Raw genomic sequence first — 115,343 nt, forward strand, 5'->3', positions numbered from 1 at the left:
CGACAACATTGGTTTCTTTATCGAGGCGATGAACCAGCTCGCGCGGGAACAGCACGGCATCGAGTCAGGTATTCGTCGCGCCCTGCAGAATCACGAATTCGTTGTGCACTATCAGCCGAAAATCGACCTGCGCACCGCCAAAGTGGTGGGTGCCGAAGCGCTGGTGCGCTGGCAGAAACCGGGGCATGGCTGGGTCTATCCATCGGACTTCATCCCGGTGGCCGAGGACAGTGGTCTGATCGTGCCGTTGAGCAAATGGGTATTGGCTGAGGCCTGTCGGCAGACCCGCGTCTGGCAACTGGCCGGACTGCCGCCGATCCGCATGTCGGTCAACACCTCGCCGATCGATTTTCGCCAGCGTGACTTCGTCGCCGGCATTGAGCGCGCACTGGAACAGACAGGTCTGGCCCCCGAATGGCTGGAGCTGGAAATCACCGAAGGCGTCCTGATGCAAAATGTCGAGGCGACGATGATGGCGCTCAATCGCCTCAAGGCGCTGGGCACGCGTCTGGCCATCGACGATTTTGGCACCGGCTATTCCAGCCTGAGTTATTTGAGGCGCTTTCCCATCGATGTGCTGAAGATCGATCAATCGTTCATTCGCAACCTGTGCAACGACCGCAGCGATGCTGCGCTGGTGAGCGCGATCATCAACCTGGGCAAGAGCCTGGCGCTGGACGTCATCGCCGAGGGCATCGAAACCGCTGAACAACTGGCCTTTCTCAAGGCCCATCACTGCGAAGAAGGCCAGGGCTACTTTTTCAGCGAAGCCCTGCCCGCAGACGCATTTGCGCGGTTGCTGGCCGGTACGGAGCCCGCGCCGTGGACGATCGGACCCACACTGTGAAACCGGCCTTGAGTCAGGGAGACGATTGCCAATGAAGCTTTTCCACCACGCCATGGCGCTGCTGCTGTGCGGACTGTGTGCCGGGACCCGCGCCGAGCCGCTGGACGAACCGCTCAAACCGTTGCCCGAGGCGCCGCAGCAGGATGCCCGGCACGTGGAACTCGGTCGGCGGTTATTCCACGAGCCGCAGTTATCGATCAACAACACGCTGTCCTGCGCCAGCTGTCACCAACTGGACAACAACGGTGCCGACAGTCGAGCCTTGTCCCTTGGCTTCGACGGCAAACCGGTGGCCTTCAACACGCCGACCGTGTTCAACGCTGCCCTCAACTTTCGCCAGTTCTGGGATGGCCGCTTCGAAACGCTGGAGGAACAAAGCAACGTCGTTATCACCAGTCCTCATGAAATGGGCAGCGACTGGAACACGGTCATCGAGCGGCTTGGCCAAAACCCCGACTATCACCGCGACTTCGCCGCCATCTTCCCGGACGGTGTGACCAGGGCCAATGTCCAGCAGGCGCTGGCCAGCTTCGAACGTACCCTGCTGACGCCCGGTTCACGTTTCGATCAATACCTGCTGGGCAACACCGACATCCTCACCCTGGAGGAAAAGTACGGTTACCAGCGCTTCAAGGAATACGGCTGCATTGCCTGCCATCAAGGGGTGAACATCGGCGGCAACATGTTCCAGAAATTCGGCGTGTTCGGCGATTACATTGCCGATCGCGGCAACCCGACCCTGGCCGATCAGGGTCGCTTCAATGTCACCGGTGACGAAGCGGACCGGGCCGTGTTCAAGGTGCCGAGCCTGCGCAATGTCGCGATCACCGCACCGTACTTTCACGACGGTTCGGCGCCCACCCTGGAACGGGCGGTAGACGTGATGTTCCAGTACCAGTTGGGGCGCATGCCGAGTGCAGAGGACAAACGACTGATCATTCTGTTTCTCACCACCCTCACCGGCCAACGGGCGGTACGCCATGATTAACATCTCCCGTCGGCGCAGTCTGTTGCTGCTCACGCTGGTCGCCCTGGGGCTGGCCTCGATTCTGCTGTTCCTGTACTTCAAGTCCAGTTCCAACCAGACCATGACCTACACCGAATCCCGGGACTTGATCCGGCAGATCAAACAGCAGAATTCACAGTGGGAAAACGAGATCCTCAAGGCCCGGGTGGCACTGACCCACAACTACGATCCGCTGGTGTCGCCGATGAACGAAATGAACCGGCTCTGGGCGCGCTTCGACGCGATAGAGTCCGGACACGGGCGCAAAGACTCGGCGCAATGGAACGAAGCTCACGAGAGCTTCCGGCAGGCGATGCAGGAAAAGACCCGTCTGGTCGAACAGTTCAAATCGCACAACGCGCTGCTGCGCAACTCCCTGGCCTTTTTGCCCACCGCTGAAGACGACATCCAGCAGCAACTGGGCAATCTGTCGGACTTCGATAAATTGCAGCTGCAAAACATCACCACCGATACCTACGACTTGCTGCTCAGCGCCCTGGAGTTCGCTCAGGTCACCTCCGACGACCGGGCCGCCGACATCGAACTCGGCCTGAGCAAACTGAAGGTGAACGCGCAACGCCTGCCATCGGCGTTCGAAATCCCGATCAAAGTCATGAGCAGCCATATCTCGCTGATTGCCCGCGAGCAGCCGCTGGTCAATCAGTTGCTCGCCAACATCGAAAGGATTCCCGTGGCCGACAGTCTGGACACCATTACCACCATGCTCGATCGCGATCAGCAGCGCGCCGATCAGGTCGACCGGCAATACCACTTCTATTTGTTGCTGTTTTCAGTGCTGTTGATGTTGTCGCTGGTGTGGCTGGCCATCCGCCTGATCGGCAGCTTCGCCGAAATCAACCGGGTCAACAGCGCCCTGCAAACGGCCAACGATGCGCTGGAACAACGGGTCGAAGAGCGCACCCGGGAACTCAGGGATGCGCAGAGTGAACTGCTCGACGCAGCCCGTCAGGCCGGCATGGCGGAAATCGCCACCAATGTGCTGCACAACGTCGGCAACGTCCTCAACAGCGTGAACATCTCCAGCGACCTGATCACGCGCAAGCTGCGCAGCAGCAAGGCGCAGGGCCTGGGCAAGGCCATGCAACTGATCAACGAGCATCCGCATGACCTCGGCGCCTTCCTCAGCGAAGACGCCAAGGGCAAATTGCTCCCCGGTTACCTCAACCAGTTGGTGGGTGCCATTGCCCTGGAACAACAGGAAATGGTCGACGAATTGAACCAGATGAATAAAAGCGTCGATCACATCAAGGACATCGTCGCCACCCAGCAATCCTATGCCGGCGCCAACAGCATGACCGAGCCACTGTTCATCAACGAGTTACTGGAAGACGCGTTGCGCATGAACGCCGGGGCGCTGACCCGGCACCACGTCACCGTGGTCAGGGAATACGCCGAGGTGCCGCAGGTGATGGGCGACAAACACCGCTTGTTGCTGATCCTGATCAACCTGATCAGCAACGCCAAGTACGCCATGTCCGACCTCAGCAACCGTCCCCGCACCATGACCCTGGCGGTCAGGATCGTCGATGACAACTTCCTTGAAATCAGCGTCAAGGACGACGGCGAAGGTATCGCGCCGGAAAACATGACGCGGATCTTTGCCCACGGTTTCACCACCCGCAAGGAAGGCCACGGCTTCGGTCTGCACAGTTGCGCCCTGGCCGCCATCGAGATGAACGGGCACCTTACCGCGCACAGCGACGGACCGGGCAAGGGTGCCTTGTTCACCTTGCAGATCCCCCTGATCAGCGTCACGGAGAACGCATGAGCGAACTGTCCAACCGCCGCATTCTGCTGATCGACGACATGCCGTCGATCCATGAAGACTTTCGCAAGATCCTCGCGCCGCCAGCGGCGCAGTCAGTGGAACTGGACGAGATGGAAGCGGCATTGTTTGGCGCTCAGGTTCGCCCTGAACGCCCGCCCTTCGAGCTGGACTCGGCCTACGGCGGCGAAGAAGGCCTGGGCAAACTGGTGCAGGCCCTGGCGGAACAACGCCCCTACGCATTGGCCTTCGTCGACATGCGCATGCCCGATGGCTGGGATGGCGCGAAAACCATTGAACATCTGTGGCAAAAGGATCCGCAGTTGCAGGTGGTGGTCTGCACCGCCTACTCGGATTATTCCTGGGATGAACTGCTGGACCGCCTGCAGGCGCATGACCGCTTGCTGATTCTGAAGAAACCGTTCGACAACATCGAAGTGCAGCAGATGGCCAACACGCTGTTGACCAAATGGCAGATGACCGAGCGGGCGTCATTGCAGATGCATCATCTGGAACATCTGGTCGACCAGCGCACCGCGCAGTTCAGGCAGGCCAGCGAAGCACTGCAACGGGAAATCGACGAGCGCAAACAGCTGGAAAGTCAGTTGGTACAGTCGGAAAAACTCGCTTCACTGGGCCAAATGGCGGCCGGCGTGGCCCATGAAATCAATAACCCGATCGGCTTCATCTCCTCCAACCTCGGCACGCTGGACGGCTACTTCAAACAATTGTTGAGCCTGCTCGATGCCTGCCAGATGCTTGGACGCACGCCAGACAGCGACTCCGTGGCCCGGCTCGAGCAGTTGCGCAAAGACGCCGATCTGGATTTTCTCCTCGAAGACATTCCGGTGCTGATCCGCGAATCCAAGGAAGGCATCGGCCGGGTCGGGCAGATCGTCAAGGACCTGAAGGATTTCTCCCGGGTCGATACCAATCAGCAATGGCAGTGGGCCAATCTGCAACAAGGCATTGAGTCGACCCTGAACATCGTCGCCAGCGAACTGAAGTACAAGGCTGATCTGATCAAGGAGTATCAGCCACTGCCGGATATCGAGTGTCTGCCGTCACAAATCAATCAGGTGATCATGAACCTGGTGGTCAATGCGGCGCAGGCCATGGGCCCCGAGCGCGGCACCATTACCTTGCGTACCGGGCAACAGCAAGATAACGCCTGGGTGGAAGTCGCGGACACCGGCGCGGGGATTGCGCCGGACATCCTGCAGAAAATCTTCGATCCGTTCTTCACCACCAAACCGGTCGGTCAGGGCACGGGGCTTGGCCTGTCCCTGTCCTACGGCATCGTCAAAAAGCATGGCGGAGAGATTTCGGTACGCAGCGAACCGGGCGTGGGCACGACCTTTCGCGTCGAGTTGCCGATGCGCCAGAGTCGGCCCGCGGCCTGATGGCGTCTCAGGTGGTTTCCTGAAAATCCATCTCCGGCGGCTGGCGGCGGAAGCCGCCGGTGAGTACCGCCAGATACACCACGCCAATCGCCAGCCAGCTCAAGCCCAGATACACCGCCAGATGATCAAGGCTGACCATCAGCCACAAATCCGCGACCAGCCCAATGAACGGGAAGAGCAGAAACAGCAGCAATTCGCGCGGGCCTTTTTTCTCGCCGCCGATCCAGTAATGGAAGATCACCGACAAATTGACCAGGCTGAACGCCAGGAATGCGCCGAAGTTGATGAACGAGGTCGAGGTGGTCACGTCGAGTTTCAGCGCCAGCAACGCCACCACGGCGCACAGCAGGATGCTGTTGACCGGTGTGCCGAAGCGCGCGTGCAAGGTGCCGAAGAACGACTTCGGCAACACCCCGTCGCGGCCCATGGCGAACAGCAGTCGCGAGCCGCTGGCCTGCGCCGACAGCCCCGAGGCGAACTGGCCGACAATCAGACCGATCAGAAAGATCGAGACAAACAGATCACCACCGATATTGCGCGCGATTTCGTAGGCGGCCGAGTCGACGCTGGCGAACTGCAACGACGGATGGGCGATCTGCACGAAGTATGAAACGCCGACGAAGATCAGTCCGCCAATCAGAGTGATCAACATGATCGCCCGTGGGATGGTACGGCGGGGGTCGCGGGTTTCTTCAGTCAAGGTGCTGACCGCATCGAAGCCAAGGAACGAATAGCAGGCGATCGCCGCACCGCTCATGATCAGTGGCATCTGCATCTCGCCATTGAAGAACGGCTTGATCGACCACAACGGCGTGCTCGCATCGCCACCGACGTAGTGCACGCACAGCGCGACGAAGGCGATCAGCACAAGGAACTGCACCAGCATCAGCAAGGCGTTGATGCCGTTGGCCAGTTTCAGGCCGATGATGTTGATTGCGCTGGTGATGCCGATGAAGGCCAGCACCCAGATCCATTGCGGGATCGACGGGAATGCCGACGCCAGATAGGCCGCGCCGATCAGCCAGATCGCCATGGGTAGAAACAGGTAATCGAGCAGCACTGCCCAACCGGCGATGAAGCCGAGTTTCGGGCTGATCGCCTTGCGCACGTAGCTGTAAGCGGAACCGGCCACCGGGAACGCGGCGGCCATGCGCCCGTAACTCATCGCCGTGAAGAACATCGCCACCAGCGCCGCCAGATACGCAGCGGGCACCATGCCGGCGGTGGATTGGGCGAGGATGCCGAAGGTGCCGAGGACAATGATCGGCGTCATGTAGGCGATGCCGAACAGCACCACCGACCCTAACGAAAGGGTGCGTTGCAAACGAGCCATGGGCGACTTACTCCGAATATTATTGGATTTATGGCAGAGCCGGATTCGGCGAATGTTTTCGGGTTGGTTTTGTTGTTCTGGTGTTGCTTGAATGCCTGGTTCGACTTGAAATCTTTTCCCCCTCACCCCAGCCCTCTCCCCCAGGGGGTAGAGGGGGAAAGGGAGCCGATCTCCATGGGTTTCAAACCCTGAGTTCGACTTGAACTCGTAGACTCAAATCCTGAGTTCGACTTGAGCTCGCAGCTTCAAATCCTGAGTACGATTCGGTATTTCAGGTCGGCGTACCTCGAACAATCAGCTCGGTCAGTCCCCTCTCCCTCTGGGAGAGGGTCAGGGTGAGGGCATCGGTCAACGGCGTGGAATCAACAATTCACGAACACCATCGCTCCGCTCCACCACCTCCCCCGGCAACTTCAAGCGCTGATCATCCAGATAGCGGTAATCCCTGCGCGCAATCTCCAACTGAGCGAAATCCAGCTCAACGCTGAACTGCCCTTCCTCACGCCCCGCTTCGAACAGCAACGTACCCAGCGGATCGACCAGGGCACTGCCACCGGCAAACACCAGACCGTCATCCCCCGCCTCGACACGGTTGACCATCAACGCAAAGGCCTGATTCTCCTGCGCCCGGGCCATGATCGCGGTGCGATGCGTCGGCGCGTAGGGGTCCATGTTGCCGTTGGTCACGATCAACAGTTCGGCGCCGAGTTGCGCCAACGCACGGGCCGACTCGGGGAATTCGATGTCGTAGCAAATCAACAGGCCGACGCGCACGCCGTTCCATTCGCACGTGGCGTAGCGGTCGCCAGCCTCGAATACGCCGCGATCCGACGCCCACAAATGGGTCTTGCGGTATTTCAGAGCGATGCCTTCAGGGGTGATCAGCAGCGTGGTGTTGTAGAAACGACCGTTGTCGTTCTCGGCCATGCCGATGACCACAGCAATATTGCGTGCGCGCGCGGCGGCCAGCACGGCGCTGACGGTCGGGCCGTCGAGCGGTTCGGCGGTTTGCGCGACAGTCGCGGCCGTCGGGAAGCCCATCAGGTGGGTTTCCGGAAACACGATCAATTGCGTGTCGGCCGCGCACGCGGCAATCGCTGCCAGTGCGCGTTCGAGGTTGTAGGCCGTGGCATTGTCACGGCCCGCCAATTGGGCGAGTTCGACTTTCATGGGCATTCCTTGTAATGAGCAGCGGGCGCTGAAAGATTGCCCGGTGGCTGTCTGTGGGCCAGTATGCGCAGCAAGCAGCCGGTCAGGGAATTACGCGGCCGGGGTAACCCGATAGGGGTAGATCGATGACACTTTCGTTTGACGACATCACCTGGCACCGCGCCGTCGGGCAACTGATCGAAGCGCTGGACAAGCCGAATTTCTGGGCGCAACTGGTGCGCCTGCTCGACCAGTACGTGCCGTTCGATAGCTGGGTGGCGCTGCTGTTCAGCGCCGATCAACACCCGCAAGTCTTCGCCGAATGCCCGGGCGAAGACGGCAATCCTGATCCATTGTTTCAGGATTATCTGCGTGGTCTGTACTTGCTCGATCCCTTCTACATCGCCTGTCGCGAGCAAACGCGCACCGGTCTGTATCGCCTGTCGGAAGTGGCGCCGGAGCATTTCGAACTGACTGAGTATTACCAACGATACTTTCGTCTGAATGTCGTGGCGGACGAAATCCAGTTCAATTGCCAACTCGAAGGCGAGCGCACGTTGTGTCTGTCGCTGGGCAGTGAAAAACGTTTCACTGGCGAACAGATCGCCCTGCTGTCTTTGATTCAGCCATGGGTGCTGGGCCTGTTGCGTCAGCGCCTGCCGTACGAGATCAACGAAACCGTGGCCCTCGCCGCCGCCCCTGTCCGGGCAGACTGGCGGGTGCAACTGGAGGCCTCGGTGCAGCAACTCAAAGGCGCGCAGTTGACGGCGCGGGAACTGGATGTCGGGCGTTTGATGCTCAGCGGTTGCTCCAGTAAAGAAATCGCCCGTAAGCTGGAAATCTCCGTGGAAACCGTGAAAGTCCATAAGAAACACATGTACAGCAAGCTGGGGATCAAATCCCAATCCGAGCTGTTTTCGATTTTTCTTCAGGCACAAAACGCCTGAAACAGCGCGATTTACGCTCCCACAAGGAACTGCGGCGCTGATCATTCCGAGTCCGAACCAAGGAAACCGTATGAGCCTGTCACTCCTGAGCCGCTACGCCTTCTTTGCCGTCTGTGTGATTTTCACCCTCGCCAGCCTGCCCTTCCTCGCACATGACTGGCTGTGGCCAATCACCGCCGTCACCGCTGCGCTGAGCCTGCTGGGTCTGTTCGACCTGCTGCAAAGTCCACATGCCGTGCGCCGCAACTACCCGATCCTCGGCAACATCCGCTACCTGGTCGAAGGCATCCGCCCGGAGATCCGCCAGTATCTGCTGGAGTCCGACAGCGACGCCCTGCCCTTCTCCCGCGCCCAGCGTTCGCTGGTGTATTCGCGAGCGAAAAACGAAACCGCCGACAAACCGTTCGGCACGCTGATCGATGTCTATCAATCCGGGTTCGAATTCATTGGCCACTCAATGCGTCCGGCGCCGTTGAGCGACCCGAGCAGTTTCCGCGTCACCGTCGGTGGCCCGCAGTGCAGCCAGCCGTACTCGGCCTCGGTGTTCAATATCTCGGCGATGAGCTTCGGTTCGCTCAGCGCCAACGCCATTCGCGCGTTGAATCAGGGCGCAAAACTCGGCAACTTCGCCCACGACACCGGCGAAGGCAGCATCAGCCCCTATCACCGTGAACACGGCGGCGACCTCACCTGGGAACTGGGCAGTGGCTACTTTGGTTGCCGCACCAGCGACGGCCGTTTCGATCCGGAACGCTTCGCCACCCAGGCGCAGAACCCGCAAGTGCGGATGATCGAAATCAAGATGAGCCAGGGTGCCAAGCCCGGCCACGGCGGCATCCTGCCCAAGCACAAAGTCACCCAGGAAATCGCCGATACCCGCGGCATTCTGATGGGCGAAGACTGCATCTCACCGTCACGTCACAGCGCGTTTTCCACACCGATCGAGATGATGCAGTTCATCCAGCAACTGCGCGAACTGTCCGGCGGCAAACCGGTGGGCTTCAAGTTCTGCCTCGGCCATCCGTGGGAGTTCATGGGCATCGCCAAAGCCATGCTGGAAACCGGCATTCTTCCGGACTTCATCGTCGTCGACGGCAAGGAAGGAGGTACCGGCGCCGCACCGGTCGAGTTCACCGACCACATCGGCGTACCGATGCGCGAAGGCCTGCTGTTCGTGCACAACACCCTGGTCGGCCTGAATCTGCGTGACAAGATCAAACTCGGCGCCAGCGGCAAGATCGTCAGCGCCTTCGACATCGCCAGCGTGCTGGCCATCGGCGCCGACTGGGCCAACTCCGCGCGCGGCTTCATGTTCGCCATCGGCTGCATCCAGTCGCAGTCGTGCCACACCAACAAATGCCCGACCGGCGTGGCCACCCAGGACGCCTTGCGCCAACGCGCGCTGGTGGTGCCGGACAAGGCGCAGCGCGTGTTCAACTTCCATCGCAATACCCTCAAGGCACTGGCGGAAATGCTCGCCGCCGCCGGCCTTGAGCATCCGTCGCAACTGTCGGCCAAGCACCTGGTGCGGCGCATGTCGGCCACCGAGATCAAGTTGTTCTCGCAGCTGCATGTGTTCCTGAAACCGGGGGAATTGCTCACCGGCGACGTGAATGGCGAGTTTTACTCGCGGATGTGGCAGATGGCGCGGGCGGATAGTTTTGAGCCGCAGGACGTCGCGGCCGCGTAACCGCAAAGCGCCAATCTGCTCCGGATTGGCGCTCTTCGTCCCGCTTACATCACGCGCCTGTTGCCCCCTCCAGGACCGGCACAGGCCTGATAACGGTTTTCACTACGCTGGTGCTGGGGTACACGCTCACCAGCGTGTCCGGCGAGGTAAACCAGCCAGGTTTCTCCGGCGAATATTTCACGATCGTGGCAGCGCCTTCGTTGGCCTGGTAATACAGCTTCCAGGCCCGCGCCGAACGGTCATATTTCATAAACGCGAAACCCAATAACCTTGAGTCCGCCCGACCGCTTGCATCCACCCGCAGACCATAATCGGGATATTCCATGGACGCACTGAGCCCCAGGCCATGTTCATGCGCGGCAAGGCCGTTGTACTGCACCAGCTCCTTGCCACCCTCGACATGTCTTACCCGCAGACGACCGGCGTCCATCTGATCGACCACCAATGAGCAGCCACTGAAACCGGGAGTGAATAAATGATCCGGCTGTCCCAGACCGGGATGTACCGGGATATCCACGTAGCCTCCCTGAGCCGCCCAATAGCCCACCACCGCATCCGACCGTTCAGGCAGCGTGGCGATTTTGGGATCATGAATTTTCAGCGCGTTGAATTGTGCCTTGACCGAATTGGCGGGCTGAACGCGTTCCATGACAAAAACGAAACTGGCACCGCCTTCCTTGTTGACCAGTTGAGACGTGATCTCGACGCCGTAGTTGACCCGGTCCGGTTGCAACAACTCTGTCGCCACCGGCCACCGGCTCAGTTGCGAGGGCGACAAGGCCTCATGGATGCTGGTGTGCTGAAGCGAGTAACGCATCGTCGATGGAGGGCCCAAGTCATACCCCAGATGCGCAATCTGGCTGCGAGTCACGACTTCGATGACAGGCTCCCATAAACCGTTGGGCAGCCGCTCGCGCGTAAACGCCGAGTCGGGACGAAGCGGATTGCTTGAGGTGTACCGAAGCTGATGGGTAAGACTGGCACTTTCATCGACAATTGCACCCGCCGACCCGGGTGTTCCCGCCGACGGAAGATCGCCGCCACGCAGTGAAATGGGCTGCCATTGATCCGGCGCGACTTGCCAGAGCCTGGGACCCTGGGTGCGATTGGTCTTGTCAACAATCACCACGTCCGTCAAATCATCACCCAGATTGAAATCGTTCCTGATGCCATACACCGCTTCCTTGCCGGTTGCATCAATGTTGCGGATATAAAAGTGCTGCCCATCGGCACTGCGATAAATACCTTGGGCATTGGCTTCAAGTCCGCTGAGTTGCGCTGGCTTGATGCTGAAAGGCTTGAGGTCGTTATTGGCGAATCCGACCAGTGCGAAGCGGCCAGGCTTGGGCCGGAAATCGCCAGGCGCGCCATACAGACGATTGCTCAGCGGATTGTAGTGATACCACTGCTCGTTTTTCAGCACGCCGAGGCCATCGACACTTTGCTCGCCTATCCTCCAGGCACCGATCAGCGTCGGCCCGTGTTCTTTGCGCAACAGCTGCAGCAATTCGCTGGCGTCCGTCGCCCTGCGTAATTTCATGATTTGCTGCAGACCATGCTCTGCGATGAATCGGAGCCCGTGACCGACAAGCCGGGTAACGCCGACGCCCACGTCGCGCAAAGCGGTCAACGGGTTGAGTTCGGTAATCACCACCGCACCGATTATTCTCGCAGCCTTGAGTGTCTTGCTGATGGCTGAGGCCGTGGAAACGCCTATTCTGGCCAGTTTCCCGGCCACACTCGCACCGGCAGTCACAAAGCCCAATACATCGAAAAACAGATCCATTGCACCGTCGAAATAGTTGCCGTTGACGAAGTTGGTGATCGCCGACTTGAACGGGATCAGGTCGACCACGAAATCAATAACCTTCTGCACCGCCGCGTTTTCCAAGTCTTGCGTAGTCTGGCCTTTGGCGGCCTCGAGAATGTCCTCATTGTCCAGATCGAGATGCTCAACAAAGGCCTCGGCAATCAGCTCGGTCCTCTCGCTCGAATAACTGGCGGGCACCGACGTTCTTTTTGCGATCTGTGGCAGGAGCTTCCCGGCCTTCGACTCGTCAGCCAACATGAACGGTTCGATGGTGTACTGGATGCTCGGAACGGAAGCATCGGTGCGTTCCGTCGCTTCCGCCGGGTTGTAGGTCCTGGTATGGATAACGCCTTGTTTCAGATCGATCTCATACAGCTTCGACTCATGGCCCAGATCAACTTTCACGCGCAGGGTGCCGCTTGTGGATATCAGGTTTCGACCGAAGAAACCGAGACTCAAACGATAAGTCTTGTGTTGGTAAAAGGAGACCTGGCCGTATTCGAGATTTTTTCTTTCCTCCAGCGGCAACTCGGCGATCAAATGTTTCACCATCAGCCGCGCACCTTGCTTGAGGTTGCTGACGGCACTCTCAAATTGAGCCTTGAAGGTCTCGACCACGCCAAGTTTCAACGGTGCATTGATCTGACCAAGCAGCGGCAGCAAGCGCGGATCGCGGGTCGTCCATTGATAGTAGGGAGGGCCTCCCATCATGGCGATGTCGAGCAGCGAATATCGGCCGTTCAGTGTCGGGTACAAGAGGACACCTTCATCAGCGGCCACAGCGGGCTGTTGCAGAAGTCGCTCTTCGAAAGGAATGTCGCCTTTGAATGTTTCCTTGAGTCTGTCCAGTGCGATGACTTTGCGGCTGGGAAGTTCGCTGTTCAACAGTATCGAAGCATTGAGGCGGTCAGCGAGTTGCTGATTGTAGTGGGTCTTGACGTTTTCCAACTCGTCGCGGGTGTAAAGTTCGTCGTTGCTCTTGTGCAATACACCGCTGACCACGCCCCAACCTGCCAGCGCGGCAGCGTGAACTTGCGGCGCAACTTGCGAGTCGATCAGCGCGGCACTTTCTGCGCTGGCCATGACTTGGGAAAACGTCATGTACGCTACTTTTCCGGGTGTGTGAGCCTCGATCGTTCGCGCTGCAACTTTCAGGTTGAACCATGCCGCCGTGCCGTATTTCAGACTGGCAGGTAACTTTTCGATGAGAAACTCGGGCGCTTTGCGAACCAGCAACAGTGTCGCTGTCAATCCAGCCAGTTTCCGGCTGCTCAGGCGTTCCTTGATCAAGTAATCAGTCAGATTGTCAAAAACCGCCAAAACAGGTTTGCCCCAAAGTTTCTCTCCGGCCAGGTCAAAACCGGCAACTTTGTCATGCGACGGTTGATCAATATCTCCCTGATGCAGGCTCAAATGGATGCCCGCCATTGTGTATTCCCGAACGCTCACATCCGTGGCGATTCCGTTCAAGCGGGTCTGGATCGCCTGCCCCAGCGCCTGGCCGCGAGGACTGGTGATAAGGCGAGCCAGTGCTGAGGGCGGATCACTCAGTGCCGCATTTGAAAGCGGCTCGTCAGCATCCAGGTAGTCCAATACTCCGGCACCGGGTATCGACACAATATCGAGGCTGTCCAGATAAACACTGGTGGCGTGCAAGGCCTCTTTTTGCTGTGCAGTCGTCAGTGGAATCGGCCAGGACAATGCTCCGGCAAAGTCGGCAAACGGATGGGGAGTGACTTTCTCGACTTCCAGAAAAGTTGCGATTTCTTCCAGCTGATTACTTTCGGATGACGATACTTCAGCAACAACGTCTACATTGGATTGAGACATCTGTTTTTCCTTGACAGGATTAATAGAGCCCAAAGTAGATAATGAATTCAGCGAAACATGAAACCGCCAAAACATTACCAATAGAGTGTGCCAACAACGACAGATAGCCAATTAAGCAACAATCATGAAAAACTGTTACTTGGCTAATGTCACTGAACATTATCAACAACAGGTACAGACCAGCACAACTTGGCGAAAACCCACGACAGGTATTCGCCTGATGCGTCCAGGCGCACTTTAAAAAATGCTTCTTAAAATAACAAAGGAAAATTTCTCGATTACTGTTACAACAAAAAAAGATCGCTTCCTGAAACAATATCTACATGATTGAAACGATGCAGGTATTGCTGCAGACAGCGATCTTTGGTGATGGCCTTGAACGCCTGAAATCTTACGGCAGCGAGCGCGCGGCACGTTGCGGCAGATTATTCGGCTGTAGCTTGAACACGTAGAACAACACGGTCAGCAGCACCAGGAACGCAGGCCCCACATACAGCGCAACGCGGGTGTCAGGGAAGTACGCCATGAGGCCCACCACCAGCACCAGAAACGCCAGCGCAAAATACGAGCTGAGCGGATACAGCCACATCTTGTATTTCAGGCCGGCTCGTTCGCTGGCGCTCAAACCTTTGCGGAATTTCAGCTGGGCCAGCAGGATCATCACCCAGGTCCAGATCGCGCCGAAGGTGGCGATCGAGGTCACCCAGACGAAGACTTTTTCCGGCACCAGATAGTTGAGCAGCACGCCCAGCAACAAGGCAGCGATCGACAACAACAATGCACGACGCGGCACGCCGTTATTCGAAGTCTTGGCAAAACCGGCCGGCGCCTGGCCATTCTGCGCCAGGCTGTAGAGCATGCGCCCGGTGCTGAAGATACCGCCGTTGCACGACGACAAGGCTGCGGTGATCACCACGAAGTTGATGATGCCGGCGGCAGTCTTGATGCCCAGACGCTCGAAGGTCATCACGAACGGGCTGCCCTGAGTGCCGATCTCGTTCCACGGATAAATCGACAGAATCACAAACAGCGCGCCGACATAGAACAGCAGAATCCGCCAGAACACCGAGCCGATCGCATCGGGAATGGTCTTCTGCGGATTCTTCGCCTCACCGGCGGTCAGACCGATCATCTCGACTCCGAGGTAGGCGAACATGACCATTTGCAGCGACATCAACACGCCAGTCACGCCGTTGGGCATGAAGCCGCCATGCGCCCACAGGTTGGAAATCCCCAGCGCCACACCGTCATTGCCGAAACCGAAGGCGATGATGCCGACGCCGCCGATGACCATCGCAATGATGGTGACGATCTTGATCAGGGCGAACCAGAACTCGAATTCACCGAACGCCTTCACCGCGATCAGGTTGACCGAGCCCATGCTGATCAGCGCCGCCAGCGCCCAGATCCAGCGCGGCACATCGGGGAACCAGATGCCCATGTACACCGCCACCGCGGTGATTTCCGCGACACAGGTCACCAGCCACAGGAACCAGTAGTTCCAGCCAGTGAGAAAACCCGCCAACGGGCCGAGATAGTCTTGCGCGTACCGGCTGAACGAACCGGCGACCGGGTTATGCACGGCCATCTCGCCAAGGGCGCGCATGATGACCAGGATCGCCAGACCGCCGAGAATGTAGGACAGCATGATTGCCGGGCCGGCCATTTCGATGGCCTTGGCGGAACCCAGAAACAGGCCGACGCCGATACAGGCACCGAGTGCCATCAGGCGAATATGCCGTTCGCCGAGTTCACGTTTGAGCGGACCGCCCTGAGCGGTGTCGCCGTGAGGCAGGTGATTGCCAACTGGCATAGGGGTGCAACCTCGTCTTGTTATTGGATATGACCACCGAGTGTGGCAGCGTCGGCCGATAGGCCTTGGCTGCCGCGAAACCGCGTCAGCCTCGTGGGCAGACGCGTCTTGCAGGACCACCTGCAAGATCAGCGGGGCGTGCAGTATAAAAAGCCTGGGGCAGGCGTTTTCACTCTATAAACCACAACATTCAGCGACAACTCTCGGCTAAAGCCCGGTTTGCGGAGAGGCATTACCTGCTTTACGTAGGAATATTCGCCACTAAAAAAGCCGCCGAGTATTGCACAGCATTGGTGCATCGTCATGCCCGGGTACGGCTATCTCCATCGCCCTGCAGCGCCAAATCTTGTGATGAGGGGACTTAGCGAATCATCGAACGCCCTTCCAGCGGCCAGCTCCCCGCCACATGGGTGATCCTGTACGGTTCTATTGTTCATTGGGTCAATTCAAAAGCCAGGCATCTTTTCTGAATGGCTGCCCACCTGTGCTGTCGCAACCCTGTCGCCCGATGTTGCGGTTCAGATTTCTTCAGTAACCGACCCTCCACCAACCCTTCACATTTTTTTCACCACCCCCAACCACCGTCTAAGCTTCAGACAAGTCCGATCAATCTGCGTGAATGGATCAATCGACTATGGGCGCTTTGTGGCAAACCGATTCGAGTAAAGCCGTGGTTCCGACTGAACGTGTGGATGATCAAGCGCCTGTCCCTGAAAATACCCGCCGCAAACGGCATGGGTGGAAGGCTTTCTGGTTGTTGCTGCTGATTATTGCGGTGGTAGTGGGTTTGGCCGCGTCCAAAGAAATGCGCACTTCGCGCTTTCAGGCCCGGGAACTGAGCCAGTACGCTGCCGGCCTGACCTACAAGCTGGAACCTGGCCCGAGCGAAGCGATTCGCTATCCGGGTAACGGGCCTTTCGACCAGCGCTTGGGCTACAGCGCTCTGGATGAGTTTCTGCCGCGCCTGCTCAAGCGCAATTACGTGATCACCGAACAGACACGTTTTTCCCCGGCGCTGCTCAGCTACACCGACAAAGGCCTGTTCGTACCTTATTCCGAGAAGATTCAGGCAGGTCTGTCGATCACCGATTGCCGTGCCCAACCGCTGTACAAATACAACTATCCGCAACAGCTGTATTCGGACTTCGCGGCGATTCCGCCGGTGGTGGTCAGCAGTCTGTTGTTCATCGAGAACCGCTTTCTGCTCGATCCGAAACAGCCCTTGGCCAACCCGGCGGTGGACTGGCCACGGTTCGGCATGGCCGCGTGGTCGCAAGTGGCGAAACTGCTGCGTCTGCCCGGGCAATCCGCCGGCGGCAGCACGCTGGCGACGCAGCTGGAAAAGTACCGACACTCGCCCGATGGCCTGACGGTGTCCGGCGCAGAAAAGCTTCGCCAGATGATCTCCGCGAGTGTGCGTGCTTATCAGCCCGGGCCTGAAACCCTTGGCGCCCGGCAGAACATCGTCCGCGATTACCTCAACAGCGTGCCGTTGTCGGCAGTACCGGGCCACGGTGAAGTGCATGGCATGGCCGAAGGCTTGCGGGTCTGGTACGGCACCGATTTCAACCAGGCCAATGCCCAGTTGAACAGCCCCGCGACCGATGCGAAAACCATGGCCGAAAAAGGTCTGGCCCTGCGCGAAATGCTTTCACTGATGATTGCCCAACGCCGCCCTTCGCATTACCTGACCAAGGGCCGCGAAGAACTGGCCAACCTCACCGACAGCCATTTGCGCCTGCTCAAGCAAAGCGGCGTGATCGACAGCGCACTGGCCGATGCCGCACTGGCCAGTACCGTCAGCTACCGCGACTGGCAGACGCAGCCAACGATGCAACCCATCGAAACCAACAAGGGCATCAGCGTCGCCCGCAGTCGTCTGGCAAGCATGCTCAACCGGCCGCTGTACGACCTCGACCGCCTCGACCTCTCGGCCACCAGCACCCTGCAGGGCGATCTGCAAACCCAGGCCACCGCGTACCTGAAAAAACTTGCCGACCCGGCCTACGCCGCCGAAATCGGTCTGCTCGGTGAACGCTTGCTGACGCCGACCAGCACCACGCAAGTGCGCTACAGCTTCACCCTCTTTGAACTGACCGCGGACGGTTCCCGCGTGCGGGTGCAGACCGACAGCACCGACCAGCCGTTCGACATCAATGAAGGCAGCAAACTCGAACTCGGCTCAACCGCGAAAATGCGCGTGCTCACCACGTACCTGCAGATCATCGCCGAACTGCACGACAAGTACGCCGCCATGAGCGTGGCGGAGTTGAAGAAGGTCGAAGTCCCCGACCAGGATCGCCTGAGCCAATGGGTGATCGAGTACCTGATCCAGAACAAGGATCACGACCTGTCGAAGATGCTCGGCGCGGCGCTGGATCGCAAATACTCGGCCAGCCCCGGTGAGGCATTTTTCACCGGCGGCGGTTTGCACACGTTCCACAACTTTCGCAAGGAAGACAACGGCCGCCTGCCGACCCTGCGCGATGCCCTGCGTGAGTCGATCAACCTGCCGTTCATTCGGCTGATGCGCGATGTGGTGCGTTATGTCACTTACTCAGGGCCCAACAGCAGTGCCGAGCTGCTCAAGGACGATCGCGATCCGCGCCGCCAGGAATACCTGGCGAATTTCGCCGACCGCGAAGGCACCGCGTTCCAACTCAAGTTCTGGAAGAAATACAAAAACAAGGATACTCAGGCGCGTCTCGACACCTTCCTCGACAGCATGCGCCCGACGCCGATCCGCATGGCCGCCGTGCATCGTTACTTGCTGCCCGATGCCAGTCAGGAAGATTTCAACACGTTCGTGCGCTCGCACCTCAAAGGCGCCAAGCTCAGCGAAAAACTGACTGACGATCGCCTGATCCGCCTCTACGATGCCTACGGCCCCGGCAGTTACGACTTGCCTGACCAAGGGTTCATCGCCAAGGTGCATCCTCTGGACTTGTGGATGATGGGCTACCTGTTGCACCACCCGGACGCGACCTTCAGCGACATCGTCAAGGCCAGTCATTTCGAACGTCAGGAAGTCTATAGCTGGCTGTTCAAGAGCCGGCACAAAGGCGCCCGCGACAGTCGTATCCGCACCATGCTCGAGATCGAAGCCTTCCTCGACATTCATCAGCGCTGGCAGAAAGTCGGCTACCCGTTCGATCATCTGGTGCCGTCGCTGGCCACCGCCATTGGCAGCTCCGGTGACCGTCCCGCCGCACTGGCCGAGTTGATCGGCACCATCCTCAATGACGGCGTGCGCATGCCCACGCTGCGCATCGACACGCTGCACTTTGCCGCCGGCACGCCTTACGAAACGAAGCTGGTCAACGACCCGCATGTCGGCAAACGGGTAATGCCGGTGGAAGTCGCCAGAGCCATGCGCGAGGCGCTGTCACAAGTGGTCGATGCCGGTACGGCAAAACGTGTGTCCGGCAGTTTCAAATTGCCCGACGGCACGCCGTTGGCCATGGGCGGCAAAACCGGCACCGGGGACAACCGCATCGCGGCCATCGGTTCGGGCGGACGGATCATCAGCTCAAAGTCGATCAACCGCACGGCAACTTTTGTGTTCTACATCGGCGACCACCACTTCGGCACGCTGACCGCCTTCGTTCCGGGTCGCTCGGCAGAGAACTTCAAATTCACCTCGGCCCTGCCTACGCAGGTGCTCAAGGGCATGGCGCCGATTCTCACGCCGTACCTGCAACCGGGCAGTGACTCACAATGCAAACCGACGCTGTCCGCCAGCGTGGCGATGCTCGAGGCACCGCGCCCTACAGCGAGGTAACAAATCGTGTCGGCTTTTTCTGCATCAGGGTGACGATTTTTCGCTTCGACGGGTGGTATTTATGTATTTTTCAGATTCGAATTTTCGGCGGATTCATCCCGTGCAGCGGCGTTTGTCTTCTGATCTTTGAGCTGTTGTTTTAAGTCCCGCCGGGTAGGCTGATCACTCCTCAAACAATCAAGGATGATTGGCCATGACGCTCTCACCCGAGCCGGCGCTAAACGCCGATAAAGGGCGGCACCACGAACTCATCAAATCCGCCGTCAGCGACAGTTTCAAAACCCTCACCCTCAGCCGCGCAGCAGTAATCGCCACCACACGCCTCAAGCCTGAACCGTGGTACAGCAGTGCCCCTTCCTCTTATATCGACAAACTCGCCGCCGCCAACGTCAAGGCGTGGGGCTCGCAGAACCAGGTCGACCACTTGCTGACCAGGATCGACCTGTACGCCTTCGCCGAACCTCTGCTCAAGGCAAAGATCAAGGCGGATTACGGGATCGAGCTGGACGTCAAAAACACCTGGCTGCGCCTGTACATGCCCAAAGACTTGCCCTGGTACGCCGCCCATATCGAAAAAGCTCACGTCGCCCGCACGGTGTCGCTGCTCGATGCGGCGCTGCATAACTTTGCCGACAGCGAAAAGGTCGACCCGCATTCGCAATACATCAGCAAACCGGACAAGCGTGGGCTGTTCGATGTTTTGCCGATCAAGGCAACAATGTCAGTCGGGCAATTCCAGCAGCTGTGCCGGGACCTGGACATTGGCGCGCAATACATGAAGCACCTCGAGAGTCTCCTGCTGAGTGACGAACCGGTGGCCGCCGCGACCCTGCAACACAAAGTCAGCGCAAGCCGCAAAGACGCGCTCGCCGTCGCCGCCCACCTGGCATTGCTCAAGGCTGACATCGCGTACGACGCCTACAAAATGGTACTGACCCTGGCCGCAGACACACCGCAACTGCTGCTCAACGGGCGAGCAATGATGTGCTGCGACCTGTCGATCCTCGGTACGCGACTGACCGGCGTGTTGTTGTTGATCCACAAGGTGCGCGACAACCGCGGCGTGCGACGGGTGATCTGCTACGTTCCCCACGACCCGGAGCACCCGCTCAAGGAATATGAATCGCTCAGGGCCTTCAAGGATGAATTGACCCGCCAGTTACGCGAAGACAAATCCTTCGGGCCGCCGAAAAAGACCTATACCTATCGGCAGTTTTTCAGCCAGTTTGTCGATCAGCAGGAACGCGGGCACTTTTTTGCCGCACTGGACGATCAACTGTTCATTACCCGCCATCACCCGCGCGCCGATCCGACTGACCAGCAGGAAATCTGGCGCAAGGAACCGCGCACCAATCCTCACATGCAGTTCAGGCTCCTGCCACTGCAGGGCGATTACTGGGGCTATGTCTATCGACAGGCATTCAACAAGATCCTCAACGATGCGCGGGTGACCGCCGTTTCGACAGCCGACACCGACACCAATCAGCGCTGGGCCTGGTGGGACAATTTCAAAAAAATCGCCTCGGACATTTTCAACGCCGCCCTGCTGATTGCCACGCCGTTCGTGCCGGGGGTCGGAGAATTGATGATGGCCTGGACCGCTTACCAGATCGGTACCGAGGTCGTCGAGGGCCTGGTGGATATCGGCGAAGGGCTCTGGCAGGAAGTCGTTGACCACGTGATCAGCGTCGTCACCGAGGCTATTCAATTCGCGGCGTTCGCTGCCGGCGCGAACATCGGCGATGTCTTCAAGCTCAAGTTGTCACCCTTGGTCGAAAGCATGAAGCCGGTGCGCCTGCCTGACGGTAAACCGGCGCTGTGGCATGCCGACCTGGCGCCGTATGAACAGAAAGACCTGAGCCTGCCGAGCACTTCGCAACCTGACAACCACGGCCTGCATCGATACGGCAGCAACAGCATTCTGCCGCTTGATGGCAAGCTCTACAGTGTCGAAAAAACCTCCACGCATCCGGACTCGCGCACGCACCGGATCAAACATCCGCGACGCGCCAACGCCTACCGACCGACCCTTGAGCACAACGGCCATGGCGCCTGGCTCCACGAAGCCGAAAACCCGGGCGCATGGACGGACGCCACCCTGATGCAGCGCCTGGGCCACAAGGTCGAGCGTTTTTCCCCCGCGCAACTGGAACAGATCCGCATCAGCAGCGGCACCGAACCCGATGCGCTGCGCCAGATGCACAACGAACACCAGGCGCCCCCGCCCTTGCTCACCGATGCCATCAACCGTGTCGCCGCTGATGACGACGCGCGCAGCGCCATCGACAAAATTCGCGCGGGCCAGCCGCTTGATCCGCAATCGGCCTGGTTCGAGCCCATTGCCACCGCCCTGCCCGGCTGGCCACGGGAGCGGGCGATCAAAATCGAGTATGACCACCTGCAATGGAATGGCTATACGCGAAAGTACGGCAACCCGGCAGCGACCGAGGCCAATACCCTGACCATCAGCCAGACCGATCTCAACAGCGGACGACTGCCGGAGCGCCTCAACGGTTTTCTCGATGACAGCGAGATGAATGCCCTGCTGGGACGTGATGTGCCTCCCGCCGATCGCCCGCAGGCACTGCGCGATCTGCTGGCCGATGCCGTAGAGAAACGTCAGGACGAAGTTTCGCAATACCTGTACCGCCTCGGCGAACGGACGGCAAAAGCCGACCTGCGCGTGGTCAAGCAGACCTTTCCTGACTTGCCGCTGCCGCTGGCCGAAAAGCTTCTGAGCCAGGCCAAAGCCGCCGAACTGCAACGTATCGCTGTCGACAACCGGCTGCCTCTACGCCTCAAGACACAAGCCCGGGAACTGGATTTCGAAGCGGCAGGCGCCCGTGCCTATGACGGTTTTTATCACGAAGAACTGCTGCCGGACACCGAGCGCCTGGCCCTGTTCAGTCTCAAAACCCACACCGGCTCCTTCGCCGACCTGCGCATCGAAGTGCGCGACGGCACCTTTGACGGACCATTGCGCGCCAGCGCCGGGCCGCAAGAAGCCTCGCTCGTGCGGCGGTTGATCAGAAACGAATCCGGCCGCTACGAGGTGCTGGACGGCAACAATCGCTCATTGCATGACGCAGACGATTTCTATCGTGCCCTGCTCAATGCTCTGCCGGACGAACAACGCACGGCATTGGGTTACACCCGCGATCAGGGGTGGCTTTTGAAAGACTGGATCATGGAAAAAACAGCGTCTGTCGAAGAACGCCGAACCTTGCTGGCCGCTCCGCCGATCCGTCCGGTGGCCCCTCTGGAAACCGAAACGCTGCTTCGCGGCTGGCCAAAGTTCTGGGGAGACAGCAGCCCCGAACAGCGCATCAAAGCGTTGTATCCGAAAATGGATGTCCGGGAGCGAAACGCTTTTCTCAAGGCCTTGCAAAACAAGGGTGATCCCGTTGAGGCCATCAAGCGCCTGGAAAGTGACCGTGAACATTTGCGCAGGACCTTGCAGGGCTGGCGGGAAAGCTATCCGCCCGAAATCGACAGTTCCGGGGAGCCGATCCATGGTGCACCGAGGGACTATTTGCACAATGGCGGGCAGCGTCTCGAGCAGGCCTTGATCGAATGTTTCGAACGCAAGAGCGAGATATTCGGTGAACGCAGCAGCCACCCCGAGCAGGGTTACACACTGGACCTGTCCTCAGAGTTTCCCGGTCCGAATCTGGAGCGCTGGTGGAAGGATCTGCGCCAGCGTCCCGGCATCGATCTGCACCTGGCGCGGATCAGCGCCTTGAAGCTCGATAACGCGCGTTTTTCCGCAGGCCCCGACGGCTTGTTGAACAGCTTCCCCCATTTGCGCCAACTCAGTGCGCGGCAGTGCGAGTTGACCGAAGTGCCTGCCGCGATCACGCAGATGCGGCAATTGCGCGACCTGGATCTGGCAGACAACCGCATCGTCGAGTCCGCCGAACAGGTGAGAGATCTGAGGCAACTGGAGACGCTCAACCTGAACGGCAATCCACTGCGCTACGCCCCCGATGTCGGGCAGATGGACCGGTTGACCGAATTGAGTCTGGCCAATACCCGACTGCAGTCCTGGCCGCAGGGTTTGTTCGAAAGCGGTGGACGGGTCAAACCCCGGCCCCGGCGCTTCATGCTGGACATGCGCGACACACCGATCAACGACCTGCCCGAGGTCACTCCGGGCTCCGATCAGGCCTTCATTCTCAGTCGGGCGCGATGGAATACCTCCAGGCTCTCGCCTGCCGACATGGCCCGACTGGGCGACTACCGCGAGTCCACAGGCTTTGCGCGCCAGCAAGTGTTTGTGCCGGCCGCCCGTGACGAGCTCGTCCACTGGCAACAGTTTCCCGAAGACGAGCAAGGATTCGGCCCTTCGGTGGCACTCAAAAAGTACCGCGACGAGTCTTGGCATGATCTGATGGCCGAACCCGATTCCGAGGGTTTTTTCAGCGTCATCCGCCACCAGCGATTCAGCGAGGATTACCGCCATGACCGCTCCCGTCGACGCCTGACCAAACGGGTCTGGGACATGATCGAGGCCGCGACGCTGGACTCGCAACTGCGCGAAAAACTGTTCAGGCAGGTTGTAGCGCCGAACGATTGCGGGGACCTCGGCGCGCAGCTGTTCAACTCGCTGGGCCTCAAAGTGCTGGTGTCCAAAGCCTACGCCGAGTCGTTCACCCCTGAGGAGCTGGAATCGCGCCTGGTGCGTCTGGCGCGCAGTGCTGCCCGACTGGAACGGCTGAACGATCTGGCCAAAGAAGAATACAGCCGCCAGGAACAGCAGAACCTGATAACCCCGAACGATCCGAGTACCCCGCCCCCCGATGAAGTGGAAATCCATCTTGCCTACGAGACCGGACTCGCCGGGCGGCTGGATCTGCCTTGGGAATCCGAAGGCATGCTCTATCAAGCGCGCTCAGGTGTGGACCAACGGAAAATCGATGCGGCCTACGAGCGAATCATCACCTTTGAAAAAGGCGACGGGTTGCTGAGCAAGATGGTCAACCCGGGCAGCGATGCGTTCTGGGAACACCACCTGCGCAACACCTGGCCGCAACGCTTCGCAGACAACGACGCACTCACCCTGGAGAAATTCGACCTGCTCGATGAATTGCGCAGGACGCAGAACCGATGGGCCGCCGAGACCGATGTGAAGCAGTTGACGCCGCTCGGAAAGAAATTGACGACGCTGGCTGATCAACTGGGGATTGATCACCTTGACGTCTTCAGCGGTGAAGCCATGAGTGAGGCCCGGTACAACAAATACCGGGACGACATCGGCTACGCGCACAACGATCTGTCGCGGCAACTGACCCGTGAAGCCCTGGTGCGAGCCGGGCTCTGAACCTCCCACGCAGCCGGCCCCATCGAGGGGCCGTGGACGCTAGCCAACCTCTGAATCCCAAATCACCGTGACACTGCCCGAGTAACTTCGGGCAGTGCCGGGTTTGATCATTTCCTCTACATCATCACGGGGCACTTCAAAATGCAGGGTGCCGACTTTGCGATCCAGGTAAAACCCTGGCTGAAACAACTCGGTGCCACTGCCATCGCGCAACAAGCGGCGACGATTGACCGGCTGCCCGGCGCCATCCGTCAGTCCGTTGGGCAGTGTTACGCTGGTTTCCAGCGCAACCGTGTGGCCGGCATTCGGCTCCCACAGCGCACAGTTGTTGCCACTGTGGTACGGGCATTGCAGGCTCATCTTGAAGCGGCTCGAGGCCGAGATATTGAACGTCTGGTCACGGTAGAGCCGCGTCGGCTTGCGCCCCTGATTCAGCCACGATTGCCAGCCGCCCTGCGGCTCCAATACCACGCGATTGCCCCCGGGAGGGATGTCCACTTTCAACGTATGAGTGACCCGCAGATTGAAATTGAGGGTCAGCAACGAATCGTCTGGAATCATCACATCACCCATGTCGAAGTCCCCGTTCGGGCCAACGGTATAAGTGATCGAGCCGGTGTAATTACCCGCGTCCATCTGCAGCGGATTGGGTGTTCGCAGTTCGTAGGCGTAGACGAAAAACAGGTAACGCATCGACTCCGGAATATCGAATTTTGCCCGTTTGCTGCAGACGCCAGCGCCCGTCGGCACTTTCCAGAAACTGTTGTACCCGTAATTACCCGAGGAATAGGTGCCGACCCCTTGACAGGGTGGCGGTGCATACATCCACGCGCCGCCCTCCCACAGATCATGCCAGGTGCCACCACCGGTGATATTTCCGACCGTGTCCGGCAACTGGGTTTCATGACCGATGCCGGCAATTCGCAGTTGCAGCAGCTGTGTGTCACCGGATTCATGGGTGACGATCACATCACGCCAGTCGGACGGGACTTTGGCCATACCACCCTGGCGCGGATCGGTATGGTTGGCCAGGATGGGCCCGTTGGCCGTGAAGGGAATCGCCGCCACCAGACTGAACAGACCGAACGGCTCACACGCCCACGGCGCCTGCCGGCAGAACCCTTCGGACGGGGTCCGATTCGTGAATTGATTGCGATGCGGATTGGCGAAATCCGGCTCGAACGTGGCTTCGATGTTGTGTACTTCGGCCGAGGCAACCCCGGTCACCGTGACCAGCAGCCAGGCCAGCCAGATGCCGCGCGACGAGGACTTCAAGTAGTTCACAGCGTTCTCCAGAGCCAACAATGCTGGCTTCACAATAGGTCTCACGCGCCCGGCGTCCTGGCGTTGAACAGCAACAGCACATTGCCGCTGTACTCCCCGGCGCGATAACCGCCGGCGGGTTTGATCGGGGCGATCTGCAGCAACACTCGCGTGCCCACCGCCGCCTCATCTCTGGAAACCACCTCGCGCGGGGTCGCCTGCGCGCTGAGTTCCACACCGTTGAACGAGACGCTCAGGTTGATCTCTTCACCGGCCCGGCCATTGGACAGATAGGGTTCGGCTTCCAGCCGCGCTTCGATGCCGCTGGTGTCGTGGCGCACGTCGAAGTACCTGCGCACGCTGCTCAGGCTTTCCGTCACAGGGTTCCAGTCGAGCCGTTGCGGACGGTGGATCCAGTCCGGTTCCGCCGGAATAATGTAAAAGGGACGGCTGGGAATGGTCAGCGACACTTCAAAGGTGTGCTCTTCGCGGGCCGCCCAGACGCTGCTGGTGGTCAGTCCGGTCATGGCCATCAGCGCGACGGCGGTGCATTGTTTGATCATGTTGGTTACCCGTTGCGTCAAGGGGACGCCGGCCTAGCGGCTGACGACCTTCAGGGATTTTTTCTCCGTGCCTTCGACCAGGAAAAAGCGGTATTCACGGCCCTTTTCCTTATCGAAGGCGAAGGTCTTGCCGGCCAGCACATGGTGTTTGGTGGTCGCGCCGCAGTCGGTTTCCTTGCTCAGCGAGCAGCTTCTGAATTCATCAACCACCACCACCGTGTTGCCATCGTTGCGCAGCTCGTAGCGGCTCTCGGTGTCATTGATGACGGTGGCGTAGCGGGCATCCTTGGGCCGTACGAAAAACACCGTGCCAAAACCGGTCATCACGTTGACCCCGGCCGTCAGGGACTTTTTGTAGTCCTCGCGTTCCTCGCCAGTCACGGCGAATTCGTCTTCCTTTTCCGGCACTACCGGCACGAAACGCACGCGAAAGTAGCGCTCGCGATCACGCTCGCCCATGTACAGCAAGCGCGTGCCCTGCATGCCTTGCGCGGGAACGATCAACCGCGCCGGGCTGGCCATCAGACCGTTGCGCGAGGCACCGTCAGCGGCATTCACCACGGGAATTTCCTGCGGTTTGCCCTCGGCGTCGTAGACAATCTCCAGCACGTTGACCTTGACGAACGCGGTGGCATCACCGCTGTTGAACACCCGTTTCAGATAAGTACTCTGGCCGGCATCGAGATAGTCGTAGACCGTGCCGACGTTGATCTGCGGGCCGGCCTGCGCCGTGAGGCAAAACACGCTGAGTACGACCGACAAAAGACTGCGTTTCATCGTTTTGAACTCCTGAACAAGAAAGGCTGGTCGACTCCCGAGGCTCATGCTTCGGAGTCCCAGATCACCGTGACATTGCCGATGTACGTGTCTCTCTGCCCCGGCCGGAGAATGAAATCCATATAGGTCTGCGGTATCTCGAAATGCAGGGTGCCCACTTTGCGGTCCGCATACAGATTCGGCCGAACCCCAAGTGCCTCGTTTTCCCCGATGCGCAAATAACGCCGTTTTATCGGTTGCCCGTCAGTCCCGTTCAAACCATCCGGCAGGCTGATACTCAGTTGCACGGCGGTGACACGTTGAGTTGCCGGATCTTTCAACAAGCAATCGAAGAGGCCGCTGAACTCGCACTCAAGCATCACCTTGAAACGCGATGAAGCCGAGATATAGAACATCTGGTCGCGGAAGATCCGGGTGGGCTTGCGGCCGCTGTCGAGCCAGCTGCGCCAGCCCCCTTCGGGTTCAAGCACGACCTTGTTGCCACCCGGTGGCAGATCGACCTTCAAGGTGTGCTGCACGTCCAGCACGAAGTCCAGGGTCAGGTTCCCGTCATCAGGCATGAACCCGGGTCCGAACGTGAAATCGCCGGTAGGGCCGATGGAGTAACTGATCGAACCGGTATAAAGCCCGGAAGACATACCCAGCGGATTGGGCGTACGCAGCTCATATGCAAAATCCAGGGTGTCGAACGTCATCCACGGAATACTGAGGTTCGCGACCTTGGTGCACTCGGCTTCGACCGGTGCTTTCCAGAAAAACCGATAGGTTGTCGGGGAGTACGCGCCGACACCGCTGTACTGACATGGCGCCGGTGCATAGACCCAACTGCTGCTATCCCACAACGCTTGATGCGCTGCACGCAGATCGGTCCCGCCCGCCAGATCGAGCGCTGAATGACTGAGAATGAATTCGGACCCGATACCGATAATGCGTACTTCGACGATTTCGGTTTCCTGGGTGTCGGCATTGATGACCGGCAATTGCCGCCAGTTCGCCGGGACCTTGATCGGGATGCCATCACCCGGTAGCAGCGGACGCAGGGAGGGCGCGCGCATCGGCATCTGAATGCTGAACATGTTGTTCTGCGCACATTCACCAGGATACTTCGCGCAATAGCCACTGTTTGGCGTCTGGTTAACGAACACGTTCTTGTTCGGCTGCGAAGAATCGGGCTGAAACATCGCCCGTATTTCCTGGGTGGCCGCCTCCGCGCGGGGCATGGCCAGCGCCAGACACACCCCCAGTATTTTCGTGGACAGTTTCATCGGTTCAACCTGCCTTCTGTTCGGTGAGGGCGATGTCGGCCAGGGTGTCCGGGGTACAGCGCAGATCACCGATCATCAGCACATTGTTTTCGCTGCGATGGCGGTTTTCCTCCAGGCGGAACTGGCACAACAACTGGTTGCCCTGACGCACTTCCAGCGTCGGGGAACCGGCGTTCATTTCCATCGAGAAGAACCCGTCGACTTCAGTGACCCCGCGACTGGCGTGATTGATCACGTGATGCCCCTTGAGCGGCCTGCCTTGGCCGTCGACGAGACGGCCGAGTACGGTCAGGGTGCGCATGACGCGGATCTTGCGGTACTCCACGCCGCCCTTGTTCAAGTGATAACGGGTGCGCGCCGGGGCGATGGTGGCGGCCGGGACGTGGTTGCCTTCGAAGTCGAAACTGACCGAGCTGTTCTGGTACGCGGTGATCGGGATGAAATTGCGCCCTGGCTTCAGCGGCGCGCTACCGCCGCTGTAGTCATCGGCACGCAGCAGGATGTCGTCGACATCCGATTCGACATCGACAATCAATCCCGCACCGCGCATTTCGGTCTGGCTGGTCATCAGCATTTTCTGCCCGCCGACCACCAGCGTACTGTCCACGTTGAGACCGCCAGTGAAGTTGCCGTTGTACGACGAACGTTGAATGAAGCCATCGCCATTGACCGCGTCGGTGCGGAAGTTCGCCAGGCTCGACATGCCCAGGCCGTAGGTGTCGGTGAGCGCCGTCACCGAGACGCTTTGCAGCACGTGATCTTTGAGATCCTTGCGCCAGCCGAGCGAGGCATTGTTGTCGCGCTGGCCATCGCGGGCGGTGCGCGAACCGATGCTGCCGGTGAGCTGCTGACCGGGGGTGCCCAACGCCAGGTTGACGCTCAGATCGACGCCGCGATTGCGCGCATCCCCACTGCTGTAACTGCCCGGTCGGTCGAACACCGACAAGCGCCAACTGGCATCGCTGCCAAACAACGTGGTGCGTTGCGTCCAGCCGAGGTCTACGCCCATGCCTTCGACGTTGCCCTCACTGTGGGCCACCCGCGCATTGATCGTGCTTTTGCTGTTCACCCGGTGGTTAAGCGCCAGCGAGGAATTGCTGGTCTGGCCGACGAACACATTGCGCGGGCGAATACGCGTGCCATCCGGCAAGGTGTCGTAGGTGTTGGTGGTGTCGAGCCAGCTGCGGTTGTGGCTGACAACGAGGCTGCCGGAACCGTAGTTGTAGAGACTTTGCAGGTCCAGGCCGGTGCCGTAGTCCTCGGTCTTGTAGACGTTGGCATAGAGGCTGATGTGATTGGCCAGCGTCCAGTCGATGGACGTGCCGTATTGCAGTTTTTCGCGGATCTGTCGCGCCGACACTCCGAGAATCACCCGCGGGTGCAGCAGGTAATTGACCGCCGCACCGGCAGTGGGGCTGCCGCTGGCCTGGGTGTCCCAGTTGCTCAGCAACTTGCTTTCCTCGCCAGCAAAAACGTTATAGCGCCAGCGGTCGTCAAGGTTGCGCCAGTTGCTGGGCTTGTACACCAGCTCCTGAGTGGTGGAGGTGATCTGGCCGTCTTCGACCAACCGCACTTCCACTTCATAAATGCCGCCGGGCAATGGTCGGGTATCGAGGGTCTGCAAACCGGCGGGCACCGACTGGGTGTTGATCAGCAGGCCATCGCGATAGATCTCCACCGAACCCTGGCGGTTGGCGGTGACATAGATCGGGTAAACGCTGGGCATCGGGCTGTTGATGGCCAGGCTGTCGGAGCTGCCATACATGATGCCGACGGCGGTATCGGGGCTGGTGCCGAACGTGCGCGGTTGGCGGGTCAGCCCTTCGGAATTGGGGGTGAAATAGCCCAGGCGGAAAAAACTGCCTTGCAGTTCGCGCTGGGTGTGCAGCTCGTGAACGGCGTGATAAAGCTTGTCATCCGGCCCGCCGAGACGTGCCAGTTGCAGGTTCAGCGTCTGGCTCCAGTTGCCCAGACTGCCACTGGCCTCAAGACCGAAGCGGCCGCCCGGATCCTGATCCTGACCGCCGTTGAGGTTGAGCTGATTGCGCACCATCAGGCCATGGCTGCCGTCTTCCGGCTGCTCGTAATAACGCTTGGCTTCGAGGTCGCGTTCGGCGTTTTCGGTGAGGATCGATACCAGCGAATTCTCCAGGTTGTAGTGCACGGCCAGCACCTGATCCGGACAAGAGCCGGTGCAGTTGCCCAAGGGCACGCCAGGTTTGAGATAGGCCGCCCACTTCTCCCGTTCGGCAGGGCCGTAGCGGTTTTCGCTGGTGTCGGTGAATTCGAGCAGGGTGATGCGATCGTCGCGGGACAACACCACCATGGCCTCGCCCAGCGGCTGCTGATCGAGTTCGACCCGAACCGCCAGCGGTACATCAAAGAAATGCTCCTCGAAATCCGCCGGCAGGCCTTTGGCCTGAGCCAACAGACTTCGCGGCGTGGTGCCGGCGGAGTTGGAAGCCACGGCTGCGCTGGCACAAAACAGCAGCGCAAGCGCAGCCGCGATGGGAGTCATCGGGAACATGAACTTTTACTCTGATTACGAACGGTGGAAGTCCACCGGGGGCAGACAGCGCTGCCCCGGTGGTTAACACTGGCGAAACGTCAGCGTCAGATACCGGATCACTCAATCAAGGAGTGATGACCGGAGGAACGGCGTCGAAAGTCAGCGCGACAACACCGGTGTAATCACCCGGCTGGAAGTTAGAGCCGATGGCACTGATCTTGAGTGGCGCGCGGAAGTTGACATCGGATTCCGCTTCGCCAACAACTTCCTGTGGCGTGGTGGTGAGGGTTTTGTTGTTGATCGCCACTTGCAGATCGATGGTGCTCGAACCGGAGATCAGTTTCGGCGCGGTATCGACACTGGCGTGAACCGAACCGTTGTTGTTGCGCACGTCGAAGAAGCCATTGACTTCGCCCATCTTGCCGGTGCTCGGCTGATAGCTCATGTCCTGATCCTTGTTGACCAGATCCGGGTCAGTCGGCACCACATAGAAGCCGTTGGTCGGCACGTGAGCGATGATGTTGATCGAGTGAGCGGCTTCACCAGCGGCGAACGCTCCCGAAGAACCCAGGGCCAGAAGTGCCAACGGAGCAGCGATTGCGATTTTCTTGAACATCGTTCAGTACCTTGTTTTCTTGATGAGAAGGAATGATTGAAAGTTCAAGTCAAACGCCAGGGGAGTTGAGCCAGATCAACTTGAACTTTCAATGCCGGGGCATCATCCGCTCTCAGCTCTGGAAAGTAAGCAAGTAACTTCCTATAAGCTCGTAGTTAAACAACCCCATGACCCGCAAGAAAAAAGAACAAAATAACGACATTCGAAACAGCGCCTGTAAGTGATGCCCTACATACAGATAAAGTTAAAAAACCATACAGCACTTTGACCTAGACCTCATAGGCAATTAGTTGAACTTTAGAATACTTGCTCAAATTAAATAGAGCTTTGACTTTAACCGCAAAGTTATCCGCAGCGAGCATTTGCCAAAATTGATGGGTTGCATTCCAACGGAACCGCGCCGCTCGTCCGGCAACCGCAGACCAGCCAAAAAACGTCTTGCGCCAGCCTTAAGATATATCTTAAGTTGTATCTAAAGATGACGAGAGAAGACGAAGATGAGAGACCATCATTCCCCCCACCGCGAACACGGCGACGGCCGCGACGGCTTTGAAAAGCGTCCCGGACGTGAACGCGGCGGCCGCGGCCCGCGGGTATTTGCCCCCGGGGACCTGAAACTGCTGCTGCTGGCGCTGGTGGCTGAACAGCCCTGCCATGGCTACGACCTGATCCGCCAGATCGAGGGGATGTTCGACGGTGCGTATAGCCCGAGTCCGGGCGTGATCTACCCGACCCTGACGTTTCTGGAAGAAAGCGAACTGATCAGCGGCGACGCCGAGGGCGGTAAAAAACGCTACAGCGTCACCGAGACCGGACGTTTATCACTCAGTGAGCAAGCGGTGGCGCTGGATGGCGTGCGCATGCGCATCGATGTCAGCAAACGTTCGCTGCGCGGCCATGACCGTCCGCCGGAAATCCACGAGGCGGTGCACAACCTGCGCCACGCCCTGCAACTGCACCACGGGCGCTGGAGCCCGGAAGAAATCCTGCGCGTGCGTGACCTGCTCAACGACACCGCGAAAGCCATCGTCGACGGCCCTGCCGTTCAACCTGTTTCGGAGAAAAGCGAATGACTGCAGTCGATACGCAAACCATTCACCGCGTGATGCACGAAATCAAACGCCGCAAGCTGGAAGTCCTGCGGGTGACCGACCTGACCCCACGCATGCGTCGCATCACCCTCGGCGGGCCGGAACTGGCCGGGTTCATCAGCCTGGGCACGGATGATCACGTCAAGCTGTTGTTCCCGCAGAACGCCGAACAGGCCGCCGCGCTGGAGACGATGCAGCTCGGCGCTGGCAAGGGCGACGGGCCGATGCCGGAGATGCGCGACTACACGCCGCGCCGCTACGACCTCGACACACTTGAACTGGATATCGACTTTGTCCTGCACGGTGACGGCCCTGCGTCGACCTGGGCGGAACAGGCCCAACCCGGTCAATTCCTGCACATCGGCGGGCCGCGCGGTTCGATGATCGTGCCGGACATCTTCGACAGCTACCTGCTGATCGGCGATGAAACCGCCCTGCCCGCCATCGCCCGCCGCCTCGAAGGCCTGGCGGCCAATCGCAAGGCGCTGGTGGTGATCGAAGTGGAAAACGGTGCCGAGCAACAAGTGCTCGAAAGCGCGGCGCAGGTCAATGTGATCTGGGTGTTGCGCGAGGGTGGCCGCGACAATCTGCTGACCACGGTGAAGCAATTGCAGGTGCCTAAAGGCAATCTGTATGCGTGGGTGGCGACCGAAACCAAGGTTTCGCGGCAGATCCGCCGGGTGCTGATCGATGAGCATGGGCTGGATGAGCAACTGATCAAAGCGGTCGGCTACTGGCGCGCCGAGGGCACTCCCGAAGAAGAGTGATATCCCCTGTAGGAGTGAGCCTGCTCGCGATAGCGGAGTGTCAGTCAATAAATTTGTGACTGATTGACCGCAATCGCGAGCAGGCTCACTCCTACAAGTGCTTTAGCTTCGTGCAGATTCCCAGCGGTCGAGGCCGATCAGCGCCAACCCGATCAGCACAAACCCCACCAGAATCCCCCCCGCATTGATCAGCACCTGTGGATAACCCAACACCGCCACATCAATGAACGGATACGCATACGCACCGAGCAAATGCCCGCGCAGCAAGGCGTAGATGAAATACACCAGCGGATAAATCAGCCACACCGGCAGATGCCACCAGCGCAACGTGCCCTTGGGCACGCAGCACCACCAATACCCCAGAAACAGCAACGGCATCAGATCGTGCAGCAATTCGTCAGCAATAAACTGCCAGCCTTCCGGGTGCCATAAGTGCCGCAGCAAAATGCTGTAGGCGAGACCGACCACAACAATGCTCACGGTAATCCCACTGCTGACCCACGGCTGCAAAAACCAGCGGCGCGCCGCGGATTCACGCGTGGTGACGGCACAGGTCAGCACCGTCGCCACCAGCGTGTTGGTCAGAATCGTGAAGTAACTGAAAAAGCTCACCAGCCCGCCCAACAGGCTGGCGCCGACGCTCAAACGCGCAAAGAGAATCAGGTAAAGCTGAATGCCCAACCCCGCCCAGCCCAATACCGCGGCGCAGGTGATCAGGCGACGGCGCCAACAACTGGCGTCCATGTCAGAGCGGTCGCTTGGTGCGCATCAACTTCACGTACAAACGCTCGACCTTCTCCCGCGCCCATGGGGTTTTGCGCAAAAACGTCAGGCTCGACTTGATGCTCGGGTCGCTCTTGAAGCAGCGAATATCGATGCGCTCGGCCAGCCCCGACCATTCGTAATGGGCCACCAGTGCGTTGAGGATCTGTTCAAGGGTGACGCCGTGCAGCGGGTCGGGGGTGTGTTCGTTCATGCCAGGCCTTTGGACGAAGTGAAAATGCACAAGCCGCGCACCTTAGCCGAGGGGGTGATCGGGTGGAAGGCCTGAGTTCAAATGTAGGCCAACCTGAAAAGATCGCAGGCTGCGAACCGGCCGACAATGCGCCCGTTTGCCGCACTGTTACCGAATCCGAAACGCTGCATGTTCACAAAAGGCCTTTGTGTTTTTGTAACAGATCATTATCCTGCCGCCCTTCCGCTGAATCGCTTCACTGCCTGCGACTTATTGAAGCACTCAGCTCGCACCCCGAAAACACCAAAAAAGACCGACCCATGCCTGATTTTTCCTTCTCCAGAGACAGCGCTATCTCCACCCTGCGCACCCTTGGCGGCTGCACCGCTCTGAGCCTCGCCACCTGCGCGCAAGCGGCGCCCGCGTTCGACAGCGAATCACCGTACATGCTCGGTGACTGGAACGGCACGCGCACCGAACTCTCGGAAAAAGGCTACGACTTCAAGCTCGATTACACCGGCGAAATGGGCAGCAACCTGCACGGCGGCTATGACCACGACCGCACGGCGCGCTACAGCGATCAGTTCGGCCTGGGCACACACCTGGACCTGCAAAAGATCCTCGGCTGGGACGACGCCGAATTTCAACTGACCATCACCAAGCGCAGCGGCAACAACATCAGCAACGACCGCATCAACGACCCGCGCGTTGGCGGCTTCACGTCCGCGCAAGAAGTCTGGGGCCGTGGCCAGACCACACGCCTGACGCAGATGTGGTACCAGCAGAAATTCTTCGATCAGAAACTCGACATCAAGGTCGGCCGTTTCGGCGAAGGCGAAGACTTCAACAGCTTCCCCTGCGACTTCCAGAACCTGGCGTTCTGCGGCTCCCAGGTCGGCAACTGGGTCGGTGGCATCTGGTACAACTGGCCGGTCAGCCAATGGGCGCTGCGCGTCAAATATCATCTGACCCCGGAGCTGTACGCACAAGTCGGCGCTTACGAGCAGAACCCGTCGAACCTCGATCGCGGCAACGGCTTCAAACTCAGCGGCAGCGGCACCCAAGGCGCGATCCTGCCGATCGAACTGGTGTGGACGCCGAAACTCAACGGTTTGCCGGGCGAATACCGCGCCGGTTACTACTACAGCAACGCCAACGCCAGCGACGTCTATAAAGACAGCCACGGCCAACCGGCGGCCCTCAGCGGCGAAGCCTACCGCAGCGCGTCGAGCAAACACGGCGTGTGGCTGGGCATCCAGCAGCAGATCACCAGCGTCGCCAGCGACAACAGCCGCGGCCTGAGCGTATTTGCCAACGGCACGATGCACGACAAGAAAACCAACGCGATCGACAACTACGTGCAGGCCGGCATCACCTACAAAGGCCCGTTCGATGCGCGCGCCAAAGACGACATCGGTTTCGCCCTCGCCCGCGTGCATGTCAACCCGGCCTTCCGCAAAAACGCCGAAGCCAGTAACCGCGCCAACGCCGTGTACGACTACGACGACCCGTCCTTCCTGCCGCCGCAAGACACCGAATACAGCGCCGAGCTGTATTACGGCGTTCATGTGACGAACTGGCTGACCGTGCGCCCGAACCTGCAATACATCCGCCACCCCGGTGGCGTGAACGACGTCGACGACGCCCTGATCGGCGGGATCAAGATCCAGTCGTCGTTCTAAAGGTTTACGCGAATCCCGAATGTGGGAGCGGGCTTGCTCGCGAAAGCGGTGTGTCAGAAGGCACATGCATCGACTGACACGACGCCTTCGCGAGCAAGCCCGCTCCCACAATGGGGATTTATGAAATTCGTTAGCTAGACAAGTTTTTATCTGAACCATGCCTGTGCCAAATCGTCATCTAAAGTGACTACAGCGCGGGACTACATAAACGTCACGGAGAATCACACTATGAGCACCGAAAGTGCTTCGAGTCGGGGCCGTCTGCTACCGAGCCTGCTCGGCATTCTGCTTCTACTGATGGGCCTGGCCATGCTGGCCGGGGGGGTCAAGCTGAGCATGCTCGGCGGCTCGCTGTACTACCTGCTGGCCGGTATCGGCATCGCGCTGAGCGGCATTCTGTTGCTGATGCGTCGTCGCGCGGCGTTGGGCCTGTACGCCATTGTCTTGTTTGCCAGCACCGTTTGGGCGCTGTGGGAAGTCGGTCTGGACTGGTGGCAACTGGTGCCACGTCTGGCCCTGTGGTTCGTCCTCGGCTTCGTCATGCTGCTGCCATGGTTCCGTCGCCCGTTGCTGCTCAACGGCCCAGCGCCGATGGGCACCGGTGGTTTGACTATCGCTGTGGTCCTGGCCGGTGTAACCGCGTTGGCCAGCCTGTTCACCCATCCGGGCGAAACCTTCGGCGAACTGGGTCGCGACACGGCGGGCACCACCAGCACCGCGCCAGCCATGCCTGATGGCGACTGGCAGGCCTATGGCCGCACCGAGTTCGGTGACCGTTACTCGCCGCTGAAGCAGATCACCCCGGCCAACGTCGGCAAGCTGCAAGAAGCCTGGCGCATCCAGACCGGCGACCTGCCGACCGCGGATGACCCGGTCGAACTGACCAACGAAAACACCCCGCTCAAAGCCAACGGCATGGTCTACGCCTGCACCGCGCACAGCAAAGTGTTGGCCCTGGACCCGGACACCGGCAAAGAACTGTGGCGCTTCGACCCGCAGATCAAGAGCCCGGTCGGCTTCAAAGGCTTCGCCCACATGACCTGCCGTGGCGTGTCGTACTACGACGAAGCCGCCTACGCCAAGTCTGAAAACGCAGCTTCCGCGGTGATTTCCGAAGCCGGCAAAGCCGTTGCTCAGGCTTGCCCGCGCCGTCTGTACCTGCCAACCGCTGATGCCCGCCTGATCGCCCTGAATGCCGACACCGGCAAGATCTGCGAAGGCTTCGGCAACAAAGGTGTGGTTGACCTGACCCAAGGCATCGGCCCGTTCACCGCTGGCGGCTACTACTCCACCTCGCCAGCGGCGATTACCCGTGATCTGGTGATCATGGGCGGTCACGTCACCGACAACGAATCGACCAACGAGCCATCGGGCGTGATCCGCGCTTTCGACGTGCGCGACGGTCACCTCGTGTGGAACTGGGACAGCGACAAGCCAGACGCCACCGAGCCCTTGGCACCGGGCGAAACCTACAGCCGCAACTCGGCGAACATGTGGTCGCTGGCCAGTGTCGACGAAAAACTCGGCATGGTTTACCTGCCACTGGGCAACCAGACCCCAGACCAGTGGGGCGCTGACCGCACCCCGGGCGCCGAGAAATTCAGCGCCGGTGTCGTTGCGCTGGACCTGGCCACCGGTAAAGTGCGCTGGAACTACCAGTTCACCCACCACGACCTGTGGGACATGGACGTTGGCAGCCAGCCAACCCTGCTCGACATGAAAACCGCCGACGGCGTGAAACCGGCGCTGATCGCCCCGACCAAACAGGGCAGCCTGTACGTCCTCGACCGTCGTGACGGCACGCCGATCATCCCGATCAAGGAAATCCCGGTCCCGCAAGGCGCCGTGAAAGGCGACCACACCGCACCGACCCAGGCCCGTTCGGACCTCAACCTGCTGGCCCCGGAACTGACCGAAAAAGCCATGTGGGGCGCGAGCCCGTTCGACCAGATGCTGTGCCGGATCCAGTTCAAAGAACTGCGTTACGAAGGCCAGTACACCCCGCCATCGGAACAGGGCAGCCTGATCTATCCGGGTAACGTTGGTGTGTTCAACTGGGGCGGCGTGTCGGTCGACCCGGTTCGCCAAATGCTGTTCACCAGCCCGAATTACATGGCCTTCGTTTCGAAAATGGTGCCACGCGAGCAAGTCGCCGCCGGCAGCAAACGCGAAAGCGAAACCGCTGGCGTGCAGCCAAATACCGGCGCCCCTTACGCGGTGATCATGCACCCGTTCATGTCGCCATTCGGCGTACCGTGCCAGGCCCCGGCCTGGGGCTACGTGGCCGGTATCGACCTGACCACCAGCAAAGTCGTGTGGAAACGCAAGAACGGCACCAGCCGCGACAGCTCGCCAATCCCGATCGGCTTCACCCTCGGCGTGCCAAGCATGGGCGGCTCGATGGTGACTGCCGGCGGTGTTGGCTTCCTCAGCGGCACCCTCGACCAATACCTGCGCGCCTACGACGTGAACAGCGGTAAAGAGCTGTGGAAATCGCGTCTGCCGGCGGGTGGTCAAGCGACTCCGATGACCTACACCGGCAAGGATGGCAAGCAATACGTGCTGCTGGTTGTCGGCGGTCACGGTTCGCTGGGCACCAAAATGGGCGATTACATCATTGCCTACAAACTGCCGGAATAAGATTCAGCGGCGGTAAAAATGAAGGCGATGTCTCGTGAGGGACATCGCCTTTTTTGTGCACGCCATTTCAGAATTCACCACAAACCCTGTAGGAGTGAGCCTGCTCGCGATAGCGGTATGTCAGTCAATATCTTCGGTAACTGATTTACCGCCATCGCGAGCAGGCTCACTCCTACAAAGGACGGTATTCGTCCTACAGAAGCGCATTGTCAGCGAGAGTTTTCCGACAAGTCGCGTCGGTTGTGCCTCGGAAATCGGCTGGATAGGCTCGGGGGGTCGCTGCAAATTCAGCGAACGGGCGTCGCGGCCCGATAACTGATGCATAATCGCCAACCTGACGGCACCTCGGTGCCCGTTGTTAGTGTCATGGCGGCTGTGCGCGGGATACCGTCCTTGGAGGTATGCCGATTTCTCAGTTATCGGTCCGCGAACCCGCGTACAGCTGCCACCTCAGATTGCGTCGCGGCAATCGAAGGCAGCTCCATTTTCACCAACTGAGTATTCATCATGAAAAAGCCAACACCCAATCCGCCAGAAACCGAAGACACCACCCCCTACGAATTCCCCGGTTCGAAAAGATTCCACGAAGCCGCCGACCGCGCTCTCGACCACTACCTCAAACCCAACGCCCTCACCCTGCGCTTCCACAAACCCAGCACCATGTTCCAGGTCGCCCCTGAACAGGACAGCGAAAGCCTGCTGGTCCACGCCTGCGAACACTGGCCCAGGCGAGCCTGATGACCAGCGACATAGCCGCCTACATCGACCTGCCGCAGCGGCGCACGATTCTTGCGATTCAGCAGATCATCATGTTGGCAGAACTGGCGGTAAACCGCGTGCTGGACAACCTTGAGCTACCTGCTCAAGGCTGAGAATGACAAGCCAGGCGCCTGAGTGGTGTGCAATGGCCTGCCATTGCAAACCCACCCGCGCGCGGCTTTCTACGCGCCCATTGACTAGCGCTATAGGCTTACGGGGTCGACAGCAAATCAAAACTGCAGAGAATATCCCGCTCGCCTCCCACTTCTGTAGGGATGACTCCATTAAACGAACCTTTGTAGGTTCCTTTTTCCACATCAAAGTCGATATTGAACGTTTTGGCTGTCGTTAATTCGGATCGCAACTTCGCGAAACCGGAGGTAGTTTCAGATTCACCGATATAAAGGAGCCGATCAAAAGTGAGCGTCTTGTTTGACTCGTCAAGTTTGAAAATTAAATAAAGGGATCTGAAATTGAAGAAATCACCCTCCCTGGCGGAAATGTGAAGATTGCCACCAGAAAAAGAAACGTTGATGGAGTTCACCGCGAGATCAGGGTGCCCCTGAATCTTCGCGTTGAATTCTCCCGTCGTACCCGGTGTAACAATACGTTTACCAGTCATTTTCAGCTCCATTGAATTACTCAGTAAAGTGGCAATGGTAAGGGCTGATTTGAGAGACATATAACTGTCAGGTCTGACAGGTTTTTAGACCGTTTCCATTGAATGGCGCTGATTAATATATCCGCACGCCCTCGGGTGCTTGATAACTCGAAACTCAACCATACCCACCATACGGTTTAACCCTGGCACAAACTTGCCCGCGAACAGGCTGTTTCAGCCAGCAAACCAGTCGACTGAAGCGGCGCATACGCGGGCAGCCCCGGTCCTGTGCTTGATCAGCATTGCAGCTCCTATATACCCATATCAAGAGACCTCATCGCGAAGAAGTATAAAAAACTGTCAGACATGACAGTTCACCGGTTTTACCCGCCCACTCATTACAGGAAGCCCCCATGTCCCATCCAAAGGCATCCCCGGCAATCTGGGTAAACGGTATTCTTAACATTAATGTAAAAGGCACTATTGGCGGCACCCCAGTCAATCTGACCAGCTACCTGACGAGCAGCATTTTTGCGTCTGTCAGCCCACTCGGCGGTTACAAATTTTCGTTCGAAGATAATCACAGCTCATCGAGCCGACGAGCACTCTCCATCTCGCTTCGCAAGTTGCTGGATCCTTCAATTGCTGGCTACTTTGAATATGTCGTGACCGAACGAGGTATTCAGCCTTATGACTACGAAGTGACATCCTCTTCCGGCATAGCTGTAAGCCAACTCAATGACAGCCTGTACTTATACTCCCTCGATGACTTGAAAATTTCCGCCAAGGCAGTCCACGGTGATGAAACGCGTGAGCTCACCGGTAACGGATACTTTTTTCTCCAAGAACTGGCTTACCCTATCTAACCAGCAGGTCAGGACTTCAGTCATCGGAGTTATTCGTGCGTCTGCCTTTCCGTCACAGGGAGGAAACTGACGGAGGACGCACGCCGACATGCAATACCGAATCGAACTCAAACTCTGAAAAGCCCCTCACCCTAACCCTCTCCCGGAGGGAGAGGGGACTGATCGAGGTGTTTGGGAGAGATACGCCGACGTGCGATACCGAGTCGAACTCAGATTCTGAAACAGATCAACAGCCCCTCACCCTAGCCCTCTCCCAGAGGGAGAGGGGACTGATCGAGGTGTTTGGTAGAAGTACGCCGACGTGCGATACCGAGTCGAACTCAGATTCTGAAACAGATCAACAGCCCCTCACCCTAGCCCTCTCCCGGAGGGAGAGGGGACTGATCGAGGTGTTTGGGAGAGATACGCCGACGTGCGATACCGAGTCGAACTCAGATTCTGAAACAGATCAAAAGCCCCTCACCCTAGCCCTCTCCCGGAGGGAGAGGGGACTGATCGAGGTGTTTGGGAGAGATACGCCAACGTGCGATACCGAGTCGAACTCAGATTCTGAAACAGATCAACAGCCCCTCACCCTAGCCCTCTCCCGGAAGGAGAGGGGACTGACCGTATTGTTTGGGAGAGTTACGCCGACGTGCGATTGCCGTGTTGAACTCAGATTCTGAAACAGATCAACAGCCCCTCACCAGCCCTCTCCCGGAGGGAGAGGGGACTGACCGCATGCACTGGAAGAGATACGCCGACGTGAAATACCGAGTCGAACTCAGGTCCCGAAAAGCCCACAAATCGGCCCCCTCTCCCTCGGGAAAGGGCTGGGGTGAGGGGTAAATTCACCACAAATCCAAAGCCGACCACGCCCCGCTCTTCACCACTCAATAGGCCGAGTGTCAGCTCGCCTGCTCTTGATCTTGATCTTGATCCACGGGCGACGTCGGAAGGCTGAGCGGAGGGATTGATCCGGGCGTGGGAGCGCAGCGACCGTTTGGCGAAGCCAAACACAGCGAGAGGAGGTGCAGCGAAGCAAACCGGAGACGCTGCGCCCGGATCGATCGCGCAGCGAAGGAACCCCGAGCCCCAGCGAGCGGGCCGTACGTAGGAGCAAGCGTTTTTGGTTACTTTTGAGGCGTTTGTCAAAAGTGACCCGCCGTCAGGGCGGAACCCTAATCAGCAACACCCGCAATAACGGATATACACACCAAACACCCCCAACATGGTCGGCCCAAAGGCCGCCAAGTCAAAGCGTGAACCCTGTCAAAACCCTGAACACACAAGCAGAAACACCGCCCCCCATTGAAACCACCCAACCCCTGCCCCATCTAAGACCCATACCCTATTGCGCAGGTGCCCCATGACCGACCAGCAAGAATTCCCGGAAAACCCCGACGACTACACCGAAGCCGAACACATCGAACACACTTCCTCCGGCAAAGGCCTGGCCCTGCCCGGCCAGAACCTGCCGGACAAGGTCTACATCATCCCGATCCACAATCGCCCATTCTTCCCGGCCCAGGTCCTGCCGGTCATCGTCAACGAAGAACCGTGGGCCGAAACCCTCGAGCTGGTCAGCAAATCCGAGCACCACTCCCTGGCCCTGTTCTTCATGGACACGCCCCAGGAAGACCCACGCCACTTCAACACCGACGCCCTGCCGCAATACGGCACCCTGGTCAAAGTCCATCACGCCAGTCGCGAAAACGGCAAACTGCAGTTCGTCGCTCAAGGCCTGAGCCGCGTACGCATCAAGACCTGGCTGAAACACCATCGCCCGCCGTATCTGGTTGAAGTCGAATACCCGCACCAGCCCACCGAGCCGACCGACGAGGTCAAGGCTTACGGCATGGCGCTGATCAATGCGATCAAGGAACTGCTGCCGCTCAACCCGCTGTACAGCGAAGAGCTGAAGAACTACCTCAACCGCTTCAGCCCCAACGACCCGTCGCCGCTGACCGACTTCGCCGCCGCGCTGACCTCGGCCACCGGCCCCGAGCTGCAAGAAGTGCTCGACTGCGTACCGATGCTCAAGCGCATGGAAAAAGTCCTGCCGATGCTGCGCAAGGAAGTCGAAGTCGCGCGCCTGCAAAAAGAGATCTCGGCAGAAGTTAACCGCAAGATCGGCGAGCATCAGCGCGAGTTCTTCCTCAAGGAACAACTCAAGGTCATCCAGCAGGAACTCGGCTTGACCAAGGACGACCGCAGCGCCGACCTCGAACAGTTCGAGCAACGCCTGGAAGGCAAAGTCCTGCCGGCGCAGGTGCAGAAGCGCCTTGAAGAGGAAATGAACAAACTGTCGATCCTCGAGACCGGTTCGCCGGAGTACGCGGTTACCCGCAACTACCTCGACTGGGCGACGTCGGTGCCGTGGGGCGTGTACGGCGAGGACAAGCTCGACCTCAAGCACGCGCGCAAAATCCTCGACAAACACCATGCGGGCCTCGACGACATCAAGGACCGCATCCTCGAATTCCTCGCCGTCGGTGCCTATAAAGGTGAGATCAGCGGCTCTATCGTGCTGCTGGTCGGCCCGCCGGGCGTGGGTAAAACCAGCGTCGGCAAATCCATCGCCGAATCCCTTGGCCGGCCGTTCTACCGTTTCAGCGTCGGCGGCATGCGCGACGAAGCCGAGATCAAGGGCCACCGCCGCACCTACATTGGCGCGCAGCCGGGCAAACTGGTGCAGGCGTTGAAAGACGTCGAGGTGATGAACCCGGTGATCATGCTCGACGAGATCGACAAGATGGGCCAAAGCTACCAGGGCGATCCGGCCTCGGCGCTGCTGGAAACGCTTGATCCGGAGCAGAACGTCGAATTCCTCGACCACTACCTCGATCTGCGTATGGACTTGTCGAAAGTCCTCTTCGTCTGCACCGCCAACACCCTCGATTCGATTCCCGGCCCATTGCTGGACCGGATGGAAGTGATCCGCCTGTCGGGCTACATCACCGAAGAAAAAGTCGCCATCGCCAAACGTCACCTGTGGCCGAAACTGCTGGAAAAGGCCGGTGTGTCCAAGGGCAGCCTGAGCATCAGCGACGCCGCGCTGAAAGCCTTGATCGACGGTTACGCCCGTGAAGCCGGCGTGCGTCAGCTGGAAAAGCAGATGGGCAAACTGGTGCGCAAAGCGGTGATGAAGCTTATTGATGACCCGAAAGCGGTGATCAAGCTCGGGCCGAAAGATCTCGAAGCTTCGCTGGGGCACCCGGTGTTCCGCAACGAACAAGTGCTGTCCGGAACTGGCGTCATTACCGGCCTGGCGTGGACCAGTATGGGCGGTGCGACCTTGCCGATCGAGGCCACACGAATTCACACGCTCAACCGTGGCTTCAAACTTACCGGACAACTGGGCGATGTGATGAAGGAGTCGGCGGAGATTGCTTACAGCTACGTCAGTTCGCACCTGAAGCAATTCGGCGGTGACGCGAAGTTCTTCGACGAAGCCTTCGTCCACCTCCACGTCCCCGAAGGCGCGACACCGAAGGACGGCCCGAGCGCCGGCGTGACCATGGCCAGTGCGTTGTTGTCTCTGGCGCGTAATCAGCCACCAAAGAAAGGCGTGGCGATGACCGGCGAACTGACGCTGACCGGGCATGTGCTGCCAATTGGCGGGGTGCGCGAGAAAGTAATTGCGGCGCGTCGGCAGAAGATCTTCGAGTTGATTCTGCCGGAACCGAACCGGGGTAACTTTGAGGAATTGCCGGATTATCTGAAGGAAGGGATTACCGTGCACTTCGCCAAGAAGTTTGCCGATGTGGCGAAGGTGCTGTTCTGATAGCCCATTAGCGTCTCCTTTGTTGTTACCGCAATCCCGATGAAATTGGGGGGTTCACACTTTTGTGATCCCCCATGTAGCACCACCCTGATTCCGGAATCCACCCACCTCGACATTGGCCCTTTATAGCACTTTGCACGCAGCTCTATCGCGATCAAATATAAAAACCTGTCAACATTGACAGTAGTTCCAGAATTTCAGCACCAGGATAATCTGCAGGCCTCCTTCGATACCATAAAGGAATGTCCGCATGCCATCTGCCATCCTTGTGCCAAAAACTTTTTACCGCCTTATTGGCGAACTGAATCTTTCAACAAACCGAGGTATCAATCTTCACTCAACAGATATGGCCGTCAGTCTTTATACCGACGCTCGTTCAATCCGCTTTTCCATCAATAAATACGCTGATTTCAGCAACCGCTATTTGACTTTTCTATTGAGCAAGAATATCACCAGCGGCCTTCATACATGGGGCAGTTCCGACGACTTCAAAAGTTCTACTTATATTGAGTATTTACGGGAGGAAGATGAACTCAAGCCTCTGATTCCACTTCAATACGAGATCACTCAGGGTTCGTTGACGATTGATGTTGAAGAGCACGGGATTGGGCAGTTGATCTACAACGTAAAAAAATTCGACATCACATTGAGAGAGGTGTCCGGTAGCAATGAGATCCAGCAGTTGAATGGACGCTTCGTCGCGGGCATCGATACAGTCATTATCGACCGTCCGGCTGGCAATTAAAAAACTTGCCACAAAGCAGACTAAACCGAGTGAAGTAGTCAACCGTCGGGTTCGCGACTGTTAGCGGGTTGGCCAGAAGAGGGCGATAAATATAATTCGCCAATTTTGGTGCAATCCCGCCCGGTTGCTGACCTGACCCTCTTTCAGCGCTTATCCCTACGTTACTGACTGTCACACTTTGTCTCATCTTCAGTTATGCTCGCCGTTCGTCGACAACGCCGGAGCCGCTGACCTTATGTCCCCAACTCGCCTGTTTCTCCCCCTCGCCCTCTCGCTGCTGGCCGCCTGTGCCACGCAACCGAAACACAACGTGACCGTGGAAAAACAAAGCGAATGCCCCGTGAAACTTGCCAATGGGCAGAACCTGATCGTGACGCTGCCAAGCAATCCGACCACGGGTTATCGCTGGGCCATTCAGGATTCCGCTGGCGGCGTGCTGCGCGCGCTCAGCCCCGAGGTTTATAGCAATCCGGAAGATGCCGGCGTGGTCGGCGCGGCGGGAATTTCCACGTGGCGCTTTCAAGCGTTTGCCCCCGGCACCGGGCGTCTGCGCCTGACTTCGCAACAGCCGTGGGCGCCGGAAGTGCTGCCGGTGGAAACCTTTGACTGCGCCATTTCGGTGAACTGAACGTGGGTTGGCTGATTCTGGCGTTGATGGGGGCGGTGACGTTTCTCTACGGTGCCAGCACCCACGCGGCGTTGCTCTGTCTGCTGGTCAAACCGTTACCGGTGCTGGCGTTGCTCGGTTGGCTGCATGATGCGCCGCCCAGCGAATACCGGCGCTGGATCAGTCTGGGTCTGATTTTCTCGCTGCTGGGTGATGTATTGCTGGCATGGCCCGGCGACCTGTTTGTATTCGGCCTCGGCGCGTTTCTGGTGGCACATCTGGCTTATCTGAAGGCTTATCTGACTGACTGCAAGCGTCTGGCAATTCTGCCCCTGGTGCTTGCTCTCAGTGTTGGGGCGGTGCTGCTGGGTCTTCTGATTTCCAGCGGTCTTGGGCCATTGCTGGTGCCGGTGATTGTTTATGGCACGGCGATCAGCGCCATGCTCTGGCGTGCCCTCGCTCGTCTTGGAACTGAAGTGCCGCAACGTTCGGCGCTACTGGCGGCGGGTGGTGCGCTGGCGTTTGTATTCTCGGACAGCGTGATCGGTATCGATCGCTTCGTATCGCCATTCCACGCCGCGCCGTACGTCATCATCCTCAGTTACTGGCTGGGCCAGTGGGGCATTGCAGCCTCGGCGTTCTCTCAAAGTAAACGCGCCAGCCTTTAGAAGATCGCAGCTTTCGGCGGCTCCTGTAGAAAACCGCACTCCCATGTAGAAGCTGCCGAAGGCTGCGATCTTTTGATTTGCCGCTTTATCAGACAACCCAAGCATCCCGACGCCACTTTGGCTAAAATGCCGGCCTTTTCCACCGACACCGCCGGAACCGCCGTGAGCAAAGAACCCGATCGTATTTTCGCCAAGCCTTTGGCCCAGGTGCCTGACTTCGCCTTCAACGAAGACGTGGTGCGGGTGTTCCCGGACATGATCAAGCGCTCGGTACCGGGTTACCCGACCATCGTCGAAAACCTCGGCGTGCTCGCCGCACAGTTCGCCCAGCCGAACAGCGTGCTCTACGACCTCGGCTCATCGCTGGGTGCCGTGACTCAGGCGTTGCGCCGTCACGTGCGCACCGACGGTTGCCGGGTGATCGCTGTGGATAACTCAGCAGCGATGGTCAAACGCTGCCGCGAATACCTCAACGGTCAGGACTCGATGTTCCAGGAATTGCTGCCAGTTGAAGTGATTGAAGGCGACATTCTCGCCCTCGACTTCCAGCCTGCCTCGGTGGTGGCGCTGAACTTCACCCTGCAATTCATCGCTCCGGATCAGCGCACCGCGTTGCTCTCGCGCATTCGCCAATCGCTGTTGCCGGGCGGCGCGCTGATTCTGTCGGAGAAGCTGCGCTTCAACGATGCCGAAGAACACGCGTTGCTCACCGATCTGCACATCGCCTTCAAACGCGCCAACGGCTACAGCGAACTGGAAATTGCCCAGAAGCGCAGCGCCATCGAAAACGTCATGAAGCCCGACAGCCTCGAAGAACACCGCGAACGCCTGCTGGCCGCCGGGTTCTCGAAAGTGGTGCCGTGGTTCCAGTGTCTTAACTTTGCCTCGTTGATTGCCTTGCCATGATTGATCTGTCCCCCCTCGCCCGCCGTCTGGCCGGCACACCGCTGGCCGAATGGGCCAACACTCTGCAAGCGCAACTCGACAAGAAAATGGAGAAAGGCCACGGCGACCTGGAGCGCTGGCAAAGTGCGCTCGACGCCTTGCCGAAGATTCAGCCGAGCGAAGTCGATCTGCTCAACGGTCTGAAACTCGACACCGATTGCGACGATGCAACCCGTGCACAGATGCGTACCGCGCTGATGGGCCTGTCACCGTGGCGCAAAGGGCCATTCGATCTGTTTGGCGTGCATGTGGATACCGAATGGCGTTCGGACTGGAAGTGGTCGCGCGTCTCCCCACATCTGGACCTGAAGGGCAAACGCATCCTCGATGTCGGTTGCGGCAACGGCTACTACATGTGGCGCATGCTCGGCGCCGGCGCTGACAGCGTGATTGGTGTCGACCCGAACTGGCTGTTCTTCTGCCAATTCCAGGCCGTGCAGCGTTACCTGTCTGAGCCGAATGCCTGGCACCTGCCCTTCCCGTTCGAAGACCTGCCGCCGAACCTCGAAGGCTTCGACACGGTGTTTTCGATGGGCGTGTTCTACCACCGTCGCTCGCCGATCGAACACTTGCTGGCGCTGAAGGATTGCCTGGTCAAGGGCGGCGAACTGGTGCTGGAAACGCTGGTAGTCGAAGGCGACAAGCATCAGGTGCTGGTGCCGGAAGATCGCTACGCGCAAATGCGCAACGTGTGGTTCCTGCCGTCGGTGCCGGCGCTGGAGTTGTGGCTGCGCCGTGCCGGGTTCACCGATATTCGTTGTGTGGATGTGAGCACCACGACGGTCGAAGAACAGCGCGGCACCGAATGGATGAAGTACCAGTCGCTGAGTGATTTCCTTGATCCAGAGGACCACAGCAAAACCATCGAAGGATTGCCGGCGCCGATGCGCGCGGTGATTGTTGCCAGAAAGTAAGCATTTTTCCCGATCACCGCGGTGGGCCTACCCCTCACCCCAGCCCTCTCCCCAAGGAGAGGGAGCCGATCTCTGGGCTTTTCAAGATCTGGGCTCAACTCGATATCCTGGTCGCCATATTTCTGCCAATCACCTCGGTCAGTCCCCTGTACCTCTGGGAGAGGGAGCCGATCTTTGGGCTTTTCAAAACTTGAGTTCGACTCGGAGTCTCAGGTCGACGGACTTAGCCCATCCAGCTCGGTCAGTCCCCTCTCCCCCCGGGAGAGGGTTAGGGTGAGGGGCTTTTTGCTCGGCGAGCACGGAAGAATTCGGTCAGCACCGCGCCACACTCTTCGGCCAACACCCCACCTTCGTACAACACCCGGTGATTCAAAAAGCCCTGGGTAAAAAACTGCCCCTGACTTTGCACAATCCCCGCTTTCGGTTCCAGCGCGCCATACACCACCCGCGCCACCCGTGAATGCACGATCAAACCGGCGCACATGCTGCACGGCTCCAGCGTCACATACAGCGTGCTGCCCGGCAGACGATAGTTATCCACCGCCTGCGCGGCCGCACGGATCGCGACCATTTCCGCGTGGGCACTCGGGTCGCTGGTGCTGATCGGACAGTTGAAGCCGCGACCGATAATCTCGCCGTCCTGCACCAGCACCGCGCCCACCGGCACTTCGCCGAGAGTTGCGCCTTGTGCGGCGAGGGTCAGGGCTTCGCGCATGAAATCGTTATCGCGGCTGCGGTCGATGATCGCGGCGGGGCGAATCTGGCGCATCACTTCACCTCGATGGCGGCCATCAGGCCGGTTTCCATGTGATCGATCACGTGGCAGTGGAACATCCACACCCCTGGATTATCAGCCACCAGCGCCACTTGCGCGCGCTCGTTCTTACCCAGCAGATAGGTGTCGGTGAAGTACGGAATGATCTTGTGCCGGTTCGACGCGATCACCTTGAAGCTCATCCCGTGCAGGTGGATCGGGTGCTGATACTGGGTCATGTTTTTCAGCTCGAAAATATAGCTCTGACCCAGTTTCAAACTGGCAATCGGCCGATCGGCGCAGGTCTTGTCGGTGATGTCCCACGCCTTGCCGTTGATCTGCCACAGGCTCGGCGGCCGGCCATTGTCGACGTTGACCGACACCGAGCCGACCCATTCGAAATTGAAGTTGAGTTTCTCGGCATGGGCCAGGTCCGGTTCCGCCACCGGATTGGCCGGCAATGCTTTCGGCCAGTCGGTCGGTGCATCGTTATTGGCCACTGAACGCAGGGTGCCCAGACGCACCGGGCCGTTGCGCAACGACAACTCTTCACCCGCAGCCGGCGCCTTGATCGCCAGACAGATTCGCATGCCCGGGCCCAGCCAGTATTCCTTGCCCAGCGGGCGCGGCTCGACCGGGTTACCGTCCAGTGCATAGATCTGCGCTTCGACGCCGGGAATGTTGATGCGGTACGTCAGCGTATTGTCGAGGTTGAGCAAACGCACCCGGGTGATCTGCCCGGCCGGCAGTTCGATTACCGGGGTCGGCACACCGTTGATGGTCGACAACCGCCCCGCCGTGCCGCCACGTGCGGCTTCACGGGGAATGCTGAATTCGACGAAATTGCCTTGGTCATCGATGTGCCAGTTTTTCAGGCTCAAGGTCTTTTCGTATTTGAAACCGGTCGGCTCGCGCTCTTCGATGATCAACGGCCCGACCAGCCCGCGCCCGAGTTCTTCGCTGCTGCTGACGTGGGGGTGATACCAGTAGCTGCCGGCATCCGGCACGCGGAATTTGTAATCGAAGTACTCACCCGGTAGCACCGGCAGTTGCGAGACATACGGCACGCCATCCATTTCCAGCGGCAAACGAATGCCGTGCCAGTGAATGGTCGTCGCCACCGGCAAGTGGTTGATGAAGCGCACCCGCAGCCATTCACCCTGTCGCACGCGTAACTCGGTACCCGGTGCCGACGGGCCGAACGCCCAGGCCTCGGTCTTGTGCCCCGGCACCAGTTCGACGTCCAGCGGTGCGGCGATCAGCTCATAGTCGTGGCCCGCCTCGGCGTCGGCCATTTTGCCCAGCCAATAACGCGACGCGCCCCCCGCACCGACACCAACGACAACAAGACCGGCCAGGCCACCGAGGATTTGGCGACGGGTAAAGGACATGAACTCAACTACCTCACGTATCAGCAACAGGCCCTGAAAGCCTGCAAAAGGCGAATACGATACACCTGCGGTTGAGAAACAGTAAGGGCGACCTGAGGCCGCACGCCTCTGAACGGCCTAAGGCCGGAGCCCGGTAATCAGGTGCACAACCCCCTCCTTCAAGGGCATCACGCCCGCGACACCGGCGGCGCTCAAGGCCTGTTGATCGATGATCGACACATCACGCAGGACAACCCGAACCCGCGTCAACGCCAGCGGTTGCTGCGACTGAAGGTTGTCCGCACCACCCAGCGCCGCGACGATGGCGGCACTCAATCCGTCGGTCGATTCGGCCGGTACGTCGGGTGTGTCCACCACCAGATCCGGGGTCAGGGCCTTCCAGAAAGCCTTCTGCAATTTATCCAACATCTTCAGTTCTCCAGAACCCGCAAAGCATCGACGGTTGCCTCGTGGAACAGCTGTAACGCCTCGCGCACCTGCCCGGCGCTTTCCAGACCGAGCACCTGTCGGGCGATGATCTGACAATCGGCCAGCGCCAGCTCGCGCACTGTTGCCTTGACCGGCGCAATCATCGGCACGCTCACCGACAGTTCATCCACACACAACCCGAGCAACAACGGCACCGCCAGACGTTCGGAAGCCATCGCCCCGCACACACCGACCCACTTCCCATGGGCGTGCGCGGCCTTCACGGTCATGGCGATCAGGCGCAATACCGAGGGATGAAAACTGTCCGCCTGACCGGCCAGACGCGGGTGATCGCGATCCATCGCCAAGGTGTACTGCGTCAGGTCATTGGTGCCGATCGAGAAGAAATCCACTAGCGGCGCAAACAGGTCCGCCATCAGCGCCGCGGCCGGCACTTCGATCATGATCCCCAGTTTCGGCCGTTGCGTTAGCCCCAGCGCGAGGATTTCCTCGTCGAGCATCTGCCGCGCCAGACGCAGCTCCGACAGTTGCGTGACCATCGGCAACATGATGTGCAAGCGCGTCAGCTCGCAGCAACCGAGCATGGCCCGAAACTGCTCACGCAATAACTGCGGACGTTCCAGGCACAACCGAATGCCGCGCATGCCCAGAAACGGATTGCTTTCGCTCTCCATGGGCATGTAGGCCAGCGGTTTGTCGCCACCGACATCAAGGGTGCGCACCACCAGATTGTGCGCAGGTCCGACACAGCGAGCGATGGCGCTGTAGGTGGCAACCTGTTCGTCATGCCCCGGCGCGTGGTTGCGGCCCAGATAGAGAAACTCCGAACGCAGCAGGCCGACGCCGGCACCGCCCATAGCCATGCCCTGCTCGGTTTCAGACAACGAGGCGACGTTGGCCGAAACCTCGACGAGATGCCCGTCACGGGTCCGCGCCGCGAGCGTAGCGTTGGCCAGTTCCTGCTCATGGCGTTGGCGCTGTTGCGCGTGCTGCGCCTGCCATCGATTGACGGCCGCAGGATCGGGATGGACATGCAACTCGCCGTTGTCGGCATCGAGCAAGACCGGAGTGCCGTTGCTCAGCGCGAGCATCTGCACCGGCACTCCGCAGATCGACGGCAGACCACAGGCGCGGGCGAGAATCGCCACGTGACTGGTTGCGCCGCCACCGACCGTAGCGAAGCCCAGCACTTTGCTGGTATCGATGCTGGCGGTCTGCGACGGGGTCAGTTGATCGGCGATCAGAATGCTGTCTTGTGGCAGCTCCAGCGCCTGCTCGCCAATGCCCAGCAGACACTTGAGCACGCGGCGCCCGACATCGGTCAGATCCGCCGCCCGTTCGGCCAACAGCGCACTGCCCAGTTGGCGAAACATCGCTGCCGTCTCGTCCGTGGCTGCACGCCAGGCGAACGCCGCACTTTTGCCCGCATCGATCAACGCCTGTGCCTGATCGAGCAGGCCCGGATCTTCGAGCAGTTCCTGATGCGCCTTGAAGATTTCGGCTTCGGCCTCGCCAGCGGCGGTGTCGCGCAAATGCTGCAAGGCCAGATCCGCTTCGATCAGGGCATTGGCGAGGGCTGCACGTTCCAGCTCTGATCCGCCACCGAACTCGCTGACATCGAACACCGGTTCGCTGATCTGCACCACCTGGCCCAACGCCGAACCGGGTGATGCGCAGACGCCGCGCAGCAGGGTCAGAACCTCGGTTTCAACCGCCTCGACAGGTGCCAGCGCCGTCACCGTCTCACCGCAGCCCTCGGCCAGTAGCCGGGTTAGCACATCGATGGCTTCATCAGCATCTTCGCCCATGGCGCTGACCTGCACGCTGTCGCCGAACGCGGTCTGCAACGCCATGATCGCCACCAGGGACTTGGCGTTGGCCTGAGCCTGCTGTTTATGCAGGTAAATCTTTGCCGCGAAGCCCTTTGCCGCTTGCGCGAACACCGCTGCGGGACGCGCGTGCAGACCATTGGGGTTGGCTAGCTTCAAAGGCTGTGAAAACACGCTCGGACTTTCTACTGCGACCGGCTCTTCGCTGATCGCCTGTGCGCTGACCAGCTCAAGCAGCGGCTCGCCGGTTTCGACCCGTCCGCTCGACGCGACCAACCAGGTAAACGGTTCACCGCTGACCACCAGCATCAGTGTCATCAGGCTGCGCGCCTGTCGGGCAATGTAATCGGCGTCGAACTCGATCAACGCCTCTCCGGCAGCGACCCGCTGCCCCTCTTCAACCAGACGGGTGAAGCCTTGCCCGCCGAGGTTCACCGTATCGAGGCCGATATGCATCAAGACCTGCACGCCCTGGTTATCGGTGATGCTCACGGCATGCCCGCTGGCCTGCACGTTGCTGATGACACCAGCGATGGGCGCACACAAGATCGACGAGGTCGGGTCGATGCACAGACCGTCGCCGATCACGCGCCCGGAAAACACCGGATCGGGTACCTGTTCCAGCGCCATCAGGACACCGGACAAGGGAGCCAGCAGTTGTAATGGTTGGGGTGTGGCCATGACGTCACCTGCAGTTTTGTGCTTTGAAGTGCCCATGGAGCGCGACGCTCCACCAGCATCGCTTATTTCCACCAGTATTCGACCTGCATTCCGACATTCGCACCGTGGCGAGCGCTACCAAAGGCGCCGGTATCAGACAGTGCCGAGCCTTTGGCCAGTTGGTTGGCTGCCCGTTTGGCCGCCTCGTTCCACGTGGCGTACGTGTAATACAGCCGTATCTCGGGTCGCGCCCAGAACTCCGGGCCTTTGGGCGACCAGGTCGGGGCAAACGTGAATTTGCTCAGTTTGCGCGTGCCGCCGGGAGCTTCGACTTGATCGTGGCCCAGTTCGCTGACCAGTTTGAAGTGTTCGCCGAGCGCGTAGGTAGGCCGCACACCCAGCGAGATCCAGTTCTGGTCGACACCGTCCGGGCGAATGTCTTTCTGGTACACCGCCGCGACCTGGCCACCGAAGCGCGGTGTCACTTGCCAGTCGAAGAACTCGACAATCCGGTAACTTTTATTACTGTCGTCCAGTTTGACGTTACCGGTATAGCCCAGCCCGGTGCCCGGCCCTTCACCGTATTGCAGCGCCAGTTTGTTCTTGCCGCCGAGAAAATCCGTTTGCACATGTTGCGTGGTGATCGCCCAGCCCCGGTGGGCATCGCGGCTGTCGGGTTTGTCGATATAGCTCAAGCCGAACTCCAGCTCACCGCCCGGGTTGGTCTGGAAACCGGCAACGTTGAAGTCGTGCCGATTGATGGAGTCCTTCTGGTACAGATTGTCCTTGCGCGAGAAGGCGTAGCTGTATTTCAGATCGCCGATCAACACGTCTTCGACCCCGCCTCCCGTGGCGCTCTGGTTCCAGTAGTAGAAGTCGGAAATATGGATGTCGTTGCGTTTGTAGTAACGGCGCCCGGCCCACAATGAACCACCGTTGAGCGCGGGCATCGCCGACCACTGTGCATAAGCCTGCGGCAAGCGGATCGAACCGTTATTGTCTTTGAAGGTGGGGCTGCGATCGTAGCGGTTATACAACGAGGCCATACCGTCGACACTCAGTACCGAACCGTCGTCGAGGGTGTACAGGTCCTGACGCAATTCGAGTTCGCCGTACTGCTCGCACTCGTTACCCAAGCGATATTTGGTCTGCGCCCCCGGTAACTGGAAGCACGACTGACCGCTGCTGTTGACTGACGTGCCGATACCGCTGCGCAGGTAACCGCCAAACTCCAGCGCTTGTGACGTCGGCGCTAAGGCCAGGCAAAAACCTGCGACTGCAAGGCTGCGATTTATTGTTGTTTTCATAAGCCACCCCATTGTTTTTATTGTCTGGTTGCATGAATTCGGCGCGCAAAAGTCCCCCGCGCAGTGCTCTGCGTGTTTTTTGAAAGTTGGTTATTTAGTTAAGCGTCAGGGATCGATCAGCTGCAGGACGAAGGACTCGTAAGGTCGCAAAGCCACCCGCTGTTTACGCAACGGGCTGTCCGGATAATTGCTGATCAACTGGCGCTGGCTCATTGACTCGCTAATGACTGTCGCCGGTAACTGCACTTCACAGGTTGTTCCGTAGAAGTTGTTCACCACCAACAAACGCTCGGCGTTGCCCTCACGCACATAGGCCCAGACTTGCGGGTGGTCGGGCAGTAATTGTCGGTACACCCCCTCGGTGATCAGCAATTCACGGCGACGCAGCGCGATCAGACTGCGGTAGTGATGCAAGACCGAATCGGGGTCATCAAGCTGCTTGGCGACGTTGATCTGCGCGGCATTGGCCGGCACTCCGATCCAGGGTTCGACACTGCTGAAACCGGCGTTTGGCCCCGCATCCCAGTGCATCGGCGTGCGCCCGTTATCGCGGGATTTCTGCATGATCGCCGCCATGTTCTCGGCATCGCTGCTGCCGGCCTCGCGCTTGAGGCGAAAGATGTTCAGCGTCTCGACATCGCGATAATGCTCGATCGACTCGAACCCCGGATTGGTCATGCCCAGTTCTTCGCCCTGATACACGAACGGCGTGCCCTGCAGAAAGTGCAGTGCGGTGCCGAGCATCTTCGCCGAAAGCTCGCGGTACTCGCCGTCATTGCCAAAGCGCGAAACCACTCGCGGTTGATCGTGGTTACACCAGAACAGCGCGTTCCAGCCGCCACCGGCCTGCATGCCGGTCTGCCAGTCGGACAGGATCCGCTTGAGCTGGAGGAAATCGAAATCGGCGCGCACCCACTTCTGCAGGTTCGGATAATCGACTTTCAAGTGATGAAAGTTGAAGGTCATCGACAGCTCTTTCGACTGCGGATTCGAATAACGAATGCAGTGTTCGAGGCTGGTCGATGACATCTCGCCGACATTGATCAGATCGTGGCCTTCGAAGACTTCGCGGTGCATCTGCTGCAAGTACGCGTGGACATTCGGCCCGTCGGTGTAGAAGCGTCGACCATCGCTGTTGTCTTCGGGGAAGTCCGCAGGCTTGGAGATCAGATTGATCACATCCAGCCGAAAACCACCCACACCCTTGTCCCGCCAGAACTGCATCATCCGGAACACTTCAGCGCGCACCTTGGGGTTGTCCCAATTGAGGTCGGCCTGGGTGTGGTCGAACAGGTGCAGGTAATACTGACCGGTCTGGGCTTCGTACTCCCAGGCGGAACCGCCGAATTTGGATTCCCAGTTGTTAGGCTGATCGCGCCAGATGTAGAAATCACGGTAAGGGTTGTCGAGGCTGCTGCGTGCCTGTTGAAACCACACATGTTCGATCGAGGTGTGATTGACCACGATGTCGAGCATCAGCTTGATCCCGCGCTTGCCGGCTTCGGCGATCAGCAATTCGCAGTCGGCCATGCTGCCGTAGCTCGGGTCAATGGCGTAGTAATCGCTGATGTCATAACCGTTATCGCGTTGCGGCGAACGCAGGAATGGCGTGATCCACAAACAGTCGACACCCAGCCACTGCAGATAGTCGAGCTTGGCGACGATGCCGAGCAGATCACCTGTCGGGTTGCCCGCGTGGCTATGAAAACTCTTCGGATAGACCTGGTAGATCACCGAACGCTGCCAGTCTTGCATGGCACAACTCCTTCAATAAATCCGTGCAGCTCGCGCCCACATTGAAATGCGATCAACGGTGGGTGCGAACCTGCTCGCGAAAGCGCTTGATCAGACAACCCGATAACCGGGCCGGACAATCTTCATGCTCAATGCACAGGTCAGAACAAACGGCACAACCAGGGCGATGAACATCCCGATCACAAACATCGGGATGAATTGCGGCATGATCGAAATAAAACCGGGCAGGCCACCCACGCCAATGGCCGAAGCCTGAATCTTGTTCAACGACAAGAAGATGCAGCCCAGCGCCGAACCGGTCAGCGCGGCGTAGAACGGAAACTTGTAGCGCAGGTTGACGCCAAACATGGCAGGTTCAGTGATGGCGAAAAACGCGGAAATCGCCGATGTAGACGCCATGCTTTTGTCCCGCGCACTGCGCGTCATGTAAAACACCGCCAGCGCGGCACTGCCTTGAGCGAGGTTGGACATGACGATCATCGGCCAGATGAACGTCCCGCCCTGGGTCGAGATCAATTGCAGGTCGACCGCGAGAAACATGTGATGCATGCCGGTGATCACCAGCGGCGCATACAGCAGGCCGAAAATCGCGCCGCCCAGCATCGGCGCCAGGTCAAACAGCATGACCAGCCCTTCGGTAATGAAGATGCCGATGTGGCGGGTCACCGGGCCGATCACCGCCAGCGCCAGCACGCCGGTGACGACGATGGTGGTGATGGGTACAACGAGCAATTGAATGGCGTTGGGCACGCGCGCGCGCAGCCATTTTTCGATGACGCTCATCACGTAGGCAGCCAGCAGAATCGGCAGGATCTGCCCCTGATAACCGACCTTCTCCACCTGAAACAATCCAAGAATGTCGAAGTACGGCAGATGCTGACCGTCCAGCCCGGCGACGGCCTTGCCGTAGTTCCAGGCGTTGAGCAGATCCGGGTGCACCAGCATCAGGCCGAGCACGATGCCGAGGATCTCGCTGCCGCCGAAGCGTTTGGCCGCCGACCAGCCTACCAGTGCCGGCAGAAACACGAACGAGGTGTTGGCCATCAGGTTGATCAGGCTCCACAGCCCTTCGAGGTTCGGGTAGGCATCGAGCAGGGTCTGCCCTTCGATGAATATGCCTTTGGCGCCTAGCAGATTGTTGATCCCCATCAGCAGGCCGGCAATGATCAGCGCCGGGAGGATGGGCATGAACACGTCGGAAAACACCCGCACCAGACGCTGCAGGGCGTTGATCTTCTCTGCGCTTTTCTGTTTGACGTCAGCGATGGTCGACGCCGCGAGGCCGGTCTGGCGACGCAGTTCGGCATAGACCTTTTCCACTTCGCCCGGTCCGATCACCACCTGATAAAGGCCGCCAGTAAAGAACGAGCCTTTGACCAGGTCGATCTGATTCAGGGTGGTACTGTCCACCCGGCTCGGGTCCTTCAGTGCCAGTCGCAACCGCGTGACGCAATGGGCAGCCTGTTCGAGGTTGTCGGCGCCGCCGAGGCTTTGCAGCAATTGCCTGGCGATGTTCGGATAGTCGTGGCTCATGCTAGTTCTTCCGCTATGGATTGTTGTTATTGGCAGCACGCCGAAACGAAAAATACTCGTCTGTACGAGTTAATGCAACAACTCGTACAGACGAGTTTGTTTGTGGATATTCCCGCCAGACCTACGGCGAATTTTCCTACCCGATCTGAAGGTGAATTCCATTGCCCACATGGACAAAGCCCTACCCTGGCCTTAAGGTTCGAAACTTTCAGCACAGTCGGCACCGAGCCTACCCATGAGCAAATACAACCAGATCTATAGCGATCTGCTGGCCAGCATCACGACTGAACGCCTGGAGCGTGGCGCCCGCCTGCCTTCGGAAACCGAATTGATGGACAGCTATCAGGCCAGCCGGGGCACGGTGCGCAAGGCCATCGAACTGCTTCAGGAACGCGGCTTTGCGCAGAAAATCCACGGCAAGGGCACCTTCGTCCTGTCGACTAACCCGATCGAGTTCCAGCTCGGCGGTATCGTCAGTTTCCAGGAAACTTACCCGCGCCTGGGCAACGACGTCAGCACCGAAGTGGTCGAGCTGAGCCAGATCCCGCTCGAAGGCGCCCTGCTCGACCACATCCATGCCGAACCCGGCAGCCTCATCACCCGGATCAAGCGTGTGCGGCGCATTGACGGCAAACGCGTGATCCTCGACATCAACCACTTCGTCAGCGAAGTGATTCCCGGCCTGTCCCTCGATATCGCGGAGCAGTCGATCTACGCGCATATCGAACAGACCCTGCAGCTACAGATTGCCTACGCCCAACGCACCATCGAAGCGGTGCCGCGCAGCAAGGACGACCAACTGCACCTGGACCTTGACGGCCAGAGCCATGTGATTGTGGTCAGCAACCAGACCTTTCTCCAGGACGGTCGTCAGTTCGAGTACACCGAATCGCGGCACACGTTGGACAAGTTCTACTTTTCCGACGTGGCACGGCGCTGACCCCGACACGTTTCAAACGATCATGTGCGGTACATATGTAGTGCACTCCCCTTGTGCGAATCGGCCATGCTCGGCCTTCATTTCTCAAGGATGGAGAAAGCATGTACGCCCCCCAACAAAGCCCTTTACCGAACGCGGCAGACAAAGCGGCGCTGAAGCGAATCGCCTTTACCGTCGTGCAAAATTGCCCCGGCCTGCAGGACGCCGCCCGTCAAGCCGCCCGGGATCTGCTGGAAGCAAAAGGCCTGTCGGGCCTCGATCCGGATCAGGTTTATTTCCACCGTTTCAGGACAGCCCAGAGCAGCTCCCGCTCGTTTACCGGCTGGGAGCACATCCGCGAAAAACCCTACGAATCGATGACCCTGACACAGCTGGTCATTCATCGTTTTCGCGCCACCGATCAGGACAACGCCGACCTTCTCGATGTGTACGGTGGTTTCTACACGGAGGGTCCGCAGAGCGAAAATTTCGGCGAAAAAAACCAGGTGTGCCTGCATGGCAATGAGGTCCTGAGCGCCTTCTGGAGCCTCGATTTCAGTGGTCACTACAGCGCCACCCTGACGGATTTCTGGAACAGCCACGGCGAGGACTTCCGCGCGTTGGCCAAGTGCAATTTCCTCAGCCGTGCGGTGCAGGCGCTGGACCTTGGGCAACTCACCCGCAGTGACTTTCAATGGCTGGTGGACTCAGTGACGGGGCCCGTCAGTTGGCCGGTGAGCCTGAGCATGCTGCAGGCGCGCCACACTCCATCGGGTAACGTATGTGCGTTCGACATCGACGGGCATGTCGCTACGCAATTGCTGCGCATCGTCGATTCCGCCGGCCGGCAGATTATCTATCTACCCGGTGAAGCCGAACCGTTCGTGCTCAAGGAAACGGCGGCGGATCTGCATTGGTGGGTGCTGGATCAACTGAACGACGCAAAACGCCGCGCCACCTTCCTGAACCATTTTGCCCTCGCAGATCGTCAACACATGAACGAGAACATCACCGATCTGATGAATCGATTGGTGGCCAGCTGGGGCCGGGCCGACCACCACCTGATCAACCGCACAAACCAGGTGCTGAGCGAAGATGCGTTCAGTTGGCTGCGCGACACCACACGTCAGGCGATGTTTGCTGAAGCTCACCTATCCCTGACGTCCAATGGCGACTTGCGTAAAAAATTGTGGATCGGTTATCTGAGTGCGGGACTCAAAGTGTTTGGACCGATGGCCACTGTCGGCTGGCCGCTGGCATTACCGGTCATTGGCGCGACCATTGCCAGCATGGGCCTGAATATCGATCAGGCGCAAACCGGCAAGACTGACGCCGAACGCAAGGCGGGCGTGTTGGGTGCGGTATTGAGTGGCATCAACCTGTTATTCAATCTTCCATTGCTGATCGGCACCGGACCGATGCCGGAGATTGGCGCCGAGGTCGATGCGGCGGAGGCGGCAGAAATGGCCCGGTACAGCGAAGCCTTGGATCCTGCTGCCAAAGCCGAGAGCCCACTACAGTTCATGGTGCCGGACGATGTCGACATCGCTGGGCCGAATCTGGATGAAACGGTATTGGTTCCGGCGCAGAACGACGTTGCGCCACCGGTACCCGAACGCTATCAATGCAACGAGCTGCTTGACGGCACCCCACTCGGCGAGGAGGCCGGGAGGTTCCACGGTATCCACCGTCTCGACTCGGACCCGCCCTATGCCATTCTGATGAATGACGCGCCGTACTATGTACGCTATTTCGCCAATTCTCGCGGCGCTGGCGACTGGGCAATCGTTGACCCGGAGCGCCCCAACCAGTTTGTCCACGCCTTGCCGGTCCGCCTCAATGCCGAAGGTGAATGGGAGCGAATGTCAGCACTGGGCCTCAAGGGTGGCGGTCAATGCATGGGCAAACAATGCACCCCTGATCTGGAACTCGACACCTTCGAACCGGCACCGCCCGAGGCACCCACTCAAGAGGCAGCAGAACCGCAACCATCGGCACCGCGCCCCCCGCGCCCGGTGACCAGTGCCTACGACATCGACCCGGCGGTGCGTCGTTCGCTAAAAGCCTGGGCGTTGAGCCTCAACGAAACCCATGCCGAGTTAGAGCCCGACGGCACGGGTGGTTTCGACATGGACGATCCCTTTGAGGTATATGCCGCGGGCAAACGCAAACTCCTGCAAAGCGCAGCCAGAAACTTTTTCAAGAACCTGCCGTGGGTCATTCAGCCTGCACGTCCGGCGATACCCGAAGTCAGCGGCCTGATGCCACTGACCGACCTTGTCGATAGCGTGTTTGCAAACGCTTCAGGGCTGGTGGTGGGAGAAACCCTTGATCGCATCACCACCATGCGTTTTCTGATTGAAAACATGCCGGCGCTGGCCCGCCACGCCAAAACCCTCTACATGCGCGGACTGCTCAGCGATTTCGCGCAGGTGGAGCTGAATCGCTACTTCACCAGCGGCAATATGAGCGCAGATTTGCGCACTTACCTGGACAGTCTCGGCACTGATCCTGGCGGGCAATTCAACCCGCTGAAACTGGTCGAGGTCGCGCAGGCGAACAGGGTTCGGGTACAGGCAATTGATTGCGCCGCGAGTTACAAAATGAAAACGCCGCTGCCCTTCGTCGACGAGCGAATGATGGGCACCTACCTGGCAAACGACATCATGACCGGTGACGTCTACCTCAATAGCCCGCAGAAATGGATCGTCGTAATCGATGCTCAAAACACCAACACCTTCAGAGGACTGTTGGGCATCAGCGAATTGAAGGGAGGAATCGGCCTGCGAATCGAAGAAGTCGGCGCCGGTGAGCAGTTGGGTGTCGATGTCGACCCGGGCCTTGAAGTCCCGCGAGGCAACCCGTCCGGTAGCGCCGTCCAGCGCGGCAATCCAGACCTTCTTCGCGCCGATTTACGCTTGAGAATGCCCGCACCCGAAGTGACCTGGACCGAAGAATCGCTGGCGAATCTGTTGTACAGGCGCGGCATGTACCTGTTCGAAAAAACGGGTGACCGCTACACGCTGATCCACCGCAGCAAACAAGGCCTGCTCCAGCGCACACCGATCACTCGATCGAGTGACGGCAAAGTCTCTCTCCATCGACCTGCGTGGCAGCGTGTGAATGACATCGAATTCGCCAACCTGAAGGAGATGTCTCAGCGGTTGTCCGATACCGGGCTGATATTGCGTAGCCGTATTCCTGATTGAGGCTGATCAGCCAGTAGACTCTGCGCAATAGTCGCAGACAGTGTTTGCGCCAGATCAAGAGCTGACGCCGTTCGATACAGATCTCATTCGATCCCAATATCTTTGATACCGGCAACAGGTGCCTGGAGGATGCCGGACAAGCCGTCCTCCTCCATCACTCCCACTCTATTATCAACAGGGGCACTTTGCGGTAGCCGGATAGTGCACTCCCCTTGAGCGAATCGATCATGCTCACTCTTTGTTTCTCAAGGATGAAGAACCCATGACCTCCCCCGAACGACGTCTCCTGCCTAACGCTGCAGACAAAACTGCCCTCAAGACCATTGCCGCGACGATCGTGCAGACCTGCCCGAGTCTGAACGACGCAGCCCGTCAAGTCGCCAACGAAATCCTGGCGGACAAAGGACTGTCCAGCCTCGATCCCGACCGGGTTTACTTCCACCGTTTCAAAACGGCGCAGAGCAGCGCGCTGACCTTCACGGGTTGGGAGCATTTGCTGGAAAAGCCTTACGAAACGCTCACCCTCACGCAGCTGGTGATCCATCGCTTTCGTGCGACCGATCAAGACAACGCCGATCTCCTAGGCCTTTACTGTGGCTTCTACTCGGATGGCCCGGAGGCGGAAAACTTCAATCAGAACAATGAAGTCCGATTACTGGGCAGCGACGTGCTGAAGGTATTCTGGGACGTCGACTTCAGCGCGCGCTACATAGGTCAACTGACGACATTCTGGCGAACCTCGTCGGATAACTTCCGCGCCCTGGCAAAGTGCAACTTTCTCAGTCTGGCGGTGCAGGCACTGCAACAGGGTGACCTGGATGGAACTGATTTTCAGCGCATCGTCGGTTCGGTAATCGGACCCGTCACCTGGCCCGTTACCTTGCAAATGCTGCAAGCGTTACACCCGGTCGGTGCTGAAGTGCGGACACTGGATCTCGATGGCCACGTAGCCTTCAATGGGCTGCGTCTGGTGGAAAGCAGTGGCCGCCAGACCCTTTACTGGCCAGGCGAAGCCCGGGCATTCCTGTTGATGGACAATGAAGCGGATCTGCATTGGTGGATGCTTGAGCAGATGAATTCAGACGACAAGCGCACGGCATTTCTCAAGCATTTCCCGTTGGCGGACCGCAATCGCATGACCGACAACCTCACCAACCTGATGAATAACCTGGTGAGCACCTGGGGTCACAGTGATCACCGAATGATCAACCGCGGCAACGCCGCGATCAGCGGTGACGCATTCACTTGGTTAAGCGACTCGACACGCACAGGCATGGTTGCCGAAGCGCACCTGGTACTCACGTCCAACAGTGCTCTGCGTAAAAAACTCTGGATAGGTTATTTGAGCGCCGGTCTGAAAGTATTCGGCCCGATGGCAGCTGTGGGCTGGCCTTTGGCGTTGCCTGTGATTGGCGCCAGTATCGCGAACACGGGGCTGAACATCGATCAGGCCGTCAACGGTTCTACGCCGACCGAACGCAAAGCCGGTGTGGCCGGCGCAGTGCTCAATGCGATCGAAATTGTGTTCAACATTCCATTTCTGATCAGCACTGGCGCGCAACTTGAAGTGGGCCCGCAGGTGGAGTTTGCCGAAGCTGAAGAAATGCGCGGGTTGATCGAGTTTACTTCGCCTGAGACACCACTCTTGCCGCCTGTGGATCAACCGCCAGTCACGGCGGTTGATCCAGAGATGCCCACTGAGGAGGCAAACGAAATCCCCAGCGAGACTACCATCACGTCCACCCAGGAGTTGGCCACTGCGACGCGCCAAGGTTCGTCTTTTCCAAAGCCTCCTGCCAGCTATCGATGCAACGAATTACTTGCACAGCGTTCTGCAGAGGCAGCGCCAGGTAAATATGAGGGCATATACCGTCTGGACAAGGAACCGGGCTATGCCATCGAAATGGAGGGTAACGCGTACTACGTGCGCTACTTTGCCGACTCTGAAGACGCTGGCAACTGGGCCATCGTCGATCCCGAGCGCCCCAATCAGTTCGCTTACTCGTTGCCAGTACGCTTCGGCAGTAGCGGCAAGTGGGAACGCATACCCGCGTTGCGTCTCAGGGGCGGCGGCCAATGCGTGGGCAAGGCCTGTTTACTGGACACTGACCCGTCCTCCCCTTCGGTCCCGGTTTCATCAACGCCGTCAGCCGAGCTTCCCCTCGTCGAAGCGGTTTCACCGGTTGCGCGACCACTGCGCCTGGTGACGCCCCTCAACGACATCGCGGGAATGGACATGGCGAAAATGAAAAGATGGGCAATGAACTTGCCCGAGACTTTCGCCGAGGTCTCCAGTGCAAACCGCGTTAAACCATCAACTGCCGATACGTATGCGGCCTATTTCCGCGACAGACGCACGTCCCTGCTAAACGAGGCCAAAGAGTATTACTCAGAGCTGAACTGGACCAACCTGCCCACACGGCCAGTCATCCCGCCAATCGATCCCGACATGCAGACGGCTGAGTTGATTGATCGCATTTTTGCCAATACCGATGGACTGGTCGTCGGCGAAACCCTTGATCGCATCGCCAGCATGCGTTTCATGATCGAAAACATGCCGGCGTTCGCACGGCATATCAACACACTGTACGTTCGCGGTTTGTTGAGTGATTTTGCCCAGACAGATCTCAACGACTTTTACCTGTCGGGAGAGATGTCAGAGGATCTTCGAGGTTACTTGTCCAGCCTGGGTACCGACCCTGATGAGCGATTCAACATCCTTGAACTGGTCAAGGCTGCCCAGGCCAATAACATCCGGACCCAGGGTCTTGAAGTCGCGCACACTTACAAGCTGAAGATACCGCTCACCTCGATCGAAGAGCAGATGATCCACGCCCGACTCGCCTCTCAAATCATGTGGGGTGACGCGCTCCTCAACAGACCCGGCAAATGGGTTGCCTTGGTCGAAACAACCAACACCAATACCTTCAGAAATTTACCAGGCATCAGCGAACTCAGAGGCGGCATCGGTTTACGGATTGAAGAAGCGGTATCCACCGAAGTAGCCGGTATCAGAATCGACCCGGGACTGGAACTCGCTCGGGGTCCGTTTGATAACGGGGCATCGACGCGCAACTCCTCCGACTTTCTATTCGCGGATCTACGCTTGCAGATCGAAACACCTGTGCCGCAATGGACTGAGGCAACCGTGAATGCACTGCTGAATCGCAACGGCATGTTCCTGTTTGAAAAAACGCAGAATGCCTACATGCTCGTGCGTCGCGACAGTTCCAGCAATATTGTTCGAACAGTGGTGAATTGCAGAAGGGATGGTCAGGTTTACATCTGGGCACAGTCGATGCCACGGATCAGCGGCATCATGTTCCGTGACATCGGCGCGTTATCCCAACGCCTGATAGAAATCGGCCTGACCCTGCAAAGTCGCCTACCCGGCTGACCGGTTTTTCAGGGCATGAAACGAAAAAACCCCTGGCTTCAAGCCAAGGGTTTTTCGTTAATCGACTTGTAGCGGGATCACTCCCACTCAATCGTCGCCGGCGGCTTGCTCGACACGTCGTAAGTGACGCGGGAGATGCCTTCGATTTCATTGATGATGCGGCCGGATACGGTTTCCAGCAGTTCGTAAGGCAGGTGAGCCCAACGCGCAGTCATGAAGTCGATGGTTTCTACAGCACGCAGGGCAACCACCCAAGCGTAACGACGGCCGTCGCCGACCACGCCAACCGATTTCACTGGCTGGAACACCACGAAAGCCTGGCTGACCTTGTGGTACCAGTCGGCTTTGCGCAGTTCTTCGATGAAGATGTGGTCAGCGCGACGCAGCAGGTCGGCGTATTCCTTTTTCACTTCACCGAGGATGCGCACGCCCAGGCCCGGGCCCGGGAACGGGTGACGGTAAACCATATCGTATGGCAGGCCGAGTTCCAGACCCAGCCGACGGACTTCGTCCTTGAACAGTTCGCGCAGTGGCTCGACCAGTTTCAGGTTCATCTCTTCCGGCAGGCCGCCCACGTTGTGGTGCGACTTGATCACGTGGGCCTTGCCGCTTTTCGCGCCAGCCGATTCGATCACGTCCGGGTAGATGGTGCCCTGAGCGAGGTACTTGATGTTTTCCAGTTTGTTCGACTGGGCATCGAAGACGTCGATAAAGGTGCGACCGATGATCTTGCGCTTCTTCTCCGGATCGGCTTCGCCGGCCAGGTTGTTCAGGAATTGCTCTTCAGCGTTGGCGCGGATCACTTTGACGCCCATGTTCTCGGCGAACATGGCCATCACTTGCTCGCCTTCGTGCAGACGCAGCAGGCCGTTGTCGACGAAGACGCAGGTCAGTTGATCGCCAATGGCTTTGTGCAGCAGCGCGGCAACGACCGAAGAGTCAACACCACCGGACAGACCCAGCAGCACATTGTCGGAGCCGACCTGTGCGCGGATGTTGGCGATGGCGTCTTCAGCGATCTTCGACGGCGTCCACAGCGCTTCACAGCCGCAGATGTCGAGAACGAAGCGCGAGAGGATACGACCGCCCTGCTTGGTGTGGGTCACTTCCGGGTGGAACTGCACGCCGTAGTAGCCGCGGTCATCGTTGAACATACCGGCGATCGGGCAGCTCGGGGTGCTGGCGAGGATGTGGAAGTCTTCCGGCATTTTGGTGACCTTGTCACCGTGGCTCATCCATACGTCGAGGCCGAACAGGCCGTCAGCGTCGATGTGGTCTTCGATGCCGTCGAGCAGGCGGCTCTTGCCGACCACGTCCACACGGGCGTAGCCGAACTCACGCAGTTCGGAACCTTCCACCTTGCCGCCCAATTGCTCGGCCATGGTCTGCATGCCGTAGCAGATACCGAAGACCGGTACGCCCAGATCGAATACTGCCTGTGGGCAGCGCGGGCTGTCAGCGACGTGCACGGACTCGGGGCCGCCGGCGAGGATGACGCCTTTAGGAGCGAATTCGCGGATCGCATCTTCGTCCATGTCGAACGGGTGCAGTTCGCAGTACACACCGATTTCGCGCACGCGGCGGGCGATCAATTGGGTGTATTGCGAACCGAAGTCGAGGATCAAGATGCGGTGAGCGTGAATATCGAGGGCCATGATTCAGTCTCGTCTAAGTCATTCAGAAACAGTCGTGATTCAGAAACAACTCGGGGCTGAATCAAACAGCCCCGGTTGCTTTGCTTGTTGCTTGAAGGCTCAACCTACGCGGTAGTTTGGCGCTTCTTTGGTGATCTGCACGTCGTGCACGTGGGATTCGGCCATGCCAGCGCCGGTGATCCGCACGAATTCAGGCTTGGTGCGCATTTCTTCGATGTTGGCGCTGCCGGTGTAGCCCATCGAGGAACGCAGACCGCCCATCAACTGGTGAATGATCGCGCTCAGGGTGCCTTTGTACGGCACACGGCCTTCGATGCCTTCCGGAACGAGTTTCTCGGCGCCGGCCGAGGAGTCCTGGAAGTAACGGTCGGAAGAACCTTGTGCCTGGGACATGGCGCCCAGCGAACCCATGCCGCGATACGCCTTGTACGAACGGCCCTGGAACAGTTCGATCTCGCCCGGCGCTTCTTCAGTACCGGCGAACATCGAACCCATCATCACGCAGGAAGCACCGGCGACGATGGCCTTGGACAGGTCACCGGAGAAACGGATGCCGCCGTCGGCGATCAACGGAACGCCAGTGCCTTCAAGGGCAGCGGCGACGTTGGCGATGGCACTGATTTGCGGGACGCCGACACCGGCGACGATACGGGTGGTGCAGATCGAGCCAGGGCCGATACCGACCTTGACTGCGTCAGCGCCCGCTTCGGCCAGAGCCTTGGCAGCAGCGCCGGTGGCAATGTTGCCGCCGATCACCTGCACTTCAGGGAAATTCTCTTTGACCCAGCGAACGCGGTCGATCACGCCTTTGGAATGGCCGTGCGCGGTGTCGACTACAACCACGTCAACGCCGGCGTTAACCAGGGCGGTGACGCGATCACCGGTGTCTTTACCGGTGCCGACCGCAGCACCGACGCGCAGACGACCTTGATCGTCCTTGCTGGCCAGCGGGTACGCTTTGGCTTTTTCGATGTCGTTGACGGTCATCATGCCTTTGAGGGCGAATTTGTCGTCGACGATCAGCACGCGCTCGATGCGGTGCTTGTGCAGCAGTTCGCGCACGTCGTTCTTGTCGGCGCCTTCCTTGACCGTGACCAGACGCTCTTTAGGCGTCATCACTTCACGGACAGTGGCTTCCAGACGGTTTTCGAAACGCACGTCGCGGGAAGTGACGATGCCGACCAGGTCACCATCGTGCAGCACCGGAACGCCGGAAATGTTGTGCATGCGGGTCAATTCGAACAGGTCACGCACCGTGGCATCAGCCTCGATGGTGATCGGATCCTTGACGACGCCGGCTTCGAACTTCTTGACCTTACGCACTTCGGCAGCTTGCTGCTCGATGGTCATGTTCTTGTGGATAATGCCGATGCCACCTTCCTGAGCCATGGCGATTGCCAGACGGGCTTCAGTGACGGTGTCCATTGCAGCAGAAACCAGAGGAATGTTCAGCTCGATGCCACGGGTAAGGCGGGTCTTGAGACTGACTTCGTTAGGAAGTACCTCGGAATAACCGGGCACTAAGAGAATGTCGTCGAATGTCAGAGCTTCTTGGCTGATACGCAGCATCGCGGGGGCTCCCGAGCGGGAAAATGGAAGCGCGCCATTATAGTCATCCACCCTCTGCTGTTCAATGTAAAACTCAGCTTAATATCAATGTTGCTGATATACGGAGACCCCCGCCACTACAGCTCCACCTTGACCCAGGAGACAGGTTGATCGAGCCAATCAGCGAACTCATCGATAAAGCTTTGCTTGAAACCGGCTTCCAGCCAGTTGTTGAAGATGAAGCCGAGGTTGGAGAACGCACATTCCTGCAAGTACAGAAAGCCGTTGATGTCGTCTTCATGCCCGCATTCGGGGCAGGTGAAGTTGTCGGTTCGGCCTGGAAACCAGTCTTCAAGGCTTTCGAACAACGCTTCGCCGACCTCGCGGCGGCACTCCGGGCAACCGGCCTCTTCGAGAAAACCCTTGGCTGGGGTGTAGATGCAGCGCTTGGTGACAATCTCCAGGCCGTTGATCGGCTCGCCGAATGGCAGCGCCTGCGGGTGCAGCACCACGGCACGGGCGCCATCGGCAATCGCGTAAGCCATGCGGTTGCCGGTGCGGCCGCAGGTCGACAGCTCTTCCTTGATGATGTTTTTGCGCACCAGCCAGCGCACGATCGCCCGAGCCCGGGGTTCGTGGACCGGCAGGGTGGAGATTTTCGGGACGATGATGCTTTGCGAATTCATGGTGCAGCCTACGACGTCAAATGGAAGTTCTGCGGTGCTTACTCCGCCGCCTTCGCGGGCAAGCCCGCTCCCACAGGGATCTCAGCCGAACACAAAAGTCGTGTACACCAAAGAACTCTGTGGGAGCGGGCTTGCCCGCGAAGGCGTCAGCGCGGCCGGCAGCTTAATCCCTGACAAAATCCGGTCAAGTGCTGAGGTAGCGCCCGATCAAGGCAATCCCGCTCGCCAGCACCAGCCATGTCACCAGCCGCACAAACGCTTCGCGGGACAATTTCATGGTCAAGCGCCGGCCGATCCACAGCCCCAGCGCCATGGCCGGCAACAGACACAGCGCCAGCACCAACAAGGGTAGCTCGGCATATACACCGGCGATGGCGAACAGGCTCAAACGCACCACCGTGCTGCAACTGATCAGCGCACTTTGCGTGGCGCGCGCGGCGTCTTTCGGCAGCCGACTGTTGAGATAGATCGCATAGAGAAAGCCGCCACTGCCGAACAGCGCGCCGAACAACCCGCCCACCGTCCCCATCGGCACCGCCCAGGCCGCCGACAATTGCGCGGGTCGGGCTTTCACCCACAGGCTGTAAATCGCATAAGCGCTGATAAACAGCCCCATCAACAACAGCAACAGATCTGATTTCAGGTTGAGCAGGAAAATCACCCCCAACGTACAACCGATCGCCATACACGGCAGCAGCCGCAACAACTCGGGTTTAGCCACATCCCGCCGTGACGGCAGCAGATTGCCGAACGCCGCGACAAAATCCAGCAGCACCAACAACGGCACAATCTTCGACAGCGGCATGAACAGAATCAGGATCGGCCCCGCCACCAACGCTGTGCCAAACCCTGCAATGCCGAACACGATGTAAGCCAGGGCGATGCCCAGCCCGATCACGGCCCAACCACCGGCACCCCACGACCACTCACTCAACAACACCGCCACGCTCATCGATGCGCTTCCTTGATACGCCTGAGATGACTTTAGCCAGTGCCAAGGCTTGCGACTAATATCTTCCGGGTCGCTCACCCATCTCGAAAAGGCATGACTGTGCTTTCAACCCGTCAATTGCGTTACTTCGTCGAAATCGCCGAATGCGGCAGTTTCAGTGCCGCCGCTGACCGCCTGTTTATTGCGCAGTCAGCGCTGAGCCGGCAGATCAAGGACATGGAAACCCGCCTGCAAACTCCGCTGTTCGAACGTACGGCGCGCCAGCCTCGACTCACGGCGGCGGGCGAAGCGTTTTTGCCGCGAGCGCGCAATCTGCTCAATGAATTGGGTAAGGCCAGCGCCATGGCCACTGAGGTCGGCAATGGCCAACTCGGCACATTGCGCCTCAGCCACTCCAGCACCGTGTCGATCAGCGGTCGCTTGCTCCGCGATATCGGCGCCTACCTTGAGCAGCAACCCGGCGTATCGCTGGATATCGGCAAGTTGTCTTCCGAGGCGCAATTGGAAGAGTTGGCGGAAGGCCGACTCGATATTGGCTTGCTGCGCCTGCCCGTGCTTCGCCAGCGCGAAGGCATTCAACTCGTACCGCTGTTTACGGAGCGCTTGCTACTGGCAGTGCCGGCCGATCATCGACTGACGATGTCCAATACCGTTGAACTGGCACAGTTGAAGGACGAAGCGTTCATCTCGATCCCGCATCCTCAACGCGGCGGCTTGAGTTATCTGTGTGCTGACTTGTGCATGCGCCAGGGCTTCTTCCCGAAAGCGGCGCGAGTGATGTCGCGTAAAACCACGCAATTGCAGTTGATCCAGGCCGGATTCGGCGTCGCTCTATTGCCGGAATCCATGCAGGACATCGCCCCGAGCGGCGTACGTTTTTTGCCGCTAGCCGATCCCGACTGCCAAAGCACCGTCGCCCTCGCCTATCGCCAGAACCCCACGCCACTGATTCAACACTTCATCCAGACTTTTACAAATCCCTTGTAGGAGTGAGCCTGCTCGCGATAGCGGTTGAACATTCAACCCATTTTGCGACTGACACTCCGCTATCGCGAGCAGGCTCACTCCTACAGGAGATCGATGGTGATTCAACGGCAAATGCCTTTAAACTGCGCCCCATGATTAAAGATCCCTTTGCAAGACTTGGCCTGGACCGTGAAGTCCTGACCGTCAGCCAGCTCAACGGCCGCGCGCGGGTGTTGCTCGAAGACGTGTTCAGCAACATCTGGGTCGAAGGCGAAATCTCCAACCTCGCCCGCCCGGCGTCCGGCCACATCTATTTCACCCTCAAGGACAGCGGCGCGCAGGTGCGTTGCGCGTTGTTCCGGCAGAACGCCGCGCGGGTGCGTCAGGCGCTGAAGGATGGCCTGGCGGTGAAGGTGCGCGGCAAGGTTTCGCTGTTCGAAGGGCGTGGCGACTATCAGTTGATTCTCGACACCGTCGAACCGGCCGGTGACGGTGCGCTGCGCCTGGCCTTCGATGCGCTGAAAGAAAAGCTCAGCGCCGAAGGTCTGTTCAGTGCCGAACGCAAAGTGCCGTTGCCCGCGCATCCGCAGCGCATCGGCATCATCAGTTCGCCCACCGGCGCGGTGATTCGCGACATCATCAGCGTGTTCCGCCGACGTGCGCCGCAGGTTCAGTTAACGTTGATTCCGACCGCCGTGCAGGGCCGCGAAGCCACCGCGCAAATCGTCCGTGCTTTGAAAATGGCCGATGCCCGTGGCTTCGACGCGCTGATCCTCGCCCGTGGTGGCGGCTCACTGGAAGACCTCTGGTGCTTCAACGAAGAAGCCGTGGCGCGTGCGGTCGATGCTTGCGTGACGCCGATTGTCAGCGCCGTCGGCCACGAAACCGACGTGTCGATCAGCGACTTTGTCGCCGACGTGCGCGCACCCACGCCGTCCGCTGCCGCTGAACTGCTCGCCCCGGATTCCAGTCATTTGATCCGTCAGGTCGAAAGCCTGCATCGTCGCTTGGTAATGCGTATGCGTGACCGCTTGATGCGTGATCGCCTGCGCCTGGAAGGCATGGCCCGTCGCTTGCGCCATCCCGGCGAGCGACTGCGCCAGCAAGCGCAGCGCCTGGATGATCTGGACATGCGCATGCGCCGCGCCTTCGAGCGTCATCTCAACACCCGCCGCGAACGTCTGATCCGCCTGGAAACCCGCCTCGCCGGGCAGCATCCGGGACGGCAACTGGCGATGTTGCGCCAGCGCCTCGACAGCCTCGCCGAACGCCTGCCCCGTGCCATGCGTGAAGGCCTGAAGAGCCGTCGCCTGCAACTGCACAGCCAGATGCAGACGCTGCATGTGGTCAGCCCGCTGGCAACGCTCGGCCGCGGTTACAGCATTTTGCTCGATGAACGCGGTCATGCGATCCGCAACGCTGCGCAGACCCACACCGGCCAGCGCCTGAAAGCCAAACTCGGCGAAGGCGAACTGCACGTGCGCGTCGAGGACAATCACCTGACGCCTGTCACCCTCTCTTTACTGGACTGATCCATGCCGCGTTTTCTGGCTCCACTGTTTTTGCTGTGTCTGACCTTTAACGCCCACGCCGACAGTTACATCACCCGGCTGCTGAACAAACCGGTGCCGGGCGGTGTGGCAGTGGTTGATCTGGGCAGCGCCGCGCAGGCACCGAAAGCCACGTATCAAGGCAAACCAGTGCTGGTGGTGAAAGAACAAAACAATTGGCTGGCGATCGTCGGTGTGCCGTTAACGGTCAAGCCCGGCGCGCAGCAGATCAGCAGTGGCGGGCGCAACCTGCCGTTTACTGTGGGCAACAAGAAATACCCGGAACAACGCATCACTCTGAAGAACAAGCAGCAAGTCAATCCGGATCAGTCGAACCTCAAGCGCATCGAAGGTGAACTGGCCGAGCAGATCAAGGCCTACCGCAGCTTCAGCCCGAACACGCCGAGCAATCTGCTGCTGGACAAACCGGTGAACGGGCCGCTGTCGAGCAAGTTTGGCGTGCGTCGCTTCTTTAATGGTGAGGAACGCAATCCCCATGCTGGCCTCGACTTTGCCGTGCCGGCGGGGACGCCGATCAAGACACCTGCAGCAGGTAAAGTCATTCTCACTGGCAACTACTTCTTTAATGGCAACACCGTGTTTGTCGACCATGGGCAGGGCTTTATCAGCATGTTCTGCCATATGTCGAAGATTGATGTGAAGGTCGGCGATCAACTGGCGCGGGGCGCGGTGGTCGGCAAGGTGGGCTCGACCGGTCGAGCGACCGGGCCGCACATGCACTGGAATGTAAGCCTGAATGACGCGCGGGTGGATCCGGCGATTTTCATTGGCGCATTCCAACCTTAAGACAGTCGATGGGCTGATGGCCCCTTCGCGAGCAAGCTCGCTCCCACATTGGACTGCGTTCAAAACACAAATCCCTGTGGGAGCGAGCTTGCTCGCGAAGGCGGCCCATAAAGCACATCAACACTAACTGAATTGCTATAAATCTCAATTGCGCCCCAATCAAACCTCGCGCAAATATCACAACGATCAGCGATCTCCAGCGCAATAAAATCCCGCAAAAACTCTCTTTCCGAGTATTCCTCTCAATTTTTTCCGACTGCTTGCCATCCTTTCCCCTCGCGGTTAGGGTTGAAGGCATGAAAACCTCTCACACCCTCATTCAGCTTCGCCAGCACCGCAGCCTGTGCCTCGTCAGCGCACGACTGCCGAGCTGAATCGCTGCGCCTCGTCCAACGCTTTTCCAAGAACATTCGTTCCACCGGCAGGCCGCCTCTTTTCGGCCCAGACAATAAGGAATTTCCCGATGAGCATGCTCAAAGATCCGTCTTCGAAATACCGCGCGTTTCCCGTCATCAACCTGCCGGATCGCACCTGGCCGTCGAAAACCATCGACACCGCGCCGATCTGGTGCAGCTCCGACCTGCGTGACGGCAACCAGTCGCTGATCGAGCCGATGGACGCGGTGAAAAAACTGCGTTTCTGGAAGACTTTGGTGCAGGTGGGCGTGAAGGAAATCGAAGCGTCGTTCCCGGCCGCTTCGCAAACCGACTTCGACTTTGTGCGCACGCTGATCGAAGAAGGACACATCCCGGACGACACCACCATTCAGGTGCTGACCCAGGGCCGTGAAGACCTGATCGAGCGCACCTTCGAATCCCTGCGCGGGGCGAAGAAAGCCATCGTTCACCTGTACAACGCCACCTCGCCTTCTTTCCGGCGCATCGTCTTCAACCAGGACAAGGACGGCATCAAGGCCATCGCTGTGAACGCGGCCAAGTTGTTCGTCAAATACGCCGCAATGCAGCCGGACACCGAGTGGACCTTCGAATACTCGCCGGAAACCTTCAGCGCCACCGAGCTGGAATTCGCCAAGGAAGTCTGTGATGCGGTGATCGAGGTGTGGAACCCGACACCTGAGCACAAGATGATCCTCAACCTGCCGGCCACCGTTGAATGCGCGACCCCGAACATCTACGCCGACCAGATCGAGTGGTTCGGCCGCAACATCAACCGTCGTGACAGCGTGATCATCAGCCTGCACACCCACAACGACCGTGGCACCGGCGTCGCGGCCACCGAGCTGGGCCTGATGGCCGGCGCCGATCGCGTCGAAGGCTGCCTGTTCGGCAACGGCGAGCGTACCGGGAACGTCGACCTCGTCACTGTGGCCCTGAACATGTACACCCAGGGCGTCGACCCTGAGCTGGATTTCTCCGACATCGACGGTGTGCGCAAAGTCGTCGAAGAGTGCAACCAGATCCAGGTGCACCCGCGTCACCCGTACGTTGGCGATCTGGTCCATACCGCATTCTCCGGCTCGCACCAGGATGCGATCCGCAAAGGCTTCGCCCAGCAGAAACCCGACACCCTGTGGGAAGTGCCGTACTTGCCGATCGATCCGGCCGACATCGGTCGCAGCTACGAGGCGGTGATCCGCGTCAACAGCCAGTCGGGCAAGGGCGGCATCGCTTACTTGCTGGAGCAGGAATACGGCATCAGCCTGCCACGTCGCATGCAGATCGAATTCAGCCAGGTCGTGCAGCGTGAAACCGATCGCTTGGGTCTGGAGATGACCGCCAAGCAGATCCACTCGCTGTTGATCAGCGAATACCTGCAGGCCAACACCCCATACGCACTGGTGAGCCATCGCCTGCAGGAAGAAAACGGCAACAGCGCCGTCGAAGTGGAAGTGGCGAGCAAAGGTCAGGGCGAAACCAACCTGCACTGGCGCGGCAAGGGCAACGGTGCGCTGGAAGCACTGGTCGCCGGCCTGCCGATTCCGGTGGAGATCATGGACTACAACGAGCACGCGATCGGCGCGGGCACCAACGCCAAAGCAGCGGCCTACATCGAACTGCGGGTGAACGGCGAACGCGCGGTGCACGGCGTGGGCATCGATGAAAACATCACCACTGCCAGCTTCAAGGCCCTGTTCAGCGCGCTGAACCGCTCGTTGAGCCAGCCTGAGGCGAAAGCGGCGTAATCGACCGCTGCAATGCAAAAGGCCCCGGAGTGAAAACGCCGGGGCCTTTTTTTGCCTGATGGTTTTGTATCGCCTGATCTGGCCTCTTCGCGGGCAAGCCCGCTCCCACAGTGACCGAGGTGTGCATAAGTTCCGGGTACACCAAAAAAACCCGTGGGAGCGGGCTTGCCCGCGAAGGCGCCCTGCCATTCAGCGCATAACTATCAGGTGAACTCGAAGGTGTCGGCATCCAGGTTCGCCGGAAAGCGCTCGCGATATGCAGCCAGTGGCGCAGCTTCCAGCACGGCCTTGAAGACGCCGTCCGCCTCCCCCGCCGCCAGCAAGGTTTCACCCTGGAAATCCAGCACCTGACTGTCACCGGTGTAAGCGAAGCCCTTGCCATCGGTGCCAACGCGATTCACCGCCGCCACATAGCACAGGTTTTCGATGGCGCGTGCCGGCAACAGGCGGTTCCAGTGCAGACGCCGCGCGCCTGGCCAGTTGGCGGTGTACAGCAGCAGATCGGTGTCCCGGGCATCGCGGCTCCACACCGGGAAACGCAGGTCGTAACAAATCAGCGGACGGATGCGCCAACCCTTGAGTTCGAACTGTACTTGCCGTTCGCCGGGGGTGTAGTGGTTGTGCTCGCCGGCCATGCGGAACAGGTGACGCTTGTCGTAATGCAGCACTTCGCCGTCCGGCCGCGCCCATAGCAGGCGGTTGCGATGACTGCCGTCGGCGGCCTGAATGATCACGCTGCCGGTGATCACTGCATCGAGCTTCGCCGCCTGAACCCGCAGCCATTTGCTGGTCGGACCGTTCTCGGCTTCGGCGAGGGTTTCGGACTCCATGGAGAACCCGGTGGTGAACATTTCCGGCAGGATAATCAGATCCGCCCCCCGCGCCTGCTCCAGCAACACCTCGAAATGCTCAAGATTGGCCTGGCGGTCATGCCACGCCAGACTGGTCTGGATCAGCGCCAGGTTCAGATCGGGCAACGCACTCAGATCACGCATAGTTTTGCCGCCGCTTCGCGCAGCGTCTCCTCGCGTTTGGCAAAGCACAGGCGCACCAGGCGCTGGCCTTGCGGTGGGTTCTGGTAGAACACCGACACCGGGATACTCGCCACGCCGTGTTCGCGGGTCATCCACAGGGCCATCTCGACGTCGTTGAGGTCGGGACGAATCTGCGAGTAATCGACCAGTTGGAAGTAGGTGCCGGTGACTCGGGTGAAACTGAAGCGCGACGGCGCCAGCAGATCGCAGAACAGATCGCGCTTGGCCTGATAAAACCCCGGCAGCTCTTCGACGTGTTCAGGGTGCTCGGCCATGTAATCGGCCAGTGCGTATTGCAGTGGGGTTACGCCGCAGAAACTGACGTACTGGTGCACTTTGCGCAGTTCAGCGGTCAGCGCTGGCGGTGCGACGACGTAGCCGGTTTTCCAACCCGTCACGTGGTAGGTCTTGCCGAAGGAGCTGACCACGAAGGCGCGTTGATACAGCTCTTCATGGGCCAGCACGCTGACGTGTGGCACGCCGTCAAACACCAGGTGCTCATAGACTTCGTCGCTGATCAGGTAGATGTCGCGGCCTCGGATCAAGTCCGCCAGGTGATCAAGCTCGGCACGGCTGATCAGCGCGCCGCTCGGATTGTGCGGGGTGTTGATGACGATCATTTTCGTGCGCGGGCTCAGGGCCGCGGCGAGCTGGTCGAAATCGATGGAGAAGTCGTCCGGGTTGAGCTGCACATGTACGCAACGGCCGCCCGCCAACTCCGTCGCCGGTTCGTAGCTGTCGTAGCACGGATCGAACACGATGACTTCGTCGCCGTGGTGAATAACCGCCTGAATGGCACAGAAGATCGCCTGGGTCGCGCCCGGCGTGACCGTCACTTCGCTGTCGGCATTGACCTGCACGCCGTAGCTGCGAGCGATTTTCGCTGCAATCTGCTCGCGCAGCGCGGGCAGGCCAGTCATCGGTGAATATTGATTATGGCCGCTGGCGATGTGTCGGCCGACCGCGTCACGCAGGGACTGCGGGCCGTCGAAGTCAGGAAAACCCTGGGACAGGTTGATCGCTCCGGTCTGCGCCGCGAGCTGAGACATCTGCGTGAAAATCGTGATGCCGACATTCGGCAGCTTACTGGTGATCATCGGGGGTTCCCTGCTCAACACCCGGCTCTGACGACGGCGCGGGAGAGCCCGAGGATAGCCCATCCAGCGCTCATAAAAAAAGGGCGCTCTGGTGAGCACCCTTCTTATCGCCGAACCCTGCAGGAGCTGCTTGCGGCAGCTCCTGCGAGAAGTGATGAATCACTTCTTGTCGCGGCGCTTCTTGCTGGCTTTTTTGTTGTGCGACATCAAGCGACGCTTCTTGTTGACCTGACGGTCGGTCAGCGTGTTCTTGTTGCCTTCGTACGGGTTCTCGCCACCCTTGAACTCGATGCGGATCGGCGTACCGACCAGCTTCAGGACACGACGGTAAGTGTTTTCCAGATAGCGCACGTACGACTTCGGCACTTTCTCGATCTGGTTACCGTGGATCACGATGATCGGCGGGTTCGCACCGCCCAAGTGGGCGTAACGCAGCTTGATTCGGCGGTTGTTGACCATCGGTGGCGCGTGTTCGCCCACCGCGTCTTCCAGAATCTGCGTCAGACGGTTGGTCGGCCAGCGGGTGACCGCCGATTTGAACGAGTTCTGGACGGACGCGTAGAGGTTACCCACGCCAGTGCCGTGCAGGGCCGAAATGAAGTGGATGTCGGCGTAGTCCACGAAGAACAGCCGACGTTGCAGCTCGACCTTGACGAAGTCGCGCTCGCTCGGCGTCATGCCGTCCCACTTGTTGATCGCGATCACCAGTGCACGACCGGCTTCGATCGCGAAGCCCAGCAGGTTGAGGTCGTGATCGACCACACCTTCGCGGGCATCCATCACGAAGATCACCACGTTGGCGTCTTTGATCGCCTGCAAAGTTTTTACCACGGAGAATTTTTCGACTTCTTCGTGGATCTTGCCACGCTTGCGCACACCGGCGGTGTCGATCAGCGTGTACTTCTCTTCATTGCGTTCGAACGGGATGTAGATACTGTCGCGGGTAGTGCCGGGCTGGTCATAAACGATTACCCGGTCTTCACCGAGCATGCGATTGACCAGGGTCGACTTGCCGACGTTCGGACGGCCGATGATGGCGATCTTGATCCCGTCTTTTTCGCTCGGGCCAGGAATGCGCTTGGCTTCCTCGCCTTCGGCAACGATCTCTTCCTCGCCTTCTTCCGGCTCTTCTTCGTCTCTGGGGAAATCACCCAGGGCGATTTCCAGCAACTGGGTGATGCCGCGACCGTGGGCACCGGCGATCGGGATCGCGTGGCCCATGCCCAGCGGAGCGAATTCAGCGCGGGCCATTTCCGGATCGATGTTGTCGACCTTGTTGGCGACCACGTGGGAACGCTTGTTACGTTTGCGCAGGTGTTCGGCGATCATCTGGTCGGCGGCGGTGAAACCGGCCTTGGCATCTACCAGGAACAGCACAACATCCGCTTCTTCAATGGCCAGCAGCGACTGCTCGGCCATTTTTTCGTCCATACCATGCTCGTCACCGGAGATACCACCGGTGTCGACCAGAATGTAGGAACGCCCTTGCCACTTGGCCTCACCGTACTGGCGATCACGGGTCAGACCGGACAAGTCGCCGACAATGGCGTCACGAGTCCTGGTCAGGCGGTTGAACAAGGTGGACTTGCCGACGTTCGGTCGGCCCACCAGGGCGATTACGGGAACCATGCGGCTCTCCACTTCGTTATTTCAGAAAATACAAAAGCCGCTGCGAGGCAGCGGCTGGTGCTCGGGGCAACGCCTGTTAGCGCTGCAAGCCCCATGAATCCGGGGCCGCCTGGGGGTTTAGCCCCAAGCATAGTTGTTACTTGATGGTCAGGGCTTCCAGTTTGCCGCTGTTGCCATAGACATAAATCGTGTCGCCCACCACCAGCGGACGGGCACGCAGGCCGTCGCTGTCGATGCGCTCACGGCCGACGAAACGACCGTCGACCTGACTCAGCAGGTGCAGATAACCTTCCAGGTCACCCACTGCAACATAGCTGGAGAACACTTCCGGAGCCGACAGTTGACGGCGAGCCAGCGAATCGTTGCTCCACAATGCTGTGGTGGAACGCTCGTCGACGCCTTCAACGGTGCCCGAAGACAGGCTCACGTAAACGCTGCCGAAACCCTGAGCAATACCGGCGTAGCTCGACGCATCGCGCTGCCAGAGTTGACGACCGCTTTCCAGATCCAGTGCCGCCACGCGACCCTGATAGCTGGCAACGTACAGCGTACCGCCGGACAGCAGCAGACCGCCGTCGATATCGACCACGCGCTCCAGTTCCGAACGGCCTTGTGGAATCGCAATCCGTTGTTCCCAAACCGGCACGCCGTTGGAAATGTCCAGAGCGACCACTTTACCGGTCGACAGGCCAGCCACCGCAAGGCGGTTGGTCACCAGCGGGGCACTGGTGCCACGCAGGGTCAGTACGGCCGGCGTACTGTCATACACCCAGCGCTGGTTACCGGTGGATGCATCCAGACCGATCAGACGATCGTCCTGAGTCTGCACCACCACCACGTCACCGTTGTTGGCCGGCGGCGCGAGGACTTCGCTGTTGACGCGAGCACGCCACTTCTCTTCACCATTGCTGGTGTCCAGAGCGACGACTTCGCCACGCAGCGTACCGATCAGAACCAGGCCGTAACCCACGCCCACGGCGCCGGAGACAGGCAGCTCAAGATCCTGCTTCCATTTCACGTCGCCATTGCCGCGATCCATGGCCATCACCACGCCGGTCACATCAGCGGCGTAGATGGTGTCACCGTCAATCGCCGGCACCAGCATGTTGTAGGTTTCGCCCTGACCGTCACCGATCGAGCGACTCCACTGCTTGTGCAGAACCACTTCTTCTTTGAAGTCGGTCAGTTCGGCCGGTGGCAATTCTTTCTTGCTGTTGCTGCTGCAACCCGCGGCCAGAAGGGCCAGAGCCAGCAATGCTGCATGCTTCCAACGGATCACGTCACGCATCCCCTTTGGCCAGGTCGTCGAGCTTGATTTGAAGGCCACCGACCGCCGCTTCATCCGACAGTGCCGCCTTGGCTTTTTGATACGCCTTGTTCGCGTCATCGGTACGGCCCAGCTGCACCAGCAGGTCGCCCTTGAGTTCTTCGCGAGTGGCCAGGAACGCTTTGTCGGCGTCGCCGTCGAGCAGTTTCAGGGCATCTTCAGCCTTGTTCTGCGCGCCGAGTACCTGCGCCAGACGCTGCCGGGCGATTTCGCCCAGCGCCGGGTTGGCCGGTTTGTCGACGATGGCTTTAAGTTCGGTCGCGGCGTCATCCAGCTTGCCGCTGTCGACCGCCACTTTGGCCACGAACAGACTGCCGTACTGCGCGTAGGCAGAACCGCCGAATTCGCTGTTGAGCTTGCCGGCCAGATCCGCAACGCGGGCCGCATCAGGCTTGCCGTCAGGCGTCAGCGTGGTTTCCAGCAATTGCTGATAGAGCACCGAGGCGCCTTGCGACTGGTTGCTCTGATACTTGTGATAAGCCTGCCAGCCGAACACGATGACCAGCGCCAACAGGCCGCCGGTGACCAGAGGTTTGCCGTTGCGTGTCCACCAGTCCTTCAAATCCGCCAACTGTTCGTCTTCGGTACTCGACACCCCAATACTCCTTAATCGCTAAATCGGCTGTTAAGACAGCTTCAACCCTGCACGACGCAGGTGGCCAGGTGAGCGGCGAGCGCATCCCAGGCAATGCTTTGTTGTTCGCCCTGGCCACGCAGGGGTTTGAAACCTACCACTTGCTGGGCCATTTCGTCGTCACCCAGAATCAGTGCATACAGCGCACCGCTCTTGTCGGCTTTCTTGAACTGGCTTTTGAAGCTGCCGGCGCCGGCATTGACTTGCAGACGCAGGTTTGGAAGTTGATCGCGAACACGTTCAGCCAGGGCCAGACCGGCCAGCTCGGCTTCTTCGCCGAAGGCGCAGAGGTAGACATCGACCTGACGGGAGATTTCTTCCGGAATCTGCTCCAGGGTTTCCAGCATCAGCACCAGACGCTCGATGCCCATGGCGAAACCGACGCCGGTGGTTGGCTTGCCGCCCATTTGCTCGACCAGACCGTCATAACGCCCGCCCGCGCAAACAGTGCCTTGAGCGCCGAGCTTGTCGGTGACCCATTCGAATACGGTTTTGCTGTAGTAATCGAGGCCACGCACCAGCTTGGGGTTGAGCACGTAAGGAATGCCGACGGCATCCAGACGGGCCTTCAGGCCTTCGAAGTGGCTACGCGATTCGTCATCAAGGTAGTCGGCCATTTTCGGCGCATCGACCAGCACCGCCTGAGTGTCGGCATTTTTCGTGTCGAGCACGCGCAGCGGGTTGGTTTTCAAACGACGCTGGCTGTCTTCGTCGAGTTTGTCGTGGTGCGCCGAGAGGTACTCGACCAGCGCTTCACGATAGCGACCACGGGACTCGCTGGTGCCCAGGCTGTTGAGCTCGAGCTTGACCGCATCACGAATGCCCAGCTCACCCCACAGGCGCCAGGTCATGATGATCAGCTCGGCATCGATGTCCGGACCGTCGAGGTTGAACACTTCCAGACCGATCTGGTGGAACTGGCGATAACGGCCTTTCTGCGGACGCTCGTGACGGAACATTGGGCCGATGTACCAGAGTTTCTGCACCTGGCCACCGCCGGTAATGCCGTGTTCGAGCACAGCACGCACGCACGCCGCGGTGCCTTCCGGACGCAATGTCAGGGAGTCGCCGTTGCGGTCTTCGAAGGTGTACATCTCTTTTTCGACGATGTCGGTGACTTCACCGATCGAGCGTTTGAACAGCTCGGTGAATTCAACGATCGGCATGCGGATCTGCTTGTAACCGTAGTTATCCAGCAAACGCGCAACGGTGCCCTCGAAATAACGCCACAGCGGCGTCTGTTCGGGCAGGATGTCGTTCATGCCACGAATGGCTTGCAGAGACTTGCTCACTTTAAATCCTTAAATTCGTTCGGCGCTTCAGTCAGGCTCAGCCGCGCGCAATAACGGCAGCGTCAGCTTCGACCTTTTCGGCCGCTTTCTGGCGGATCAGCTTTTCCAGCTCGTCCACCAGATTGTCGTTCGTCAGTTTCTGCGACGGCTTGCCGTCGATGTAAATCAGGTTTGGCGTGCCGCCGGTCAAGCCGATATGAGCTTCCTTGGCTTCGCCGGGGCCGTTGACCACGCAACCGATTACCGCGACATCCAGTGGCACCAGCAGGTCTTCAAGGCGCCCTTCCAGCTCGTTCATGGTTTTCACCACATCGAAGTTCTGCCGCGAGCAGCTCGGGCAGGCGATGAAGTTGATGCCACGGGAACGCAGATGCAAAGACTTGAGAATGTCGTAACCGACCTTCACTTCCTCGACCGGGTCGGCCGCCAGCGAGATGCGGATGGTATCGCCAATCCCCTCGGCGAGCAGCATACCTAGGCCTACGGCGGATTTCACTGTGCCCGAACGCAATCCACCGGCCTCGGTGATGCCCAAGTGCAGCGGCTGAACGATTTCTTTCGCCAGCAAGCGGTAGGCTTCGACGGCCATGAACACGTCGGAGGCCTTCACGCTGACCTTGAAGTCCTGAAAATTCAGGCGTTCGAGGTGTTCAACGTGGCGTAGAGCGGACTCGACCAGTGCGGCCGGAGTCGGCTCGCCGTATTTCTTTTGCAGGTCTTTTTCCAGGGAACCGGCGTTGACGCCGATGCGGATCGGAATGCCGCGATCACGGGCAGCATCAACTACAGCGCGAACACGGTCTTCACGACCGATGTTGCCCGGGTTGATACGCAGGCAATCGACGCCCAGTTCAGCCACGCGCAGCGCGATCTTGTAGTCGAAGTGAATGTCGGCAACCAACGGCACCTTGACCAATTGCTTGATCTTGCCGAACGCCTCGGCGGCGTCCATGTCCGGCACCGAAACGCGGACGATGTCGACGCCGGCGGCTTCCAGGCGGTTGATTTGCGCAACAGTGGCGGCCACGTCATTGGTGTCACTGTTGGTCATGCTCTGCACCGCGATCGGCGCATCGCCGCCCACCGGTACGTTGCCGACCCAGATCTTGCGCGAAACGCGACGTTTGATTGGAGATTCGCCGTGCATGACTTATTGACCCAACTTCAGGCGAGCAGTCTCGCCACTGGTGAACGGAGCGATATCGACCGGCTGGCCGTTGTAGCTGACCTGTGCGGCGCGAGCTACGCCCAGACGTACGTTAAGCGGCGGCTTGCCGGAAACGGTGACACTGTCGCCTTTATGCTTGAGACCACTGAAGATCACTTTGCCACGACCATCGGTCACTTGTGCCCAGCAATCGGCACTGAACTGCAGTTGTACCTGGCCTTCACCCGCCACCGGAGTGGCCGCTTCAGCGGTTGGCGCTGCAGTCGCAGACACTGCCGGCGCGGAAGTGGTCGGCGCGGGCGTAGCCGGCACGTTTGGTGCTGGAGTAACCGGGGTGGCGACAACCGGCGCGGGCGTATGAGCCGGGGCGGTCGGCGTTGCAGCAGGCGCTGCCGGTGCAGTTGGAGCGGTGGCAGACGCAGCGCCTTCGGCACCGGTCGATTCAGCGGTGGTATCAGATTGAGGCAGAGCCAGCGCAGTCGAGCTGTCGACCTGATTCTCTTCGACAGCCTGGTCTTCCGGCTCGTCGATCGGGTGAATCTGGGTGGTACCGTCAGCACCTTCGACTTCAACATGTTCTGGCGCCGGAGACGCCAGGTCCTTGGTACGCAGCGACGTCTGATCCTGCCACCAGACGAAACCGCCGCCGATGACCGCGATCAGCATCAGCAGGCTGACAATACGCAAAATGGTGTGGGACACCCGCACAGGCTCTTCGATACGGCCGAGGGCATGAACGTTGCTGCCCTGGGAATCGGTGCCGGTGGACTGGTCGAATTGCTGTACCAGCACGGTCTGGTCCATGCCGAGCAATTTGGCATAGGCGCGAATGTAACCGCGAGCGAAGGTATGCCCCGGCAGCTTGTCGAAAGCGCCGGCTTCAAGATTGCTCAGGGACGTCACGGTGAGGTTGAGCTTGAGGGCCACTTCGGCCAGCGACCAGCCATTGCTTTCGCGGGCCTGGCGCAGGGTCTCACCGGGGTTAACGCGATTCGCTGCTACAACTTCGGGATGCGCCGCTTTCATCATTGCTCCGACAGGTATTGCTGATATTCCGGCGTACCGGGATAGAGTCGTTTTAATTGCAGGCCATAACTGGCGGCCTTGTCGCGATCTTCAAACACTTTTGCCAGCCGAACGCCGAGCAATAGACTACGTGCATTTTGTTCGGTCAGCAGGCTGAATCGGTCGTAATAGTCACGCGCGGGCACATAATGCCTGTCTTCGAAGGACAACTCAGCCATTTCCAGCAACGCGCGCGGTTGTTGGCGGTTCAAACGCAGTGCCTTTTCCAGCTGTTGCTGCGCCAGATCGCGCTGACCGAGCTTCGCCGCCGTCATGCCGAGGTTTTCGAACACACGCGAACGCTCAGGATACAGGGTATCGGCGGCGGCCTGTTCAAAACGCTCGTAGGCTTCTTTATAACGCTGTTGTTCGTAGAGAAAACTGCCGTAGTTGTTGAGGATGCGCGCATCGGCGGGACGGGAGGACAAAGCCTTGCGGAAGTGTTCGTCGGCCAGCTCAGGCTCCATTTCGGACTGGAACACCAGGCCGAGGGCAGCGTTGGCGTCAGGATCGGAACCGTCGATTTCCAGCGCCTTCTTCAGCGGCACCTTGGCCCGCTCGGTCATGCCTTGCTGCAAGTACCCCAGCCCCAACTGCACGTAGGCCGCCCGCGCCTCATCGCGGCCCTTGCTGGTCTTCATCGGGTTGTAGTCACCCGACAGGACACAACCAGCACACAGGCTGGCCAACAGCAACAGCAGCGCAAAGCGCAGGGACATAGAGATCCTCTCTTAATTTGTGTTCGCGGCGTTCTGTGCCAGATCGCTGTCGGCGCTCAACTCACGCACGGCGATGTAACGTTCGCTGCGACGGGTGCGATCCAGCACCTGCCCTACCAATTGACCACATGCGGCGTCGATGTCTTCACCACGGGTGGTGCGCACAGTGACGTTGAAACCGGCCTGATGCAACTGATCCTGGAAACGACGGATCGCATTGTTGCTTGGCCGCTCGTAACCGGAATGCGGGAACGGGTTGAACGGAATCAGGTTGATCTTGCACGGGATATCTTTCAGCAGCGCGATCATTTCCACCGCGTGCTCGACCTTGTCGTTGATGTCCTTGAGCAAGGTGTACTCGATGGTCAGCACACGCTTCTCGCCAAGGGCGGACATGTAGCGCTGGCACGATTCGAGCAGCATCTTAAGCGGATATTTCTTGTTGATCGGCACCAATTGGTTACGCAATGCGTCATTCGGTGCGTGCAGGGACAACGCCAGGGACACGTCGATGTGCTTGGCCAGCTCATCGATCATCGGCACCACGCCCGAGGTGGACAGGGTTACGCGGCGCTTGGAGATCCCGTAGCCGAGGTCATCCATCATCAGATGCATGGCGGCGACGACGTTGTCGAAGTTCAGCAGCGGCTCACCCATGCCCATCATCACCACGTTGGTGATGGCACGGTCGACGGTTGCCGGGACACTGCCGAAAGATTTGTTGGCAATCCACACCTGACCGATGACTTCGGCGGCGGTGAGGTTGCTATTGAAGCCTTGCTTGCCGGTGGAGCAGAAACTGCAGTCCAGGGCACAGCCTGCCTGGGACGAAACGCACAGAGTGCCGCGTTTGCCCTGGGGAATGTACACGGTCTCGACGCAGCTGCCGGACGCCACGCGCACCACCCACTTGCGGGTGCCGTCGCTGGAGATGTCCTCGCTGACCACTTCCGGACCACGGACTTCAGCAATAGCCTTGAGCTTGTCGCGCAGGGCCTTGCTGACGTTCGTCATGGCGTCGAAATCATCGACGCCAAAGTGGTGAATCCATTTCATTACCTGACCGGCACGGAAACGCTTCTCCCCGATTGAGTCGAAGAATTTTTCCATTTCCTGTTGAGTCAGACCCAGCAGGTTGGTTTTTACAGTCGATGTCGTCATGGATTCACCTTCACTCTTAAGCCAATGCTTAGCGAGTGGTTACTTCAGTAGCTGCGAAGAAGTACGAGATTTCACGAGCAGCTGCGGCTTCGGAGTCCGAACCGTGAACAGCGTTGGCGTCGATGGAATCAGCGAAGTCAGCGCGGATGGTGCCGGCAGCAGCTTCTTTAGGGTTGGTAGCGCCCATCAACTCACGGTTCAGAGCGATAGCGTTTTCGCCTTCCAGAACCTGAACAACAACAGGACCGGAGATCATGAAAGCAACCAGGTCACCGAAGAAACCGCGCTCTTTGTGCTCAGCGTAGAAGCCTTCAGCTTCGGCTTTGGACAGTTGCTTCAGTTTCGAAGCTACAACGCGCAGGCCGGCTTTTTCGAAACGAGTGGTGATTTCGCCGATGACGTTTTTTGCAACAGCGTCAGGCTTGATGATGGAGAAAGTGCGTTGAACAGCCATGGTGTAACTCCAGAAACGGTAATTTGCGAAAAATTAAACCCGCGAATTATACGCGGGTTCTTGGGTATTGCCTAACCTGCGAGACGATCAGTCCAATTCTTCAGCCCAGAGCGTCTGAACCGCTTCCAACACCTTCTCGCCGACACGGCCAGAGGTATTGTCGAAATCCGGCAGCTCTTTGATCCATTGCTGCAGATCGACGAAATTGACAGAAAACGGGTCTACGCCCGGCTTGGCCTCGGCCAATTCTTCTGCAATACGTTGAACATCATTCCAACCGTAGCTCATGACAGTCTTACCAGTCAGTGCGGCGCTTCGGCCGCATGGTTAAGCGAATATTTCGGAATTTCGACGGTGAGATCTTCTTCACCGACGATCGCCTGACAAGCCAGACGCGATTGCGCTTCCAAGCCCCAGGCGCGATCAAGGAAGTCCTCTTCCAGCTCGTCAGCCTCTTCCAGCGAGTCGAAACCCTCGCGGATGATGCAGTGGCAAGTGGTGCAAGCGCAGACGCCGCCGCAGGCGCTTTCCATCTCGATGTGGTGTTCGTGGGCCAGTTCGAGAATTGATGTGCCGGGCGCAGCCTCGACCACCATGCCCTCAGGGCAGAACTTCTCGTGGGGCAGAAAAATGACCTGCGGCATCAGATATCCTCGATTTCATTCAGATTGCGCCCCGACAGAGCGGCTTTCACCGTCAAGTCCATGCGGCGGGCAGCAAAAGCGTCGGTTACTTGCGACAGACGCTTGGTCTGCTGCTCGATGGCGTAACCATCGGTACCTTTCATCAGTTCGGCCAGTTCCTGCATTTGCAGTTCGATGACCATGCGCTCTTCGGCGTCGAGCAAACGCTCGCCATCCGCCTCCAGAGCGCCCTGCACCGCTTCGATCAGGCGCTGGGCATCAACTTGCTGCTCACGCAGAACACGGGCGACCTTGTCGTCATTGGCGTGCTGGAACGAATCCTTGAGCATCTTGGCGATTTCGCCGTCGGTCAGACCGTAGGACGGCTTGACCTGAATGCTCGCCTCAACGCCCGAACCCAGTTCACGGGCAGAAACGCTGAGCAGACCGTCGGCATCGACCTGGAAAGTCACGCGAATCTTCGCTGCACCAGCGACCATCGCCGGAATGCCGCGCAATTCGAAGCGTGCCAGCGAACGGCAATCACTGATCAGCTCACGCTCGCCCTGCAGAACATGGATCGCCATGGCCGACTGACCGTCTTTATACGTGGTGAAATCCTGTGCGCGCGCGACGGGGATGGTGGTGTTGCGCGGAATAACCTTCTCCATCAGGCCGCCCATGGTTTCCAGCCCCAGGGACAGCGGAATTACGTCGAGCAGCAGCAGCTCGCCGCCATCGCGCTTGTTGCCAGCCAACGTATCAGCCTGGATCGCGGCCCCGATGGCCACCACTTGATCCGGGTCGATTTCAGTCAGCGGCTGACGGCCGAAAGCTTCGGCGACAGCTTCGCGAACACGCGGAACACGGGTCGAACCGCCGACCATGACCACGGCGTGCACATCTTCCAGCTCAACACCGGAATCGCGAACGGCGCGGCGGCAGGCTTTCAGGCTGCGCGCGACCATCGGTTCGATCAGCGCATCGAAAGCTTCACGGGTCAGCGGTGCTTTCCAGTCGCCATAGACCACTTCAACGCTGGCCGAGTCGGTCAGGGCTTCTTTGGCCGCGCAAGCGGTTTGCAGCAGATTGCGTTGTGCGCCCGGATCAAGATCGGCGGAAAGACCCGCGCTCTCGATGATCCAGCCGGCAATCGCGTGATCGAAGTCATCACCACCCAGCGCGCTGTCGCCGCCAGTAGCCAGAACCTCGAAAACACCGCCGGTCAGACGCAGAATGGAAATATCGAAGGTGCCACCGCCCAAGTCATAAATCGCAACCAGACCTTCAGCGTGCTGATCCAGACCGTAAGCCACAGCCGCTGCGGTCGGCTCGTTGAGCAGACGCAACACGTTCAGACCCGCGAGTTTTGCCGCATCTTTGGTCGCTTGGCGCTGAGCATCATCGAAGTACGCCGGAACGGTGATCACCGCGCCAACCAGCTCGCCACCCAGGGTTGCTTCAGCGCGCTGACGCAGGACCTTGAGGATATCGGCGGAGACTTCGACCGGGCTTTTAGGGCCTTGCACGGTTTCGATGAACGGCATGTGCGATTCGCCACCGACAAAGCGGTATGGCAGTTGCTCGCCCAATTGCTTGACGTCGGACAGACCACGACCCATCAAGCGCTTGACCGACAGCACGGTGTTCAAAGGATCGGAGGCGGCAGCCAGCTTGGCCGACTCGCCGACTTCGACGCGATCGGCGTGGTAACGCACAGCGGACGGCAGGATGACCTGCCCGTTTGCGTCAGCCAACGGCTCGGAAAGACCACTGCGCAACGCAGCGACCAGCGAATTGGTAGTGCCCAAGTCGATCCCCACAGCCAGACGACGCTGGTGCGGTTGAGGACTTTGGCCGGGTTCGGCGATCTGCAGTAGGGCCATCGTGATCAGGACTTATCTGTATATCAGGCGTGCGACCGGAGCGGCACTGGGTTAATCGTCGAGGCGCTCTTCTAACTGGCGCACTTCGTAGGTGAGCTTGTCGAGGAACTGCATGCGCCGCATCAGGCGTTCGGCCTGCTCACGTTGCGCTGCATCATCCCAACAGGCTGCGAAGCTTTCATTGAGTTCTTCCTGAGCCACTTTCAAGCGCCGCTTGAACACCGCGACGCCGTCGAGGTCGGCACTGTCCTGGAGGTCTTCGAGTTCTTCGCGCCATTGCATCTGCTGCAGAAGAAACTCGGGGTCATGGACCGTGACTTCCATCGGCACTTCATGCCCGCTGATGGTCAGCAGGTAGCGGGCGCGCTGGGCCGGGCTCTTGAGCGTCTGATAGGCATCGTTAAGCCGCGCAGACTGCTCAAGTGCGGACCGTTGCTCACGCTCGGAAGCGTCGGCAAAGCGGTCAGGATGAACGCCGCGCGCCAACTCACGATAGCGCGTGGCCAACTGCTCGAGATCCAGACGGAAACTCGGTTGCAGCTCGAATAAAGCGAAATGACAAGGAATACCCACGACAAGCCTCAGATGTTGAAGCTTTCGCCGCAGCCACATTCACCGCGTACGTTGGGGTTGTTGAACTTGAAGCCTTCGTTCAACCCTTCCTTGACGAAATCGAGTTCGGTGCCGTCCAGGTAGGCCAGGCTTTTCGGGTCGATGATCACTTTTTCGCCGTGACTCTCGAACACCTGATCCTCTGCAACCACCTCGTCGACAAACTCCAGCACGTAGGCAAGGCCGGAACAGCCTGTGGTGCGAACACCCAGACGAATCCCTTCACCTTTGCCGCGCCCGTCGAGGGAGCGCCGCACGTGTCGAGCAGCCGCTTCTGTCATGCTGATAGCCATCGGTGACTCCTTACTCGTCGCCAAATCCAGAAAGTCAGATCAAGCCTTTCTTCTGCTTGTAATCGCGAACAGCCGCCTTGATAGCGTCTTCAGCCAATACCGAGCAGTGAATTTTCACTGGCGGCAGGGCCAGTTCTTCGGCCAGCTGAGTGTTCTTGATGGTCTCGGCTTCGTCCAGAGTCTTGCCCTTCATCCACTCGGTGGCGAGGGAGCTGGAAGCGATAGCCGAACCGCAGCCGTAGGTCTTGAACTTGGCATCTTCGATGATGCCAGCGTCGTTGACCTTGATTTGCAGACGCATCACGTCGCCGCACGCCGGAGCGCCGACCATGCCGGTGCCGACATCAGGATCTTCCGCGTTCATCTTGCCGACGTTGCGCGGGTTTTCGTAGTGGTCGATGACCTTTTCGCTGTAAGCCATGATTCTAATCCTCACTCATCAGGGCCGCTCTTGAGACCCTGCAACTGCGCTGCGTAAACCGCCGCGTCGCTACAGGATCTGTATCTGGCGGCTTCTATATTTAGTGTGCCGCCCACTCGATTTTCGAGATATCGACGCCGTCTTTGTACATGTCCCACAGCGGCGACAGAGCGCGCAGCTTGGTAACGGCCTCGCAGACTTTCTGCGCGGCGTAGTCGATTTCTTCTTCGGTGGTGAAACGGCCGAAGGTGAAGCGGATCGAGCTGTGTGCCAGTTCGTCGTTGCGGCCCAGGGCGCGCAGTACGTATGAAGGCTCAAGCGACGCCGAGGTGCAGGCCGAACCGGACGATACCGCCAGGTCCTTGAGCGCCATGATCAGCGACTCGCCTTCAACGTAGTTGAAGCTCAGGTTCAGGTTGTGCGGAACGCGGGCGATCAGGCTGCCGTTGACGTACAGCTCTTCCAGGTGCTCGACCTGCTTGTAGAAGCGGTCGCTCAAGGCTTTGATACGGACGTTCTCGGCAGCCATGTCTTCTTTGGCGACGCGGAACGCTTCACCCATGCCGACGATCTGGTGAGTCGCCAGGGTCCCGGAACGCATGCCACGCTCGTGACCGCCGCCGTGCATGGTCGCTTCGATGCGCACACGCGGCTTGCGGCTGACGTACAGCGCGCCGATGCCTTTAGGGCCATAAGTCTTGTGGGCAGAGAAGGACATCATGTCGACTTTCAGCTTCTGCAGGTCGATCTCGACCTTGCCAGTGGACTGAGCGGCGTCGACGTGGAACAGAACGCCCTTGGAGCGGAGCAGTTCGCCGATCGCTGCGATGTCGTTGATGGTGCCGATTTCGTTGTTCACGTGCATCACGGAGACCAGGATGGTGTCTTCGCGCAGTGCAGCTTCAATCATGGCCGGGGTGATCAGACCGTCTTCAGTCGGATCGAGGTAAGTGACCTCGAAACCTTCACGCTCCAGTTGGCGCATGGTGTCGAGGACAGCCTTGTGCTCGATCTTGGAGGTGATCAGGTGCTTGCCCTTGGAGCCGTAGAAATGTGCCGCACCCTTGATTGCCAGGTTGTCGGATTCAGTGGCACCGGAGGTCCAGACGATTTCACGCGGGTCGGCGTTGACCAGATCGGCCACCTGACGACGAGCATTTTCGACAGACTCTTCAGCCTTCCAGCCGAACACGTGGGAACGGGACGCCGGGTTACCGAAGTTTCCGTCGACCAGCAGGCATTCACTCATTTTTTGCGCAACACGCGGATCAACCGGCGTGGTTGCAGAGTAATCAAGGTAAATCGGCAATTTCATGGACTATCTCCTAAATCAGGGCTGGCGTGCCGCTAGCTCTCTGGCTGTCATTCGACGGCGGACGCTTCAATCTTGTCCAGGCGTGGCGCCTTGCTGTTGCAACGACGCTGGTCCTGACGCTGGGCTACTTCTTGCACCTCACGGCGAGTCACAAGATCAGCCAAGCTGATACCACTTAGAAATTCGTGAATCTGCAGGCTCAAGTCGCACCACAGATGATGGGTCAGGCAGGTGTCGCCGGAATGGCAATCGCCCTGGCCCTGGCATTTGGTGGCATCGACCGATTCGTTTACCGCATCGATCACCTGAGCGACCTGAATGCCCTGCATGTCGCGGGACAACTGGTAGCCACCACCCGGGCCGCGAACACTGGAAACCAGGTTGCTGCGGCGCAGCTTGGCGAACAGCTGTTCGAGGTAGGACAGGGAGATGCCTTGGCGCTCGGAGATATCGGCCAGGGACACCGGCCCGTGCTGCGCGTGCAACGCCAGGTCAAGCATGGCGGTCACGGCGTATCGGCCTTTTGTAGTCAGTCGCATGGACAGTTACCACGGAGTTCAGAATGGGGCGAGTATGCAATTCCCGAGTATTTAAGTCAACTTTAAGACCTAGTACTTTAGTCAGGTTTACCCGCAAAAGAGCGCGCGCATCATAGCAAAGGCTGGCGGCATGCAGCCAGCAGTACCGCGCTAACGTTCTTCACGAGCAGGCTCGCTCCCAAAGAGGATTGCATTCCAATGTGGGGCGAGCCCGCTCGCGAAGGCAGCGCCGCGGTTTAGCTGGCCTGGCTCTGATCCTTGCCCTTCACGCAGGCGAAGTCTTCTTCGCGCAACTCAGGCAGATCTTTCGCACAGTAATTGCTGCCCAGATCCTTCAGCGCGCCGCACATACCCTCCAGACGTCCGTCCACCGCTTGCAGGTGATCGAGCAACTGACCAATGGCACGCGCCACCGGGTCCGGCATGTCTTCGCTGACGCCGTAGGCATCAAAACCGATCTTCTCGGCCATGGCCTTGCGTTTGGCGTCCTGCTCTTCATCGGACTTGACGATGATTCGCCCGGGAATACCGACAACAGTGGCGCCCGGCGGCACTTCTTTGGTCACCACAGCGTTGGAGCCAACCTTGGCACCGGCGCCGACCGTGAACGGGCCCAGCACTTTGGCACCCGCCCCCACAACCACACCATCACCCAGCGTCGGGTGGCGCTTGCCCTTGTTCCAGCTGGTGCCACCGAGGGTCACGCCCTGATAAATGGTCACGTCATCGCCAATCTCGGCGGTTTCACCAATAACGATGCCCATGCCGTGGTCGATAAAGAAGCGTCGACCGACTTTGGCCCCCGGATGAATCTCGATCCCGGTCAACCAGCGACCGAAGTTCGACACCAGCCGCGCCAGCCATTTCAGTTCGTTGCGCCACAGCATGCCGGCCAATCGATGAATCCAGATCGCATGCATGCCGGGGTAGCAGGTCAGGACTTCAAAAGCGTTACGCGCCGCCGGGTCTCGATGGAATACGCTCTGGATATCTTCACGCAAACGCTCAAACATCATTCAGTCCTTCCGTTTCAGAAGCTCACCACGGGCCGCTTTTTGGGTTTCCGTGAGGATGCCACGCAAAATATTCATTTCCGCCCGGCTGACCGAGCTGCGTCCGTACAACCGGCGCAGGCGCGCCATCAAGTGCCGTGGTTTTTCCGGATCGAGGAATTCGATGGCGACCAGCGTCTGCTCCAGATGCTCATAAAAGCGCTCCAGTTCATCCATGGTCGCCAGCTCGGCGCTTTTCACCGAAGCCACTTCTTCTTTCTCGATCTTGCTCGGCTGACCTTGAGCGGCCAGCCAGGCCATGCGCACTTCATAGCTCAACACCTGCACCGCCGCACCAAGGTTCAGCGAACTGAACTCAGGGTCGGAGGGGATGTGCACGTGAAAGTGACATCGCTGCAGCTCGTCATTGGTCAGGCCGAAATCTTCCCGACCGAACACCAGGGCGATCTCGGCGCCCTGCCCGGCTTCCTCAACCACTCTGGTGCCGCATTCGCGCGGATCCAGCAGCGGCCAGGGAATACGCCGGTCACGGGCGCTGGTGCCCAGCACCAGGTTGCAGCCGACCAAGGCGTCTTCCAAAGTGGCGACGACCTGCGCGTTTTCAAGGATGTCACCGGCACCGGAAGCGCGGGCGTCGGCTTCGTGGTGCGGGAAAACCCGCGGCTCGACCAGCACCAAGCGCGACAGACCCATGTTTTTCATGGCGCGCGCGGCCCCGCCGATGTTGCCGGGGTGGCTGGTATTGACCAGGACGACACGAATGTTCTGCAGCAAGGGAGGCGCTCTCGGACACAGGAAAGGGGTGCAAATCTTACAGAACAGCCTACCGTTAAGCTATGAAAGCGAACAGCGTCCTTCACCTGAAGAAAAGTTCTGATAGAATGCGCCGCTTTCTTTAACAACCTTAGGTGACACATCCATGCAGCCCATGCTGAATATCGCGCTGCGCGCCGCCCGCAGCGCCAGTGAACTGATCTTCCGCTCCATCGAGCGCCTGGATACCATCAAGGTCGACGAAAAAGACGCCAAGGATTATGTATCCGAGGTCGATCGCGCCGCTGAACAGAAAATCATCGATGCCCTGCGCAAGGCTTACCCGAATCACTCGATCCAGGGTGAAGAGACAGGCCTGCACGCCGGCACCGGCATCGAAGGCGAAGAGTACCTGTGGATCATCGATCCACTGGACGGCACCACCAACTTCCTCCGTGGCATCCCGCACTTTGCAGTGAGCATCGCCTGCAAATATCGCGGTCGCCTGGAACACGCAGTGGTTCTGGACCCGGTTCGCCAGGAAGAATTCACCGCCAGCCGTGGTCGCGGCGCTCAACTGAACGGTCGTCGTCTGCGCGTCAGCGGTCGTACCAGCCTCGACGGCGCCCTGCTGGGTACCGGTTTCCCGTTCCGTGACGACCAGATGGACAACCTCGACAACTACCTGGGCATGTTCCGCGCCCTGGTTGGCCAGACTGCCGGTATCCGCCGCGCCGGTTCGGCGAGCCTCGACCTGGCCTACGTGGCTGCCGGTCGTTTCGATGCGTTCTGGGAGTCGGGCCTGTCCGAGTGGGACATGGCTGCAGGCGCCCTGCTGATTCAAGAAGCCGGCGGCCTGGTGAGCGACTTCACCGGCGGTCACGACTTCCTTGAAAAAGGCCACATCGTTGCCGGCAACACCAAATGCTTCAAGGCAGTGCTGACGGCGATCCAGCCGCACCTGCCGGCTTCGCTGAAGCGCTAAGCTTTACGCGAAACGCAAAAAGCACCCTTCGGGGTGCTTTTTTTATGTCTGATATTCATCCTCCTCAAATCCATTGTGGGAGCGGGCTTGCTCGCGAATGCGCTTTATCATTTTGAGCAGATGCTGACTGACCCACCGCCTTCGCGAGCAAGCCCGCTCCCACAGTAAGGATTGCAGCGATCTGATGATTGAATTCCAGGCAAAAAAAAAGCACCCCGCAGGGTGCTTCTTTTCAAAACCGTTAAGCCTTACTGACCCGGCTCATTCTGCGACAGAATCAACTTGCCTTCCTTGTCGACCGGAATCTGGTTACCCGGATCGCGATCCATCCGCACTTTGCCTTCCTTGCCATCGAGCGAGTAACGCACGTCGTAACCGACGACCTTGTCGCTGATGTCATTGACCGTGTTGCAGCGGGTTTGCGTGGTGGTGTAGGTGTCACGCTCTTGCATGCCCTCCTGCACCTTGTTACCCGCATAACCGCCACCGACCGCACCGGCCACCGTGGCAATTTTCTTGCCGGTGCCGCCGCCAATCTGATTACCCAGCAAACCACCCGCCAGCGCACCGACGACGGTACCGGCAATCTGGTGTTGATCCTTTACCGGTGCCTGACGAGTCACTGTCACGTCCTTGCACACTTCACGTGGAGTCTTGATCTGTGTTTTAACCGGTTCTACGGCCAACACTTGCGCATACTCAGGGCCGCTTTTAACCAGGCTGTAGGTGGCAACAGCACCCCCGGCTGTTACACCGACAGCACCCAATACCGCACCAACCAGCAACGACTTGTTCACATGAACCTCCTGACCATCACATGCGGGACGCGCCCGCGCTTCTCCCAGCCTTGGAGCATAAAAAAAGGCGCGAGTTCAACTCGCGCCTTTCTTGGGCTGACAGCCGGGAAAACGATGGCCGTTATGGACGGTCGTCGACTTCCTTCTCGGTGTTGGCCGGAGGAATCAGATCCTCGGTGGTCAGGTTCAGCCAGATCAGCACCACGTTAGCGATGTAGATCGACGAGTAGGTACCCGCCAGCACACCAATGAACAGCGCGATGGAGAAGCCGAACAGGTTGTCGCCGCCGAAGAACAGCAGCGCCGCGATCGCCAGCAGAGTGGAGATCGACGTCGCCATGGTCCGCAGCAGGGTCTGGGTGGTCGAGATGTTGATGTTCTCGATCAGCGAAGCCTTGCGCAGCACGCGGAAGTTCTCACGAACCCGGTCGAATACCACGATGGTGTCGTTCAGCGAGTAACCGATGATCGCCAGCACCGCCGCCAGTACGGTCAGATCGAAAGTGATCTGGAAGTACGACAGGATGCCGATGGTCACGATCACGTCGTGAATCAGCGAAACAATGGCGCCGACCGCGAATTTCCACTGAAAGCGGAAAGCCAAGTAGATCAGGATGCCGCCGAGCGCCAGCAGCATGCCGAGGCCGCCCTGGTCGCGTAGCTCTTCACCGACCTGCGGGCCGACGAACTCGACACGCTTGACTGTCGCCGGGTTGTCGCCACCGACCTTCAGCAGCGCTTCCGCCACCTGATGGCCCAGTTGCGGGTCTTCACCCGGCATCCGCACCAGCAGATCGGTAGTCGCACCGAAGCTCTGCACGATGGCTTCGTGGTAACCCGACGTCGCCAGTTGCTCACGCACCTTGGTGACATCGGCCGGACGCTCGTAGGTCAGCTCGATGAGCGTACCGCCGGTGAAGTCCAGACCCCAGTTCATACCCTTGGTCACGACACTGAACATAGCCAGTAACGTGAGAAACACTGTGACGCCGAACGCGAAGTTGCGAACGCCCATGAAGTTGATTGTACGTAACATGGCAGCCCCTTAAATCCACAACTTCTTGAAGTCACGTCCGCCGAAGATCAGGTTGACCATTGCGCGGGTCACCATGATGGCCGTGAACATCGAGGTAAAGATCCCGAGGGACATGGTCACTGCGAAACCTTTGACCGGGCCGGTGCCCATGGCAAAGAGAATCCCGCCGACCAGCAACGTGGTCAGGTTGGCGTCGAGAATCGCGGTGAATGCCCGGCCGAAGCCTTCGTTGATTGCGCGCTGCACGGTCATGCCAGCGGCGATCTCTTCACGGATCCGCGAGAAGATCAGCACGTTGGCGTCGACCGCCATACCCATGGTCAGCACGATACCGGCGATACCCGGCAGGGTCAGCGTTGCACCCAGCAGCGACATCAAGGCCAGCAGCAACACCATGTTCACCGCCAGTGCGACGGTGGCAATGATGCCGAAGAAGCGGTAGATGGCAATGATGAACAGCGACACGAACAGCATGCCCCACAGCGACGCATCGATACCTTTGGTGATGTTGTCAGCACCCAGGCTCGGGCCGATGGTGCGCTCTTCAGCGAAGTACATCGGTGCGGCCAGACCACCGGCACGCAGCAGCAGCGCCAGCTCGGACGACTCACCCTGACCGTTCAGGCCAGTGATGCGGAACTGAGCACCCAGCGGCGACTGAATGGTCGCCAGGCTGATGATCTTCTTCTCTTCCTTGAACGTTTGAACGGCGACGTCTTTCTCGACGCCATCGACCACTTGCTTGGTGTAAGTGGTGATCGGACGCTGTTCGATAAAGATCACCGCCATGCTGCGACCGACGTTCGAACGGGTGGCGCGGCTCATCAGCTCGCCACCGTGACCATCCAGACGGATGTTCACTTCCGGGGTGCCGTGCTCGCCGAAACCGGCCTTGGCGTCGGTCACCTGGTCACCGGTGATGATCAGACCACGCTCGATCTGCGCTGGCGGACGATTGCCTTCACGGAACTCGAAGGTTTCCGAAGTGGCTTTCGAAGCACCTGGCTCTGCAGCCAGACGGAACTCAAGGTTGGCCGTCTTGCCGAGAATACGCTTGGCTTCGGCAGTGTCCTGCACGCCCGGCAGCTCAACCACGATGCGGTTGGCGCCCTGACGCTGAACGATCGGTTCGGCAACACCCAGCTCGTTGACGCGGTTACGTACCGTGGTCAGGTTCTGCTTGATGGAGTATTCACGGATTTCCGCCAGCTTGGCCGGGGTCATCGCCAGACGCAGCACCGGTTGACCGTTGAGGTCGGCCGGAACAATGTCGAAATCGTTGAAGTTCTTGCGGATCAGTGCACGGGCCTGTTCGCGGGAGTCTTCATCGCTGAAGCCCAACTGAATGGCACCGCCCAGTTGCGGCAGGCTGCGATAGCGCAGTTTCTCTTTGCGCAGCAGGCTCTTGACGTCGCCTTCGTAGACTTTCAGGCGTGCATCGAGGGCTTTGTCCATGTCCACTTCCAGCAGGAAGTGCACACCACCGGACAAGTCCAGACCCAGCTTCATCGGGTGCGCGCCCAGATTGCGCAGCCATTGCGGGGTGGTCTGTGCCAGGTTCAGCGCGACGACGTAGTCATCACCCAATGCCTTGCGCACAACGTCTTTGGCCGGCAGCTGGTCTTCAGCCTTGCCCAGACGGATCAGACCGCCCTTGCCGTTGGCGGCCAGCGTGGCTGCCTTGACGTTGATCCCGGACTCTTTGAGCGCGGTGCTTACGCGATCCAGATCGGCCTGATTGACCTGCAGGGCCGTGCTGGCGCCGCTGATCTGAATGGCCGGGTCATCGGGGTATAGATTCGGAGCGGAATAAATCAGACCGATCGCCAGCACCGCCAGGATCAGAATGTATTTCCACAGAGGATATTTGTTCAGCATCACGCCGCCCGTTATGAACGCGGGGCGCCTTGCGCGCCCCGTCGATTGAGTAGAAGTTGGAACCTTAGATCGCTTTCAGCGTGCCTTTTGGCAGCGTGGCGGCGATGGCGCCCTTCTGGAACTTCATTTCCACGGTGTCGGAAACTTCCAGAACCACGAAGTCATCGGCCACTTTGGTGATCTTGCCGGCAATGCCGCCGGTGGTGACCACTTCGTCGCCCTTCTGCAGGCTGCTCAGCAGGTTCTTCTGCTCTTTGGCGCGCTTGGCCTGTGGACGCCAGATCATCAGGTAGAAGATGACCAGGAAGCCGACCAGGAAAATCCACTCGAAGCCGCCGCCCATTGGGCCGGCAGCAGCCGGTGCAGCTGCGTCAGCCATGGCGTTAGAGATAAAAAAGCTCATTTAGCACTCCAGTTGCAAATGTTGAATCTTGGGGTCAGAAAACTCAGTCCAAAGGCGGAACGGGGAGCCCGCGTTTGGCGTAGAAGGCATCGACAAAGGCGGCCAATGTACCCTGTTGAATAGCCTCGCGCAAACCAGCCATCAGCACCTGATAATGGCGCAAGTTATGGATGGTATTGAGCATGCTTCCCAGCATTTCGCCGCACTTGTCCAGGTGATGCAGATAAGCGCGGGAGAAGTTCTGGCAGGTATAGCAATCGCAGGTCGGATCCAGCGGCGATTCATCATGGCGATGGAACGCGTTACGGATCTTCAGCACGCCAGTATCAATGAACAGATGCCCATTGCGGGCATTACGGGTTGGCATCACGCAATCGAACATGTCCACACCGCGGCGCACACCCTCAACCAGATCTTCGGGTTTGCCAACGCCCATAAGGTAACGAGGTTTGTCAGCCGGCATCATGCCCGGCAGATAATCCAGCACTTTGATCATCTCGTGCTTCGGCTCGCCCACCGACAGACCGCCAATGGCCAGGCCATCGAAGCCGATCTTGTCGAGGCCTTCGAGCGAGCGCATGCGCAGATCCTGGTGCATGCCGCCCTGAACGATGCCGAACAACGCTGCAGTGTTGTCACCGTGAGCATTTTTCGAGCGCTGAGCCCAGCGCAGCGACAGTTCCATCGATACGCGGGCGACGTCTTCGTCAGCCGGGTACGGCGTGCATTCGTCGAAAATCATCACGATGTCGGAACCGAGATCGCGCTGCACCTGCATCGACTCTTCCGGGCCCATGAACACTTTGGCGCCGTCGACCGGAGAGGCGAAGGTCACGCCCTCCTCCTTGATCTTGCGCATCGCGCCGAGGCTGAACACCTGGAAACCACCGGAGTCGGTGAGGATCGGGCCTTTCCACTGCATGAAATCGTGCAGGTCGCCGTGCTCCTTGATCACTTGAGTGCCAGGACGCAGCCACAGATGGAAGGTGTTGCCGAGAATGATTTCTGCGCCGGTGGCAACGATGTCACGCGGCAACATGCCCTTGACCGTGCCGTAAGTGCCCACCGGCATGAACGCCGGGGTCTCGACGGTGCCACGCGGGAAGGTCAGACGACCACGACGGGCCTTGCCATCGGTGGCAAGGAGCTCAAAGGACATGCGACATTCGCGACTCATTCTGTTTCCTCTGGGCCTGATTGTTCAGGGGCAGTCGGTGCGGGATTACGGGTGATGAACATCGCATCACCGTAGCTGAAAAAGCGGTAACCGTTGTCGACGGCAGCCTTGTAGGCGGCCATTGTTTCCGGATAACCGGCAAACGCGGAAACCAACATCAGCAACGTGGATTCCGGCAAATGGAAATTGGTCACCAGGGCGTCGACCACATGGAACGGCCGGCCCGGGTAGATAAAGATATCGGTGTCACCACTGAACGGCTTGAGCACGCCGTCGCGCGCGGCACTCTCCAGCGAACGCACGCTAGTGGTGCCCACGGCAATCACCCGACCACCGCGTGCACGGCACGCCGCGACTGCATCGACCACGTCCTGGCCGACTTCCAGCCACTCGGTGTGCATGTGGTGATCTTCAAGCTTCTCGACGCGCACCGGCTGGAACGTCCCCGCGCCCACGTGCAACGTGACAAACGCGGTCTCGACGCCCTTCGCCGCAATCGCTTCCATCAGCGACTGATCGAAATGCAGCCCGGCGGTCGGCGCCGCCACTGCACCCAGACGCTCGGCGTACACGGTCTGATAACGCTCGCGATCCGACCCTTCGTCCGGGCGGTCTATATAAGGAGGCAACGGCATGTGCCCGACGCGATCGAGCAGCGGCAACACTTCTTCAGCGAAGCCCAGCTCGAACAACGCATCGTGACGCGCAAGCATTTCGGCTTCGCCACCACCATCGATAAGAATCTTCGAACCCGGCTTCGGCGACTTGCTGGAACGCACATGGGCCAGCACGCGGTGCGTATCGAGCACCCGTTCAACGAGGATTTCCAGCTTGCCGCCCGAGGCTTTCTGCCCGAACAGCCGCGCCGGAATCACCCGGGTATTGTTGAACACCATCAAATCGCCCGGGCGCAAATGCTCAAGCAAATCAGTGAATTGACGGTGTGCGAGGGCGCCGCTCGGCCCGTCAAGGGTCAGCAGGCGACTACCGCGACGCTCGGCCAAAGGGTGGCGGGCGATCAGCGAATCAGGGAGCTCGAAAGTAAAGTCAGCAACGCGCATGATGGGGTTCGTCTAGCAGGGCCGGAAAGTCTAGCGGAAATATCGAAAATTCTCTATGTACCTGATTGACCGACGGTAATCTCATCTCTATACTTCGCCGCCATTGAGCCCTGATGGCGGAATTGGTAGACGCGGCGGATTCAAAATCCGTTTTCGAAAGGAGTGGGAGTTCGAGTCTCCCTCGGGGCACCAAAATTAAGAAAGGTCTTGCTTAGCAAGGCCTTTTTTTTCGTCTGCCGGAAAGTGCCGCTGGCCGCCCGGCGAGATCCCACAAAGGTCACTTCATGGAAACGTCACTGGAAACAGTCGCCCTTTTCTCCCTCAAACTCGCTTACGAGGAAGAAGGCCTGAGCCCGATCCTGCGGGACGACATGGTCATGGGTGATTACCAGAAAGACATTTTCGAACTATTGGTGCGGCGCGGGGATGTCGAGACCATTCAGTTCAAGATGAACGAATGCCTGAGCCTGGCGATGGATGCCTTGGGCGGTGTCGAGAAACCGCTGGGGCGCGAGTTGCACAAGTTGTCCGCTGAGTTCAGCGAGGCGCGTTCGCTGGAGCAGCTGGATCAGCCGCTCCTCGCGCTCAAGGGTTACTTAAAAGACATCTTGTAATGGGCTTAGCCGTTACAGCAGATGCTTCGAAATGTACTTGGAAATCTCCACCATCGAGGTCTTCCCGGTGAACTCGAACTTCACTTTCCCCAGTGACGAGAAATAAATCTCCAGCTCCGAATCCAGATCGAACGTGCCCGAGGTTTCCACGGAGTACGCGACGATGTTCTTGTACGGCAAGGAGGTGAAATCCTTCTTGCTGCCGGTAATGCCCTGAACGTTTACCGCGATGATGCGTTTGTTGGTAAACACCACGCCGTCACGCATGGCCTTGTAAGAGTCGATTACCTCCTCACCGTCCAGCAACAGCGCGCTTACGCGTTCGGCGTACTCATCGTTCTGCTTGAGTTTGAAGAAACCTTTGTTGTTGAAATCGATCATCTGTCCATCCTCATCTTCAAGAAAACATCCCGGTATTTCTTTGGTTCAACGACGGGCTTTCAGCACGCGGATATCGGTCGGAAACCCATCGGCGCCGACGAGCTTTTTCCAGCCCAGATACTGAAACTCACCCTTCTCATCAATGTAATCGCCCTTCTCCACGGATCGACCGCCAACCACCGCGACGCGTTTGACTTCGCCACAACCGCCATCAGAAGGCCGAACCGTATAGATCACATACGGCTTCACGTATTGCGTAGCGCGGAAGTATTGGCCGCAGATTTCGTCGACGGTGATCAACATGGTTTTCAGGCGGGCTTCGCCGTCGGTGTCTTCGTGCAGTTTCAGGAAGGAGATGTCACCGACGTCGCTGTAGCCGAGGGCGCGGGCGCGTTGGTATTCGGGGGAGTTCTGGTGGGCGATGCGGCCTTCCTCCACGCCGCGTTGCATTTTCGCGGCGAACTCGGCTTTGCCTTGGGCAATCATTGCTTCAGCCTGGCCCGCGAATTTTTCGCATTCGGCGAATTCTCGCGAGCCGAGGTGATTGGGCGTCAGGTTCGAGCGATGTTCATTCATGGTCCGCAGGTTGCTTTCCAATGCAAACATCACGTCGTAGGCGGTGGTACGACCGCTCTGCACATCGGCCATTTTTTCCTGCACTCGCTGGCAGTTGCCGGCGTAATACTTCCAGCTGTTTTCCGGATGCTCTTGCACGGCGGCGAATGCTGGGGCCATTGCAGCGGCGAGTGTGATTGCGCAGAGCAGGCGCAAAGAGTGGGTACTGACTGGCATGGGTAGTCCGTTACGGAGATGGGCAGTGGCGCGACGCTACTATTTTGCTATCTTGCCGTCCACTGCCAGTAACGAGGTCGCCAGCGCCTCGATGGAGTCAATTTTCAGAGGGAGGAACACCTTGATGGCCGTGTTGTACTTTTTCGTCTGGGCAGCCGTTTGGGCTTGGGTCGTGCAGACCCGTGGTGCCTGGAACCTGATCCTTGCCAACCTGGCGGGTGCTGCCAGCGGCTTTATCGTAGCGATGATTTTCTCGGTGGTCTGTGCAGGACTGTTCCCGGCGCACGTGCCTCCTGAAGCTGAGAACCTCGCCAGCAGCGTGTTGCAAATGATCACCACGTTCGGCGTGCTGGCGGGTGTCTGGATGTGGCTGGTCAGGCGTCCTCGGCCAGAACATCCACTGGCCCGGCGACTTTTCGCTGGCATCTGTGGGTTGGCTGCGGGTGTGACGACGCTGGCGTTTTTCGCGCTCAATTTTCACTGAGCACCGCTATCGTCACTGCCATTTCACGTCTGTTTTGTTATCTTGCCGGCCATTCTCAGCGTTCACCTTGGGCGTGCGTTGATTTCAGGTTTTGATGGTTTAAGGAAAGGATCAAATGGAGTTTCTGCGTTTTCTGGCGTTTGTCGCCGTGTGGGGGTTCATGTGGCGCTGGGTGGTCAAGAACCGTGGCAGCTGGAATATTTTCTACGGCAACATCGTTGGCGCAGCGGGTGGTTTTATTGTCGCGATGGTGGTGCTGTCGATCACCCTGTCGTTGTTTCCGGCGACGTCGGTGACAACGCGAAACAGCGAAACGGAAAGCGCCGCGGCGGCACTCTTGCCTGAAGTGAAAATGGCGATGGAGCCCACACCCGTGATCCCGTCCACTCCTGAGAAGTCCGCTGACCTTACGACCTATGTCGCCAGCGAACCACAGAACGAGCCTTCGCCGCCCGAGTCCGCACTTCTGCCGTACTACAGCAAGCGCCTGCCCGCATTAATCCAGGAGAAGAACTTCAAGGACAACGTGCGCAACGACTTTACCGTTTCGCGCCGATTGGCCGGCAGCCATCCGGACGCCGACAAATCCCTGATGGCGTTCATGATTTGCGACCCCATCATTAAAAGTGCCATGCGTTTTTCAGCGTCGACAGCGATCACCGGCGCCAAGAGTTCGAGCAGCCAACGGTTCAAGGATCAGACCTATACCATCAGCAGCACCGTCACCGCTCGCAACATGTTGGGCGACAATGTCAGTTATAGCTCCAACTGTTCAGTTCAGCAGGTCGACGGCAAAGATGCGGACAAGGCCGCGTGGCGGCTGCTCGATCTGAAGCTGAAGAAGATCGATTCTTAAGGCTCGTTTAAGGGATCAAGGCGCCGCCTGCGCTATCATCGCCGGCCTGTGCGCCTTGAGCTTTGCCCTCGATGTCTTCGACACCCGCTGACCTGATCCCGCTGCCTCCTGTCCTGGCCGGCCCGCTGCTGCGACGGCTGGAGCCAACCCGCGTGGTCATGTGGCTGGTCGGCACGCGGCCACTGGCGCTGACCTTGCGCCTGCAAGGTGTAGGAGACATTCCTCTGGACGCGGGGAAATGCACAGTCATTCCCGTAGGCCGCGACGCCTTTGTTCATCTCATCGATGTTGCTCTGGATAGCGCCCTGCCCTGCGACACGCGGATCGACTATGACCTGCTGATCGATAGCACAACCGGCATCGCCGACTGGGCAGCGCATCTGCTGTACGGCAATGCAACCAGCCCGAACTTCGTCCTGCGCTCGCGCATCGATCAACTGCTGCACGGTTCCTGCCGAAAACCGCATCACCCGGCGACGGATGGTTTGCTGTGCGTCGACCAACTGTTGGCGAACGAAACCGATCCACAGCAACGCCCCGCGCTGTTGATGATGAGCGGTGACCAGGTCTACGCCGACGACGTGGCCGGCCCGATGTTGCGGGCGATTCATGCCTTGATCGAACGCCTCGGCCTGTTCGACGAACACCTCGAAGGCGCGGTGGTCAGCGACAGCGCGAAACTCTACGAGCACCCGGCCAGTTACTACCACCGTGCGGATTTGTTACCGGCGCTGGAGAGCAACGAGACATTGCGCGAGCGATTTTTCGGCGGCGCGCGTAAGCCTATTTTCACCAGCAGCAGCGCTGACAATCACCTGGTGACGTTCGCCGAAGTCATGGCGATGTACCTGCTGGTGTGGTCGCCAACGGCCTGGTCGCTGATCGATCCGCAAGCGCCCGAACTGACGCCCGAACGCCTCAAGCGCTACACCCTCGAACAGACGCGCATTGACGCCTTCAAGGCTGGATTGGACAAAGTCGCCCGCGCGCTGGCGCATCTGCCGAGCCTGATGATTTTCGACGATCACGACATCACCGATGACTGGAACCTGTCCGCGCAATGGGAGGAAACGGCCTACGGCCATCCGTTCTCCAAGCGCATCATCGGCAATGCGCTGATCGCCTATATGTTGTGTCAGGGCTGGGGCAACAATCCCGATGCGTTCACAGAGGTATTGGAGAAAACTCTGGGGCTGAGCGCCAGCGGTGATGATCAGTACCTCGACAGCCCGGTGCAGGACGATTTGATCGATGACCTGCTGCGCTTTCAGCATTGGCATTTCGTACTGCCAACCAGTCCGGCGATGGTAGTCATCGACACGCGCACCCGACGCTGGCGCAGTGAGATGGCGCTCAAGCAACCCTCGGGCCTGCTCGATTGGGAGGCGCTGAGCGAACTGCAACAGGAACTGCTCGATCACCCGTCAGCGATCATCGTTTCCCCGGCGCCGATCTTCGGCGTGAAGCTGATTGAAACCGTGCAGAAGGTCTTCAGTTGGTGCGGTTACCCGCTGCTGGTCGACGCGGAAAACTGGATGGCCCATCGCGGCGCCGCGCAAGTGATCCTGAATATTTTCCGCCACTCGCGCACACCCGGTAACTACGTGGTGCTGTCCGGCGATGTGCATTATTCCTTCGTCTACGAAGTGCTTATCCGCCACCGCAAGGCCGGACCGCGGATCTGGCAGATCACCAGCAGCGGCATCAAAAACGAGTTTCCGAAAACCCTGCTGGAGTGGTTCGACCGCCTCAACCGCTGGCTCTATTCGCCACGGTCACCGCTGAACTGGTTTACCAAACGCCGCCGCATGCGCATCGTGCCGTATACGCCGGAACATGCCGAGGCTGGCGAACGCCTATGGAACTCAGCGGGGATCGGTCAGGTGTTTTTCAATGAGCAGGGGCAGCCGCGCGAGATCATTCAGCACAATTCGAATGGCAAAGCGAAGACACGGATGCTGGCGCCGGATCTGGCGGATTATCCGGACTAGCCACAGTTTTTTTCCTACACTGGAAATACCAGATCCCGACAACGCGGCGGTTTCTCACTGCCCGAGACAGTGGACAAGGATTACAGCCTTCTCAGAAACGTCTCCAGGGTTCTTAAGTGATACTGAACGTGCTCGCAGTAAGCCTTCTGCGAAACAACCACTAGTAGGTGTCGCCTTGTCATCCTGTACTCACCTCCATACGTTCTTGGCATCCAGCGAGGATCGAGAGCTAACTTCGCAATCCCGGCAAGAATCTGAGCCTGTCGTAATGATGCCTCCTGGCGAGAACAGCACACTCGAAGAAACAGCCTACTTGATGCGTTCACCCGCAAACGCCGACCGGTTGATCAAATCGATCGGCGAAATGCGCGCAGGAAAAGCCAAAGTCAGACATTTGATCGAAGAGTGAAAATCGTCACGACTGAACGACACATCCCACACCTCTGACAATCATTTCCACCTCCCGCTCATCAATCGTCAACGGTGGCAGCAGCCGTATCGTCTTGCCACGCGTGACGTTGATCAACAGCCCATGATCCCGCGCCGCGATCAGGGTCAGATCACGCACCGGTTGTTTCAGCTCGATACCGATCATCAAGCCCTGCCCACGAATCGCCAGCACATTGGGATTGTCCGCCAGCTCTGCACGCAGACGAGTCAAAAGGCGTTCACCCTGAACCCGGGCGTTTTCCAGCAGGCCCTGTTCTTTGATGATGTCCAGCACCGTGCAACCGACCCGGCACGCCAGCGGATTGCCGCCGAAAGTGCTGCCGTGGCTGCCCGGGGTGAACAGATCCGCCGCCCTGCCCCGCGCCAGACAAGCACCGATCGGCACGCCATTGCCCAGACCTTTTGCCAAAGTCATGACATCCGGGACGATGCCTTCATGTTGAAACGCGAACCAGCGCCCGGTGCGGCCGATTCCGGTCTGGATTTCATCGAGCATCAGTAACCACGCATGCCGATTGCACAGTTCGCCCAGGGCTTTCAGGTAACCGGGCGGCGCGATCTGCACACCGCTTTCGCCCTGAATCGGCTCGACCAGAATCGCCACGATGCGCTCGCCGTGCTTTTGCCGCAACTGCTCCAGCGCTGTGAGATCACCGAACGGCACTTTGACGAAATCCCCCGGCAATTCGTTAAAGCCCAGGCGCACCGCCGGGCCGTCGCTGGCCGACAAGGTGCCGAGTGTGCGGCCATGGAACGCGTTGGCCATGACCACCACCAGCGGCTGTTCGATGCCTTTGCGCCAGCCGTACAAACGCGCGAGTTTCAGCGCCGTTTCATTGGCTTCGGCGCCAGAGTTATTGAAGAACGCCCGCTCCATCCCCGACAGTTCAGTCAGGCGTTTGGCCAGTTGTTGCTGCCAGTCGATGCTGTACAGATTGGAGGTGTGCAGCAGCAATCCTGCCTGCTCGCTGATCGCCGAAACGATCCGCGGGTGTGAGTGGCCGACATTGGTCACCGCCACACCGGCAACTGCGTCCAGATACTCGCGACCGGCCTGATCCCACAGGCGAGTGCCGAGGCCCTTGGTGAAGCTCAAGGCCAGTGGTTGGTAGGTGTTCATCAGGGCGGCGGTCATGACTTCAAACTCCAGTGCAGGTCGGTGTGCTGGCAGTATGGTTAGCCAGCGAAACTGGATAAACTCGGCAAAACTTCATTCATTTAAAAGCAGGGCTTGATAATGGACCTGTTCCAGTCGATGAGCGTCTACGTCAAAGTCGTCGAGGCCGGGAGCATGACGGCGGCCGCGTTGCAGTGCGACATGTCAACGACCATGGTCGGCAATCATCTGCGCGCGTTGGAGCAACGACTAGGCGTGCAACTGCTGCAACGCACGACCCGCCGGCAACGGCTTACCGAATTCGGCAGCGTTTACTACCAGCGTTGTCTGGAAGTGTTGGGATTGGTCGCCGACTCCGAACGCCTCGCCGAACAGACCCTCGATCAACCTCGGGGCATGCTGCGCCTCACCGCGCCGCTGACGTTCGGCGTTGAACGGCTGGCGCCGGCGCTGAGTGAGTTTTCGTTGCTGTATCCGCAGGTCAAACTCGATGTGGTGCTGACCAACAGCCGTCCCGATCTGCTGGAAAGCGGCCTGGATGTGGCATTTCGCTTGGGCAATTTCGACCAGTCCAACCTGATCGCCCGGCCCTTGATCGACTACACCCTGACCGTCTGCGCCTCGCCGCATTACGTCGCCCGGCGTGGCATGCCGAAAACCCCGGAAGACCTGCAACAACACGACTGTCTGTCGTTCGCCTATCCCGCCGGTGACGACTGGCAGTCGGTGGAAAAGCGCTGGCGCCTCAGCGGCCCCGACGGAGAAATAATGGTCGACGTCAGCGGGCCTATGCTGATCAACAGCTCCGCCGGCTTGCATCAGGCTGCCCGCACCGGCATGGGCATCGTGATGCTGCCGGATGCGCTGGTAGAGCAAGACCTGCGCGAAGGCCGACTGGTGAAGGTGGTTGCCGATTTCCAGCCGCCCAGCAGACCGATGCATCTGCTCTACGCGCCGGATCGTTATCGTTTGCCGAAATTGCGCCGGTTCGTGGAGTTTGCGATGCAGACATGGGGGAAATCCTGACGTCGCCTGCCCGCCCCTTCCATGAAAATCGCTGACAAGGACATGAACAGCAGATGATCAGCACACTCAACGTACGTGATTTGCTACCCGCCGAAACAGAATCGGTGAGGCAGTTTCTCGGGCAGCATGGCTGGGGCCATCGCACCGGTTCAACTGAACACTTCGCTCAATTGATCGAGCACTCGCAGCGCACGGCCGTCGCCGTTCAGGGTGAGCGCATCATCGGATTCGCTCGCGGGATCAGCGATGGCTTGTCCAATGGTTACCTGTCGATGGTGGTGGTCGATGACCAGCATCGGCGTGAGGGGATTGGCCGCGCACTGGTCGAGCACATCATGGGCGACAACCCGGATATCACGTGGGTGCTGCGGGCCGGGCGCGAAGGCGCAGAAGCTTTTTTTGCCCGCCTGGGTTTTCAGACTTCGCTGATTGCCATGGAACGGCCGCGCCGGAAATAGCGCACGCCGGGAAAAAACTCGACCGGCAGACCGTTGCTCCGTGACAACGCCGCCCCGCTCCCCTAAATTAGTCGGCCTGAAAAAGCCCGCGGCTTTCTCATCTCCACTCAAGTTAAAAAGTAGTGAAATTTCAATGTCCGATTTCAACACCGCTGAATCCGTAGTCACCGAATCGTCCAAAGCGGAATACGAAAACTCCATCAATCTTTCACAACACCTGCCACAAGCCAAAATCATCAGCGAGATGGTCCTGGACGCGTTCCAGTCGACCCGCGAGAGCGACCAGATCCGCGAACTGCGCGCGGCAATCCGTCAGGCTCACGACAGCTTCGATGACGACAAGGCCTACGAACTGATGGGTCAGCTCAAGGCGCTGAAAGACGCAGAAGCCGCGGACCTCGCCGCCCTTGAAGACCTCAGCAGCAAGTTCTCGATCGGCCGCATCTTGTCCAGTTTCAAGGACGATCCGGCGTTTCAGGAGATCGTTTACGGCCTCGCGCTGAAGGTGCTGAACCAGACCCATCAGGCGATCAGCAATCCGAGCGGCGGCAAGAGCAAGGCTGCGAAGAAGAAAGAAGTCGAAATCTTCACCATCAGCAAGGACGGCATCAGCGTGACCTTGCCACTGCGCACGCCACGCTCGCGCCTGAACGTTGACCGTGCAGCGCTGGAGTTCCTCGGTTTCACTTTCGTCGGTGAAGGCGAAGAGGCGGAGCTGGAGAGCGAAACGTTCATCGACAATGCCGGCACCGAACAAGCCGTCAACCGCAAGAACATCATCACTGCGTTGCAACAGCAGACCGCGTTTGATGGCTATAGCATCGCCGCGCAGTAATAGCGCAGCCGCTGTACGAAAAAGCCCCGCGCTGGGATTCAGTGCGGGGCTTTTTGTTGTCCGGCTTGGGATTCGTGAGGAGTCGAAAATCCTCGCCCCTCACCCCAGCCCTCTCCCGAGGGAGAGGGAACCGATCGGGAGATATTCAAGAGATGCACCGAAATGAAAGTGCGGTGCCGAATCCACAATCGCCTCAATCTCTCAGGTCGATGTATAGCGCAAGACACCTCGGTCGGTCCCCTCTCCCTCGGGGAGAGGGCTAGGGTGAGGGCAAGCCGCTAAACCACCCTCAAGCCGAAGGATGCAACGCCACAATCATGTCGACCTCAATCGCCGCATTCTTCGGCAACTGATACACACCAACCGTGGTGCGCGTGTGCCGTCCCGCATCACCGAGTACATGACTGAACACGTCCGACGCACCGTTGGCCACTTCGCTCAGGTCAACGAAATCCGGCGTCGACTTCACGTAAACAGTGACCCGCAACAACGCCTTGATCTTGTCCAGCGAACCCACCGCATCGACGATCAATGCCAGGCAACGCATCGCACTGATGCTCGCGGCAGCTTGCGCATCCTTGAGGTTCAGCTCCAGCCCTACGCGACCGGGGTACTGAATCTTGCCGTTAGTGCGCGGCACCATGCCGCTGATATACAACTCGTCGTGATGACGGATCAGCGGCGCGTAATTGCCGCCGGCGGTGTTCTCACCATAAATGTCGTAGTTCAGCTCTTGGGCCAGGGCAATAAAACGCTCGTCGCAGGTCATCCTCTCAGTCATCTCGCCCAGCCTTTTTGATCAGTGCATGAAGTAACGCAGGTTAAGACAGCTGAACACCAGCAAATGGCAAGGCGCTATCACTGTCATGGTTGGATCCAAATCTAGGGGGTTTACCGGGAGTCCGCAACCGCCAACCCAGCAAATTCAGTGATGCTCGCGAATGGCAGCACATCGATTCAACATTATCCGCCCAACAAAAAACCCCGCACATTTCTCAATGTGCGGGGTTTTTCTTCAAGCCTTTGAGCCTTACGGCGCGTACGTCAGCAGCAGCTCTGCGGGCACCTTGAAGTCCAGGGACATCATGACGCTCAACGCAGTGATGGTGAAGATCGAGAACACGAACAGCTTGCGTGCCCAGACCGTGTCATCCACTGCCTTGTAGCCGGTCCAGGCCATGTACAACCAGTACATGCCCATGGCCGCGGCCACCGCGAGGTAGCTCATGCCGGCGTAACCGCTGAAGGTCAGCATCAAGGTCGCTACGAGGAACGCCAGGATGTAGAGCAGGATGTGCTTCTTGGCCACTTGAATCCCGCGCTTCACTGGCAGCACCGGAATCGATGCGGCCAGGTAATCGTTGAAGCGGAAGATCGCGATGGCATAGGAATGCGGCATCTGCCACAGGCTGAACATCACCAGCAACGTCAGCGCGGCCATGTCGAAGCTGTTGGTCACGGCAACGTAACCGATCACTGGCGGCATGGCGCCGGACAGACTGCCCACCAGCGTGCCGTGAACCGACTTGCGCTTGAGGTACAGGCTGTAGAAGCCGACGTAGATAACGAAGCCGATCACCGCGAACAAAGCGGCCAACGGGTTGGCCACCTTGTACAACAACGCAACGCCGAGAACACCAAGGATGGTCGCGTAGACCAGGGCCAGTTTCAGGGAGATCAAGCCCTGTACCAGCACCCGGTTCTTGGTGCGTTCCATCTTCAGGTCGATGTCGCGGTCGATGCAGTTGTTGAACACGCAACCGGAGGCAACAACCAGGGATGTACCGATCATGGCAGCCAGAAACACCGCCAGATCCACATGCCCTTTCGAGGCCAGGAAGAACCCGCCTGCCACAGAAAGCACGTTACCGAAAATGATCCCCGGTTTGGTGATTTGGATAAAGTGCTTGAGCGACATCGGGTCTTACCTCACTTCGCCATCATGTAGGTGTGGATGCTGAACATGATCCACAACGACAGGCCAACCAGCAGCACGATCACGATCGCCGTAAAGACGAAGGCGATCACGTTGTTACGCTGAGCAATGGAACGGTCCAGGTGCAGGAAGTAATACAGGTGAACAATCACCTGGATCACGGCGAACAACAGAACGATTGCCAGCGTAGTGGCCTTCGGCAGGCTCGGGTACATCACCAGACCGAAAGGAATCACGGTCAGGATCACCGACAGGATGAAGCCAATGGCGTACGACTTTACGCTGCCGTGGCCAGCATCATGGCTGTCATGGGAGTGTGCATTAGCCATTACAGAGTCCCCATCAGGTAAACAACGGTGAATACGCAGATCCACACCACGTCCAGGAAGTGCCAGAACAGGCTCAGGCAGCTCAGACGGGTCTTGTTGGTCGCCGTCAGGCCGTGCTTGTTGACCTGGTACATCATGATGCCCATCCAGATCAGACCCGCCGACACGTGCAGACCGTGGGTACCGACCAGGGTGAAGAACGCGGACAGGAAGCCCGAACGGCTAGGACCGAAGCCCTCGGAGATCAGCAGGTGGAACTCGTTGATCTCCATGGCGATAAAGCCTGCGCCGAGTAGGAAGGTCATGAACAACCAGCCCAGAACCTGCTGCTTCTTGCCTTTGAACAACGCCAGCATGGCGAAGCCGTAGGTGATCGAACTGAACAACAGCAGAGCGGTTTCGCCCAGCACGTATGGCAGTTCGAAGATGTCGTGGCCCGACGGGCCACCGGCAACGTTGTTTACCAGTACTGCGTACACCGCGAAGATCGACGCAAACAGAATGCAGTCGGTCATCAGGTAGAGCCAGAAACCGTATACGGTCATCTCGCCCGAGTCGTGGTGATGGTCATCGTGCCCATGGTCACCATGGGCGTGTCCAACATTGGTCACTAAGTTCGACATGGTTTAAGCCTGTTCCAACGAGGTTTCAACACGGGTGGCACCGGCCGGGATTTTCCCTGCCGCGACCAGACGCTTGTGCTGCTCGGCTTCGATACGCTCGATCGTTTCAACCGGAACCATATAGCCCTGGTCGTCACGTGCAGCGTGGATCACGAAGTAGATGACGGTGCCGGCCAGGCTGGCGATCGCCAACCACCAGATGTGCCAGATCATCGCGAAACCGAAGACGGTCAACAGTGCGCCCATCACCACGCCAGTGGCGGTGTTGTTCGGCATGTGGATCGGCTCGTACTTGGCCGGACGCTGGTACGCCGTACCGTTTTCCTTGGCTTCAGTGAACGGGTCGATGCAGTCAGCCTTAGGCAGCACAGCAAAGTTGTAGAACGGAGGTGGCGACGAGGTCGACCATTCCAGAGTGTGCGCATTCCACGGGTCACCGTGATCGCAAATGTTCTCTGGCTTGTTGCGGTCACGCACACTGACGTACAGCTGGATCAGTTGGCAGGCGATACCGGCAGCGATCATCACCGCACCGAACATGGCAACGTACAGGTACGGTACCCACTCAGGGTTGGTGGTGGCGTTCAGACGACGGGTCATGCCCATGAAGCCCAGTGCATAGAGCGGCATGAACGCGACGAAGAAGCCCGAGATCCAGAACCAGAACGCGGCTTTACCCCAGCCTTCGTGCAGCTTGAAGCCGAACGCTTTCGGGAAGTAGAACGCGAAGCCTGCGATGTAACCGAATACCGCACCGCCGATGATCACGTTGTGGAAGTGCGCGATCACGAACAGGCTGTTGTGCAGCACGAAGTCAGCACCCGGGATGGCCAGCAGTACGCCGGTCATGCCGCCGATGGCGAAGGTCACCATGA

The 115,343-nt window shown here is 59.1% G+C and carries 95 protein-coding genes, 1 tRNA gene and 1 pseudogene (2 of these 97 cut by a window edge); 38 read left to right on the plus strand and 59 right to left on the minus strand.

The features are described 5' to 3' along the window. The 4 genes in view from ACM6IV_RS27515 to ACM6IV_RS27530 are tightly spaced (at most 31 nt apart) and all read left to right on the plus strand, a layout consistent with a single transcriptional unit that may run on beyond the window. Positions 1 to 847, plus strand: the 3' portion of a protein-coding gene (locus ACM6IV_RS27515; protein WP_414872487.1) for a putative bifunctional diguanylate cyclase/phosphodiesterase. Its footprint begins 1,037 nt before the window's first position; the window shows 847 of its 1,884 coding nt (coding positions 1,038-1,884); its start codon lies off the left edge, out of view; the stop codon is at positions 845 to 847. Positions 848 to 878: 31 nt separating this feature from the next. Next, positions 879 to 1,835, plus strand: coding sequence for a cytochrome-c peroxidase (locus ACM6IV_RS27520; RefSeq protein WP_414872488.1), 957 nt, complete (start codon positions 879 to 881; stop codon positions 1,833 to 1,835). Continuing rightward, the gene (locus tag ACM6IV_RS27525) at positions 1,828 to 3,642 is read left to right on the plus strand and encodes a DAHL domain-containing protein (RefSeq protein WP_414872489.1); all 1,815 of its coding nucleotides are present in this window, start codon (positions 1,828 to 1,830) and stop codon (positions 3,640 to 3,642) included. Before ACM6IV_RS27520 ends, ACM6IV_RS27525 begins: the two co-directional genes overlap by 8 nt. Further along, entirely contained in the window at positions 3,639 to 5,042 is a 1,404-nt protein-coding gene (locus tag ACM6IV_RS27530) for an ATP-binding protein (RefSeq protein ID WP_414872490.1), read from the plus strand. The genes ACM6IV_RS27525 and ACM6IV_RS27530 overlap by 4 nt, the downstream gene beginning before the upstream one ends. Positions 5,043 to 5,049: 7 nt before the next feature. Here ACM6IV_RS27530 and ACM6IV_RS27535 read toward each other — a convergent pair whose 3' ends face one another. Further along, on the minus strand, positions 5,050 to 6,375 hold the full coding sequence (locus ACM6IV_RS27535; protein WP_414872491.1) for an APC family permease: 1,326 nt from the start codon (positions 6,373 to 6,375) through the stop codon (positions 5,050 to 5,052). A gap of 348 nt (positions 6,376 to 6,723) precedes the next feature. Further along, complete coding sequence (locus ACM6IV_RS27540; protein ID WP_414872492.1) at positions 6,724 to 7,545, minus strand: carbon-nitrogen hydrolase family protein; 822 nt, start codon at positions 7,543 to 7,545, stop codon at positions 6,724 to 6,726. Between the two features lie 125 nt (positions 7,546 to 7,670). On the opposite strand from ACM6IV_RS27540, the gene ACM6IV_RS27545 reads away from it, so the two are divergent. Both ACM6IV_RS27545 and ACM6IV_RS27550 read left to right on the plus strand, forming a co-directional pair. After that, on the plus strand, positions 7,671 to 8,471 hold the full coding sequence (locus ACM6IV_RS27545; RefSeq protein WP_414872493.1) for a response regulator transcription factor: 801 nt from the start codon (positions 7,671 to 7,673) through the stop codon (positions 8,469 to 8,471). A 70-nt stretch (positions 8,472 to 8,541) separates the two neighbouring features. After that, complete coding sequence (locus ACM6IV_RS27550; RefSeq protein WP_414872494.1) at positions 8,542 to 10,161, plus strand: FMN-binding glutamate synthase family protein; 1,620 nt, start codon at positions 8,542 to 8,544, stop codon at positions 10,159 to 10,161. Positions 10,162 to 10,210: 49 nt separating this feature from the next. Here the strand turns inward: ACM6IV_RS27550 and ACM6IV_RS27555 are convergent, their stop codons facing one another. Continuing rightward, positions 10,211 to 13,801 carry a hypothetical protein gene (locus ACM6IV_RS27555; protein WP_414872495.1) on the minus strand — a complete coding sequence of 1,197 codons (3,591 nt, stop codon included), beginning with the start codon at positions 13,799 to 13,801 and terminating at the stop codon, positions 10,211 to 10,213. A 391-nt stretch (positions 13,802 to 14,192) separates the two neighbouring features. Continuing rightward, positions 14,193 to 15,614 carry an amino acid permease gene (locus ACM6IV_RS27560; protein ID WP_414872496.1) on the minus strand — a complete coding sequence of 474 codons (1,422 nt, stop codon included), beginning with the start codon at positions 15,612 to 15,614 and terminating at the stop codon, positions 14,193 to 14,195. Positions 15,615 to 16,248: 634 nt separating this feature from the next. Here ACM6IV_RS27560 and ACM6IV_RS27565 point away from each other — a divergent pair. Both ACM6IV_RS27565 and ACM6IV_RS27570 read left to right on the plus strand, forming a co-directional pair. Next, complete coding sequence (locus ACM6IV_RS27565; RefSeq protein ID WP_414872497.1) at positions 16,249 to 19,395, plus strand: transglycosylase domain-containing protein; 3,147 nt, start codon at positions 16,249 to 16,251, stop codon at positions 19,393 to 19,395. A gap of 193 nt (positions 19,396 to 19,588) precedes the next feature. Beyond that, positions 19,589 to 24,715 carry a dermonecrotic toxin domain-containing protein gene (locus ACM6IV_RS27570; protein WP_414872498.1) on the plus strand — a complete coding sequence of 1,709 codons (5,127 nt, stop codon included), beginning with the start codon at positions 19,589 to 19,591 and terminating at the stop codon, positions 24,713 to 24,715. A 39-nt stretch (positions 24,716 to 24,754) separates the two neighbouring features. Here the strand turns inward: ACM6IV_RS27570 and ACM6IV_RS27575 are convergent, their stop codons facing one another. From ACM6IV_RS27575 to ACM6IV_RS27600, 6 genes are all read right to left on the minus strand, one after another. Continuing rightward, complete coding sequence (locus ACM6IV_RS27575; RefSeq protein WP_414872591.1) at positions 24,755 to 25,990, minus strand: hypothetical protein; 1,236 nt, start codon at positions 25,988 to 25,990, stop codon at positions 24,755 to 24,757. A gap of 50 nt (positions 25,991 to 26,040) precedes the next feature. Beyond that, positions 26,041 to 26,541, minus strand: a complete 501-nt coding sequence (locus ACM6IV_RS27580) for a CS1 type fimbrial major subunit (protein WP_414872499.1) — start codon at positions 26,539 to 26,541, stop codon at positions 26,041 to 26,043. A gap of 33 nt (positions 26,542 to 26,574) precedes the next feature. Further along, a complete protein-coding gene (locus tag ACM6IV_RS27585; RefSeq protein ID WP_414872500.1) occupies positions 26,575 to 27,318 on the minus strand; it encodes a molecular chaperone in 744 nt (247 codons plus the stop codon). 44 nt (positions 27,319 to 27,362) lie between these two features. Further along, on the minus strand, positions 27,363 to 28,583 hold the full coding sequence (locus ACM6IV_RS27590) for a hypothetical protein (protein WP_414872501.1): 1,221 nt from the start codon (positions 28,581 to 28,583) through the stop codon (positions 27,363 to 27,365). A gap of 4 nt (positions 28,584 to 28,587) precedes the next feature. Further along, complete coding sequence (locus tag ACM6IV_RS27595) at positions 28,588 to 31,110, minus strand: CS1-pili formation C-terminal domain-containing protein (RefSeq protein WP_414872502.1); 2,523 nt, start codon at positions 31,108 to 31,110, stop codon at positions 28,588 to 28,590. Between the two features lie 106 nt (positions 31,111 to 31,216). Further along, a complete protein-coding gene (locus ACM6IV_RS27600; RefSeq protein ID WP_414872503.1) occupies positions 31,217 to 31,708 on the minus strand; it encodes a CS1 type fimbrial major subunit in 492 nt (163 codons plus the stop codon). A 497-nt stretch (positions 31,709 to 32,205) separates the two neighbouring features. Between ACM6IV_RS27600 and ACM6IV_RS27605 the strand changes: the two genes are divergently transcribed. Further along, on the plus strand, positions 32,206 to 32,781 hold the full coding sequence (locus ACM6IV_RS27605; protein ID WP_414872504.1) for a PadR family transcriptional regulator: 576 nt from the start codon (positions 32,206 to 32,208) through the stop codon (positions 32,779 to 32,781). Next, positions 32,778 to 33,566: a siderophore-interacting protein gene (locus ACM6IV_RS27610; protein ID WP_414872505.1), complete on the plus strand. Its 789-nt coding sequence runs from the start codon at positions 32,778 to 32,780 to the stop codon at positions 33,564 to 33,566. The genes ACM6IV_RS27605 and ACM6IV_RS27610 overlap by 4 nt, the downstream gene beginning before the upstream one ends. A 102-nt stretch (positions 33,567 to 33,668) precedes the next feature. Here ACM6IV_RS27610 and ACM6IV_RS27615 read toward each other — a convergent pair whose 3' ends face one another. Beyond that, positions 33,669 to 34,310, minus strand: a complete 642-nt coding sequence (locus ACM6IV_RS27615) for a Pr6Pr family membrane protein (RefSeq protein WP_414872506.1) — start codon at positions 34,308 to 34,310, stop codon at positions 33,669 to 33,671. A gap of 1 nt (position 34,311) precedes the next feature. After that, on the minus strand, positions 34,312 to 34,542 hold the full coding sequence (locus tag ACM6IV_RS27620; RefSeq protein WP_123453874.1) for a VF530 family DNA-binding protein: 231 nt from the start codon (positions 34,540 to 34,542) through the stop codon (positions 34,312 to 34,314). A 299-nt stretch (positions 34,543 to 34,841) separates the two neighbouring features. On the opposite strand from ACM6IV_RS27620, the gene ACM6IV_RS27625 reads away from it, so the two are divergent. The 3 genes and pseudogenes from ACM6IV_RS27625 to ACM6IV_RS27635 all read left to right on the plus strand — a co-directional run bounded on the left by ACM6IV_RS27625 (position 34,842) and on the right by ACM6IV_RS27635 (position 39,715). Further along, the gene (locus ACM6IV_RS27625) at positions 34,842 to 36,203 is read left to right on the plus strand and encodes a carbohydrate porin (RefSeq protein WP_414872507.1); all 1,362 of its coding nucleotides are present in this window, start codon (positions 34,842 to 34,844) and stop codon (positions 36,201 to 36,203) included. A gap of 228 nt (positions 36,204 to 36,431) precedes the next feature. Next, positions 36,432 to 38,843, plus strand: coding sequence for a glucose/quinate/shikimate family membrane-bound PQQ-dependent dehydrogenase (locus ACM6IV_RS27630; RefSeq protein ID WP_414872508.1), 2,412 nt, complete (start codon positions 36,432 to 36,434; stop codon positions 38,841 to 38,843). Positions 38,844 to 39,350: 507 nt separating this feature from the next. After that, positions 39,351 to 39,715: pseudogene (locus ACM6IV_RS27635) on the plus strand (DUF6124 family protein). Between the two features lie 98 nt (positions 39,716 to 39,813). On the opposite strand, the gene ACM6IV_RS27640 reads toward ACM6IV_RS27635, so the two are convergent. Continuing rightward, on the minus strand, positions 39,814 to 40,224 hold the full coding sequence (locus ACM6IV_RS27640; RefSeq protein WP_414872509.1) for a hypothetical protein: 411 nt from the start codon (positions 40,222 to 40,224) through the stop codon (positions 39,814 to 39,816). 392 nt (positions 40,225 to 40,616) lie between these two features. Between ACM6IV_RS27640 and ACM6IV_RS27645 the strand changes: the two genes are divergently transcribed. From ACM6IV_RS27645 to cmoB, 8 genes are all read left to right on the plus strand, one after another. Continuing rightward, positions 40,617 to 41,069, plus strand: a complete 453-nt coding sequence (locus ACM6IV_RS27645; protein WP_414872510.1) for a hypothetical protein — start codon at positions 40,617 to 40,619, stop codon at positions 41,067 to 41,069. A gap of 35 nt (positions 41,070 to 41,104) precedes the next feature. Then, the gene (locus ACM6IV_RS27650) at positions 41,105 to 41,734 is read left to right on the plus strand and encodes a hypothetical protein (protein ID WP_414872511.1); all 630 of its coding nucleotides are present in this window, start codon (positions 41,105 to 41,107) and stop codon (positions 41,732 to 41,734) included. 683 nt (positions 41,735 to 42,417) lie between these two features. Next, positions 42,418 to 44,835 carry an endopeptidase La gene (gene lon / locus ACM6IV_RS27655; protein WP_414872512.1) on the plus strand — a complete coding sequence of 806 codons (2,418 nt, stop codon included), beginning with the start codon at positions 42,418 to 42,420 and terminating at the stop codon, positions 44,833 to 44,835. A gap of 250 nt (positions 44,836 to 45,085) precedes the next feature. Next, the gene (locus tag ACM6IV_RS27660; protein ID WP_414872513.1) at positions 45,086 to 45,580 is read left to right on the plus strand and encodes a hypothetical protein; all 495 of its coding nucleotides are present in this window, start codon (positions 45,086 to 45,088) and stop codon (positions 45,578 to 45,580) included. Positions 45,581 to 45,815: 235 nt separating this feature from the next. Beyond that, positions 45,816 to 46,208, plus strand: a complete 393-nt coding sequence (locus ACM6IV_RS27665) for a protease inhibitor I42 family protein (protein ID WP_414872514.1) — start codon at positions 45,816 to 45,818, stop codon at positions 46,206 to 46,208. 2 nt (positions 46,209 to 46,210) lie between these two features. Next, positions 46,211 to 46,855, plus strand: coding sequence for a lysoplasmalogenase (locus ACM6IV_RS27670; protein WP_414872515.1), 645 nt, complete (start codon positions 46,211 to 46,213; stop codon positions 46,853 to 46,855). A gap of 126 nt (positions 46,856 to 46,981) precedes the next feature. Further along, positions 46,982 to 47,761 (plus strand): carboxy-S-adenosyl-L-methionine synthase CmoA, encoded by a 780-nt coding sequence (cmoA, locus tag ACM6IV_RS27675; protein ID WP_414872592.1) that lies wholly within the window; start codon positions 46,982 to 46,984, stop codon positions 47,759 to 47,761. Then, positions 47,758 to 48,714, plus strand: a complete 957-nt coding sequence (gene cmoB, locus ACM6IV_RS27680) for a tRNA 5-methoxyuridine(34)/uridine 5-oxyacetic acid(34) synthase CmoB (RefSeq protein WP_414872516.1) — start codon at positions 47,758 to 47,760, stop codon at positions 48,712 to 48,714. The genes cmoA and cmoB overlap by 4 nt, the downstream gene beginning before the upstream one ends. A gap of 268 nt (positions 48,715 to 48,982) precedes the next feature. Here cmoB and tadA read toward each other — a convergent pair whose 3' ends face one another. The 7 genes from tadA to treP all read right to left on the minus strand — a co-directional run bounded on the left by tadA (position 48,983) and on the right by treP (position 58,372). Continuing rightward, positions 48,983 to 49,483 (minus strand): tRNA adenosine(34) deaminase TadA, encoded by a 501-nt coding sequence (gene tadA / locus ACM6IV_RS27685; RefSeq protein ID WP_414872517.1) that lies wholly within the window; start codon positions 49,481 to 49,483, stop codon positions 48,983 to 48,985. Next, a complete protein-coding gene (locus tag ACM6IV_RS27690; protein ID WP_414872518.1) occupies positions 49,483 to 50,859 on the minus strand; it encodes a multicopper oxidase family protein in 1,377 nt (458 codons plus the stop codon). The genes tadA and ACM6IV_RS27690 overlap by 1 nt, the downstream gene beginning before the upstream one ends. Positions 50,860 to 50,976: 117 nt before the next feature. Beyond that, positions 50,977 to 51,267 (minus strand): PTS transporter subunit EIIB, encoded by a 291-nt coding sequence (locus ACM6IV_RS27695; protein ID WP_414872519.1) that lies wholly within the window; start codon positions 51,265 to 51,267, stop codon positions 50,977 to 50,979. A 2-nt stretch (positions 51,268 to 51,269) separates the two neighbouring features. Then, a complete protein-coding gene (ptsP, locus tag ACM6IV_RS27700) occupies positions 51,270 to 53,798 on the minus strand; it encodes a phosphoenolpyruvate--protein phosphotransferase (RefSeq protein WP_414872520.1) in 2,529 nt (842 codons plus the stop codon). A 62-nt stretch (positions 53,799 to 53,860) separates the two neighbouring features. Beyond that, a complete protein-coding gene (locus ACM6IV_RS27705) occupies positions 53,861 to 55,084 on the minus strand; it encodes a maltoporin (protein WP_414872521.1) in 1,224 nt (407 codons plus the stop codon). Positions 55,085 to 55,189: 105 nt separating this feature from the next. Then, complete coding sequence (gene treC, locus ACM6IV_RS27710) at positions 55,190 to 56,839, minus strand: alpha,alpha-phosphotrehalase (protein WP_414872522.1); 1,650 nt, start codon at positions 56,837 to 56,839, stop codon at positions 55,190 to 55,192. 90 nt (positions 56,840 to 56,929) lie between these two features. Continuing rightward, entirely contained in the window at positions 56,930 to 58,372 is a 1,443-nt protein-coding gene (gene treP / locus ACM6IV_RS27715; RefSeq protein WP_414872523.1) for a PTS system trehalose-specific EIIBC component, read from the minus strand. A gap of 235 nt (positions 58,373 to 58,607) precedes the next feature. Between treP and treR the strand changes: the two genes are divergently transcribed. The 3 genes from treR to ACM6IV_RS27730 all read left to right on the plus strand — a co-directional run bounded on the left by treR (position 58,608) and on the right by ACM6IV_RS27730 (position 65,897). Continuing rightward, a complete protein-coding gene (gene treR / locus ACM6IV_RS27720) occupies positions 58,608 to 59,312 on the plus strand; it encodes a trehalose operon repressor (RefSeq protein WP_414872524.1) in 705 nt (234 codons plus the stop codon). Between the two features lie 101 nt (positions 59,313 to 59,413). Next, positions 59,414 to 62,500 carry a dermonecrotic toxin domain-containing protein gene (locus ACM6IV_RS27725; RefSeq protein ID WP_414872525.1) on the plus strand — a complete coding sequence of 1,029 codons (3,087 nt, stop codon included), beginning with the start codon at positions 59,414 to 59,416 and terminating at the stop codon, positions 62,498 to 62,500. Between the two features lie 262 nt (positions 62,501 to 62,762). Continuing rightward, positions 62,763 to 65,897: a membrane-targeted effector domain-containing toxin gene (locus ACM6IV_RS27730; RefSeq protein WP_414872526.1), complete on the plus strand. Its 3,135-nt coding sequence runs from the start codon at positions 62,763 to 62,765 to the stop codon at positions 65,895 to 65,897. A 77-nt stretch (positions 65,898 to 65,974) separates the two neighbouring features. Here the strand turns inward: ACM6IV_RS27730 and guaA are convergent, their stop codons facing one another. The 4 genes from guaA to ACM6IV_RS27750 all read right to left on the minus strand — a co-directional run bounded on the left by guaA (position 65,975) and on the right by ACM6IV_RS27750 (position 70,738). Next, complete coding sequence (gene guaA / locus ACM6IV_RS27735) at positions 65,975 to 67,552, minus strand: glutamine-hydrolyzing GMP synthase (RefSeq protein WP_414872527.1); 1,578 nt, start codon at positions 67,550 to 67,552, stop codon at positions 65,975 to 65,977. A gap of 99 nt (positions 67,553 to 67,651) precedes the next feature. Next, positions 67,652 to 69,121, minus strand: a complete 1,470-nt coding sequence (guaB, locus tag ACM6IV_RS27740) for an IMP dehydrogenase (protein ID WP_414872528.1) — start codon at positions 69,119 to 69,121, stop codon at positions 67,652 to 67,654. Between the two features lie 116 nt (positions 69,122 to 69,237). Continuing rightward, entirely contained in the window at positions 69,238 to 69,786 is a 549-nt protein-coding gene (locus ACM6IV_RS27745) for a sugar ABC transporter ATPase (RefSeq protein WP_414872529.1), read from the minus strand. 184 nt (positions 69,787 to 69,970) lie between these two features. Continuing rightward, positions 69,971 to 70,738 carry a sulfite exporter TauE/SafE family protein gene (locus ACM6IV_RS27750; protein ID WP_414872530.1) on the minus strand — a complete coding sequence of 256 codons (768 nt, stop codon included), beginning with the start codon at positions 70,736 to 70,738 and terminating at the stop codon, positions 69,971 to 69,973. A gap of 99 nt (positions 70,739 to 70,837) precedes the next feature. Between ACM6IV_RS27750 and ACM6IV_RS27755 the strand changes: the two genes are divergently transcribed. The 4 genes from ACM6IV_RS27755 to leuA all read left to right on the plus strand — a co-directional run bounded on the left by ACM6IV_RS27755 (position 70,838) and on the right by leuA (position 76,204). After that, entirely contained in the window at positions 70,838 to 71,725 is an 888-nt protein-coding gene (locus tag ACM6IV_RS27755; RefSeq protein WP_414872593.1) for a LysR family transcriptional regulator, read from the plus strand. 131 nt (positions 71,726 to 71,856) lie between these two features. Continuing rightward, positions 71,857 to 73,236: an exodeoxyribonuclease VII large subunit gene (gene xseA / locus ACM6IV_RS27760; protein ID WP_414872531.1), complete on the plus strand. Its 1,380-nt coding sequence runs from the start codon at positions 71,857 to 71,859 to the stop codon at positions 73,234 to 73,236. Between the two features lie 3 nt (positions 73,237 to 73,239). Beyond that, entirely contained in the window at positions 73,240 to 74,061 is an 822-nt protein-coding gene (locus tag ACM6IV_RS27765; RefSeq protein WP_414872532.1) for a peptidoglycan DD-metalloendopeptidase family protein, read from the plus strand. 463 nt (positions 74,062 to 74,524) lie between these two features. After that, on the plus strand, positions 74,525 to 76,204 hold the full coding sequence (gene leuA / locus ACM6IV_RS27770) for a 2-isopropylmalate synthase (protein WP_414872533.1): 1,680 nt from the start codon (positions 74,525 to 74,527) through the stop codon (positions 76,202 to 76,204). Between the two features lie 203 nt (positions 76,205 to 76,407). On the opposite strand, the gene ACM6IV_RS27775 is transcribed toward leuA, so the two are convergent. From ACM6IV_RS27775 to trmJ, 21 genes are all read right to left on the minus strand, one after another. After that, positions 76,408 to 77,199 (minus strand): amidohydrolase, encoded by a 792-nt coding sequence (locus ACM6IV_RS27775; RefSeq protein ID WP_414872534.1) that lies wholly within the window; start codon positions 77,197 to 77,199, stop codon positions 76,408 to 76,410. Continuing rightward, entirely contained in the window at positions 77,187 to 78,335 is a 1,149-nt protein-coding gene (locus ACM6IV_RS27780) for a pyridoxal phosphate-dependent aminotransferase (protein ID WP_414872535.1), read from the minus strand. Before ACM6IV_RS27780 ends, ACM6IV_RS27775 begins: the two co-directional genes overlap by 13 nt. A gap of 159 nt (positions 78,336 to 78,494) precedes the next feature. Next, on the minus strand, positions 78,495 to 79,964 hold the full coding sequence (gene der / locus ACM6IV_RS27785; protein WP_414872536.1) for a ribosome biogenesis GTPase Der: 1,470 nt from the start codon (positions 79,962 to 79,964) through the stop codon (positions 78,495 to 78,497). Between the two features lie 136 nt (positions 79,965 to 80,100). Next, a complete protein-coding gene (bamB, locus tag ACM6IV_RS27790; protein ID WP_414872537.1) occupies positions 80,101 to 81,252 on the minus strand; it encodes an outer membrane protein assembly factor BamB in 1,152 nt (383 codons plus the stop codon). Then, positions 81,245 to 81,886 (minus strand): YfgM family protein, encoded by a 642-nt coding sequence (locus tag ACM6IV_RS27795; protein WP_038362971.1) that lies wholly within the window; start codon positions 81,884 to 81,886, stop codon positions 81,245 to 81,247. Before ACM6IV_RS27795 ends, bamB begins: the two co-directional genes overlap by 8 nt. A gap of 41 nt (positions 81,887 to 81,927) precedes the next feature. Then, entirely contained in the window at positions 81,928 to 83,217 is a 1,290-nt protein-coding gene (gene hisS, locus ACM6IV_RS27800; RefSeq protein WP_414872538.1) for a histidine--tRNA ligase, read from the minus strand. Positions 83,218 to 83,254: 37 nt separating this feature from the next. Then, the gene (ispG, locus tag ACM6IV_RS27805) at positions 83,255 to 84,364 is read right to left on the minus strand and encodes a flavodoxin-dependent (E)-4-hydroxy-3-methylbut-2-enyl-diphosphate synthase (RefSeq protein ID WP_003227888.1); all 1,110 of its coding nucleotides are present in this window, start codon (positions 84,362 to 84,364) and stop codon (positions 83,255 to 83,257) included. Between the two features lie 3 nt (positions 84,365 to 84,367). Further along, the gene (locus ACM6IV_RS27810; protein WP_414872539.1) at positions 84,368 to 85,411 is read right to left on the minus strand and encodes a RodZ domain-containing protein; all 1,044 of its coding nucleotides are present in this window, start codon (positions 85,409 to 85,411) and stop codon (positions 84,368 to 84,370) included. Then, positions 85,411 to 86,169 carry a type IV pilus biogenesis/stability protein PilW gene (pilW, locus tag ACM6IV_RS27815; protein WP_007916880.1) on the minus strand — a complete coding sequence of 253 codons (759 nt, stop codon included), beginning with the start codon at positions 86,167 to 86,169 and terminating at the stop codon, positions 85,411 to 85,413. The genes ACM6IV_RS27810 and pilW overlap by 1 nt, the downstream gene beginning before the upstream one ends. 12 nt (positions 86,170 to 86,181) lie before the next feature. Next, positions 86,182 to 87,330 (minus strand): 23S rRNA (adenine(2503)-C(2))-methyltransferase RlmN, encoded by a 1,149-nt coding sequence (rlmN, locus tag ACM6IV_RS27820; protein WP_025109218.1) that lies wholly within the window; start codon positions 87,328 to 87,330, stop codon positions 86,182 to 86,184. Positions 87,331 to 87,358: 28 nt separating this feature from the next. Further along, positions 87,359 to 87,784 (minus strand): nucleoside-diphosphate kinase, encoded by a 426-nt coding sequence (ndk, locus tag ACM6IV_RS27825; protein ID WP_250606273.1) that lies wholly within the window; start codon positions 87,782 to 87,784, stop codon positions 87,359 to 87,361. A gap of 87 nt (positions 87,785 to 87,871) precedes the next feature. Next, on the minus strand, positions 87,872 to 88,072 hold the full coding sequence (gene iscX / locus ACM6IV_RS27830) for a Fe-S cluster assembly protein IscX (RefSeq protein WP_008084655.1): 201 nt from the start codon (positions 88,070 to 88,072) through the stop codon (positions 87,872 to 87,874). A gap of 14 nt (positions 88,073 to 88,086) precedes the next feature. Then, positions 88,087 to 88,428, minus strand: coding sequence for an ISC system 2Fe-2S type ferredoxin (fdx, locus tag ACM6IV_RS27835; protein WP_016773327.1), 342 nt, complete (start codon positions 88,426 to 88,428; stop codon positions 88,087 to 88,089). Beyond that, positions 88,428 to 90,293, minus strand: a complete 1,866-nt coding sequence (gene hscA, locus ACM6IV_RS27840; RefSeq protein ID WP_414872540.1) for a Fe-S protein assembly chaperone HscA — start codon at positions 90,291 to 90,293, stop codon at positions 88,428 to 88,430. Before hscA ends, fdx begins: the two co-directional genes overlap by 1 nt. Before the next feature lie 51 nt (positions 90,294 to 90,344). After that, a complete protein-coding gene (hscB, locus tag ACM6IV_RS27845) occupies positions 90,345 to 90,866 on the minus strand; it encodes a co-chaperone HscB (RefSeq protein WP_008084660.1) in 522 nt (173 codons plus the stop codon). A gap of 8 nt (positions 90,867 to 90,874) precedes the next feature. Next, entirely contained in the window at positions 90,875 to 91,198 is a 324-nt protein-coding gene (gene iscA / locus ACM6IV_RS27850) for an iron-sulfur cluster assembly protein IscA (RefSeq protein ID WP_003227904.1), read from the minus strand. A 34-nt stretch (positions 91,199 to 91,232) separates the two neighbouring features. After that, positions 91,233 to 91,619, minus strand: coding sequence for a Fe-S cluster assembly scaffold IscU (iscU, locus tag ACM6IV_RS27855; RefSeq protein WP_007916892.1), 387 nt, complete (start codon positions 91,617 to 91,619; stop codon positions 91,233 to 91,235). A gap of 100 nt (positions 91,620 to 91,719) precedes the next feature. Continuing rightward, positions 91,720 to 92,934 carry an IscS subfamily cysteine desulfurase gene (locus ACM6IV_RS27860; RefSeq protein WP_414872541.1) on the minus strand — a complete coding sequence of 405 codons (1,215 nt, stop codon included), beginning with the start codon at positions 92,932 to 92,934 and terminating at the stop codon, positions 91,720 to 91,722. 47 nt (positions 92,935 to 92,981) lie between these two features. Next, positions 92,982 to 93,473, minus strand: a complete 492-nt coding sequence (gene iscR / locus ACM6IV_RS27865; RefSeq protein WP_003227911.1) for a Fe-S cluster assembly transcriptional regulator IscR — start codon at positions 93,471 to 93,473, stop codon at positions 92,982 to 92,984. A 236-nt stretch (positions 93,474 to 93,709) separates the two neighbouring features. Continuing rightward, positions 93,710 to 94,486, minus strand: coding sequence for a serine O-acetyltransferase (gene cysE / locus ACM6IV_RS27870; protein WP_025109222.1), 777 nt, complete (start codon positions 94,484 to 94,486; stop codon positions 93,710 to 93,712). Positions 94,487 to 94,489: 3 nt separating this feature from the next. Further along, positions 94,490 to 95,260, minus strand: a complete 771-nt coding sequence (gene trmJ / locus ACM6IV_RS27875; RefSeq protein ID WP_414872542.1) for a tRNA (cytosine(32)/uridine(32)-2'-O)-methyltransferase TrmJ — start codon at positions 95,258 to 95,260, stop codon at positions 94,490 to 94,492. 145 nt (positions 95,261 to 95,405) lie between these two features. On the opposite strand from trmJ, the gene suhB reads away from it, so the two are divergent. Continuing rightward, complete coding sequence (gene suhB / locus ACM6IV_RS27880) at positions 95,406 to 96,224, plus strand: inositol-phosphate phosphatase (RefSeq protein WP_016773320.1); 819 nt, start codon at positions 95,406 to 95,408, stop codon at positions 96,222 to 96,224. 248 nt (positions 96,225 to 96,472) lie between these two features. Here suhB and ACM6IV_RS27885 read toward each other — a convergent pair whose 3' ends face one another. The 6 genes from ACM6IV_RS27885 to queA all read right to left on the minus strand — a co-directional run bounded on the left by ACM6IV_RS27885 (position 96,473) and on the right by queA (position 102,576). Then, on the minus strand, positions 96,473 to 97,021 hold the full coding sequence (locus ACM6IV_RS27885; protein ID WP_007956693.1) for a glycine zipper 2TM domain-containing protein: 549 nt from the start codon (positions 97,019 to 97,021) through the stop codon (positions 96,473 to 96,475). Positions 97,022 to 97,142: 121 nt separating this feature from the next. Further along, positions 97,143 to 98,057, minus strand: a complete 915-nt coding sequence (gene secF / locus ACM6IV_RS27890) for a protein translocase subunit SecF (protein ID WP_414872543.1) — start codon at positions 98,055 to 98,057, stop codon at positions 97,143 to 97,145. 9 nt (positions 98,058 to 98,066) lie between these two features. Further along, the gene (secD, locus tag ACM6IV_RS27895; protein WP_414872544.1) at positions 98,067 to 99,935 is read right to left on the minus strand and encodes a protein translocase subunit SecD; all 1,869 of its coding nucleotides are present in this window, start codon (positions 99,933 to 99,935) and stop codon (positions 98,067 to 98,069) included. A 64-nt stretch (positions 99,936 to 99,999) separates the two neighbouring features. Then, complete coding sequence (gene yajC / locus ACM6IV_RS27900) at positions 100,000 to 100,338, minus strand: preprotein translocase subunit YajC (protein WP_007916913.1); 339 nt, start codon at positions 100,336 to 100,338, stop codon at positions 100,000 to 100,002. 43 nt (positions 100,339 to 100,381) lie between these two features. Beyond that, positions 100,382 to 101,497 carry a tRNA guanosine(34) transglycosylase Tgt gene (tgt, locus tag ACM6IV_RS27905; protein ID WP_162130185.1) on the minus strand — a complete coding sequence of 372 codons (1,116 nt, stop codon included), beginning with the start codon at positions 101,495 to 101,497 and terminating at the stop codon, positions 100,382 to 100,384. Positions 101,498 to 101,511: 14 nt separating this feature from the next. Continuing rightward, positions 101,512 to 102,576, minus strand: a complete 1,065-nt coding sequence (gene queA / locus ACM6IV_RS27910) for a tRNA preQ1(34) S-adenosylmethionine ribosyltransferase-isomerase QueA (protein WP_414872545.1) — start codon at positions 102,574 to 102,576, stop codon at positions 101,512 to 101,514. Positions 102,577 to 102,683: 107 nt separating this feature from the next. Here queA and ACM6IV_RS27915 point away from each other — a divergent pair. Together ACM6IV_RS27915 and ACM6IV_RS27920 are read left to right on the plus strand one after the other, a co-directional pair. Continuing rightward, a tRNA-Leu gene (locus ACM6IV_RS27915) sits at positions 102,684 to 102,768 on the plus strand. 92 nt (positions 102,769 to 102,860) lie between these two features. Continuing rightward, positions 102,861 to 103,190: a hypothetical protein gene (locus tag ACM6IV_RS27920; RefSeq protein WP_220558895.1), complete on the plus strand. Its 330-nt coding sequence runs from the start codon at positions 102,861 to 102,863 to the stop codon at positions 103,188 to 103,190. Between the two features lie 12 nt (positions 103,191 to 103,202). Here ACM6IV_RS27920 and ACM6IV_RS27925 read toward each other — a convergent pair whose 3' ends face one another. Together ACM6IV_RS27925 and ACM6IV_RS27930 are read right to left on the minus strand one after the other, a co-directional pair. Continuing rightward, positions 103,203 to 103,571 carry a PH domain-containing protein gene (locus ACM6IV_RS27925; RefSeq protein ID WP_034156100.1) on the minus strand — a complete coding sequence of 123 codons (369 nt, stop codon included), beginning with the start codon at positions 103,569 to 103,571 and terminating at the stop codon, positions 103,203 to 103,205. Between the two features lie 45 nt (positions 103,572 to 103,616). Beyond that, positions 103,617 to 104,363: a hypothetical protein gene (locus ACM6IV_RS27930; RefSeq protein ID WP_414872546.1), complete on the minus strand. Its 747-nt coding sequence runs from the start codon at positions 104,361 to 104,363 to the stop codon at positions 103,617 to 103,619. Positions 104,364 to 104,388: 25 nt separating this feature from the next. On the opposite strand from ACM6IV_RS27930, the gene ACM6IV_RS27935 reads away from it, so the two are divergent. The 4 genes from ACM6IV_RS27935 (at position 104,389) to ACM6IV_RS27950 (ending at position 108,103) form a co-directional block, all read left to right on the plus strand. Continuing rightward, positions 104,389 to 104,847 carry a hypothetical protein gene (locus tag ACM6IV_RS27935; RefSeq protein ID WP_414872547.1) on the plus strand — a complete coding sequence of 153 codons (459 nt, stop codon included), beginning with the start codon at positions 104,389 to 104,391 and terminating at the stop codon, positions 104,845 to 104,847. A gap of 115 nt (positions 104,848 to 104,962) precedes the next feature. Continuing rightward, positions 104,963 to 105,703 carry a hypothetical protein gene (locus ACM6IV_RS27940; RefSeq protein WP_414872548.1) on the plus strand — a complete coding sequence of 247 codons (741 nt, stop codon included), beginning with the start codon at positions 104,963 to 104,965 and terminating at the stop codon, positions 105,701 to 105,703. Between the two features lie 71 nt (positions 105,704 to 105,774). Continuing rightward, positions 105,775 to 107,694 (plus strand): alkaline phosphatase D family protein, encoded by a 1,920-nt coding sequence (locus ACM6IV_RS27945; RefSeq protein WP_414872549.1) that lies wholly within the window; start codon positions 105,775 to 105,777, stop codon positions 107,692 to 107,694. A gap of 205 nt (positions 107,695 to 107,899) precedes the next feature. Continuing rightward, the gene (locus ACM6IV_RS27950; protein WP_414872594.1) at positions 107,900 to 108,103 is read left to right on the plus strand and encodes a prevent-host-death protein; all 204 of its coding nucleotides are present in this window, start codon (positions 107,900 to 107,902) and stop codon (positions 108,101 to 108,103) included. Between the two features lie 6 nt (positions 108,104 to 108,109). On the opposite strand, the gene ACM6IV_RS27955 is transcribed toward ACM6IV_RS27950, so the two are convergent. Continuing rightward, positions 108,110 to 109,279 (minus strand): aspartate aminotransferase family protein, encoded by a 1,170-nt coding sequence (locus ACM6IV_RS27955; RefSeq protein ID WP_414872550.1) that lies wholly within the window; start codon positions 109,277 to 109,279, stop codon positions 108,110 to 108,112. 102 nt (positions 109,280 to 109,381) lie between these two features. Between ACM6IV_RS27955 and ACM6IV_RS27960 the strand changes: the two genes are divergently transcribed. The 3 genes from ACM6IV_RS27960 (at position 109,382) to ACM6IV_RS27970 (ending at position 111,580) form a co-directional block, all read left to right on the plus strand. After that, complete coding sequence (locus ACM6IV_RS27960; RefSeq protein WP_414872551.1) at positions 109,382 to 110,287, plus strand: LysR family transcriptional regulator; 906 nt, start codon at positions 109,382 to 109,384, stop codon at positions 110,285 to 110,287. Positions 110,288 to 110,340: 53 nt separating this feature from the next. Next, positions 110,341 to 110,745, plus strand: a complete 405-nt coding sequence (locus ACM6IV_RS27965; protein ID WP_414872552.1) for a GNAT family N-acetyltransferase — start codon at positions 110,341 to 110,343, stop codon at positions 110,743 to 110,745. Between the two features lie 133 nt (positions 110,746 to 110,878). Then, a complete protein-coding gene (locus ACM6IV_RS27970; protein ID WP_414872553.1) occupies positions 110,879 to 111,580 on the plus strand; it encodes a hypothetical protein in 702 nt (233 codons plus the stop codon). Between the two features lie 289 nt (positions 111,581 to 111,869). On the opposite strand, the gene ACM6IV_RS27975 is transcribed toward ACM6IV_RS27970, so the two are convergent. The 5 genes from ACM6IV_RS27975 to cyoB form a co-directional block, all read right to left on the minus strand. After that, complete coding sequence (locus ACM6IV_RS27975; RefSeq protein WP_123420133.1) at positions 111,870 to 112,361, minus strand: RidA family protein; 492 nt, start codon at positions 112,359 to 112,361, stop codon at positions 111,870 to 111,872. A gap of 249 nt (positions 112,362 to 112,610) precedes the next feature. Continuing rightward, a complete protein-coding gene (gene cyoE / locus ACM6IV_RS27980; protein ID WP_053123579.1) occupies positions 112,611 to 113,498 on the minus strand; it encodes a heme o synthase in 888 nt (295 codons plus the stop codon). An 11-nt stretch (positions 113,499 to 113,509) separates the two neighbouring features. Then, a complete protein-coding gene (cyoD, locus tag ACM6IV_RS27985; RefSeq protein ID WP_007916940.1) occupies positions 113,510 to 113,845 on the minus strand; it encodes a cytochrome o ubiquinol oxidase subunit IV in 336 nt (111 codons plus the stop codon). Next, positions 113,845 to 114,468, minus strand: coding sequence for a cytochrome o ubiquinol oxidase subunit III (cyoC, locus tag ACM6IV_RS27990; protein ID WP_034156084.1), 624 nt, complete (start codon positions 114,466 to 114,468; stop codon positions 113,845 to 113,847). Before cyoC ends, cyoD begins: the two co-directional genes overlap by 1 nt. 3 nt (positions 114,469 to 114,471) lie before the next feature. Further along, a protein-coding gene (gene cyoB / locus ACM6IV_RS27995; protein WP_414872554.1) for a cytochrome o ubiquinol oxidase subunit I crosses the window boundary here: on the minus strand, positions 114,472 to 115,343 show its end. The gene runs 1,159 nt beyond the window's last position; the window shows 872 of its 2,031 coding nt (coding positions 1,160-2,031); the start codon falls outside the window, past its right edge; the stop codon is at positions 114,472 to 114,474.

The sequence above is a fragment of the Pseudomonas sp. IT-347P genome, assembly GCF_949768005.1.
Taxonomy (GTDB): domain Bacteria; phylum Pseudomonadota; class Gammaproteobacteria; order Pseudomonadales; family Pseudomonadaceae; genus Aquipseudomonas.

Excerpts from the sequence above, each read along its gene's own strand:
- ACM6IV_RS27555 (WP_414872495.1), bottom strand. The coding sequence starts at position 13,801 with ATGTCTCAATCCAATGTAGACGTTGTTGCTGAAGTATCGTCATCCGAA.
- ACM6IV_RS27975 (WP_123420133.1), bottom strand. The coding sequence starts at position 112,361 with ATGACTGAGAGGATGACCTGCGACGAGCGTTTTATTGCCCTGGCCCAA.
- ACM6IV_RS27860 (WP_414872541.1), bottom strand. The coding sequence starts at position 92,934 with ATGAAATTGCCGATTTACCTTGATTACTCTGCAACCACGCCGGTTGAT.
- ACM6IV_RS27965 (WP_414872552.1), top strand. The coding sequence starts at position 110,341 with ATGATCAGCACACTCAACGTACGTGATTTGCTACCCGCCGAAACAGAA.
- ACM6IV_RS27955 (WP_414872550.1), bottom strand. The coding sequence starts at position 109,279 with ATGACCGCCGCCCTGATGAACACCTACCAACCACTGGCCTTGAGCTTC.
- ACM6IV_RS27665 (WP_414872514.1), top strand. The coding sequence starts at position 45,816 with ATGTCCCCAACTCGCCTGTTTCTCCCCCTCGCCCTCTCGCTGCTGGCC.
- ACM6IV_RS27545 (WP_414872493.1), top strand. The coding sequence starts at position 7,671 with ATGACACTTTCGTTTGACGACATCACCTGGCACCGCGCCGTCGGGCAA.
- ACM6IV_RS27695 (WP_414872519.1), bottom strand. The coding sequence starts at position 51,267 with ATGTTGGATAAATTGCAGAAGGCTTTCTGGAAGGCCCTGACCCCGGAT.
- ACM6IV_RS27605 (WP_414872504.1), top strand. The coding sequence starts at position 32,206 with ATGAGAGACCATCATTCCCCCCACCGCGAACACGGCGACGGCCGCGAC.
- ACM6IV_RS27550 (WP_414872494.1), top strand. The coding sequence starts at position 8,542 with ATGAGCCTGTCACTCCTGAGCCGCTACGCCTTCTTTGCCGTCTGTGTG.
- ACM6IV_RS27640 (WP_414872509.1), bottom strand. The coding sequence starts at position 40,224 with ATGACTGGTAAACGTATTGTTACACCGGGTACGACGGGAGAATTCAAC.
- ACM6IV_RS27610 (WP_414872505.1), top strand. The coding sequence starts at position 32,778 with ATGACTGCAGTCGATACGCAAACCATTCACCGCGTGATGCACGAAATC.
- hscA (WP_414872540.1), bottom strand. The coding sequence starts at position 90,293 with ATGGCCCTACTGCAGATCGCCGAACCCGGCCAAAGTCCTCAACCGCAC.
- ACM6IV_RS27530 (WP_414872490.1), top strand. The coding sequence starts at position 3,639 with ATGAGCGAACTGTCCAACCGCCGCATTCTGCTGATCGACGACATGCCG.
- iscX (WP_008084655.1), bottom strand. The coding sequence starts at position 88,072 with ATGAGCTACGGTTGGAATGATGTTCAACGTATTGCAGAAGAATTGGCC.
- cyoD (WP_007916940.1), bottom strand. The coding sequence starts at position 113,845 with ATGGCTAATGCACACTCCCATGACAGCCATGATGCTGGCCACGGCAGC.
- secD (WP_414872544.1), bottom strand. The coding sequence starts at position 99,935 with ATGCTGAACAAATATCCTCTGTGGAAATACATTCTGATCCTGGCGGTG.
- ACM6IV_RS27780 (WP_414872535.1), bottom strand. The coding sequence starts at position 78,335 with ATGATCACCAGTAAGCTGCCGAATGTCGGCATCACGATTTTCACGCAG.
- ACM6IV_RS27600 (WP_414872503.1), bottom strand. The coding sequence starts at position 31,708 with ATGTTCAAGAAAATCGCAATCGCTGCTCCGTTGGCACTTCTGGCCCTG.
- ACM6IV_RS27725 (WP_414872525.1), top strand. The coding sequence starts at position 59,414 with ATGTACGCCCCCCAACAAAGCCCTTTACCGAACGCGGCAGACAAAGCG.
- iscU (WP_007916892.1), bottom strand. The coding sequence starts at position 91,619 with ATGGCTTACAGCGAAAAGGTCATCGACCACTACGAAAACCCGCGCAAC.
- ACM6IV_RS27960 (WP_414872551.1), top strand. The coding sequence starts at position 109,382 with ATGGACCTGTTCCAGTCGATGAGCGTCTACGTCAAAGTCGTCGAGGCC.
- cyoC (WP_034156084.1), bottom strand. The coding sequence starts at position 114,468 with ATGTCGAACTTAGTGACCAATGTTGGACACGCCCATGGTGACCATGGG.
- rlmN (WP_025109218.1), bottom strand. The coding sequence starts at position 87,330 with ATGACGACATCGACTGTAAAAACCAACCTGCTGGGTCTGACTCAACAG.
- ACM6IV_RS27540 (WP_414872492.1), bottom strand. The coding sequence starts at position 7,545 with ATGAAAGTCGAACTCGCCCAATTGGCGGGCCGTGACAATGCCACGGCC.
- queA (WP_414872545.1), bottom strand. The coding sequence starts at position 102,576 with ATGCGCGTTGCTGACTTTACTTTCGAGCTCCCTGATTCGCTGATCGCC.
- ACM6IV_RS27765 (WP_414872532.1), top strand. The coding sequence starts at position 73,240 with ATGCCGCGTTTTCTGGCTCCACTGTTTTTGCTGTGTCTGACCTTTAAC.
- ptsP (WP_414872520.1), bottom strand. The coding sequence starts at position 53,798 with ATGGCCACACCCCAACCATTACAACTGCTGGCTCCCTTGTCCGGTGTC.
- ACM6IV_RS27520 (WP_414872488.1), top strand. The coding sequence starts at position 879 with ATGAAGCTTTTCCACCACGCCATGGCGCTGCTGCTGTGCGGACTGTGT.
- ACM6IV_RS27590 (WP_414872501.1), bottom strand. The coding sequence starts at position 28,583 with ATGAAACTGTCCACGAAAATACTGGGGGTGTGTCTGGCGCTGGCCATG.
- ACM6IV_RS27690 (WP_414872518.1), bottom strand. The coding sequence starts at position 50,859 with ATGTCCTTTACCCGTCGCCAAATCCTCGGTGGCCTGGCCGGTCTTGTT.
- treR (WP_414872524.1), top strand. The coding sequence starts at position 58,608 with ATGAGCAAATACAACCAGATCTATAGCGATCTGCTGGCCAGCATCACG.
- cmoB (WP_414872516.1), top strand. The coding sequence starts at position 47,758 with ATGATTGATCTGTCCCCCCTCGCCCGCCGTCTGGCCGGCACACCGCTG.
- lon (WP_414872512.1), top strand. The coding sequence starts at position 42,418 with ATGACCGACCAGCAAGAATTCCCGGAAAACCCCGACGACTACACCGAA.
- ACM6IV_RS27705 (WP_414872521.1), bottom strand. The coding sequence starts at position 55,084 with ATGAAAACAACAATAAATCGCAGCCTTGCAGTCGCAGGTTTTTGCCTG.
- ACM6IV_RS27525 (WP_414872489.1), top strand. The coding sequence starts at position 1,828 with ATGATTAACATCTCCCGTCGGCGCAGTCTGTTGCTGCTCACGCTGGTC.
- ispG (WP_003227888.1), bottom strand. The coding sequence starts at position 84,364 with ATGCACGGCGAATCTCCAATCAAACGTCGCGTTTCGCGCAAGATCTGG.
- pilW (WP_007916880.1), bottom strand. The coding sequence starts at position 86,169 with ATGTCCCTGCGCTTTGCGCTGCTGTTGCTGTTGGCCAGCCTGTGTGCT.
- ndk (WP_250606273.1), bottom strand. The coding sequence starts at position 87,784 with ATGGCTGTTCAACGCACTTTCTCCATCATCAAGCCTGACGCTGTTGCA.
- ACM6IV_RS27625 (WP_414872507.1), top strand. The coding sequence starts at position 34,842 with ATGCCTGATTTTTCCTTCTCCAGAGACAGCGCTATCTCCACCCTGCGC.
- ACM6IV_RS27630 (WP_414872508.1), top strand. The coding sequence starts at position 36,432 with ATGAGCACCGAAAGTGCTTCGAGTCGGGGCCGTCTGCTACCGAGCCTG.
- ACM6IV_RS27560 (WP_414872496.1), bottom strand. The coding sequence starts at position 15,614 with ATGCCAGTTGGCAATCACCTGCCTCACGGCGACACCGCTCAGGGCGGT.
- fdx (WP_016773327.1), bottom strand. The coding sequence starts at position 88,428 with ATGCCGCAGGTCATTTTTCTGCCCCACGAGAAGTTCTGCCCTGAGGGC.
- ACM6IV_RS27745 (WP_414872529.1), bottom strand. The coding sequence starts at position 69,786 with ATGAATTCGCAAAGCATCATCGTCCCGAAAATCTCCACCCTGCCGGTC.
- iscA (WP_003227904.1), bottom strand. The coding sequence starts at position 91,198 with ATGGCTATCAGCATGACAGAAGCGGCTGCTCGACACGTGCGGCGCTCC.
- treP (WP_414872523.1), bottom strand. The coding sequence starts at position 58,372 with ATGAGCCACGACTATCCGAACATCGCCAGGCAATTGCTGCAAAGCCTC.
- guaA (WP_414872527.1), bottom strand. The coding sequence starts at position 67,552 with ATGGCCCTCGATATTCACGCTCACCGCATCTTGATCCTCGACTTCGGT.
- bamB (WP_414872537.1), bottom strand. The coding sequence starts at position 81,252 with ATGCGTGACGTGATCCGTTGGAAGCATGCAGCATTGCTGGCTCTGGCC.
- ACM6IV_RS27920 (WP_220558895.1), top strand. The coding sequence starts at position 102,861 with ATGGAAACGTCACTGGAAACAGTCGCCCTTTTCTCCCTCAAACTCGCT.
- ACM6IV_RS27810 (WP_414872539.1), bottom strand. The coding sequence starts at position 85,411 with ATGAAAGCGGCGCATCCCGAAGTTGTAGCAGCGAATCGCGTTAACCCC.
- ACM6IV_RS27730 (WP_414872526.1), top strand. The coding sequence starts at position 62,763 with ATGACCTCCCCCGAACGACGTCTCCTGCCTAACGCTGCAGACAAAACT.
- tadA (WP_414872517.1), bottom strand. The coding sequence starts at position 49,483 with ATGCGCCAGATTCGCCCCGCCGCGATCATCGACCGCAGCCGCGATAAC.
- secF (WP_414872543.1), bottom strand. The coding sequence starts at position 98,057 with ATGTTACGTACAATCAACTTCATGGGCGTTCGCAACTTCGCGTTCGGC.
- ACM6IV_RS27645 (WP_414872510.1), top strand. The coding sequence starts at position 40,617 with ATGTCCCATCCAAAGGCATCCCCGGCAATCTGGGTAAACGGTATTCTT.
- der (WP_414872536.1), bottom strand. The coding sequence starts at position 79,964 with ATGGTTCCCGTAATCGCCCTGGTGGGCCGACCGAACGTCGGCAAGTCC.
- ACM6IV_RS27925 (WP_034156100.1), bottom strand. The coding sequence starts at position 103,571 with ATGATCGATTTCAACAACAAAGGTTTCTTCAAACTCAAGCAGAACGAT.
- treC (WP_414872522.1), bottom strand. The coding sequence starts at position 56,839 with ATGCAAGACTGGCAGCGTTCGGTGATCTACCAGGTCTATCCGAAGAGT.
- ACM6IV_RS27620 (WP_123453874.1), bottom strand. The coding sequence starts at position 34,542 with ATGAACGAACACACCCCCGACCCGCTGCACGGCGTCACCCTTGAACAG.
- iscR (WP_003227911.1), bottom strand. The coding sequence starts at position 93,473 with ATGCGACTGACTACAAAAGGCCGATACGCCGTGACCGCCATGCTTGAC.
- guaB (WP_414872528.1), bottom strand. The coding sequence starts at position 69,121 with ATGCTGCGTATCAGCCAAGAAGCTCTGACATTCGACGACATTCTCTTA.
- ACM6IV_RS27940 (WP_414872548.1), top strand. The coding sequence starts at position 104,963 with ATGGAGTTTCTGCGTTTTCTGGCGTTTGTCGCCGTGTGGGGGTTCATG.
- suhB (WP_016773320.1), top strand. The coding sequence starts at position 95,406 with ATGCAGCCCATGCTGAATATCGCGCTGCGCGCCGCCCGCAGCGCCAGT.
- ACM6IV_RS27580 (WP_414872499.1), bottom strand. The coding sequence starts at position 26,541 with ATGATCAAACAATGCACCGCCGTCGCGCTGATGGCCATGACCGGACTG.
- ACM6IV_RS27945 (WP_414872549.1), top strand. The coding sequence starts at position 105,775 with ATGTCTTCGACACCCGCTGACCTGATCCCGCTGCCTCCTGTCCTGGCC.
- xseA (WP_414872531.1), top strand. The coding sequence starts at position 71,857 with ATGATTAAAGATCCCTTTGCAAGACTTGGCCTGGACCGTGAAGTCCTG.
- ACM6IV_RS27750 (WP_414872530.1), bottom strand. The coding sequence starts at position 70,738 with ATGAGCGTGGCGGTGTTGTTGAGTGAGTGGTCGTGGGGTGCCGGTGGT.
- ACM6IV_RS27615 (WP_414872506.1), bottom strand. The coding sequence starts at position 34,310 with ATGGACGCCAGTTGTTGGCGCCGTCGCCTGATCACCTGCGCCGCGGTA.
- ACM6IV_RS27930 (WP_414872546.1), bottom strand. The coding sequence starts at position 104,363 with ATGCCAGTCAGTACCCACTCTTTGCGCCTGCTCTGCGCAATCACACTC.
- leuA (WP_414872533.1), top strand. The coding sequence starts at position 74,525 with ATGAGCATGCTCAAAGATCCGTCTTCGAAATACCGCGCGTTTCCCGTC.
- tgt (WP_162130185.1), bottom strand. The coding sequence starts at position 101,497 with ATGTCCTTTGAGCTCCTTGCCACCGATGGCAAGGCCCGTCGTGGTCGT.
- cysE (WP_025109222.1), bottom strand. The coding sequence starts at position 94,486 with ATGTTTGAGCGTTTGCGTGAAGATATCCAGAGCGTATTCCATCGAGAC.
- yajC (WP_007916913.1), bottom strand. The coding sequence starts at position 100,338 with ATGAGCTTTTTTATCTCTAACGCCATGGCTGACGCAGCTGCACCGGCT.
- ACM6IV_RS27970 (WP_414872553.1), top strand. The coding sequence starts at position 110,879 with ATGTCCGATTTCAACACCGCTGAATCCGTAGTCACCGAATCGTCCAAA.
- ACM6IV_RS27585 (WP_414872500.1), bottom strand. The coding sequence starts at position 27,318 with ATGAAACGCAGTCTTTTGTCGGTCGTACTCAGCGTGTTTTGCCTCACG.
- cmoA (WP_414872592.1), top strand. The coding sequence starts at position 46,982 with ATGCCGGCCTTTTCCACCGACACCGCCGGAACCGCCGTGAGCAAAGAA.
- ACM6IV_RS27570 (WP_414872498.1), top strand. The coding sequence starts at position 19,589 with ATGACGCTCTCACCCGAGCCGGCGCTAAACGCCGATAAAGGGCGGCAC.
- ACM6IV_RS27565 (WP_414872497.1), top strand. The coding sequence starts at position 16,249 with ATGGGCGCTTTGTGGCAAACCGATTCGAGTAAAGCCGTGGTTCCGACT.
- cyoE (WP_053123579.1), bottom strand. The coding sequence starts at position 113,498 with ATGTCGCTCAAGCACTTTATCCAAATCACCAAACCGGGGATCATTTTC.
- ACM6IV_RS27595 (WP_414872502.1), bottom strand. The coding sequence starts at position 31,110 with ATGTTCCCGATGACTCCCATCGCGGCTGCGCTTGCGCTGCTGTTTTGT.
- ACM6IV_RS27535 (WP_414872491.1), bottom strand. The coding sequence starts at position 6,375 with ATGGCTCGTTTGCAACGCACCCTTTCGTTAGGGTCGGTGGTGCTGTTC.
- ACM6IV_RS27775 (WP_414872534.1), bottom strand. The coding sequence starts at position 77,199 with ATGCGTGATCTGAGTGCGTTGCCCGATCTGAACCTGGCGCTGATCCAG.
- ACM6IV_RS27660 (WP_414872513.1), top strand. The coding sequence starts at position 45,086 with ATGCCATCTGCCATCCTTGTGCCAAAAACTTTTTACCGCCTTATTGGC.